The sequence below is a fragment of the Streptomyces sp. NPDC001507 genome, assembly GCF_042894765.1.
Lineage (GTDB): Bacteria > Actinomycetota > Actinomycetes > Streptomycetales > Streptomycetaceae > Streptomyces.
In genome coordinates, this window is sequence record NZ_JBIAVV010000012.1 from 1 (window position 1) to 110,955 (window position 110,955).

104 protein-coding genes and 5 pseudogenes are annotated in these 110,955 nt (G+C 72.4%); 53 read left to right on the forward strand and 56 right to left on the reverse strand.

What is annotated here, in order from left to right:
- Positions 1 to 412, forward strand: a 412-nt coding sequence (locus ACFY0K_RS34205) for an alpha/beta hydrolase fold domain-containing protein (protein ID WP_390643072.1), incomplete at its 5' end; no start/stop codon positions are given.
- A gap of 67 nt (positions 413 to 479) precedes the next feature.
- On the opposite strand, the gene ACFY0K_RS34210 is transcribed toward ACFY0K_RS34205, so the two are convergent.
- Entirely contained in the window at positions 480 to 836 is a 357-nt protein-coding gene (locus tag ACFY0K_RS34210) for a 5-carboxymethyl-2-hydroxymuconate Delta-isomerase (RefSeq protein ID WP_390643073.1), read from the reverse strand.
- A 414-nt stretch (positions 837 to 1,250) separates the two neighbouring features.
- On the opposite strand from ACFY0K_RS34210, the gene ACFY0K_RS34215 reads away from it, so the two are divergent.
- Positions 1,251 to 2,072, forward strand: coding sequence for a class I SAM-dependent methyltransferase (locus ACFY0K_RS34215; RefSeq protein WP_390643074.1), 822 nt, complete (start codon positions 1,251 to 1,253; stop codon positions 2,070 to 2,072).
- Between the two features lie 15 nt (positions 2,073 to 2,087).
- On the opposite strand, the gene ACFY0K_RS34220 is transcribed toward ACFY0K_RS34215, so the two are convergent.
- Positions 2,088 to 3,542, reverse strand: coding sequence for a cell filamentation protein Fic (locus tag ACFY0K_RS34220; protein ID WP_390643075.1), 1,455 nt, complete (start codon positions 3,540 to 3,542; stop codon positions 2,088 to 2,090).
- A 70-nt stretch (positions 3,543 to 3,612) separates the two neighbouring features.
- On the opposite strand from ACFY0K_RS34220, the gene ACFY0K_RS34225 reads away from it, so the two are divergent.
- Positions 3,613 to 3,855, forward strand: a complete 243-nt coding sequence (locus ACFY0K_RS34225) for a hypothetical protein (RefSeq protein WP_351956446.1) — start codon at positions 3,613 to 3,615, stop codon at positions 3,853 to 3,855.
- On the opposite strand, the pseudogene ACFY0K_RS34230 reads toward ACFY0K_RS34225, so the two are convergent.
- Positions 3,813 to 4,061: pseudogene (locus ACFY0K_RS34230) on the reverse strand (response regulator transcription factor); the annotation flags it as partial. The gene ACFY0K_RS34225 and the pseudogene ACFY0K_RS34230 overlap by 43 nt on opposite strands.
- A 480-nt stretch (positions 4,062 to 4,541) precedes the next feature.
- Here ACFY0K_RS34230 and ACFY0K_RS34235 point away from each other — a divergent pair.
- Positions 4,542 to 5,426 carry a hypothetical protein gene (locus ACFY0K_RS34235; protein WP_390643076.1) on the forward strand — a complete coding sequence of 295 codons (885 nt, stop codon included), beginning with the start codon at positions 4,542 to 4,544 and terminating at the stop codon, positions 5,424 to 5,426.
- Between the two features lie 56 nt (positions 5,427 to 5,482).
- On the opposite strand, the gene ACFY0K_RS34240 is transcribed toward ACFY0K_RS34235, so the two are convergent.
- Entirely contained in the window at positions 5,483 to 6,190 is a 708-nt protein-coding gene (locus ACFY0K_RS34240; RefSeq protein WP_390643077.1) for an SDR family oxidoreductase, read from the reverse strand.
- Between the two features lie 101 nt (positions 6,191 to 6,291).
- Between ACFY0K_RS34240 and ACFY0K_RS34245 the strand changes: the two genes are divergently transcribed.
- Together ACFY0K_RS34245 and ACFY0K_RS34250 are read left to right on the forward strand one after the other, a co-directional pair.
- Complete coding sequence (locus ACFY0K_RS34245; RefSeq protein ID WP_390643078.1) at positions 6,292 to 7,137, forward strand: helix-turn-helix domain-containing protein; 846 nt, start codon at positions 6,292 to 6,294, stop codon at positions 7,135 to 7,137.
- A gap of 414 nt (positions 7,138 to 7,551) precedes the next feature.
- Positions 7,552 to 7,755 carry a cold-shock protein gene (locus tag ACFY0K_RS34250; RefSeq protein ID WP_351956380.1) on the forward strand — a complete coding sequence of 68 codons (204 nt, stop codon included), beginning with the start codon at positions 7,552 to 7,554 and terminating at the stop codon, positions 7,753 to 7,755.
- Between the two features lie 30 nt (positions 7,756 to 7,785).
- On the opposite strand, the gene ACFY0K_RS34255 is transcribed toward ACFY0K_RS34250, so the two are convergent.
- A complete protein-coding gene (locus ACFY0K_RS34255; protein ID WP_390643079.1) occupies positions 7,786 to 8,094 on the reverse strand; it encodes a hypothetical protein in 309 nt (102 codons plus the stop codon).
- A 144-nt stretch (positions 8,095 to 8,238) separates the two neighbouring features.
- Between ACFY0K_RS34255 and ACFY0K_RS34260 the strand changes: the two are divergent.
- Positions 8,239 to 9,060, forward strand: a pseudogene (locus ACFY0K_RS34260) (sensor histidine kinase); the annotation flags it as partial.
- 21 nt (positions 9,061 to 9,081) lie between these two features.
- A pseudogene (locus ACFY0K_RS34265) lies at positions 9,082 to 9,683 on the forward strand (LuxR C-terminal-related transcriptional regulator).
- A 162-nt stretch (positions 9,684 to 9,845) separates the two neighbouring features.
- On the opposite strand, the gene ACFY0K_RS34270 reads toward ACFY0K_RS34265, so the two are convergent.
- From ACFY0K_RS34270 to ACFY0K_RS34280, 3 genes are all read right to left on the reverse strand, one after another.
- Positions 9,846 to 10,229 carry an alcohol dehydrogenase catalytic domain-containing protein gene (locus ACFY0K_RS34270; RefSeq protein ID WP_390643080.1) on the reverse strand — a complete coding sequence of 128 codons (384 nt, stop codon included), beginning with the start codon at positions 10,227 to 10,229 and terminating at the stop codon, positions 9,846 to 9,848.
- On the reverse strand, positions 10,226 to 11,044 hold the full coding sequence (locus ACFY0K_RS34275) for an NAD(P)-dependent oxidoreductase (RefSeq protein WP_390643081.1): 819 nt from the start codon (positions 11,042 to 11,044) through the stop codon (positions 10,226 to 10,228). The genes ACFY0K_RS34270 and ACFY0K_RS34275 overlap by 4 nt, the downstream gene beginning before the upstream one ends.
- Before the next feature lie 65 nt (positions 11,045 to 11,109).
- Entirely contained in the window at positions 11,110 to 12,033 is a 924-nt protein-coding gene (locus ACFY0K_RS34280; protein ID WP_390643082.1) for an SDR family NAD(P)-dependent oxidoreductase, read from the reverse strand.
- Positions 12,034 to 12,165: 132 nt separating this feature from the next.
- On the opposite strand from ACFY0K_RS34280, the gene ACFY0K_RS34285 reads away from it, so the two are divergent.
- From ACFY0K_RS34285 to ACFY0K_RS34315, 7 genes and pseudogenes are all read left to right on the forward strand, one after another.
- Positions 12,166 to 13,053 (forward strand): helix-turn-helix transcriptional regulator, encoded by an 888-nt coding sequence (locus ACFY0K_RS34285; RefSeq protein ID WP_390643083.1) that lies wholly within the window; start codon positions 12,166 to 12,168, stop codon positions 13,051 to 13,053.
- Positions 13,054 to 13,265: 212 nt separating this feature from the next.
- Entirely contained in the window at positions 13,266 to 13,598 is a 333-nt protein-coding gene (locus ACFY0K_RS34290; protein ID WP_390643084.1) for a transposase, read from the forward strand.
- On the forward strand, positions 13,598 to 13,813 hold the full coding sequence (locus tag ACFY0K_RS34295; RefSeq protein WP_390643085.1) for a hypothetical protein: 216 nt from the start codon (positions 13,598 to 13,600) through the stop codon (positions 13,811 to 13,813). Before ACFY0K_RS34290 ends, ACFY0K_RS34295 begins: the two co-directional genes overlap by 1 nt.
- A 528-nt stretch (positions 13,814 to 14,341) precedes the next feature.
- Positions 14,342 to 15,412 (forward strand): annotated as a pseudogene (locus ACFY0K_RS34300) (transposase); the annotation flags it as partial.
- 699 nt (positions 15,413 to 16,111) lie between these two features.
- Positions 16,112 to 17,104, forward strand: a complete 993-nt coding sequence (gene dhaK / locus ACFY0K_RS34305; RefSeq protein WP_390643086.1) for a dihydroxyacetone kinase subunit DhaK — start codon at positions 16,112 to 16,114, stop codon at positions 17,102 to 17,104.
- A 59-nt stretch (positions 17,105 to 17,163) separates the two neighbouring features.
- The gene (gene dhaL / locus ACFY0K_RS34310) at positions 17,164 to 17,763 is read left to right on the forward strand and encodes a dihydroxyacetone kinase subunit DhaL (protein ID WP_351956368.1); all 600 of its coding nucleotides are present in this window, start codon (positions 17,164 to 17,166) and stop codon (positions 17,761 to 17,763) included.
- The gene (locus tag ACFY0K_RS34315; protein WP_390643087.1) at positions 17,756 to 18,166 is read left to right on the forward strand and encodes a PTS-dependent dihydroxyacetone kinase phosphotransferase subunit DhaM; all 411 of its coding nucleotides are present in this window, start codon (positions 17,756 to 17,758) and stop codon (positions 18,164 to 18,166) included. Before dhaL ends, ACFY0K_RS34315 begins: the two co-directional genes overlap by 8 nt.
- Before the next feature lie 55 nt (positions 18,167 to 18,221).
- Here ACFY0K_RS34315 and ACFY0K_RS34320 read toward each other — a convergent pair whose 3' ends face one another.
- Positions 18,222 to 19,259: a cytochrome d ubiquinol oxidase subunit II gene (locus tag ACFY0K_RS34320; protein WP_390643088.1), complete on the reverse strand. Its 1,038-nt coding sequence runs from the start codon at positions 19,257 to 19,259 to the stop codon at positions 18,222 to 18,224.
- Positions 19,256 to 20,599, reverse strand: a complete 1,344-nt coding sequence (locus tag ACFY0K_RS34325) for a cytochrome ubiquinol oxidase subunit I (protein WP_390643362.1) — start codon at positions 20,597 to 20,599, stop codon at positions 19,256 to 19,258. Before ACFY0K_RS34325 ends, ACFY0K_RS34320 begins: the two co-directional genes overlap by 4 nt.
- Before the next feature lie 549 nt (positions 20,600 to 21,148).
- Between ACFY0K_RS34325 and ACFY0K_RS34330 the strand changes: the two genes are divergently transcribed.
- Positions 21,149 to 25,219 (forward strand): discoidin domain-containing protein, encoded by a 4,071-nt coding sequence (locus ACFY0K_RS34330; RefSeq protein ID WP_390643089.1) that lies wholly within the window; start codon positions 21,149 to 21,151, stop codon positions 25,217 to 25,219.
- Here ACFY0K_RS34330 and ACFY0K_RS34335 read toward each other — a convergent pair.
- Positions 25,216 to 25,851 carry a TetR/AcrR family transcriptional regulator gene (locus tag ACFY0K_RS34335; protein WP_352367308.1) on the reverse strand — a complete coding sequence of 212 codons (636 nt, stop codon included), beginning with the start codon at positions 25,849 to 25,851 and terminating at the stop codon, positions 25,216 to 25,218. The two genes, ACFY0K_RS34330 and ACFY0K_RS34335, sit on opposite strands and share 4 nt — an antisense overlap.
- A gap of 164 nt (positions 25,852 to 26,015) precedes the next feature.
- Between ACFY0K_RS34335 and ACFY0K_RS34340 the strand changes: the two genes are divergently transcribed.
- On the forward strand, positions 26,016 to 26,777 hold the full coding sequence (locus ACFY0K_RS34340) for an SDR family NAD(P)-dependent oxidoreductase (RefSeq protein WP_390643090.1): 762 nt from the start codon (positions 26,016 to 26,018) through the stop codon (positions 26,775 to 26,777).
- A 29-nt stretch (positions 26,778 to 26,806) separates the two neighbouring features.
- On the opposite strand, the gene ACFY0K_RS34345 is transcribed toward ACFY0K_RS34340, so the two are convergent.
- Positions 26,807 to 27,499 carry a glycoside hydrolase family 75 protein gene (locus tag ACFY0K_RS34345; RefSeq protein WP_390643091.1) on the reverse strand — a complete coding sequence of 231 codons (693 nt, stop codon included), beginning with the start codon at positions 27,497 to 27,499 and terminating at the stop codon, positions 26,807 to 26,809.
- Positions 27,500 to 27,885: 386 nt separating this feature from the next.
- Here ACFY0K_RS34345 and ACFY0K_RS34350 point away from each other — a divergent pair, with 386 nt between their 5' ends.
- A complete protein-coding gene (locus ACFY0K_RS34350; protein ID WP_390643092.1) occupies positions 27,886 to 28,848 on the forward strand; it encodes a fibronectin type III domain-containing protein in 963 nt (320 codons plus the stop codon).
- 181 nt (positions 28,849 to 29,029) lie between these two features.
- On the forward strand, positions 29,030 to 29,605 hold the full coding sequence (locus ACFY0K_RS34355) for a hypothetical protein (protein WP_351956359.1): 576 nt from the start codon (positions 29,030 to 29,032) through the stop codon (positions 29,603 to 29,605).
- 40 nt (positions 29,606 to 29,645) lie between these two features.
- Here ACFY0K_RS34355 and ACFY0K_RS34360 read toward each other — a convergent pair whose 3' ends face one another.
- The 4 genes from ACFY0K_RS34360 to ACFY0K_RS34375 form a co-directional block, all read right to left on the reverse strand.
- Entirely contained in the window at positions 29,646 to 30,197 is a 552-nt protein-coding gene (locus ACFY0K_RS34360; protein WP_390643093.1) for a PadR family transcriptional regulator, read from the reverse strand.
- A 22-nt stretch (positions 30,198 to 30,219) separates the two neighbouring features.
- On the reverse strand, positions 30,220 to 32,235 hold the full coding sequence (locus ACFY0K_RS34365) for an FAD-dependent oxidoreductase (protein ID WP_390643094.1): 2,016 nt from the start codon (positions 32,233 to 32,235) through the stop codon (positions 30,220 to 30,222).
- A 105-nt stretch (positions 32,236 to 32,340) separates the two neighbouring features.
- Positions 32,341 to 32,709: a hypothetical protein gene (locus ACFY0K_RS34370; RefSeq protein WP_352360583.1), complete on the reverse strand. Its 369-nt coding sequence runs from the start codon at positions 32,707 to 32,709 to the stop codon at positions 32,341 to 32,343.
- Between the two features lie 117 nt (positions 32,710 to 32,826).
- Complete coding sequence (locus ACFY0K_RS34375) at positions 32,827 to 33,699, reverse strand: hypothetical protein (protein ID WP_390643095.1); 873 nt, start codon at positions 33,697 to 33,699, stop codon at positions 32,827 to 32,829.
- A 274-nt stretch (positions 33,700 to 33,973) separates the two neighbouring features.
- Here ACFY0K_RS34375 and ACFY0K_RS34380 point away from each other — a divergent pair, with 274 nt between their 5' ends.
- Entirely contained in the window at positions 33,974 to 36,052 is a 2,079-nt protein-coding gene (locus ACFY0K_RS34380) for a SpoIIE family protein phosphatase (protein WP_390643096.1), read from the forward strand.
- A gap of 162 nt (positions 36,053 to 36,214) precedes the next feature.
- A complete protein-coding gene (locus tag ACFY0K_RS34385; protein ID WP_390643097.1) occupies positions 36,215 to 36,964 on the forward strand; it encodes a hypothetical protein in 750 nt (249 codons plus the stop codon).
- 261 nt (positions 36,965 to 37,225) lie between these two features.
- Here ACFY0K_RS34385 and ACFY0K_RS34390 read toward each other — a convergent pair whose 3' ends face one another.
- The 3 genes from ACFY0K_RS34390 to ACFY0K_RS34400 all read right to left on the reverse strand — a co-directional run bounded on the left by ACFY0K_RS34390 (position 37,226) and on the right by ACFY0K_RS34400 (position 40,228).
- Positions 37,226 to 37,987 (reverse strand): maleylpyruvate isomerase family mycothiol-dependent enzyme, encoded by a 762-nt coding sequence (locus ACFY0K_RS34390; RefSeq protein ID WP_390643098.1) that lies wholly within the window; start codon positions 37,985 to 37,987, stop codon positions 37,226 to 37,228.
- 279 nt (positions 37,988 to 38,266) lie between these two features.
- A complete protein-coding gene (locus ACFY0K_RS34395; protein WP_390643099.1) occupies positions 38,267 to 39,055 on the reverse strand; it encodes a putative protein N(5)-glutamine methyltransferase in 789 nt (262 codons plus the stop codon).
- 117 nt (positions 39,056 to 39,172) lie between these two features.
- Complete coding sequence (locus ACFY0K_RS34400; protein WP_390643100.1) at positions 39,173 to 40,228, reverse strand: hypothetical protein; 1,056 nt, start codon at positions 40,226 to 40,228, stop codon at positions 39,173 to 39,175.
- 140 nt (positions 40,229 to 40,368) lie between these two features.
- Between ACFY0K_RS34400 and ACFY0K_RS34405 the strand changes: the two genes are divergently transcribed.
- Complete coding sequence (locus ACFY0K_RS34405) at positions 40,369 to 40,770, forward strand: MarR family winged helix-turn-helix transcriptional regulator (RefSeq protein WP_390643363.1); 402 nt, start codon at positions 40,369 to 40,371, stop codon at positions 40,768 to 40,770.
- On the opposite strand, the gene ACFY0K_RS34410 is transcribed toward ACFY0K_RS34405, so the two are convergent.
- Both ACFY0K_RS34410 and ACFY0K_RS34415 read right to left on the reverse strand, forming a co-directional pair.
- A complete protein-coding gene (locus tag ACFY0K_RS34410; protein WP_390643101.1) occupies positions 40,731 to 41,480 on the reverse strand; it encodes a GNAT family N-acetyltransferase in 750 nt (249 codons plus the stop codon). The two genes, ACFY0K_RS34405 and ACFY0K_RS34410, sit on opposite strands and share 40 nt — an antisense overlap.
- A complete protein-coding gene (locus tag ACFY0K_RS34415; protein WP_390643102.1) occupies positions 41,477 to 42,400 on the reverse strand; it encodes an NADP-dependent oxidoreductase in 924 nt (307 codons plus the stop codon). Before ACFY0K_RS34415 ends, ACFY0K_RS34410 begins: the two co-directional genes overlap by 4 nt.
- A gap of 170 nt (positions 42,401 to 42,570) precedes the next feature.
- On the opposite strand from ACFY0K_RS34415, the gene ACFY0K_RS34420 reads away from it, so the two are divergent.
- The 7 genes from ACFY0K_RS34420 to ACFY0K_RS34450 all read left to right on the forward strand — a co-directional run bounded on the left by ACFY0K_RS34420 (position 42,571) and on the right by ACFY0K_RS34450 (position 48,664).
- On the forward strand, positions 42,571 to 43,176 hold the full coding sequence (locus ACFY0K_RS34420; RefSeq protein WP_382718588.1) for a sulfite oxidase-like oxidoreductase: 606 nt from the start codon (positions 42,571 to 42,573) through the stop codon (positions 43,174 to 43,176).
- Positions 43,169 to 43,942: a ferredoxin reductase gene (locus ACFY0K_RS34425; RefSeq protein WP_390643103.1), complete on the forward strand. Its 774-nt coding sequence runs from the start codon at positions 43,169 to 43,171 to the stop codon at positions 43,940 to 43,942. Before ACFY0K_RS34420 ends, ACFY0K_RS34425 begins: the two co-directional genes overlap by 8 nt.
- 211 nt (positions 43,943 to 44,153) lie before the next feature.
- Positions 44,154 to 44,741, forward strand: a complete 588-nt coding sequence (locus ACFY0K_RS34430) for a DUF3592 domain-containing protein (RefSeq protein WP_390643104.1) — start codon at positions 44,154 to 44,156, stop codon at positions 44,739 to 44,741.
- Between the two features lie 337 nt (positions 44,742 to 45,078).
- Complete coding sequence (locus ACFY0K_RS34435; protein ID WP_390643105.1) at positions 45,079 to 46,047, forward strand: acetylxylan esterase; 969 nt, start codon at positions 45,079 to 45,081, stop codon at positions 46,045 to 46,047.
- Between the two features lie 13 nt (positions 46,048 to 46,060).
- On the forward strand, positions 46,061 to 46,465 hold the full coding sequence (locus ACFY0K_RS34440; RefSeq protein WP_390643106.1) for a nuclear transport factor 2 family protein: 405 nt from the start codon (positions 46,061 to 46,063) through the stop codon (positions 46,463 to 46,465).
- Between the two features lie 89 nt (positions 46,466 to 46,554).
- Positions 46,555 to 47,739: a serine hydrolase domain-containing protein gene (locus tag ACFY0K_RS34445; RefSeq protein ID WP_390643107.1), complete on the forward strand. Its 1,185-nt coding sequence runs from the start codon at positions 46,555 to 46,557 to the stop codon at positions 47,737 to 47,739.
- Between the two features lie 181 nt (positions 47,740 to 47,920).
- Positions 47,921 to 48,664 (forward strand): GntR family transcriptional regulator, encoded by a 744-nt coding sequence (locus ACFY0K_RS34450; protein ID WP_390643108.1) that lies wholly within the window; start codon positions 47,921 to 47,923, stop codon positions 48,662 to 48,664.
- Here the strand turns inward: ACFY0K_RS34450 and ACFY0K_RS34455 are convergent.
- The 6 genes from ACFY0K_RS34455 to ACFY0K_RS34480 form a co-directional block, all read right to left on the reverse strand.
- Positions 48,634 to 49,383 carry a class I SAM-dependent methyltransferase gene (locus ACFY0K_RS34455; protein WP_390643109.1) on the reverse strand — a complete coding sequence of 250 codons (750 nt, stop codon included), beginning with the start codon at positions 49,381 to 49,383 and terminating at the stop codon, positions 48,634 to 48,636. The genes ACFY0K_RS34450 and ACFY0K_RS34455 overlap by 31 nt on opposite strands.
- Positions 49,384 to 49,451: 68 nt before the next feature.
- Positions 49,452 to 51,359, reverse strand: coding sequence for a hypothetical protein (locus ACFY0K_RS34460; RefSeq protein WP_390643110.1), 1,908 nt, complete (start codon positions 51,357 to 51,359; stop codon positions 49,452 to 49,454).
- A gap of 281 nt (positions 51,360 to 51,640) precedes the next feature.
- Complete coding sequence (locus ACFY0K_RS34465) at positions 51,641 to 52,414, reverse strand: SDR family NAD(P)-dependent oxidoreductase (protein WP_390643111.1); 774 nt, start codon at positions 52,412 to 52,414, stop codon at positions 51,641 to 51,643.
- Positions 52,399 to 53,700 carry a histidinol dehydrogenase gene (gene hisD, locus ACFY0K_RS34470; RefSeq protein ID WP_390643112.1) on the reverse strand — a complete coding sequence of 434 codons (1,302 nt, stop codon included), beginning with the start codon at positions 53,698 to 53,700 and terminating at the stop codon, positions 52,399 to 52,401. The genes ACFY0K_RS34465 and hisD overlap by 16 nt, the downstream gene beginning before the upstream one ends.
- A 29-nt stretch (positions 53,701 to 53,729) precedes the next feature.
- Positions 53,730 to 54,665 (reverse strand): VOC family protein, encoded by a 936-nt coding sequence (locus ACFY0K_RS34475; RefSeq protein WP_390643113.1) that lies wholly within the window; start codon positions 54,663 to 54,665, stop codon positions 53,730 to 53,732.
- Positions 54,662 to 55,627, reverse strand: coding sequence for a fumarylacetoacetate hydrolase family protein (locus ACFY0K_RS34480; protein ID WP_390643114.1), 966 nt, complete (start codon positions 55,625 to 55,627; stop codon positions 54,662 to 54,664). Before ACFY0K_RS34480 ends, ACFY0K_RS34475 begins: the two co-directional genes overlap by 4 nt.
- Before the next feature lie 253 nt (positions 55,628 to 55,880).
- Here ACFY0K_RS34480 and ACFY0K_RS34485 point away from each other — a divergent pair, with 253 nt between their 5' ends.
- The 8 genes from ACFY0K_RS34485 to ACFY0K_RS34520 all read left to right on the forward strand — a co-directional run bounded on the left by ACFY0K_RS34485 (position 55,881) and on the right by ACFY0K_RS34520 (position 63,437).
- On the forward strand, positions 55,881 to 56,186 hold the full coding sequence (locus ACFY0K_RS34485; protein WP_390643115.1) for an antibiotic biosynthesis monooxygenase family protein: 306 nt from the start codon (positions 55,881 to 55,883) through the stop codon (positions 56,184 to 56,186).
- A 49-nt stretch (positions 56,187 to 56,235) separates the two neighbouring features.
- Positions 56,236 to 57,360 carry an FAD-dependent monooxygenase gene (locus ACFY0K_RS34490; RefSeq protein ID WP_390643116.1) on the forward strand — a complete coding sequence of 375 codons (1,125 nt, stop codon included), beginning with the start codon at positions 56,236 to 56,238 and terminating at the stop codon, positions 57,358 to 57,360.
- On the forward strand, positions 57,357 to 58,361 hold the full coding sequence (locus ACFY0K_RS34495) for an amidohydrolase family protein (RefSeq protein ID WP_390643117.1): 1,005 nt from the start codon (positions 57,357 to 57,359) through the stop codon (positions 58,359 to 58,361). Before ACFY0K_RS34490 ends, ACFY0K_RS34495 begins: the two co-directional genes overlap by 4 nt.
- Positions 58,358 to 59,116: a cyclase family protein gene (locus ACFY0K_RS34500; RefSeq protein WP_390643118.1), complete on the forward strand. Its 759-nt coding sequence runs from the start codon at positions 58,358 to 58,360 to the stop codon at positions 59,114 to 59,116. The genes ACFY0K_RS34495 and ACFY0K_RS34500 overlap by 4 nt, the downstream gene beginning before the upstream one ends.
- Before the next feature lie 7 nt (positions 59,117 to 59,123).
- Positions 59,124 to 60,494: an FAD-binding oxidoreductase gene (locus ACFY0K_RS34505; RefSeq protein WP_390643119.1), complete on the forward strand. Its 1,371-nt coding sequence runs from the start codon at positions 59,124 to 59,126 to the stop codon at positions 60,492 to 60,494.
- 6 nt (positions 60,495 to 60,500) lie between these two features.
- Positions 60,501 to 61,457 carry a fumarylacetoacetate hydrolase family protein gene (locus ACFY0K_RS34510; protein ID WP_390643120.1) on the forward strand — a complete coding sequence of 319 codons (957 nt, stop codon included), beginning with the start codon at positions 60,501 to 60,503 and terminating at the stop codon, positions 61,455 to 61,457.
- Between the two features lie 184 nt (positions 61,458 to 61,641).
- The gene (locus tag ACFY0K_RS34515; RefSeq protein ID WP_351956327.1) at positions 61,642 to 62,625 is read left to right on the forward strand and encodes a LysR family transcriptional regulator; all 984 of its coding nucleotides are present in this window, start codon (positions 61,642 to 61,644) and stop codon (positions 62,623 to 62,625) included.
- 41 nt (positions 62,626 to 62,666) lie between these two features.
- Positions 62,667 to 63,437, forward strand: a complete 771-nt coding sequence (locus tag ACFY0K_RS34520) for an SDR family oxidoreductase (protein WP_351956326.1) — start codon at positions 62,667 to 62,669, stop codon at positions 63,435 to 63,437.
- 3 nt (positions 63,438 to 63,440) lie between these two features.
- Here ACFY0K_RS34520 and ACFY0K_RS34525 read toward each other — a convergent pair whose 3' ends face one another.
- From ACFY0K_RS34525 to ACFY0K_RS34545, 5 genes are all read right to left on the reverse strand, one after another.
- Positions 63,441 to 64,370: a hypothetical protein gene (locus tag ACFY0K_RS34525; RefSeq protein ID WP_351956325.1), complete on the reverse strand. Its 930-nt coding sequence runs from the start codon at positions 64,368 to 64,370 to the stop codon at positions 63,441 to 63,443.
- Between the two features lie 165 nt (positions 64,371 to 64,535).
- On the reverse strand, positions 64,536 to 66,053 hold the full coding sequence (locus ACFY0K_RS34530) for an MFS transporter (RefSeq protein ID WP_351956324.1): 1,518 nt from the start codon (positions 66,051 to 66,053) through the stop codon (positions 64,536 to 64,538).
- 13 nt (positions 66,054 to 66,066) lie between these two features.
- Entirely contained in the window at positions 66,067 to 66,489 is a 423-nt protein-coding gene (locus ACFY0K_RS34535; protein ID WP_390643121.1) for a VOC family protein, read from the reverse strand.
- 6 nt (positions 66,490 to 66,495) lie between these two features.
- Positions 66,496 to 67,266, reverse strand: a complete 771-nt coding sequence (locus ACFY0K_RS34540) for an SDR family NAD(P)-dependent oxidoreductase (RefSeq protein ID WP_390643122.1) — start codon at positions 67,264 to 67,266, stop codon at positions 66,496 to 66,498.
- A 123-nt stretch (positions 67,267 to 67,389) separates the two neighbouring features.
- Entirely contained in the window at positions 67,390 to 68,643 is a 1,254-nt protein-coding gene (locus ACFY0K_RS34545) for a cytochrome P450 (RefSeq protein ID WP_390643123.1), read from the reverse strand.
- Between the two features lie 472 nt (positions 68,644 to 69,115).
- Here ACFY0K_RS34545 and rho point away from each other — a divergent pair, with 472 nt between their 5' ends.
- Positions 69,116 to 70,264, forward strand: coding sequence for a transcription termination factor Rho (gene rho, locus ACFY0K_RS34550; protein WP_390643124.1), 1,149 nt, complete (start codon positions 69,116 to 69,118; stop codon positions 70,262 to 70,264).
- Positions 70,265 to 70,385: 121 nt separating this feature from the next.
- Positions 70,386 to 71,231 (forward strand): annotated as a pseudogene (locus ACFY0K_RS34555) (D-alanyl-D-alanine carboxypeptidase family protein); the annotation flags it as partial.
- A gap of 89 nt (positions 71,232 to 71,320) precedes the next feature.
- Here ACFY0K_RS34555 and ACFY0K_RS34560 read toward each other — a convergent pair.
- The 15 genes from ACFY0K_RS34560 to ACFY0K_RS34630 form a co-directional block, all read right to left on the reverse strand.
- Complete coding sequence (locus ACFY0K_RS34560) at positions 71,321 to 72,673, reverse strand: glycosyltransferase 87 family protein (protein WP_390643125.1); 1,353 nt, start codon at positions 72,671 to 72,673, stop codon at positions 71,321 to 71,323.
- Entirely contained in the window at positions 72,670 to 74,064 is a 1,395-nt protein-coding gene (gene mptB, locus ACFY0K_RS34565; protein ID WP_390643126.1) for a polyprenol phosphomannose-dependent alpha 1,6 mannosyltransferase MptB, read from the reverse strand. The genes ACFY0K_RS34560 and mptB overlap by 4 nt, the downstream gene beginning before the upstream one ends.
- A 103-nt stretch (positions 74,065 to 74,167) precedes the next feature.
- The gene (locus ACFY0K_RS34570; protein ID WP_351956317.1) at positions 74,168 to 75,106 is read right to left on the reverse strand and encodes a glutaminase; all 939 of its coding nucleotides are present in this window, start codon (positions 75,104 to 75,106) and stop codon (positions 74,168 to 74,170) included.
- Between the two features lie 36 nt (positions 75,107 to 75,142).
- Positions 75,143 to 76,546, reverse strand: coding sequence for an aspartate ammonia-lyase (gene aspA / locus ACFY0K_RS34575; RefSeq protein ID WP_390643127.1), 1,404 nt, complete (start codon positions 76,544 to 76,546; stop codon positions 75,143 to 75,145).
- A 110-nt stretch (positions 76,547 to 76,656) separates the two neighbouring features.
- Positions 76,657 to 77,667, reverse strand: coding sequence for an asparaginase (locus ACFY0K_RS34580; RefSeq protein ID WP_390643128.1), 1,011 nt, complete (start codon positions 77,665 to 77,667; stop codon positions 76,657 to 76,659).
- A gap of 43 nt (positions 77,668 to 77,710) precedes the next feature.
- On the reverse strand, positions 77,711 to 79,150 hold the full coding sequence (locus ACFY0K_RS34585) for an amino acid permease (RefSeq protein ID WP_390643129.1): 1,440 nt from the start codon (positions 79,148 to 79,150) through the stop codon (positions 77,711 to 77,713).
- Positions 79,147 to 79,824 (reverse strand): FadR/GntR family transcriptional regulator, encoded by a 678-nt coding sequence (locus tag ACFY0K_RS34590; RefSeq protein WP_382718753.1) that lies wholly within the window; start codon positions 79,822 to 79,824, stop codon positions 79,147 to 79,149. The genes ACFY0K_RS34585 and ACFY0K_RS34590 overlap by 4 nt, the downstream gene beginning before the upstream one ends.
- Before the next feature lie 183 nt (positions 79,825 to 80,007).
- Entirely contained in the window at positions 80,008 to 80,844 is an 837-nt protein-coding gene (locus ACFY0K_RS34595; protein WP_351956313.1) for an undecaprenyl-diphosphate phosphatase, read from the reverse strand.
- Positions 80,845 to 80,916: 72 nt separating this feature from the next.
- The gene (gene crcB / locus ACFY0K_RS34600) at positions 80,917 to 81,291 is read right to left on the reverse strand and encodes a fluoride efflux transporter CrcB (protein WP_390643130.1); all 375 of its coding nucleotides are present in this window, start codon (positions 81,289 to 81,291) and stop codon (positions 80,917 to 80,919) included.
- Complete coding sequence (locus ACFY0K_RS34605; RefSeq protein WP_390643131.1) at positions 81,288 to 81,668, reverse strand: DUF190 domain-containing protein; 381 nt, start codon at positions 81,666 to 81,668, stop codon at positions 81,288 to 81,290. The genes crcB (ACFY0K_RS34600) and ACFY0K_RS34605 overlap by 4 nt, the downstream gene beginning before the upstream one ends.
- On the reverse strand, positions 81,665 to 82,126 hold the full coding sequence (gene crcB / locus ACFY0K_RS34610) for a fluoride efflux transporter CrcB (RefSeq protein WP_390643132.1): 462 nt from the start codon (positions 82,124 to 82,126) through the stop codon (positions 81,665 to 81,667). Before crcB (ACFY0K_RS34610) ends, ACFY0K_RS34605 begins: the two co-directional genes overlap by 4 nt.
- Before the next feature lie 70 nt (positions 82,127 to 82,196).
- Positions 82,197 to 83,150 carry an SMP-30/gluconolactonase/LRE family protein gene (locus ACFY0K_RS34615; RefSeq protein WP_390643133.1) on the reverse strand — a complete coding sequence of 318 codons (954 nt, stop codon included), beginning with the start codon at positions 83,148 to 83,150 and terminating at the stop codon, positions 82,197 to 82,199.
- Between the two features lie 29 nt (positions 83,151 to 83,179).
- The gene (locus tag ACFY0K_RS34620) at positions 83,180 to 83,467 is read right to left on the reverse strand and encodes an ArsR family transcriptional regulator (RefSeq protein ID WP_390643134.1); all 288 of its coding nucleotides are present in this window, start codon (positions 83,465 to 83,467) and stop codon (positions 83,180 to 83,182) included.
- A gap of 208 nt (positions 83,468 to 83,675) precedes the next feature.
- Entirely contained in the window at positions 83,676 to 85,235 is a 1,560-nt protein-coding gene (locus ACFY0K_RS34625; protein ID WP_390643364.1) for a glycosyl hydrolase 53 family protein, read from the reverse strand.
- A gap of 152 nt (positions 85,236 to 85,387) precedes the next feature.
- Complete coding sequence (locus ACFY0K_RS34630) at positions 85,388 to 87,409, reverse strand: beta-galactosidase (protein ID WP_390643135.1); 2,022 nt, start codon at positions 87,407 to 87,409, stop codon at positions 85,388 to 85,390.
- A gap of 239 nt (positions 87,410 to 87,648) precedes the next feature.
- Here ACFY0K_RS34630 and ACFY0K_RS34635 point away from each other — a divergent pair, with 239 nt between their 5' ends.
- The 6 genes from ACFY0K_RS34635 (at position 87,649) to ACFY0K_RS34660 (ending at position 92,890) form a co-directional block, all read left to right on the forward strand.
- Entirely contained in the window at positions 87,649 to 88,968 is a 1,320-nt protein-coding gene (locus ACFY0K_RS34635) for an ABC transporter substrate-binding protein (protein WP_390643136.1), read from the forward strand.
- On the forward strand, positions 88,965 to 89,891 hold the full coding sequence (locus tag ACFY0K_RS34640; RefSeq protein WP_390643137.1) for a carbohydrate ABC transporter permease: 927 nt from the start codon (positions 88,965 to 88,967) through the stop codon (positions 89,889 to 89,891). Before ACFY0K_RS34635 ends, ACFY0K_RS34640 begins: the two co-directional genes overlap by 4 nt.
- Positions 89,888 to 90,793, forward strand: coding sequence for a carbohydrate ABC transporter permease (locus tag ACFY0K_RS34645; protein WP_351956304.1), 906 nt, complete (start codon positions 89,888 to 89,890; stop codon positions 90,791 to 90,793). Before ACFY0K_RS34640 ends, ACFY0K_RS34645 begins: the two co-directional genes overlap by 4 nt.
- Positions 90,790 to 91,824 carry a LacI family DNA-binding transcriptional regulator gene (locus tag ACFY0K_RS34650; RefSeq protein ID WP_390643138.1) on the forward strand — a complete coding sequence of 345 codons (1,035 nt, stop codon included), beginning with the start codon at positions 90,790 to 90,792 and terminating at the stop codon, positions 91,822 to 91,824. Before ACFY0K_RS34645 ends, ACFY0K_RS34650 begins: the two co-directional genes overlap by 4 nt.
- Positions 91,825 to 92,067: 243 nt before the next feature.
- Positions 92,068 to 92,418 (forward strand): VOC family protein, encoded by a 351-nt coding sequence (locus ACFY0K_RS34655; RefSeq protein WP_390643139.1) that lies wholly within the window; start codon positions 92,068 to 92,070, stop codon positions 92,416 to 92,418.
- Positions 92,419 to 92,491: 73 nt separating this feature from the next.
- Positions 92,492 to 92,890: a MarR family winged helix-turn-helix transcriptional regulator gene (locus tag ACFY0K_RS34660; RefSeq protein ID WP_390643140.1), complete on the forward strand. Its 399-nt coding sequence runs from the start codon at positions 92,492 to 92,494 to the stop codon at positions 92,888 to 92,890.
- Between the two features lie 189 nt (positions 92,891 to 93,079).
- Here the strand turns inward: ACFY0K_RS34660 and pqqB are convergent, their stop codons facing one another.
- The 3 genes from pqqB to ACFY0K_RS34675 form a co-directional block, all read right to left on the reverse strand.
- Positions 93,080 to 93,970, reverse strand: coding sequence for a pyrroloquinoline quinone biosynthesis protein PqqB (pqqB, locus tag ACFY0K_RS34665; protein ID WP_390643141.1), 891 nt, complete (start codon positions 93,968 to 93,970; stop codon positions 93,080 to 93,082).
- A gap of 62 nt (positions 93,971 to 94,032) precedes the next feature.
- Complete coding sequence (locus ACFY0K_RS34670) at positions 94,033 to 95,145, reverse strand: hypothetical protein (RefSeq protein ID WP_390643142.1); 1,113 nt, start codon at positions 95,143 to 95,145, stop codon at positions 94,033 to 94,035.
- Between the two features lie 50 nt (positions 95,146 to 95,195).
- Positions 95,196 to 95,597, reverse strand: coding sequence for an SseB family protein (locus ACFY0K_RS34675; protein ID WP_351492943.1), 402 nt, complete (start codon positions 95,595 to 95,597; stop codon positions 95,196 to 95,198).
- Positions 95,598 to 95,920: 323 nt separating this feature from the next.
- Between ACFY0K_RS34675 and ACFY0K_RS34680 the strand changes: the two genes are divergently transcribed.
- Positions 95,921 to 97,336: a family 2B encapsulin nanocompartment shell protein gene (locus ACFY0K_RS34680; protein WP_390643143.1), complete on the forward strand. Its 1,416-nt coding sequence runs from the start codon at positions 95,921 to 95,923 to the stop codon at positions 97,334 to 97,336.
- Here ACFY0K_RS34680 and ACFY0K_RS34685 read toward each other — a convergent pair.
- Positions 97,333 to 98,796: a purine-cytosine permease family protein gene (locus ACFY0K_RS34685; RefSeq protein WP_390643144.1), complete on the reverse strand. Its 1,464-nt coding sequence runs from the start codon at positions 98,794 to 98,796 to the stop codon at positions 97,333 to 97,335. The two genes, ACFY0K_RS34680 and ACFY0K_RS34685, sit on opposite strands and share 4 nt — an antisense overlap.
- A gap of 199 nt (positions 98,797 to 98,995) precedes the next feature.
- Here ACFY0K_RS34685 and ACFY0K_RS34690 point away from each other — a divergent pair, with 199 nt between their 5' ends.
- Together ACFY0K_RS34690 and ACFY0K_RS34695 are read left to right on the forward strand one after the other, a co-directional pair.
- A complete protein-coding gene (locus tag ACFY0K_RS34690; protein ID WP_390643145.1) occupies positions 98,996 to 99,955 on the forward strand; it encodes an adenylyl-sulfate kinase in 960 nt (319 codons plus the stop codon).
- Between the two features lie 86 nt (positions 99,956 to 100,041).
- A complete protein-coding gene (locus tag ACFY0K_RS34695) occupies positions 100,042 to 100,434 on the forward strand; it encodes an SCO5389 family protein (RefSeq protein WP_390643146.1) in 393 nt (130 codons plus the stop codon).
- A gap of 158 nt (positions 100,435 to 100,592) precedes the next feature.
- Here the strand turns inward: ACFY0K_RS34695 and ACFY0K_RS34700 are convergent, their stop codons facing one another.
- Complete coding sequence (locus tag ACFY0K_RS34700; RefSeq protein ID WP_390643147.1) at positions 100,593 to 101,561, reverse strand: threo-3-hydroxy-L-aspartate ammonia-lyase; 969 nt, start codon at positions 101,559 to 101,561, stop codon at positions 100,593 to 100,595.
- Positions 101,562 to 101,671: 110 nt separating this feature from the next.
- Between ACFY0K_RS34700 and ACFY0K_RS34705 the strand changes: the two genes are divergently transcribed.
- Positions 101,672 to 102,388, forward strand: coding sequence for a transcriptional regulator (locus ACFY0K_RS34705; protein ID WP_390643148.1), 717 nt, complete (start codon positions 101,672 to 101,674; stop codon positions 102,386 to 102,388).
- Positions 102,389 to 102,432: 44 nt separating this feature from the next.
- On the opposite strand, the gene ACFY0K_RS34710 is transcribed toward ACFY0K_RS34705, so the two are convergent.
- From ACFY0K_RS34710 to ACFY0K_RS34720, 3 genes are read right to left on the reverse strand one after another with little or no spacing between them, the layout of a single operon-like run.
- Positions 102,433 to 103,686 carry a VWA-like domain-containing protein gene (locus ACFY0K_RS34710; protein ID WP_390643149.1) on the reverse strand — a complete coding sequence of 418 codons (1,254 nt, stop codon included), beginning with the start codon at positions 103,684 to 103,686 and terminating at the stop codon, positions 102,433 to 102,435.
- A complete protein-coding gene (locus ACFY0K_RS34715; protein WP_390643150.1) occupies positions 103,683 to 104,900 on the reverse strand; it encodes an AAA family ATPase in 1,218 nt (405 codons plus the stop codon). Before ACFY0K_RS34715 ends, ACFY0K_RS34710 begins: the two co-directional genes overlap by 4 nt.
- Before the next feature lie 42 nt (positions 104,901 to 104,942).
- Complete coding sequence (locus ACFY0K_RS34720) at positions 104,943 to 106,319, reverse strand: hypothetical protein (protein ID WP_390643151.1); 1,377 nt, start codon at positions 106,317 to 106,319, stop codon at positions 104,943 to 104,945.
- A gap of 210 nt (positions 106,320 to 106,529) precedes the next feature.
- Here ACFY0K_RS34720 and ACFY0K_RS34725 point away from each other — a divergent pair, with 210 nt between their 5' ends.
- The 4 genes from ACFY0K_RS34725 (at position 106,530) to ACFY0K_RS34740 (ending at position 110,081) form a co-directional block, all read left to right on the forward strand.
- On the forward strand, positions 106,530 to 107,036 hold the full coding sequence (locus ACFY0K_RS34725) for a SigE family RNA polymerase sigma factor (protein WP_390643152.1): 507 nt from the start codon (positions 106,530 to 106,532) through the stop codon (positions 107,034 to 107,036).
- Positions 107,037 to 107,046: 10 nt separating this feature from the next.
- On the forward strand, positions 107,047 to 107,589 hold the full coding sequence (locus ACFY0K_RS34730; RefSeq protein ID WP_390643153.1) for a hypothetical protein: 543 nt from the start codon (positions 107,047 to 107,049) through the stop codon (positions 107,587 to 107,589).
- An 84-nt stretch (positions 107,590 to 107,673) separates the two neighbouring features.
- A complete protein-coding gene (locus ACFY0K_RS34735; protein ID WP_390643154.1) occupies positions 107,674 to 108,828 on the forward strand; it encodes a dolichyl-phosphate beta-glucosyltransferase in 1,155 nt (384 codons plus the stop codon).
- Positions 108,825 to 110,081 (forward strand): hypothetical protein, encoded by a 1,257-nt coding sequence (locus ACFY0K_RS34740; RefSeq protein WP_390643155.1) that lies wholly within the window; start codon positions 108,825 to 108,827, stop codon positions 110,079 to 110,081. Before ACFY0K_RS34735 ends, ACFY0K_RS34740 begins: the two co-directional genes overlap by 4 nt.
- Positions 110,082 to 110,088: 7 nt before the next feature.
- Here ACFY0K_RS34740 and ACFY0K_RS34745 read toward each other — a convergent pair whose 3' ends face one another.
- On the reverse strand, positions 110,089 to 110,886 hold the full coding sequence (locus tag ACFY0K_RS34745) for an SAM-dependent methyltransferase (protein WP_390643156.1): 798 nt from the start codon (positions 110,884 to 110,886) through the stop codon (positions 110,089 to 110,091).
- Between the last annotated feature and the right edge of the window lie 69 nt (positions 110,887 to 110,955).

Sequence of the window (110,955 nt, forward strand, 5' to 3'; positions counted from 1 at the left end):
GCAGGTCCTCTTCTACCCCGTCACCGACGCCACCTTCGACACCGCCTCCTACCACCAGTTCGCCACCGGCTACTTCCTGCGCCGCGACGGCATGCAGTGGTTCTGGGACCAGTACACGACCGACCAGACCGAACGCGCCCAGATCACCGCCTCCCCGCTGCGCGCCACCACCGAACAGCTCACCGGCCTGCCTCCGGCCCTCGTCATCACCGGCGAGGCCGACGTCCTGCGCGACGAGGGCGAGGCCTACGCCAACAAGCTCCGCGCAGCCGGCGTCCCCGTCACCGCCGTCCGCTTCCAGGGCATCATCCACGACTTCGTCATGCTCAACGCCCTGCGCGAGACCCACGCCGCCGAAGCCGCCATCAACCTCGCCGTACGCACCCTGCACACGGCCCTCCACACCGCCTGACGTCACCCCGCTCTACACACCGCCTGACGTCACTCCGCCCGGCGTCCGGCGGCACGTCGAGCGCGGCTCAGAAGGTCCGCAGCCGGTACGAGCCGCCCAGCTCACGCACCTCCACGGAGCACACCACGGGAGAGGTCGTGCCCACCCCCAGGTGCTTCTCCAGCAGCCGGAGCACGTCCTCGGACAGCCGGGCCTTGACCGTGTCCGGCCGCCCGGGGAGCAGCCCCACCTCCACGTGCACGAAGGCCGCCGCGTCGCCGTGCCGGTCCGCCAGCCGTGCCCCGGCCGCCTGCCGGAACAGCATCTTGCAGGTGCCCGCCGAACCGCTCCCCTCCAGAACCGCCGGCTGCAGTTCGGCCGCGAGGATCCGCAGGTCGAAGGAGTCGGCGATCCGCGGGCAGTAGTCGACGGTGATGTGCGGCATGGCGACCCTGATCCTCTTGACCGGCGGGTTTCCTCGACCGTGCTCCGCTGTGACGGTCACCCCCGGCACGTCTCGTGTGCTCGTGTGCGGCGGAGTTAGTTGTATCAGCCGTCGATCTGCCGAGGATCTGCCGGGGATCCGGCGGAGGGGGTCCGACCGGTCAGGACACCCGGCGGGCCGTGGATCACGCGCTCGCCCCTTCGGCCGAGCGGCCGATCGGCCGCTCGCGCGGCGCGCCTCGGCCCTGCGGGCGGGCGGCGGTGCAGGATCGGTGGGGCGTACGGCCCGGGACGGGGCCGCCCGTCCCCCACCCCCGCCCACCACCTGCGAAGGCCCGGCGATGAGACTCTTCGACGCCCCGCTGTTCCCGCTGTCCCGGTCCGACGGCGGACCGGGCGTCCGCCGGGTGGCGGTGTGACCGCCGCGCCGGACGGCGGCCGCTACGGCGAGGCCGTCTTCCGCCCCGAACAGAGCGGCGAGGACCGGCGCATCGACCTCGGCGCCCTCACCTACGACGACTTCACCATGGCACGGCTGCGGGCGCTCGGCGTCGGGCCGGGATGGCGTTGCCTCGACGTGGGGGCCGGCACGGGCACCGTCTCCGGCCGGCTGCTGGACGAGGCCGGGGTACGGAGCGTGCTCGCCGTGGACCGCGACGTACGGTTCCTCGCCGGGCGGCCCGGGCTCGACGTGCTGGAGGCCGACATCACCGCCGGCCTCACCGCCCCGGACCTCGTGTCCGGCCGGTTCCGGCTCGTCCACGCGCGCTTCGTGCTGATGCACCTGCCCGAGCACGAGCGCGTGATCTCGGCGCTGGCCGAACTCGTCGCGCCCGGCGGTGTGCTGGTGCTCGGCGACGCGGTCGACCTGACGAGCGACCGGACGCCCGACACGCCGTACACCACGGTGATGCGGGCCATGTGGCAGGGGTTGCGGGCCACCATCGGCACGGACGTGTCCTGGGTGCCGTCGTATCCGCAGCTGCTGCGCGGTGCGGGGCTCGGGTCCGTGGCCGCCGAGATCCATGTGCCGCCACTGCTGCCGGGCAGCCCCGTCAGCCGCTTCTGGGCGGACACCTGGGAACGGAGCCGGGCGGCGATGCTCGGCACCGGCCTCGTCGACGACGCGGCCGTGGACGCGGCGATCCGGTACCTGGCCTCCGAGGAATGTGCCGCACTGTCGGCCGGCATGCTCACCGTCTGGGGCTGGAAGCCCGGCGAGGGCGCCTCACCCTGACCGGTGGCGCCCGGGTCAGGAGGCCGTGGCGGCGGCCCGGCGCCGGGTCTCCGCGAGGTGGAGGTCGACGTAGTTGGTGAGCGCCAGGGCGTCCCGGGGGTGGTCGGCCTGGAAGGTGAGGCGGCGGAGCAGGCTGACGCCGTCGAGCGTGACGCCTTCACGCGCGAGGACGAAGACCAGGGCGAGGAAGGCGGAGCGGGCGTTCCCGTCGTCGAAGGGGTGGAAGAAGCAGACGTCGAGGCAGGCGCGGGCCGCACGCGCCGCCAGCCGGAGCGGCACGCCGACGTCCTCGGCACCTCCGGCGCTCCCAGCCCGCTCAGCACTCCCGGCACGCTCAGCACTCCCGGCACGCTCGGCGCTCCCGGCATTCCCGGCGCTCTCGGCCAGGCAGGCGTCGAGGCGGGCCCGGGTGTCCGGGGCGATGCCGTAGCGTTCCCGGCCGTGTTTGGCGAAGGCGGGCAGGGTGCGGAACGCGGGCGGTCGTGCGGTGCCCAGGACGTGCTGCTGCCAGCTCTGGAGAAGTGCGAAGTCGAGGCGCGCGCCGTGCGCCGCGTCGGCCCGGAGCCGTTCGAGCGCGGTGAGCAGTCCCTCGGCGCGGGCGGGGTCCAGGGCATGGTCGAAGACGCGGATGTCCTCGGCCGCGCCGTCGCGCACCGGTGTCACCGGTCCCTCCCCACCACGGTCGTAGGCCTCCTGCCAGGGCACGGTCTCGCGTACGGCGAGCCACCGTGCGAGGTGGTCGACGCCCGGCCCGGCGGGCGGCCGCGGTCCGAGGGACTGCGGCAGCGACCGCGCGAGCCGCTCGGCTATGTCGTCGACCAGCACGGTGTCGGGGCTGGTCCAGCTGCGGAACCGGCCGCCGACCGCCTCGTCGACGAGGTCGCGGGCGTGGTCCGGCGCGAATCCCCAGCGGTCGAGGAACAAGTGGAGCACCTGCTCGCAGTGCCCGTACCAGCCGCTGCCGCAGCCGGTGCGGTCGACCACCTGGAGGATCAGGTTGCGGGCGGCGCGTTCCCACAGGATCCGCTGGTCCTCGATGCGTGCCGGATCCAGCGGGTACGCGTCGAACCGCCCGGCGAGACTCTCCAGCCATTCGCGCCACTCGCACAGTGCGGCGACGACCCGGTCGAGTGTCTCCTCGGGGGTGGTGATCGAGTCCCGCGGGCAGCACCAGCTCCCGACGGGCCCGCCGTCGAGGTCCCCTTCGTCGTGCGCCCAGCGCCAGCCCACGGCCCAGCGGCCGTAACGCTCCATCAGGGCGTACGACATGGATCTCGCCCAGAGATCGCCCTCGCCGTGGCTCCAGGCGCTCATCGCCGGATCGACGATCGATACGTCAGGAGGAATCGGGACACACCGGGCCGGACCGAGCGAGCGCACCTCCCGCGCCGCCGCCGCGTGGTCGAACGGATGACGGGCGGGGTCCACCTCGTCCCAGGACAGATCGAACGGCCAGAGCACGGATCTCACCGGGCAAGCTTCCACGGCCGTCCGGCGACCGGGCAACTGAATTGCCCTCCGGCGGGCCGGACCGGTGTTCATGACCACCCGGAACGAGACGCTGCGATGCGCGCCCGGCCGTACGGACGGGGCACTCGCGGCGAACTCCGGTCGCTGTCACGCCTGTACCGCAGCGGGCGCCGCGCCAGGCGCGCTGATCGTGGACCTGGGCGGCGTGCGCGGTGCCTTCCTCGGCGGCGGGCCGCTGACCGCCGGGGTGGGCGTGGTGCCCGCCGGTGCTCAGAGCTTCCGGGGCTCGCGGCGTACGAGGCCGGTCTGGTAGGCGATGACGACGAGTTGGGCGCGGTCGCGGGCGCCGAGTTCGGTCAGGGCGCGCTGGATGTGGCTGCGGACGGTGAGGACGCTGAGGACGAGTTACGCGGCGATCTCGTGGTCGGACCTGCTGCGGGCGGCGAGCGCGGTGACCTCGCGTTCCCGTGGGGTGAGGTCGTTCAGGCGCTCCGGGTGTGCGAGGAGCTTGCCGGGGGCGGCCGGGCGCTCGCCGCGGACCGTCTTGACGAGGGTCTCGGTCCGGTCGTCGGTGGGGCCGGTGGCGGGGGTGGCGGTGAACACCGCCGTGTCGTCTGCCTTGCCGAAGCGCGGCTGGGTGGCCGAGACGATCCCCTTCGTGCCGGCGATCTTCCCGCCGACCGTGCGCACGGCGGCCTCGGCGTCGGTGGCTGCCGTGGCGTCCACGACGATGGTCAGCGGGCCGTTGAAGCCGGGCTGAAGCCCTCGGCGAGGTCGTCGTAGGCCCCGCCCGGTAACGCGTCTCCAGGGCGGAGCCCCCGGGCGCCGTCCGAACCGTGCTGTGCGCGGACGCGGACGGCATCTGCGCAGAAGCGACACACAGGCTGCACACTGCCTGGCCAAAGGCTCGCTACCGTTCTGGCCATTCGATCCCACGTGCGATCGAATTCAGGCCACGGCCCAGGATGCCGCCGGCGCAGTCGAGTCAGGAAGACGCGGATGGACTACTGCTCCTCGTGCCGTCGGCACCTCAACGGCGCCTTGGCGTGCCCCGGTTGCGGCGCCTACGCCCCGGACGTCGCCGCGCGCGCCGTCCCGGCACCGGTGCCGGCACCGGCCCACGCGGCGGCCTGGCAGGCGGCCCCGGCCGCCACCACGTGGTCCGACCACACCGCTTGGTCCGACGACACCGCGCTGTCCGGTACGGACGCGTACGCCGAAGAGGCCGCGGAGGACCTGTATGACGGTCCCGAGGGTCCGTACGACGGCCCCGACGCGGCACCGCCCGCACCGCAGGGCCGGGCGGCCCGGCGCCGTCAGCGGGTCCGCTGGAAGAAGAACCAGCGGCGTGCCGTGGTGGCCACCGCGGTCGCCCTGGTCGGCGGCGGGCTGAGCGTCGCCTCCATGGACCGGCAGGGCGGCGACCGGGCCCAGGCGGCCACGGCCCCCGACAACCGGCCCATGGGTCTCGCCGACGAGGCGGCCACGGACACCGGCCAGGCGGCGTCGGCGCCGACCGGCCGGCACCGGGCCCCGGACGTCACGCCCTCCGCCCACACGACGACCGCCAACGCCCCGCGGGAGCAGAGCACCGGCGTGCCCCGCGCCACGGCGACGCCCGGTCAGGGCACCGGCAGCACGGCGGCCTCGGCCGCCGCCCAGCCGTACTCCGCCGCGGCGGTCTCCGGGACCACCACCGGCACGGCGGCGGAGCCGACGGCCACGCCCACCGCCACCGCGACGACGTCCGCCGACACCGGCACGGGCACTGGCACAAGCACAGGCACCAGCACAGGCACCTCGGCGTCGTCGGCAGGCCCCGCGCCGACCGCTTCCCCGACCTCGCCGTCGCACCTCTGCCTGCTGGTGATCTGCCTCGGCTGACCGCCGGGGCGCTGCCGCCCGCGAAGGGACCGCGCCCCGGCCGGTTCAGCCGCGACTCACCAGGCGAGCCGGCCGTTGACGTCGAAGTAGCCGCCGGTCGGTCCGTCCGGGCCGATCTGCGCCATCCTGACGATGATCTCGGCGCCCTGCTCCACGGTCTGGGTGCCCGTGTTGCCGTTCAGGTCCGTCTTGGTGAAGCCCGGCTCGACGGAGTTGATCCGCAGGGCCGGGAGGGCCTTGGCGAACTGCACGGTGAGCATGTTGACCGCGGTCTTGGACGTCGGGTAGGCGATGCCCGGGTAGAAGTGCGCGGGGTGGTCGGGGTCGGAGAGGGCCGTCAGGGAGGCGAGACCGCTGCTGACGTTGACCACGACCGGTGCCGCCGAGCGCTCCAGCAGCGGCAGGAAGGCGTGCAGGACGCGGACGACACCGAAGACGTTCGTCTCGAAGGTGTTGCGCATCTGGTCGGCGGTCACGGTCCGGGCCGTGGGGACGCTGTTGTCCGCGTTCCGGCTCTCGATCCCGGCGTTGTTGACCAGGACGTCGAGGCCGCCGTCGGCCTCGATCCGCTGGGCCGCGGCCTCGACCGAGGCGTCGTCGGTGACGTCGAGCTGGACGAACCGGGCGCCCAGTTCCTCGGCGGCCCGGCGTCCGCGCTCGGCGTCCCGGGCCCCGATGTACACGGTGTGACCTGCGGCGATGAGCTGGCGGGCGGTTTCGTGCCCGATGCCCTTGTTGGCTCCGGTGATCAGTGTTGTCGTCATGCCTCAAGACTGCTCCCGGGCCGCGGGAGCAGCCAGAAGACCCTTCTTCCTGGGACTGCGGGTACCAGGCACGTCCGGGGCCGGCCGTGTTGACTGGGGGAATGACGGCTACGGAACTCGGACAGGCGCTGCGGCGCTGGCGTGATCGCGTCGCGCCTGACGCGGCCGGGCTGCCGGCCGGGGGTCAGCGGCGCGCGGCGGGGTTGCGGCGCGAGGAGCTGGCGCTGCTGGCCGGGATCTCGGTGGACTACGTCACGCGCCTCGAACAGGGCCGGGCGAGCAACCCGTCCGTGCAGGTGGTCGAGGCGCTGGCACGGGCGCTGCGGCTGTCCGCGGACGAGCGGACGTACCTGTTCGGGCTGGCGGGGCTGGTGCCGCCGGGTCCCGACGTGGTGCCCGCCTACCTCACGCCCAGTGTCCAGCGGCTCCTCGACCGGCTGGCGGGCACGCCCGTCGCGGTGTCCGACGCTGCCCTGACCCTGCTGGTGACCAACCCGATGTACGCGGCGCTGATGGGCGATCCGTCCGGGCTGCGCGGCTTCGAGCGCAACGGCGTGTGGCGCAACTTCCTCGGCCGGCCGACCCGGGTGCGGCACACCCCAGAGGAGCGGCGGGCCTTCGAGGCCGGCATGGTCGCCGAGCTTCGCTCGACGGCCGCCCGCTATCCGGCCGACCGCCAGCTGCGGCGGATGATCGCCGAGTTGCGGGCGGAGAGCGGGCGGTTCGCCGAGCTGTGGGACGCGGGGGTGGTGGCCCGCCTCGAGGCGTCGCGGAAGACCGTCGTGCATCCGCAGGTGGGCGTCCTCACGCTGGACTGCGACCATCTCCGGGTCGAGGAGCACGACCTGCGCATCCTCGTGTACTCGGCCGAGCCGGGCACCGAGGCCGCCGAGAAGCTGGAGCTGATCTCGGTGCTCGGTACCCAGAGCCTGGCCGGAAAGCACTGACGGGCGCCGCAGGGCCTCTGCGCGTCATGTCACGGTGCGCGTCATGTCACGGTGCGCGAGGGCGGCGGTCGGGGCGACGGCTGCCGCGGCGGTGGCGAGGGCGGTGGTGCGTCGGCGTCGGTCGGCGGCCATGGGGGCGGTCCCTTCCGGCGGCGGGAGCTCGGCGCTCCGGTCCGGCGGCGGGGGCTCGGCGCTCCGGCGGCCTGTAGCGACCACGATTCCGTCGGCCGCCCCCGGTAACGAGGGAGCGGTCCCCCGGACCCGGGGTGCAGTCCGCTCCACCGTGTCCGGCCCGGGCGGGCCTGACCCATCCGGGTGGTTGCCGTTCGACGGCGTTTCCCCGCCCGGTGTGCGGGGAGGATGGTCGGGGTCCGCGACGTTCCGGGCCGTGGCAACGAGACGAGGGACACAGGCATGGCTCAGGGCAGCGTTAAGTGGTTCAACGCGGAGAAGGGGTTCGGGTTCATCGCGCAGGACGGCGGCGGTCCTGACGTGTTCGTGCACTACTCGGAGGTCCAGGGCAGCGGTTTCCGGAGCCTGGACGAGGGGCAGCGCGTCGAGTTCGAGATCGGTCAGGGGACCAAGGGTCCGCAGGCGCAGCAGGTCCGGGCGGTCTAGGGGCTGTCCGGGGCGCGAGGCGCGAGGCCGTCACCTCTCGGCGGCGGCCTTGCGGATCAGCGGCTCGAACTCCCGTCGCACGTAGACGTCGAACGGCTCCGACAGCGCGCCGTCGATCACGTGCCGCACCCGGTGCTCCGCCGCGAACTCCTTGATCGCGGCGCGGGACTCGGGCCCCACTCCCCCGCCGATGACCAGCACTCCGAACTCCTCGGTCGCCAGGAGTTTCAGCGCCTCCTCGTCGGTGCTCACCCCTTCCGCGTCGAAGCCGTCCGCGTGCAGCGTGGCCAGGACCGCCGTCACCCTGGCGGGCGTCCGTCCGAGCACCAGTGTCCTCATGGTTGTTTCCTCTCCAGCCGGGTCGGCATCGACACGGCCAAAGCTAGAAACTCAACCGGACTTGAGGTCAACCCCGGCTTCCGGCCCGCGCGGCACCATCAGCAGAAACTTGCGTGACTCAAGCAAAACCCTTAGTTTCCTTTCATGTGGAAATCGGTGCGGCGCGCCGCGTGGGCCACGGTCCACCTCTTCCTGGCCGCCGCGATGGCGTTCGGAACGTGGATCTTCATCACCGTCCTGCTGATCACCGCGGTCGGCACGGTGGTGGTCGTCGGTGTCTGGCTGCTGCCCGAGACCGTGCTGCTGATCCGGCGGATCGCGGGGGCCAAGCGCAGCCTGACCGCCGCCCGGACCGGGGTGCGGATCCCCGAGACGTACCGGCCCCTGACCGGGACGGTCCGCGAACGGGTGGTCACGGCGGTACGGGACCCCGGCACCAGGACCGACGCGCGCTGGATGGCCGCCCACTGGTTCTACGGCACGCTGCTCGCGCTCGCCGTGCCGCTGTGGCCGGTGGGCCTGGCCGTCGACGGCCTGTGGTGCGGGCTGCTGCGCCGCGAGGCGGTCGTCCTGCCGCTGATCGTGCGGCTCGCGGACCTGGAGGCCGACTGGTCGACCGCGCTGCTCAAACCGTCCCCGCAGGCACAGCTCACGGCCCGGGTCCGGGAACTGGCCGCGACCCGCGCCGACGCCGTCGCCGCGCACGAGGCCGAACTGCGCCGGATCGAGCGCGACCTGCACGACGGCGCGCAGGCGCAGCTGGTGGCCCTGTCCGTGCGCATCGGGCTCGCGCGGCGTGCCTACGGCGGGGACCGCGACACCGGCCTCCGGCTCCTCGACGAGGCCCAGGAACAGGCCGAGAAGGCGCTGGCGGAACTGCGGCACGTCGTCCGCGGCATCCATCCGCCGGTCCTGAGCGACCGCGGCCTCACCGGCGCGGTACGGGCGCTGGCGGCGAGCTGGGGGTCCCACCGCTAGGGACCGGTCCTGCTGCTGGGCTCGGCCGGGCACGAGGTCGTGGCCGTCGCCGGGAGCGGGCCCGAGATCATGCCCGCGCTCCTGGAGCACCGCCCGACGTCGCCGTGCTCGACGTGCGAATGCCCCCGGGCTTCCGCGACGAGGGGCTGCGGGCGGCGCTGGAGGCCCGGGAGCGGATCCCCGGGCTGCCGGTGCTGGTGCTCTCGCAGTACGTGGAGGAGTCGTACGCCGGTGAGCTGCTGGGCGGCGGCACCAGCGGGATCGGCTATCTGCTCAAGGACCGGGTCGGCCGGGTCGAGGAGTTCCTCGACGCGCTGGAACGGGTGGCCGCCGGCGGTACCGCGCTGGACCCCGAGGTGGTCGCCGAACTCCTCAGCCGCCGCCGGGACTCGCCGCTGGACTCGCTCACGCCCCGCGAGCGTGAGGTGCTGGGGCTGATGGCCGAGGGCCACGACAACGCGACCATCGCCGGCACCCTCGTCGTCACCGAACGCGCGGTCCACAAGCACATCGGCAACGTCTTCCTCAAGCTCGGCCTGCCGCCGGGCGACAGCGGCCACCGCCGGGTGCTGGCCGTCCTCGCCTACCTGGCCCACGCGCCACGGGTGTGAGCTGGGCCGGGCGGCGGGAGGGCCGCCCGGCCCATGAACGCGGCGCCCATGATCCCCTTCACTCCGTCCATGGCGACGTACATGGCGACGGCGGCGGCTGCGTTCAACAGGAACAGGAACCAGAGTGTGCCCCGCCGCGCCAGGAAGTGCGGGCGCTCTCGCTCATGTACCGGCGCCGGTTATCGCACAGACTGGGTTCGCGGTCGATGACACAGGCCCGGCAGCGACCGCGCATGCCGTGGGTCCACACGATGCGGTCCCCTCGGTGAGAGGCCGGCCGAGCGAGTCGGTGCGCGGCCCGTCCCCGAAGGCGACGATCCGGCCGACCATCTCGCGCCCCAGGATGAGAGGGAGAGCGTCGCGGACGTCATCGGCGGCGCCGTCCGCGACGTGTACGTCGGTGCCGCACAGGGTCGCCGAGGTCATACGGACCAGCAGCGCGTCCCGCTCGATGACCGTGGGGATCTCCACGTCGAGCAGCTCCAGCGGCCGGCCGGGGGCGGTCAGCGCGGCGGCGCGGCTGGTCGCCGGGAGCACGCAGGTCACGCGGCCTCTCCCGCGGGTGCCCCGGTCTGCCGGGCGCGGGCGATCATGCGGGCGGCGTCGACGAGGCCGGCGGCGCCGGCGAAGTGGTGCATGTCCTTCTTCATGAGCAGGTGCACGTGCTCGGCGAGCTCCGGGGTGACGTCCCTGCCGAGGGAGCGCAGCGCGGCGCTGCCGCCACTGCTGGCGTTGATCACGTCGATCAGCGCGGGGAGGTCCAGGCCGACCTGCGCTGCCAGACCGAGGACGTCCTCGGCGTTCTTCATGTTGGTGATGGTCACCGCGTTGTTGAACAGCTTGGCGAACTGGCCTGCGCCGACCGGTCCCATCAGCGTGACGGTGTCGCTGAACGTGTCGAACACGGGGCGGGCCGTCTCGAACGCGTTCTCGGATCCACCGGCGAAGGTGGTGAGGGTATGGGCATGGGCGCCGGGGCTGCCGCCACTGACGGGTGCGTCGAGGTAAACACCCCCGGCCCGTGCCACGTGCTCGCCGAGCCGGACTGCCTCAGCGGGGTCGCCGGTGCCGTGGTTGACGATGATCGTCCCGGAGGCGACGGCGGCCAGCAGTCCCTGGCCGTCCAGCACGTCCCAGATGTCCGCGTCGTCGCGCAGGCACAGCCCGATCAGCTCGGCGGACGCCCCCAGCTCCGCCACGGTGCGGTGCACGGTGTGCGGGATCCTCTCCACCGCCGAGAGGGATGCCGGGCGCCGGGCCCACACGTGCAGCGCGAAGCCGCGCTCGGCGATAGCTTCCGCCATGGGCCCGCCCTGGTCACCGAGACCGATGAAACCGACCCTGCTTATCGTCGTCGTCATTGCCATGTTCTTTCGTTGATCCTGATGGTTCGGTTGGGAAACGGGAGACCGGTGTCATCCAGCGCTCAGCGAACGATGTCGCTGGCCAGTTCCCACAGGCGCTCGGCGTTCCCCGGGTCCAGGGCGTAGGGGGCCACACCGGGGACGCCAAGTTCGGTGGGCCGGGCAGGGACGAGCGGTGCCTCGTTGACGTCCTCGAAGTAGCGGCCGCCGACCCCTTCGACCAGCGGGGATGCGGCGAGGAACACGGTGGTGGCGGCGCCCTGCCCGACCGTCTTGCGGTAGGGCTCGGGGGTCCGCAGGCCTCCGGTGTGGCGCTGGAGGTTGGTGGCGATGGCACCAGGGTGCAGGGCGTTGGCCGTGATTCCGTCGCTGGACCAGCGCCGCTGGGCCTCGACGGCGAGCAGGACCTCGGCGGTCTTGGACTGGCCGTAGGCGGCGAGCGCGTCGTAGGGGCGGAAGCGGAAGTCGATGTCGTCGAAGACCACGGGCGAGTAGAGGTGGCCGGTGGAGGAGACCGAGACCACGCGTGCCCCGTCGGCGGCGGCAAGGGCGCGGTGCAGCCCGAGGGTCAGGGCGAAGTGTCCCAGGTAGTTGGTGGCGAACTGCTGCTCGTGCCCGGCGATGCCCCGCTCGAGCTCTGGCGGCATCATGATGCCGGCGTTGTTGATCAGGATGTGCAGCGGGCCCTGCCAGGCGGCGGTGAACGCTCGTACCGAGTCCAGGTCGGCCACGTCCAGGCGGGCGACGTGGATCGCGTCGTTCCCGGTGGTCTTGCGCAGGTCGGCCGCGACCTGCTCGCCTGCCTCCGGGCGGCGGACGGCGAGCGTGACCTCGGCGCCGTTGGCGGCCAGGGCGCGGGCGGTCTCGACGCCGATGCCCGAGTTGGCACCCGTGACGACCGCCCGCGTGCCGGACAGGTCGACGCCTTCGACCACCTCCGAGGCGGTGCTGGTGCGGTTGAACGGGGTGGTGAAGATCTTGGACATTTACCGCATTCCTTTGGTCGCTCGTACTGCGCTGCCAGACTGCGCCGAGCGCTGTGGAACGCACCAGGACGGGCTGAGACTGGGACTGGCAGGGCCACCCACAAGCCCGTAACACGTCCGTACGCTGGCAACATGACAGCTGCCGGAGATGCGAACGCGCTGGGCCGGTACCTGCGCGCCCGCAGGGAACTGGTCCAGCCCGACGATGCCCGGGGCACGGGCAACCGGCGTGTCCCAGGCCTGCGCCGGGAGGAGGTCGCCTTCCTCGCCGGGATCAGTTCCGACTACTACAACCGTCTGGAGCAGGGCCGCGACAGGAACCCCTCCGAGCAGGTTCTGCGCAGCATCGCCCGAGCCCTGCAACTGGACGAGGAGGCGACGGCCTACCTGCTGGAGATCGCCACCCGCAGGAGCCCGCGCCGCAGACGGCCCCGCAGGCCGGAGAAGGTCGGCGGCGGCATCCGCACGCTCATCGACTCCTGGCCGCTGACCCCGGCGTACGTCCACGGCAAGTACATGGACGTCCTGGCCTCCAACAGTCTCGCCGTCGCCCTCTCACCGTTCAACGCACCCGGCCGCAACGGCATCCTGGCCGCGTTCCTGGAACCTGAGATGCGGGAGCTCCATCGGGACTGGGAGGACATGACCGCCCGCGTCGTCCCCTACCTGCGCTCGGTCGTCGGCGCGGACATCGAAGACCCGCGCCTGGTCGAGATCGTTGGCGAACTCTCCCTGCGCAGCGAACGGTTCCGCACCCTCTGGGCCCGGCAGGACGTCAAGCACAAGACCACCGGCACCACCCTGTTCCGTCACCCCCAGGTCGGCCCCCTGGAACTGCACTACGAAAAGCTGCTGCTCCCGGGTACCGACGGGCAGACCCTGATCACCTACCACGCACAGCCCGGCAGCGCCTCCGAAGAACGCCTGCACCTGCTCGCCAGCATGAGCGCACCTGACCAGGCCGGCGGTACACGGCCGGCAACCGATCGCACCCGAACCCCCGGACATCCCACGTCTTGATGGGTCTCCTCGGTGAACGGAGCGATCGCGGCAGCGGGCCTCCTGGTATGGACTTCTGTTCGCGGATCCGACGATGTCTCCACACGCGAACTCGGGCGGGAACCCGGGCAACCAAGACAACTCAGGCATCGCGCAGGCACGGTAGGGCCGCAGCCGCTCGGGGGCAGCGGCCCTTCCGGCGTGCGCCCGCCCGGCCACGGATCGCCCCCTCCGTGCGGGGTCTGGTCCGCCGCTGCATCGCCGCGGGTCTGCCCGCCGCCTGGGTGACTGCCGATGAAGCCTACGGACAGGACTGGTCCTTCCGTCGCCTGCTCGAACAACTCGACATCGGCTATGTCGTGGCGGTGCCGAAGTCCCAGCAGATCAAGTCCCTGGCGGGCTTCTGGCGCATCGACCAACTCATCGAGGAAGCACCCGCCGACGCCTGGCAGACCTCTCCAGCGGCGACGGAGCCAAGGGTCCGCGATTCTACGACCGGGCCGCGGCCAAACTGCCCGCCAACATCATCTTCGACGCGGACCCACCCACCCATCACCGCTGGGTGATGGCTCGCCGCAGCCTGTCCGATCCCAGCGAACTCGCCTACTACCTCGCGTACGCACCCGTCGGCGTCGAGATCGCCGAACTGGCTCGCGTTGCCGGCTCACGCTGGGCCATCGAGGAGTGCTTCCAGGCCGCCAAGAACCAGTGTGGCCTGGACGAATACGAGATCCGACGCTACGTGGGCTGGTATCGCCACATCACCCTAATCCGTGATTAGAGCGATCTGGGGGTCATCAAGAGCTCTGTGGATTGTTCGAATCGGGCACCCAGGCCTGATGGCGCCGGACGGATGCCTTGTTGCCTACCGGCTCTGAGGCCTTGGTAGAGAGCGGTGGCGTTCGGCGTGCTGAGGTGCCCACTGCGGTCGGTGCTGGTGCCCGTGGGCGCCGGGCGGACGGCTTACATCACCACGCCCTCCGAGGGCCCTGGCCAGACAGTTCGCCGTCCGGCGCCTTCACGCGTCAACACTCGCCGCCTGATCACTCGTTGGTGTTGGTGGTGCGAGCCCGTCGCACGGTGACCTCTCGATATTCCCGAGTCGCCTGAGCTCCCTCACAGACCGGGGCCCGTGGGACGGGCTGGTGCTACGAACGGCTACCGAGGTGTCGGCCCGGTTTGCATCCGAGGCCTGGGATTAGGGCGCCGCGTGGTCCTGCATGAGCTCACTACCAGCACAAACAGCATCATGAGGAGGAACCTGTCGTGATCTATTGCGGCATCGACTGGGCGGAACAGACAGGAAGCTCCGATCCCGGTGGCGATCGAGCCCTCACGCGGACTCCTCGTGGCCGTGCTGCGCACCGGCGGACGCCAGGTATTCGCGATCAACCCGATGCCCGCCCCGCCCGCTACCGCGATCGGCATTCTGTCTCGCGCAAGAAGTCCGACCCGGGTGACGCTCTGGTACTGGCGAACATCCTGCGCACCGACATGCACGCGCACCAGCCGCTGCCGCAGGATAGCGACCTGGGCCGCGCGATCGCCGTTCTGGCGCGGGCCCAGCAGGACGCAACCTGGAACCGGCAGATGATCGCCAACCAGCTCCGCTCGCTGCTGCGCGAGTTCTACCCTGCCGCCCGGGCAGCCGTCGAAACCTGGAAGAACGGCCTATGCCGTCCTGAAGCGTTCGAGCTCCTCCGCCTGGCTCCGACGCCGGCCCAAGCCGCGAAGCTAAGCCGAGCCCAGCTGCTGGCCGCGCTCAAACGGGCCGACCGTAAGCGCGCTATCCCAGCCGATGTCGACCGCCTCCGCGAGGTGTTCCGCGCCGAGTGGGCCCACCGGCCGCCGCTGATCGAGGACGCTCTCGGCAAGCAGATGCTTGCACTCCTCACCCGGTTGGAAGCCGCCTCGAAGGCCGCAGACGACCTGGCCGGGGCGGTGGAGGAGGCTTTCCCCCAGCACCCGGACGCTGAAGTACTCCTTAGCTTCCCCGGCCTCGGCTTCCAGCTCAGCGCCCGGTTGCTCGCCGAGATCGGAGACGATCGAACCCGCTTCGCCGACGCCCGCGGACTCAAGGTCTACGCAGGTTCCTCGCCCATCACCAGGGCCTCAGGAAAGAGATCGTCCGTCACCCGCCGCAGGGTGAAGAACGATCGCCTCAACCACGTCGGATACCTCTGGGCCTTCTCTGCTATCACCGCCTCCCGGCGCCAAAGCCCATTACCGCAGGCGCCGCGATGAACACGGCGACTGGCACGCAGCCGCCCAGAGGAACCTCTTCAACCGCATGCTCGGACAGCTCTACCACTGTCTGCAGAACAGCAAGCCGTTCGAAGAGGGAACCGCATTTCCCATCCCACTCGCCGTCGCCGCTTGACGCGATAGCACCCCGAGGTGTCTGGCCATGCTCGCCCACACCTTCCTCGCTGTCCTCGCAGCCCGGGCCCTGGACACCGCAAAGGGGGCAGCAGAAACGACACCGCCAGCCTCATCCCCCTCACCATGGCAGGGATTCGGCGCCTACTGGACACTCTCCTGCCCCACCCCAGACCCCACCAGGACAGACAACTGCACGCACTGAACTGGTCCTACCGGCGCAGACACCACCAAGCCATCGCCCGCCGCTGCCACTACCGAAGAAGAACCAGCTCAGGACACGATTTCTGACTGGACTATCGCCTGGCCTCGTGCCGCCACATGAGCCGGATCGTTTCTCACCTCTACGTCGCCAGGCTGACGGGTCTCGTATCCGCCTCAAGATCACTCGCAGTGCCGACCCCGAGCTGCGACCGGCCGACGACCTCAGAAGTCATTAGCGGGCCATCCGCTCCACTCCGCGTGACCTTCGCTGCTGCAAGGTCGATACTGCCCACAGCAGGATTTTGACCGCGCCGCCACCGATCACCAACGGATGCCTGACAACCCCTCAGGAAAGTCAGCATCGAGTCAGCATCAGGACCGCCAAGACCCGCTTCCAGCCGCCATGAACCGCCAAGATCGAAAATCGGCTTTACCTGTCCTGACCAGCAAGGACTCACGTCAGAGGCCCATCTGCTAGCATTGCCAGGAGGAACCCGTGAAGATGCTGATCAACGTCCCGGAGACCGTGGTGGCGGACGCGCTGCGGGGCATGGCGGCGGCCCATCCCGACCTCACCGTGGACGTGGAGAACCGGGTGATCGTACGGCGGGACGCACCCGTCGCGGGGCAGGTCGCGCTGGTCTCGGGCGGCGGTTCCGGGCACGAGCCGCTGCACGGTGGATTCGTTGGCCACGGGATGCTGTCGGCGGCCTGTCCGGGCGAGGTGTTCACGTCCCCCGTCCCCGACCAGATGGCCCGGGCCGCCGCGGCCGTGGACAGCGGCGCCGGTGTGCTGTTCATCGTGAAGAACTACACCGGTGACGTGCTCAACTTCGACATGGCCGCCGAACTCGCCGAGGACGAGGGCATCCAGGTGGCGAAGGTGCTCGTCAACGACGACGTGGCCGTCACCGACAGTCTCTACACCGCGGGCCGGCGCGGCACCGGCGCCACCCTGTTCGTCGAGAAGATCGCCGGTGCGGCCGCGGCCGAGGGGCAGCCGCTGGAGCGGGTGGAGGCCGTCGGGCGCAAGGTGAACGAGAACTCCCGCAGCTTCGGTGTCGCGCTGAGCGCCGTCACCACCCCGGCCAAGGGCACTCCGACCTTCGATCTGCCGCCGGGCGAGCTGGAGTTGGGCATCGGTATCCACGGCGAGCCGGGCCGGGAGCGGCGCGCCATGATGACGTCCGGCGAGATCGCCGACTTCGCGGTCAACGCCGTCCTGGAGGACATGCCCCCGCGCGACCCGGTCCTCGTCCTGGTCAACGGCATGGGCGCGACCCCGCTCCTGGAGCTGTACGGGTTCAACGCCGAGGTGCAGCGGGTGCTCGCCGAGCGCGGGGTGAGCGTGGCCCGCACACTGGTCGGCAACTACGTCACCTCCCTGGACATGGCCGGTGCCTCGGTCACGCTCTGCCAGGTCGACGAGGAACTGCTGCGGCTGTGGGACGCGCCGGTGCGGACACCGGCCCTGCGCTGGGGCATGTGAGGAAGGGACGACACCGACCGGCACCGACCCGCGTCCGTACCGCTACGCAAGGAGATCCAGTGCTCGACGCCGACTTCTTCCGCCGCTGGATGGCGGCGACCGCCGCCTCCGTCGACCGCGAGGCGGAGCGGCTCACCGCTCTCGACTCGCCCATCGGGGACGCCGACCACGGCAGCAACCTCCAGCGCGGGTTCAAGGCGGTGACCGCCGCGCTGGAGAAGGACGCGCCCACCACCCCGGGCGCCGTCCTGACGCTCGCCGGACGGCAGCTGATCTCCACGGTGGGCGGCGCGTCCGGGCCGCTGTACGGCACGCTGCTGCGCAGCACCGGGAAGGCGCTCGGCGACGCGGCCGAGGTCAGTGAGGCCCAGCTGGCCGAGGCGCTGCGGGCGGGAGTGGACAAGGTCATGGCGCTCGGCGGGGCCGCGCCCGGGGACAAGACGATGATCGACGCCCTGGTGCCGGCGGTCGACGCGCTCGGCGACGGCTTCGGTGCGGCGCGGGCCGCCGCCGAGCAGGGCGCCGAGGCGACGATCCCGCTGCAGGCCCGCAAGGGCCGGGCGAGCTATCTCGGTGAGCGCAGCATCGGCCACCAGGACCCGGGGGCCACCTCGTCGGCGCTGCTCGTCGCGGGACTCGCGGAGGCGGCCGGTGAGTGACGGCGAGCTGGTCGGGATCGTACTGGTGTCGCACAGCGCGGAGGTCGCGGCGTCCGTCGCGGAGCTGGCCAAGGGGCTGGCGGGCGGTGCCGCGGCGGTGCAGGTCGCCCCGGCGGGCGGTACCGAGGGCGGCGGGCTCGGCACCAGCGCCGAGCTGATCGCCGCCGCTGCCGCGTCCGTGGACCGGGGGGCGGGGGTCGCCGTCCTCACCGACCTGGGCAGCGCGGTGCTCACCGTGAAGGCGCTGCTCGCCGAGGGCGACGAACTCCCGGACGGCACCCGCCTGGTGGACGCCCCGTTCGTCGAGGGCGCGGTGGCCGCGGTCGTCACGGCGAGCACCGGGGCCGGTCTCGACGCCGTGGAGGCGGCGGCAGCCGAGGCGTACACCTACCGGAAGGTCTGAGCGCACGCAGGTCGCAGTGGGATCCCGCGGGTCTCGGAGGTGATGCCCGCCGGGTTCAGGAGTCGCGGGGTGACGGGCCGGGGGGGTCCTCCTGGGCTGCCGGCCGGAGCCGTCCCCGTCCGGCGAGCAGGAGAAGGAGCCCGACGGACGGGAAGATGAGGAGCCCCGCGACGATCGCCACACCGATGGTCACCTTCAGGGTGGCGTCCGGTGAGGCCGCGTCGCCGATCCGCAGGTGGGTGCCGAGGAGGTAGGGGTACTGGGCGACGCCCCAGCCGAGGACGACCAGCGCGACCGCCGCCGTGGCGAGTATCCGCAGCCCCGTCCTGCGGTCGCGGAGCAGCAGGAGCACGGTGGCGACGCCGCAGAGCGCCGCGAGCACGACGAGCGCCAGGGCGCGGTGGCTGAGCTGGTGGAACAGGCGAGGGGCGTCCTGCCGGAGGACGAAGATGCCCGCGACGCTGACGGCCCCGGTCAGCACCGAGGCGAGCAGCGCCCGGTCGCGGAAGTAGTGCTCCAGAGCCGGATCGCCCTGCTGCCGGGCGGCTGCGTGCAGGTAGACGGCGGCGAGATAGGCGCAGACCAGGACGGCCAGCACGCCGCCGAGCGCCGACGTGGGGTTCAGCCAGCTGCCGACGGCGTCGCCGTCGCCCCCCGTGGGCACCCGTCCTGAGGCGATCGCACCCGCGATGGAGCCGAAGCAGTAGGGCGTCAGCACGGAGGACGCCGCGAAGACCGCGCCGTACACGCGTTGCTCACGGGTGCGCAGCGTGGCCTTGCGGAAGGCGAAGCCGGCGCCGCGCAGGACGATGCCCAGGGCGGCGATGCCCAGGGGCAGGTACAGCGTGGTGGTGATGGCGGTGAACGCGGTGGGGAAGCCCGACCAGAGGAACACCAGGCAGTAGACCAGCCACGTGTGGTTGGCCTCCCACACCGGGCCGAGCGAGGTGTCGATCAGATGCCTCGGCCGCCGGCCCCGCTCGGCTCCGCCCGCGGTCAGGTCCCAGAAGCCCGCACCGAAGTCGGCGCCGCCCAGCAGGCTGTAGGCGATGACGCCGATGAACAGGAAGACGGCGACGAGGTTCGCGATCACTTCCCGGCTCCCGCGGGCAGGCCGGCCGGATCGGAGCCGGGTCCGTAGGGGACGGCCACACTGTCGTCGCCCTCGGCCTCCCACCGGCGTTTCATCGACAGGAGCACGGTGACGGCGCCGGCCCCCACGGCCACGTAGATGACGAGGACCGCGGCGAAGAGGAACCACAGGTTGCCCTGGGTGGTCGCCGCGTCCCGGGTCAGGAGGTACCCGACGACCGTCCAGGGCTGGCGGCCGACCTCGGTGACGATCCAGCCGGTCTCCAGGCACGCCAGCGCGGCGAGACCGCTGACCGCGCAGCAGCGCAGGAACCAGCGCTGCTGCGCGAGCGGATGCCGGCGCCACCACAGCCAGAGGAACCACACGGCCAGCGCGAGCAGGGCGAAGGACAGCCCCACCATGACGTCGAAGGCGAGGTGGACGGTGCTGACGGCCTGGTCGGACGGGCGTACCCGGGCAGGGATCGCGTCGAGCCCGGGGATACGGGTGGAGGGCCGGAACCCGGCGAGCAGCGATGCCATGTCGGGCACGGGGATCCCGTACCGGACGCGGCCGCCGACGAGGACGCCGCCCAGGGTCTCGGGAACGTGGGTGCCGGTGGCCGGCAGCAGTTCGACGGCCGCGAACTTGGCGGGCTCGGACTGGAAGACGTACCGGGCGATGGTGTCCCCCACGATGACCTGGAGGGGCAGCGCCGCGGCGGCGGTGACGAAGCCGATGAGGAAGCCGGTGCGGTGGTAGCGGGACGTCCGGCCCCGCAGCATGCCCACCGCGTAGACGCTCGCCACCACGAAGCCCGCGACGATGTAGGCGGCCAGCAGCATGTGGAGGAACTCCCACCAGAAGGCCCCGTTGAAGAAGACCTGGGCGGGCCGTACGGCGACGACCCGGCCGCCGCGCAGCGTGAATCCGCCGGGCTGGTTCATCCAGCTGTTGGCCGCGATCACGGCGGCCGCGCCCCCGATGCTGGAGAGCGCCACCGGGACCCCGGTCCAGAAGTGTGCCCACGGCGAGAGCCGGTCCCAGCCGTAGATGTAGATCGACACGAAGATCGCTTCGAGGAAGAAGAACAGCCCCTCGATCGCGAAGGGGAAGCCGAATGCCGCGCCGTACCGGCCCATCAGGCCGGGCCACAGGATGCCCAGTTCGAAGGAGAGGACGGTGCCGGTGATGGCGCCGACGGCGAAGAGCACGGCGGCGACCTTGGACCAGCGCCGCGCCAGGAGCAGGGCATCGGCGTCCCCCCGGCGCAGGCCGCGGTGGTTGGCGACGAGCATCAGCGTGGTGAGCGCGACGCCGAAGGGCACCAGGATGATGTGGAACCCGAGGGTGAAGGCCATCTGCTGGCGGGCGGGCAGGAGCTGGGGCGGATCGCCGGCCGCGGCCAGGTAGCGCACGAGCACGTCCAGCGTGTCCGTCACGGCGCGAGCCGTCCTGCGGCGCGCCGACCGCCCGACGCGCCGGGCGTCCTGCGGCCGGGATCGTTCACGTCTGTAACTGCCATCACCTCGACCACCGCCGGGTTGCACGAAGTCCGTCGCTCCGGCTTGCTGTACCCGTTTCGCGTGCCGGCGCTCCGTCACATCGGCGACCGCCACTCCATCGGACGACCCGGCGCCGCGTCCGGGCCGGAGCCGCGCACGGCCCGCCCGAGGTCCGGCCGCACTCGTCCGCCCGACGTCCACTTCACGTACGCGAACGAAACGGACACGCCGGCCACTCGCATCGCCGCGACCGCGCACCTGCCGGACAGCCGTCGATCCATGCATCAGGTATTGACAGGAAGCTCACGACGACACAGCCTTTGGCAACGTTGTCATTGCGCTCGAGGCGGAGCGCCCGGAGCCGACTCGGCCTGCTTCGCCGCTTTCTGATGGGACGTCAGAATCATGACCGATCAGCCGGTTCCGTCGCGCAGTCCGTCGCGGCGTTCCATAGTCGCCACGGGCTCCACCCTGCTCGCCGGGTTCGGACTCGGCACGGTGCCCCCGGTGCCCGCGCGGGCCGCCGCCTCCGCCGGCCCGCAGGCCCAGCCCGCCGCGCCTCGTGAACTCGCCCTCTACCGGCCCGTCTCGGTCTCCTCGACCGCCTACGCCGCCGCTCCGGGGTCCTTCGCCGTCGACGGCCTCACCGCACCCGGTGTGCGGGGCAGCGGCTGGCGGGCCGGGGACGGCGACCCGCAGTGGATCGCCGTGGACCTGCAGGCGGCCTGCGAGGTCACCCGGATCCGCCTGACCTTCGAAGCCGACGCCGCCGACCCGGTGTTCACTCCCCCTGCCACCGGGAATCCGGCCGACGGCACCACCGGCAAGGAGATCCTGTCGAGCTACGCGCTCGACTTCCTGGTCGAGACGTCCCTCGACCAGAAGTCCTGGACGAGCGTCCACCGCACGACCGCCGGCACCGGCGGCGTGGTGGACGTCCAGCTGCCTCGGCCGGTCGCGGCGCGCTGGGTGCGGATGACGTGCCGCAGGCGTTCCAGCCCGCTGCCGCTGGGCCTCAACTGCTTCGAGGTGTACGGCACCCCCGAGGGGCACCGCCCCGCGGCGACCGGCTGGACCGACTGGGGCACCCGGCACGGCGCGGCGCCCGCGCTGACCGTGGCCGACGACGGCACCGTGCCGGTGGAGTCGGGCTGGCGGCTCACCCTGGACGACTGGGCGGGCGCGGACGGTGCGGGTCTTTCGAAGTCCGGCGTCGACACGAGCGGCTGGCTGCCCGCCACCGTCCCCGGCACCGTCCTGGCCTCCCTCGTGGACCAGGGCATGCTGCCCGACCCGGTGTCCGGCCTGAACAACCTGCGCATCCCCGAGGCGCTGTCCCGGCACTCCTGGTGGTACAAGCGGGACTTCGAGCTGCCGCCGGGCCTGCGCACGGGGTCCGGCCGCCGGATCTGGCTGGAGTTCGACGGCGTCAACCACACGGCCGACATCTGGCTGAACGGCGAGCACGTCGGCGGCCTGACCTACCCCTTCGCCCGTTCCTCGCACGACGTGACCCGGCTGCTCGCCGCGGGCGGCGCGAACGCGCTGGCCGTGCGGATCACCCCGATGCCCGTCCCCGGCAGCCCCGGCGACAAGGGCCCCCTCGGCGAGTCGTGGGTGGACGCGGGCGCCGGGCAGATGAACCTCAACTCCCCCACCTACCTGGCCTCTTCGGGCTGGGACTGGATGCCGGCCGTCCGCGACCGCGCGGCGGGCATCTGGAACCACGTCCGGCTCAGATCCACCGGGCAGGTCGTCATCGGCGACCCTCGTGTGGACACGAACCTGCCGAACCTGCCGGACGTCTCCGTAGCCGAACTGACCGTCGTCGTCCCCGTCCGCAACGCCGACACCGCGGACCGTACGGCGACGGTGACCGCGGCGTTCGGCGACGTCCGGGTGTCCAGGACGGTCGCCGTGCCGGCCGGTGGCAGCGTGGACGTCGTCTTCGCCCCGGACGCCTTCGGGCAGCTGCGGCTGCACAAGCCCCGGCTGTGGTGGCCGAACGGCGTGGGCGAGCCGGACCTGCACGACCTCACGCTCACCGCGTCGGTCGAGGGCACCGAGAGCGACCGGCGCACCACCCGCTTCGGCATCCGCCAGTTCGGCTACGAGTACCGGGTGCCGCTGCCGTTCACCGCGTCCGGCGACGCGTACACCCAGACCGTCACCTTCGACCGGCGGCAGGCCCGGCACGTCCGCATCAACTGCCGTACCCGCGCCACCTCCTGGGGCAGCTCGCTGTGGACCCTGGCGGTGCGGGACAGCACCCGGCAGGCCACCGACCTCGCCCTGCACGCGACCGCCGACGCCTCCAGCACGGACGGCGACGACCACGGGCCGGCCAACGTGACGGACGGCGACCCGGGCACCCGCTGGTCCTCGGCGTACGAGGACGACCAGTGGATCAGCGTCGACCTGGGCTCGGCGCAGTCCTTCGACCGGGTCGACCTCACCTGGGAGCGGGCGTACGCCAGGACCTTCGTGGTGCAGGTCTCCGCCGACGGCACCGAGTGGACCGACGTGCGGGCGGTGGACAACTCGGCCGTGCCGCTGCCGTTCAACGACGGCAACGCCAGCCTCCAGGTCGAGGACCTCGACCGGCAGACAGCCCGCTACGTCCGTATCGACTGTGGCCTGCGCAACACCAGTTGGGGCAACTCGCTGTGGTCGCTGGGCGTCATCGACAGCTCCAGTCCCGGCACCGACCTCGCCCTCAACCGGACGGCGACGGCCTCCACCGAGGAGTCGGACCACCCCGCCTCGAACGCCACCGACGGCGACCCGGGCACCCGCTGGTCCTCGCAGTACGAGGACCACCAGTGGATCCAGGTGGACCTGGGCTCCGCGCGGTCCTTCGACCGGGTGGCGATCGTCTGGGAGACGGCGTACCCGAAGACGTACGTCATCCAGGTGTCCTCCGACGGCGAGCGGTGGACCGACGTCAAGTCCGTGTCGAACGCCCCCGATCCGCTGCGGATCACGGTCAACGGCGTGCCGGTGCTGGTCCGCGGCGGCAACTGGGGCTGGGACGAGCTGCTGCGCCGGATGCCCCCCGAGCGGATGGACGCGGCGGTGCGGATGCATCGCGACATGAACTTCACGATGATCCGCAACTGGGTCGGCAGCAGCGACCGGGAGGAGTTCTTCGCCGCGTGCGACCGGCACGGCATCCTCGTCTGGAACGACTTCCCGAACGCCTGGGGCATGGACCCGCCGGACCACGACGCCTTCAACTCGCTCGCCCGGGACACGGTGCTGCGGTACCGCATCCATCCCTGTGTCGCGGTCTGGTGCGGGGCGAACGAGGGCAACCCGCCGGCGGCGATCGACCAGGGCATGCGCGAGGCCGTCGAGCAGCAGGTACCGGGGCTGCTGTACCAGAACAACTCGGCGGGCGGCATCGTCACGGGCGGCGGGCCCTACGGCTGGGTGGAGCCGGAGAGGTACTTCGACCCCGCCACCTACGGCAGCAAGGACTTCGGCTTCCACACCGAGATCGGCATGCCGGTCGTCTCCACCGCGGCGAGCCTGCGCAACCTGACGGGCGACGAGCCGGAGTGGCCCATCGGCGGCGCCTGGTACTACCACGACTGGAGCGAGCACGGGAATCAGGCGCCGCAGAACTACAAGGCGGCCGTCGAGGCCCGGCTGGGCGCGGCCACCGGCCTGGACGACTTCGCCCGCAAGGCGCAGTTCGTCAACTTCGAGAACACCCGCGCCATGTTCGAGGCCTGGAACGCCAACCTCTGGGACAACGCCACCGGCCTGATGCTGTGGATGTCCCACCCTGCCTGGCACAGCACCGTCTGGCAGACCTACGACTACGACTTCGACGTCAACGGCACGTACTACGGCGCCCGTTCGGCCTGCGAGCCGCTGCACGTCCAGGCCGATCCGGTGCGGTGGCGGGTCCTCGCGGTCAACCACACCCGCGCGGACCTGCACGGCGCCACCGTCACCGCCCGGCTGTACGACCTGTCCGGCCGGCAGCTCGGCAGCGGCCGGACCGCGACGGTGGACGTGGCACGGGCCGCCACCGCCGAGGCGTTCACCGCAGGATGGACCGACGACCTGCCCGACCTGCACCTGCTGCGGCTGACCCTGGCGGACGCGGGCGGCAGGGAGCTGTCGCGCAACACGTACTGGCGCCACCGCGACCCCGCCGACCTCCAGGCACTCGACAGGGCCCCGCGGGTGAACGTGTCCGTCTCGGCCGGGCCGGTGTCCCGTGCCGGTGACCGTCACACCCTGACGGCCACCGTCCGCAACCGCGGCTCGGCCGTCGCCGCCATGGTCCGGCTGTCCCTGGTGGACGAGGCGAACGGTGACCGCGTGCTGCCGACGCTCTACAGCCACAACTACCTGTGGCTGCTGCCCGGAGAAGCACAGACGGTCACTGCGTCCTGGCCGTCGCGGGCCCTTTCCGCGGGCCGCCCGGCGCTGCGGGCGGCGGCGTACAACAGCCGTCCCTAGGCGAGCCCCTCCGCCGCCACCGCGAGGGCCGAGCGCATGGTCGCCGTGAGCTCGGCCTCCGCCGTGGCGGGGTCCGTGGTCTCGTCGGCGACGCGCCAGGCGTAGTGCTCGACGGCCGCGCGCAGGGCCGCGTTGAACATGGCCGCCTGGATGGTGGGCCGCAGGCCGTCGGCGGGCAGCCCGGAGCGTTCGGCGAGGGCGCGGGCGAAGGCCGGTTCGGCCTCGTCGTAGGACTGCAGCCACTCCGCGCGCAGGCCCGGTTCGTCGCGGGTCAGCCGGACCAGGGCGCCCATGGTCGCGCGGTCCGGGCTGCGCACCAGCCGGCTGTCGGTCGGCACGGCGTCCTCGAACGCCTCCTCCAGCGGCTGGCCGGGGCGCCAGGCGCGCAGGCAGTCGGCGACGGCTTCGATGCCGGCCGCGAACAGCGGCCGCACGCAGGCCTCCTTGCTCGGGAAGTAGCGCCACACCGTGCGCGCCGAGACGCCGACCGCCTGCCCGATCTGCTCGCCGGTGGTCGCGGACACCCCCTGCGTGACGAACAGGTCCACCGCGGCGCGGGCGATCTCCAGTCTGGTCTCGGCCTTGCGCTCCTCGGTCAGGGGCGGGCGTCCCGTGCGTCCCCCTGCGGTCATCTGTCCCTCCCGTGCCGGTCTGCTGCTGCACCGAGATTGTCCCCGAGGCGGCGGGGTGACGGGAAATTCAGGCCGCGACTTTATGTCACTCGCCGACATTAAGTCGTATGGTGTGAGCCGCACCGGGCGCCGAGCGCCCTTGAACCACCTGATGGGAGCACCACATGGCCAGCGGACTCGACGGGCGCGGCGTCATCGTCACCGGCGCGGGATCGGGGATCGGCCGTGCCGCCGCCCTGGCCTTCGCCAGGGCGGGGGCCCGGGTCCTGGTCGCCGACCTGAACGCCGAGGCCGCGGGCTCGGCGGTGGCGGAGATCGAGGAGGCGGGCGGTACGGCCGTCGCCGTCACCGGTGACCTCGGCGAGCAGTCCGTGGTGGACGAGGTGGTGGCGACCGCGGTGGAGCGGTTCGGCGGGGTGGACGTCCTGGTGAACAACGCCGGGATCATGGACCGGATGTCCGCGCTGGCGGATGTCAGCGACACGGAGTGGGAGCGGGTGATACGGGTCAACCTCACCGCGCCGTTCCTGCTCACCCGGGCGGTGCTGCCGCACATGCTGGCCGCGGGCCGGGGCGCGATCGTCAACACCGCCTCCGAGGCCGGCCTGCGCGGCAGCGCGGCGGGCGCCGCGTACACGGCCTCGAAGCACGGCGTCGTCGGCCTGACCAAGAACCTGGCGGTGATGTACCGCAACCAGGGCATCCGGGCCAACGCGATCGCACCCGGCGGCACCAGGACCGGCATCCAGGTCGACCTGGAGGACGGTGCGCACGGGCCGGCCGCGCTCGGCCCGTACTTCGGCAACGTGGGCCAGGTCTCCGAGCCCGAGGAGCAGGCGGCGGCGATCGTGTTCCTGGCCTCGGACGCGGCGAGCAACATCAACGGCGCGATCCTGCCGGTGGACAACGGCTGGGCGGCCGTCTGACCCGCACCGCAGGGGCGGCCGGCCCCCGGTCAGCCGCCCCCGGTGAACTGTTCCGCCAGCCGCTCCCCCTCCGCCTCCGCCGCCTCACGGTCCTCGATGGGCCGGATCGCCGAGTCCTTGAAGACGATGTAGGTGACGCCGGACGGCACCCCGCCCACGCGCGGGTCGGGGTTCACGCCGAGCGCCTTCGCGGTGGCGTAGGAGGCCTCGCCGATGATGTCCCGCGGTCCGGTGTCGCCGACGACGGCGTACTGGACCCGGCCCTTGTAGATGACCGCGGCGATCGCACCGCCCCGGACGCCGGACTTCCGGTGGTTCCAGCGACGGCTGGGGCCGGGTACGACGACGTAGGGCAGTTTCTCGGCGTTGAGCTGACGGCCGTTGGACTGGTGGTAGGCGGTGGCGGCGGTGAACGCCGGGTCGGCGGCGCGGTTGCAGTGGGCGGTCCGCTGGCCGTCGCAGTCGATGTCGAGGTCGGCCTTCCAGAAGACGGCCTGCCGGGTGCCGCACACGGGGACGGTGGCGGCGGTGTTGGCATCGGAGCGGAAGCGGCCCCTGGAGACCTGGGTGCACTCCCGCACCCGGGCCAGCAGGTCGGTGGCGGAGATCCGGTGCCGGACACCGGGGGCCGCGTACGAGGCGGGGTGGGCGGGGGCGGGCAGGGTGGCCGGGGCGAGCAGGGTGGCGCCGGCCGCGGCCAGCGTCAGCGACTGGACACGCACGATGAGGGACCCTTTTCGTGGGGGACATGGAGTCACCCGGAACAAGATGGTGCGGGTCCGGCGGCCGGGCCAGCACATGGAGGCTGTACAGGGCCGTTCGGCGCAACGAAACTGACACTTCGTGAGCGGCCACCGAGGACCGGGGCGCCGGGCCGGTACCGGCCCGGACCGCCCCGGCCGCCCGTGCCGGCGCGGGATCAGCGACGACAGCGTTCCGCGCCACAGGCGCGAACTCCCCTGTTCTCCGGGGAAGTTCGACCGCAGGACCCTCAGCATACGTAACTCTCCCCCGGCGTCTGCAAGACGGCCCTCTTGATGTCCGCACCCCGGGCGGTCATATTGGTCCGGACCATTGCCGTGCTGCCGTCCCCGAGGGAGGCGGAACCGTGCGCCGAGTTGCCGTCGTGGTCTGCGCCCTGCTGTTCGTGACGTCCTGCGGCTGGGGCCGGGCCGCCGACGGCGACAGCGGCCGGCTGCCCGGTGCCCCGACGGGGGTGACCGCGGCCGCCGGGAGCGCCACCAGCGTGCACGTCATGTGGAACGAGCTGCCGGAGGGTTCCGGGATCCGTGCCTACGAGGTGTATCGCGGCACCACGAAGGTCGAGGAAGTGCCCGGCTCCCAGCACATGGTGGACGTCACCAGGCTCAGGCCGTCCACGGCGTACGTGTTCACCGTGCGGGCCCGGGGCGGGGACGGCAGCCTCGGGCCGCGCAGCCGTGCGGTGCGGGCGACCACCCCCGCGATGGTCGCGGCCGACCGCTCCGCGCCGACCCGGCCCGCGCGGCCGGCGGGCCGGGCCGTGGGCAGCCGTGCCGTACAGCTGTCCTGGGGCGCCTCGACGGACGACCGGGCCGTGGTGTCGTACGACATCTGGCAGGGCGGGGCCAAGATCCACAGCGTGGGCGGGAACCAGACCGCGGCCGTGGTCATGGGGCTGCGGCCGGGCACCCGCTACGTCTTCACCGTCCGGGCCCGGGACGCGGCCGACAACCTCTCGCCCGCGAGCACGGCGGTGCGCCTCACCACGCCCGGCAGCGGCGACGGCCGCGACACCGCGCCGACCGCGTTCACGGCGCGGACCCACGAGCAGAGCGGGGCCTACTACCTCGATCTGGCGTGGGACCCACCGCAGGTGGACGGTGTGGTCACCGAATACCAGATCCGGCTGGACGCCGGTACGACCACCTCCCTGGTGTGGGGCGGCACTCCGCCGCAGGGACGGTCGACCTACAGCTTCTATGTGGGCCGGGACCATGGGGTCCGGCACCAGGTGCGGCTCCGGGCGCGGCTGCCGGACGGCACCTGGGGCGGCTGGTCGGCGGAGCGGACCGTGACGACCGGGGACTGAGGAGGAGAGGCGGGCGCGCGTCCCGGCGTGGGCCGGGCGGAGGAAGAAGTCACCTGGCCGGTCGCCCTCCGGGTGCGGGACGCACCGGAGCCCCTTTCGCTGAACCTGAGGCAGCACGGGCGTTTCCCCACCCTCGGCGGCGCACGGGACGTTCCGCCACCGTGCCGCCGGAGGGCAGACCATGCGCACTACCCGACTCCTCCTCCGCTCCGGCCTGACCCTGGCGGCCGCCGCCGCTCTCCCGACCTGGCTCGCCGGCCCGTCCGCCGCGCTCTCGGGCATCTCGGTGAGCACCATCGGCAGCACGGTGTCGGTGGTCACCAGCGCCTGCACCCAGTCCAACGGCAGCTGGGGCAACGCCTCGCTGCTCAACAGCGGCCAGACCGCCTTCGCCCAGGGGCGGCAGGTGGCCCTGGCGGGCACCACGGTGAGCCAGTCCGCCGCCTGGTCGGGGGTGTCGCCGGGCACCTACACGGTGGTCGTCGTCTGCTCCAACGGCGGTACGGCGGGCACCCAGTCGGTGATCGTCTCGTCCGCCCCCTCCGCGCCGACGACCTCCTCCACCGCCAACTCGACCGTCAACTCGGCCACCAAGCCGGCCGTGCCCGCCCCCGCCCGGGGGGTGATGGGCGGCCTGGGCGGCGCCGCCCGCGACTACGGCCCGCTCACCCTGGGCATCGGCGCCGCCCTGGTCGGCTCCGGCGTCATCGCCACCGGCTGGTACCTGCGCAAGCGCTCGAAGCCGTACCGGCTCTAGACCCTGTCGCGGGGCGGCCGGGAAGGTGACCACAGGTCCCCTAGGACCGGGACGGGCCGGGCAGTTCGCCGAACTCCTCCAGGGCATGGCCGAGCCACTGCGTCCAGAACGTCTCCAGGTCGATGCCGGCCCGCAGGACCAGGTGCCGCAGCCGGTCCTCGGGGGCGTCCTTGCCCGGCGGGAAGTCGCGGCGCTGGATCTCCTCGTACTCGGCCAACTGGCTTCGGTGCAGCTCCAGATGGCGGCGCAGGTCGGCCTCGAGGCCGGCGGTGCCGACGACGGCGGCCGCGCGCAGCCGCAGCAGCAGCACGTCCCGCTGCGGCTTGGGGTCCTGGGAGGCGGCGGTCCAGCGGGCCAGTTCGGCGCGGCCCGCGGGCAGGACCTCGTAGCTCTTCTTCTGCCCACGGGCCGGCTGCTCGGCCGGCAGCGTGCGGATGTAGCCCTCGGCCTCCAGCCGGCCGAGCTCGCGATAGATCTGCTGGTGCGTGGCCGACCAGAAGTAACCGATCGACCTGTCGAACCTGCGGGTCAGCTCAAGCCCCGACGACGGCCGTTCGAGCAGGGCGGTGAGGATCGCGTGCGGGAGTGACATGGGCTCATCCTAGGGACGGACGCTACAGGGCGGCCGCCAGCTCGGTGCCCTGCTTGATGGCCCGCTTGGCGTCCAGTTCGGCGGCGACGTCGGCACCGCCGATGAGGTGCGCGCTGCAGCCGACGGCGACCAGCTCCTCGTACAGGCCCCGGCGCGGTTCCTGTCCGGTGCACAGCACGACGGTGTCGACCTCCAGGACCGTGCTCTCGCCGTCGACGGTGACGTGCAGTCCGGCGTCGTCGATCAGGTCGTACTGCACGCCCGGGACCATGGTGACGCCCCGGTGCTTGAGTTCGGTGCGGTGGATCCAGCCGGTGGTCTTGCCGAGGCCCGCGCCCACCTTGCTCGCCTTGCGCTGGAGCAGGTGCACGGTCCGTGGCGGCGCCGGGCGCTCCGGTGCGGCCAGGCCCCCGGGGCCCTGGTACGCCGTGTCGACGCCCCACTGCCTGAAGTACGTCTCCGGGTCCTCGCTCGCCTTGTCGCCGCCGTCGGTGAGGTACTCGGCGACGTCGAAGCCGATGCCGCCCGCGCCGAGGATCGCGACGCGGTCGCCGACGGGCGCGTCGTCGCGCAGCACGTCGAGGTAGCCGAGGACGCGGGGGTGGTCGACGCCGGGGATGTCGGGGGTGCGCGGGGTGACGCCGGTGGCGACCACGACCTCGTCGTAGCCGGTGACGTCCGCGGGCTCGACGGTGGTGTTCAGGCGTACGTCCACGCCGTGCGCGTCGAGCTGGTGGCGGAAGTAGCGCAGGGTCTCGTCGAACTCCTGCTTGCCGGGGACCTTGCGGGCCACGTTCAGCTGGCCGCCGATCTCGGCCGCCGCGTCGAACAGGGTGACCTCGTGGCCGCGTTCGGCGGCGGACACCGCGCAGGCGAGGCCGGCCGGTCCGGCGCCGACGACCGCGACGCGCTTCTTCAGCCGGGTCGGGGCGAGGACCAGTTCGGTCTCGTGGCAGGCGCGCGGGTTGACCAGGCAGGAGGTGATCTTCCCGCTGAAGGTGTGGTCGAGACAGGCCTGGTTGCAGCCGATGCAGGTGTTGATGGCCTCGGGCGTGCCGGCCGCGGCCTTGTTGACGAAGTCGGGGTCGGCGAGCATCGGGCGGGCCATGGAGACCATGTCGGCGAAGCCTTCGGCGAGCAGCTCCTCGGCGACCTCCGGGGTGTTGATGCGGTTGGTGGTGACCAGCGGGACGGACACCGCGCCCATCAGCTTCCTGGTGACCCAGGTGTAGGCGCCGCGCGGGACCGAGGTGGCGATGGTGGGGATGCGGGCCTCGTGCCAGCCGATGCCGGTGTTGATGATGGTCGCCCCGGCCGCCTCGACTGCCTTGGCGAGCGTGACGACCTCGTCCAGCGTCGACCCGCCGGGGACCAGGTCCAGCATGGACAGCCGGTAGACGATGATGAAGTCCTCGCCGACGGCCTCGCGCACCCGGCGGACGATCTCGACGGGGAACCGCATCCGGTTCTCGTACGAGCCGCCCCAGCGGTCGGTGCGGTGGTTGGTCTGCGCGGCGATGAACTCGTTGATCAGGTAGCCCTCGGAGCCCATGATCTCGACGCCGTCGTAACCGGCCTGCCGGGCCAGGCGGGCGGCGCGGACGTAGTCGCCGACGGTGCGCTCGACGTCGTCGTCGGTCAGCTCGCGGGGCGCGAAGGGGCTGATCGGGGCCTGGAGGGGGCTCGGGGCGACCAGGTCGCGGTGGTAGGCGTACCGGCCGAAGTGCAGGATCTGCATCGCGATCCGGCCGCCCTCGCGGTGTACGGCCTCGGTGACGACCCGGTGCCGCGCGGCCTCCTCGTCGGTGGTGAGCTTGGCGCCGCCCTCGTACGGCCGGCCCTCGTCGTTGGGCGCGATGCCGCCGGTGACGATGAGGCCCACGCCCCCGCGGGCCCGGGCCGCGTAGAACTCCGCCATCCGCTCGAAGCCGCGCTCGGCCTCCTCCAGGCCCACGTGCATGGAGCCCATGAGCACCCGGTTGGGGAGTGTGGTGAAACCGAGGTCGAGGGGTTTCAGCAGGTTCGGGTAACGGCTCATGGGGGCCTCCGTGCGCGGTGTCGTCACCGTAGTTGTAGAGGACCGCGCACGGATTATGCAACTAGTTGCACAACACCCTCGGGGTTACGTGTCCCAGATCACCGCTCACCGGCTTTCGAGCAGGACGTGCAGTTCCCTCTCCTGGTCCCCGGACGCCGAGGACAGGTTCCGCACGGTGAACAGGGAGTCGAGGGTCCTGTGCAGCCGGCTGATCGCCCAGTAACCGCCCTGCGCATCGGCCTCGACCGTGGCCGAGAGCCGGGGCGGCGGGGTGCACTCGTGGGTGTCGGTGACCTCGAACGTGCCGAGCCACACCATCGGGCGCGTCTCGTGGAGCTGCTGCGGCACGTCCTCGGCGGCCCGGTCGGACTCGAAGCACTGGCACAGCGCGTCGAACACGATCCGGGCGTCCTCCTTGTTGCATCCACTGATCTCGAGGGAGACGGGTTCCTCGTGCGTGGGCACACGGTCCATCGTGATCGCTCCTCTCATGGCGATGGCGCGGCGTCACGGGGTCCCCCGCGAACCGCGCCATGCCAACAGAAAAGCACCGATCTCCGGGCCCCGCACCACCCGCCGGCGGCCGCCGGCTCAGTTCCGGGTGAACTTGTAGGTCATGCTGTCCGTGAGGACGCAGAAGCCGGGCGACATCACGATGACGCGCAGGATGCCGGTGCGCCGGTCGTAGTCGATGCCCTCGGCCTCGAAGGTGCCCGAGCAGGAGCTGCGCAGCGGGAGCTGGCGCAGCGCCGTGACGTGCCCGGTGACGTTCGTGGAGCCGGGCTGCGCGGACAGGTCGATCTGCAGCAGCGGCTTGGTGTAGCCGAAGAGGCTGCCGTCCGGGTCGTCCGAGGAGCACAGCAGCGTGGTGGCGCTGGAGAAGTCGCAGCCCTGGACGTCACGCACGGCGTGGTCCAGGTTGACGACGGACGCCAGCGGGAGGTTCGCGGACGGCGAGGTGCTCTTGTTGGCGCCCGGCGTCGGGAAGACCAGGAAGCGGGTCATCGTGCCGTACTCGCCGGAGAGCATGTACTGGCTGTCGGGCGTGATGGCGGACCAGGAGTTGTTGAGGGCCTCGCCGGAGACGAGCGTGTGGACGTACTCCGACCAGGTGCCGTCGGGGGCCTGTACCCGGTACATCTTGTAGGTGCTGGAGTCCGCCTGGTACGGCTCGACGTAGTAGCCGTCGTAGGACTCGTCGGGGTCGCCGACGTGGTTCCAGCCGCGGGAGTAGACGTCGAGCGGGATGGTGCCGGCACCGGTGTACCGATTGGGGCTGCCGGCCGGGACCTCGACCGAGGTCAGGCCCTGGCTCTCACTGAGCGCATCGGCGTGGTCGGAGCCGTTCTCCGTCCAGGTGTCGGCCGCGGAGGCCGGGGCGGCGGTCGCGAGGACCAGGGTGGTGGCGAGGGCGACCAGGGCGGTCAGGCCTGCGCGACAACGTTGCCGGGTGGACGCGGGCATGGAAGCCTACTCCTCGGTATCGGGGGGTGGGACGCGCGTGCGCCGGCCAGTCTGGCGTGGGCTCGATGGGCATGTACAGACCAATGACGGGTCGGGAAGGTGAACTCACGCCTCTGCCGTCCCTGTGGTCGTTTCGCGCTACGGATGCCGTCGTCTTGAGAGATGGTGGAAAAGTCGGCGGTGGCATCGGAGAGTCGGGGGTGAGCGCGATAGAACGGGGAGAGTCCGCACGGGGGACGCCGTGCCGTGCGGAAGTCCGAAGGCGGTGCGTGCGATGAGTCCAGCCGAGGCCTCGGTGCCGGGGGGCGGGGACCCCGTGCGCGGACCCGTGCGGCCGGGCGGCCTGCTGGACGTCCTGAACGTGGCCTCGGTCGTGCTGGACGCCAAGGGCCGGATCGCGCTGTGGAGCCCGCAGGCCGAGGAGCTGTTCGGCTACTCGGCGCAGGAGGCGCTCGGTCAGTACGCGGCCCGGCTGATGGTGCACGAGCGCCACATCGAACTGGTCGGCAAGCTGTTCGCGGACGTGATGAGCACCGGGCGGAGCTGGGCCGGCGGCTTCCCGATCCGCCACAAGGACGGCTCCACCCATGTGGTCGAGTTCCGCAACATGCGGCTCATGGACGACAAGGGCGACGTGTTCGCGCTGGGTCTGGCGGCCGACCAGTCGACGGTGCGCCGGCTGGAGCAGGACGTGGCGCTGTCCGAACGGATCGTGCAGCAGTCGCCGATCGGTCTTGCCGTCTTCGACACGGACCTGCGCTTCGTGTCGGTCAACCCGGCGATGGAGCGGATGAACGGGGTCCCGGCCGAGGAGCACGTGGGACGGACCATCCGCGAGGTGCTGCCCGCGCTGGACGCCGACGCGCTGGAGTCGGCCTACCTGCGGGTGCTGCGGACCGGTGAGCCGGTCATCGACCATTCCGCGGTGGGCCGTACGCCGGCCGATCCGGACGTGGAGCACATCTGGTCCGTGTCGGTCTACCGGCTGGACGACGCGCTGGAGAACGTGCTGGGTGTGGCCACCTCGGTGGTGGACATCACCGAGCCGTACCGGGCCGGCGTCGAGGCCGAGAACGCGCGCCGTCGGCTGGCCGTGATCGCCGACGCCTCCACCCGTATCGGCACCACCCTGGACCTGGAGCGCACCGCCCGGGAGCTGGCCGACGTCGCCGTGCCGGAGCTGGCCGACGTGGCGGCCGTGCAGCTGCTGGACACGGTGGTCGAGGGCCGCAGCGGCACCCTCGGCCCGGCCGAGCCCGCCGTGCTGCGGACCCTCGCCGTGCGCGCGGAGCAGAAGGCGGACGCGGTCCAGGCCGCGGACGCGCCGGGGACGGTCGCCCGGTACGCGCCGGACCGGCTGATCACGGCGTGCGTACGGACCGGGGAGTCCGTCGTCGTCCCGCGGGCCAAGGACGAGCACCTGGCGCGGATCGCCCCCTCCTCCGAGGCCGCGGTGCTGCTGGACCGGGCCGGGGTGCACTCGTATCTGGCCGTGCCGCTCATCGCGCGCGGTGAGGTGCTGGGCGCCCTCGATCTCAAGCGCACCCGCAATCCGGCGTCCTTCGACGACGACGATCTTCTGCTGGCCCGGGAACTGGCGGCGCGCGCGGCCGTCCAGATCGACAACGCCCGCTGGTACGAGAACGCCCGCACCACCGCGCTGACCCTCCAGCGCAGCCTCCTGCCCGTCCACCCTCGGGTCACCCCCGGCCTGGAGGTCTCCTCCCGCTACCAGCCGGCGGGCGCCACGGTCGAGGTGGGCGGCGACTGGTTCGACGTCATTCCGCTGGACGGCGACCGAACGGCCCTCGTGGTGGGCGACGTGATGGGCAGCGGCATCAACGCTGCCGCGACGATGGGCAGACTGCGCACCGCGACCACCACCCTGGCCGCACTGGGCCTCGACCCGGCGGTCCTCCTCGAAAACCTGGACAAGACCACGTCGGGCCTCGACCACTCCATCGCGACCTGCGTCTACGCCGTGTACGACCCGCAACTGCGCCGGTGCCGGATCGCCAACGCCGGCCACCTGCCCCCGGCCCGGGTCCGCCCCGGCCGTCCGCCGGAACTCCTCGACCTGCCCACCGGGGTCCCGCTGGGTGTCGGCGGGGTCGCCTTCGCCACCACGTCCGTCGACTTCGAGCCCGGCGACGAGCTGGTGTTCTACACCGACGGCCTGGTGGAGACGCGCAGGCACTCCCTGGACGAACGCCTCGACGAACTGCTGGCTCTGCTCGACGGCCCGGCCCGTCCGCTGGAGGAGGTCTGCGACCTGCTGCTGCGGGAGCTGCACCACCCCGACAACCACGACGACGTGGCACTGCTCATCGCGCGGGCCCGGGAACTGCCGTAGCCGGGAGGCTGCCGGGGCGCCGGATGCAGCTCCTGCCCCGGTTCGGATTCATCGAATTCACAGGAACTGATTACCAGGTTCTTATCGGCAACCTCCCACAATTCACAGAGAGGCATGCGTCGCGCGATGCCGCGTGCCGCCGTTCGCCGATGGGAGCGAGCCGTGACGCACGAACCGGAGCAGGAAAACCGCCGTGACGTCGACGGAATCGAACCGCCGATCCCGCCGATGCCCGACCGCCCCCCGCAGGTCGCCGCCGCGGAGTGGGGTGCCCCGCCGGAAGTCCTGTCGGGGCCGGGACCGGACCGGGAGCCGGGCGCGCCACTGCGCGACCGGTGGCGCCGCCAGTCCTTCCGCGTGCGCGCGGTGACCGTGGCGCTCGTCGCCGGGGCGCTCGCCCTGGGCGGCACGGTGGCGTTCGCCGCCGGCTCCGGCAGCAGCGGCTCCGCCGCGTCCCCGGCCGCCTCCGGCGCCTCGCCGGCGCCCTCCGCGCCGGACGGGCACCGGCCCGGGCACGGCTGGTTCGGCATGGGTGGCATGGGCGTGCACGGCGAGGCGACCGTCAAGGACCCGGACACCGGCAAGTACGTGGTGCGGATCTGGCAGCGGGGCACGGTCGAGAACGTGGACGGCGACCAGGTCACGGTGCAGAGCGACGACGGCGCGTCGTGGACATGGACCGTGGGCTCGGACGTCAAGGTGCGGGGCGATTCCGACACGCTGAAGAAGGACGCGAAGGCCGTCCTGGTCGGCACCCGCGGCGCCGACGGCAAGCGGACCGCGTCCGGCGCGTTCTCGGGCGACTTCACCGGTATGGGCCCCGGCGGCATGCACGACCACGGCGGCCCGTGGCGCCACCCCGGCGACCGCTCACCATCGCCGAGCCCGTCGGGCAGCGGGGCGACCGCCTAGCGGTTCCCGCCCGCGGGTGCTGCGGGAAGGGCGGGCCAGGACGCGCCGTCGCCGGCCGTCTCTCCTACCCCTGAGCCCTGATACCCCTGAGCCCTGAAGAACGCCCTGGACCAGGTCTGTCGGGAGTGGAACGACAAGGACACAGACGGTCACGGCCGCATGACGCCTGTTCGCGGCCGATCACGCGAGCGGACGTGACAGATCGGCCGGGGCCCGAGCTGCACGAGGCCGTACCGGACGTCCGCCGGCGGTATTGACTGGCTACTCCTCGGGCTCCCAGGCGATCAGCTGCTCGAACACCCGCTGGTCGCCCTCGATCTTCAGGTCGCTCAGCGTGAGGCGGCCCCAGACGAAGAGGAGCAGCTGCTCGGCCGTGCCCGTGGCCGAGGCGGAGGCGGGCGCGGCGTCGTCCGTGAGGGGTGCGGGCCAGGCGCCGGTGCCGTCCAGCGTGAGGAGCCAGGAGCGGCCCTCGATGGCGTGGTAGTGGATGGTGGCGGCCTCGTGCGGCCAGGCCGCCGGGGTGGAGTTGCAGGTGTCGAGGAACTCGGCCACACCGTCGATCGCGACGTCCACCGGCATCGGCTGCACGGCGCCTGCGGCGAGCTGAGCGTCGTAGGTGTGCACCAGCACCTCGTGCACCCGGCGCCGGGCGACGCCCCAGGCGTTCGCCGGCGACACACCGGCGCTCCACCACGTCCAGCACTCGCGCTGCGGGCCCGCCTCGCGCAGCGCACTCAGCAGCAGCTCGTTCGACTCCGTGTACCAGGCCAGCAGCGCCTCGAGCTCGCGCGGCACCTCTGCGGCCTCCTTGGCCGGCGGAGCCTCGGCCGGGCCCGCGGCGACGATCGCGGCCCACCAGCGCTGGCCCGTACCCAGGTGCCGCACAAGATCGAACACCGTCCACTCGGGGCAGGACGGCACCGGCGCGTCCATGCTGGGCGCGGCCGCAACCGCACTCCGGAACACGGCCGACCGCTCCTCGATCAGTCGCAGCAGGGCGGGATACTCAAGACTCTCTGTCACATCGCTTGCCTATCACCCCAGTTCAGCCGACCGCACCCCATTTTCCAGGCCGTCGGCCGCGGGAGTCGGAGCATTTGATGGGAAGCCTGGTCGTAGCCATATCCCCTTTCCGGATGCCATCACCCTGACCGGTCGCCCCGGTCACCTGCCGCGGCAGTTGTCCGCCGACCAGGGCTACGACTTCGACAAGTACCGTCGGCTCCCAACCACGAGGCGTTCCTGAAGCTCGCCTGTCGTGTGATCGCCTACAGCCGAGTCCAGGCGTTGTGTCTGATCCTCTCAGTCACGCACCCCGATCACGACGTTCGCGTACAGCTCCTCGGAGACCGCGACCCGGGTGGTCAGTCCGGCGCGCCGGAAGGCGCGTACGGCGTCCTCGGTCTGGTGCTCGCTCGTCTCGACCAGGACGCAGCCGCCCGGCGCGAGCCACTCGCGGGCTCCCGCGGCGACCCTGCGCAGTACGTCGAGTCCGTCGCCACCGCCGTCGAGCGCGACCAGCGGCTCGTGCTCGCGGGCCTCGGCGGGCAGCAGTCCCACCTCGCCGCTGGGGACGTAGGGCACGTTGGCGGCGAGGATGCCGGTCCGGCCGCGCAGCGCGGCGGGCAGGGCGTCGAACAGGTCGCCGGTGTGGGCGTGGCCGCCGTAGGGGGCGATGTTGCGGCGGGCGCAGGTGACGGCGGCCGGGTCGATGTCGGCGGCGTGCAGCTCGGCGTCCCCGAGTGCGGCGGCGAGGGCCGCGCCGACCGCGCCGGAGCCGCAGCACAGGTCGACGACGACGGCCGCCCCGGGCGCCTGGGCGAGGGCCTGGTCGACCAGGAACTCGGTACGGCGGCGGGGCACGAACACGCCGGGTTCCACCAGGATGCGCAGCCCGTGGAACTCCGCCCAGCCGAGGACGTGTTCGAGGGGCTGTCCGGCGGCCCGCCGGGCCACCATGGCGGCCAGTTCGTCCGGGGTGCGGGCGGTCGTGAGGATCAGCTCCGCCTCGTCCTCGGCGAAGACGCAGCCGGCGGCGCGCAGCGCGGAGACGACGGCGCCGGTGGTGTCGGAATCGGAGAGTGAGGTCATCACAGGGGAGCCTATCCGGGGCCGGCACACCGTTCAGACGCTTTACCGCCCGGCCGGTGGGCAGCCCGGCCGATGGCCCGTCCCGTCGGACGGTCCGCCGGCCGGGCGGCCTACCGATCAGACGCCGACCGTCTCCTCCGCCTCCTCCTCGGCTGCCGCCACCTCGTCGGTGAGGCCGGCGGGGGACTCCGGTACGACGACGGCGGCGGCCGGCGCCGCCGCGGCCCGCTCGTGGACCGCGGCGATCACCGTGACCGCGAGGCCGGCCAGCAGCCAGACCGCGAGGGTCCAGACGTTGCGGCCGAGGCCGTCGCTGCCGAAGTAGAGCAGGCTGCGAACGCCCTCGACGAAACCGGCGCCGTTCCAGAAGGCGTGCAGGGTGCCGAAGAAGCCGTTCTGCAGTTCGGGGCGGAACAAGCCGCCGGAGCTGGTGAAGTTGAGCATCACGAACAGCACCATCATGGTCAGCGTGGTCCACCGCTTGAGGAAGGTGTGCAGGCCGACGCCGATGAGCAGGATGCCCGCGGAGTAGAGCCAGGCCATGCCCCAGACCCCCGCCAGGTCGTGCTGCGCGAGGTGGAACACCGGTCCGGCGAGGAACGCGCCGATGCCGCTGACGACGCCCGAGACGCCGAGCGCGAGCAGGGTGCGTATCCGCATGGGGAGCGCCGCGCCGGCCGCGCCGAGGGCGGCGACGGAGGCGTAGGAGCCGATGCTCACGGCGATGAGCAGGAAGAAGAGGCCCTGTCCTGTGGGGTCGTCGGCGACCGGCTTGGCGACGTCGGTGACCTTGAGGACGGCGCCCTCCTTGGCGGCGACCGGGGTGAAGACCTGCTCGACGGCCGTGGCGCCCGTGTCGGAGGCGGCGGTCGCGACGATCAGCTCAGGGGCCTTGGCACTCGGCACGTAGGCGCCGGTCACAGTACGGGACCTGAGCAGGTCGACGGCCGCGGCGCGGGTGGGGACGGTTCGGACGTCGAGCTTGTCACCCGCGGTGTCCTTGATGGTCTGCGCCAACACCTTCGCCTCCGGTCCGGCACCGACCACGGCCACCGGCATGTGGTTCGGCTCCGGGTGGACGAACGCGCCCATATAGGCGAGCCCCATGCCCAGGCACATCAGCAGCGGGGTGATCAGGTGCGTGAGTACATGGCGCAGCGCCGGCGACCTCATCGCGTACGACCTCCAGAACCTTCCGGCCAAACTGGTTGGCTTATACAACTCACTGTCAAGTTGTACTATACAACTAGACCGTCGGAGGAGGTATTCCCGTGACAACGGCGGAGACGGCAGTGGAGACCATCCAGCGCGAGATGACGACGTTCGCGCGCCGGGCCCGGGCGTCGGCCGGGCGCATGCACCCCGAGCTGTCGCTGGTGTCGTACACGCTGCTCGGGCATCTGGAGGAGCGCGGCGGGTGCCGGGCGACCGACCTGGCCGCGCACTACGCGCTGGACAAGTCGACGGTCAGCCGGCAGGTGGCGGCACTGGAACGGGCGGGGCTGATCGAGCGGCGCCTGGACCCGGAGGACCACCGGGTCCAGGTACTGCATCTGACGGATGCGGGCGAGGAGATCCTGGCCCAGGTCACGCACAGCCGCCGGGCCGCCTTCCGGGAGCGGCTGGCGGACTGGCCGGAGGCGGACCTGGTCAGGTTCGCCGGATACCTGGAGCGCTACAACGCCGGGACCCCGGCCGGTTCCGCCGACGGCTGACCGAGCGGCTCCGGCACCCTGGCCGCGACGAAGGCGGTACGGCGGCGCAGGCGGAAGCCGAGCGACTCGTACAGCCGGATCGCGGTGGTGTTCTCGGCTCCGGTGTGCAGGAAGGGCGTCTCGCCGCGTTCCCGGATGCCGTGCGCGACCGCGCGGATCAGCCGGGTCGCCAGGCCCTCGCCGCGGTGTGCCGGGTCGGTGCACACCGCGCTGATCTCGGTCCAGCCCGGCGGGTGCAGCCGCTCCCCCGCCATCGCGATCAGCCTGCCGTCGCGGCGGATGCCCAGGTAGGTGCCGAGTTCGATGGTGCGGGGCAGGAACGGGCCGGGGCGGGTGCGCTCGATCAGGTCGAGGATCTCGGGTACGTCGGCCGGCCCGAGCCGGACCGCGGCCGGTTCCGGGACGGCGGCCATGCCCTCGTCCACCAGCTGTACGCCCGCGATGTTCATCGTCAGCTCCCAGCCCTCGGGGAGTTCGCCGCGGTAGCCGGGCAGCGGGACCTCCGCGCCGGGGCCGGCCAGGGCGGCGAGGTCCGCCCAGTCGTCGGCGTCGGGATCGTCGGGCAGCGCCAGCCACGGGGAGACGTCGACCGGGTAGCGCAGGATCCGCCCGCGCCGCTCGGCGAAGCGGGCGTGCGGGCCGGTGAGCGAGGCGCGGGCCGGGTTGTCCAGGACGTGCGGAGCGTCCTCGCGGGCCTGCGGGACGCTCATACGCCGACCTCGATCACGATCTTGCCGAGGGCGTGCCCCTGCTCGACGGCGCGCAGCGCCTCGTCGGCCCGGTCCAGCGGGAAGGTCTGCGAGACATGCGGGTCGAGTTCACCGGCCACGACGAGCTCGGCCACCTCGTCCAGGACGGCGGCGGTCCGGGCGCGTGCCACCCGGGACCCGCCCAGTGCGGCCACGGTCTCGGGCGCGGCGCCCGCGGTGATCAGCTTGGTGCGGTCGGCGAGCAGACCGGCCGCCTCGGCGAGCACCTCACCGCCGACCAGGTCGTAGACGCCGTCCACGCCGTCGGGTGCGACGGCCCGCACCCGGTCGGCCAGGTCAGGGCCGGAGGCCACGTGCACGGCGCCCAGCGACTCGACGAGGTCCTTCTTGGCCTCGCCCGCCACACCGATCACCCGCAGGCCCCAGGCGTGCGCGATCTGCAGGACCGCCGCGCCGACCCCGCCGCCCGCGCCGGTGACCAGCAGGGTCGCGCCCTCGGGCAGGTCCAGCTGGCGCACGCCGTCGTAGGCGGTGGCCGCGGCGACCGGCAGGGTCGCGGCGTCCGCGAACGACAGCGCGGCGGGCTTGTGCGCCGTCACGGACGCCGTCAGCAGGGCGTACTCGGCGAACGCGCCGCCGGACGTGTTGCCGAAGACCTCGTCGCCGGCCGAGAAGCCGGTGACGCCCTCACCGGTCTCCTCGACCACACCGGCGGCCTCGCTGCCGAGGACGACCGGGAAGCGTGCCTCCCCCTCGCCGGGGCGGCGGAAACCGCCCCGCAGCTTCCAGTCGACGGGGTTGACCCCCGCCGCGCGGACCGCGATCAGCAGTTCGCCGGGGCCGGGAACGGGCCGGTCCAGCTCGGCGAATGCCTCGGTCTCGGGCCCGCCGTGCCTGGTGTAGACGTACGCCTTGGGCATCGTGTTTCCTCGCTCTCTGGTGCTGTCGCCGGTGTCCCCGGCAGCGGCACTCAGCGGCAAGGATCAGCACGCGGCGGCTATTCCCGCATCCGCGGATCGTTCATACGGCCGCAATGATCGGCGGCCTGACCTGGGCGGGAGCACCCGACCGGACACCGTACGGTGGAAGCATGAACGTCACCCGAGGCTTCGCAGGCCGCCCCCGAGTCCACAACGCCGGACTGCCGCCCGGCCAGTACGACACGGGCGACGACTGGCCCGTGCTGTCCGCCGAGGTGACGCCGGAACTGGCGCCTGCCGACTGGTCGTTCCGGATCGACGGCCTGGTGGCCGAGCCCCGTACCTGGGACTGGGACGCGGCGCACGCGCTGCCCGCGTCGGCCTACGAGGGTGACATCCACTGCGTCACCAGCTGGTCGAAGTTCGGGGTGCGGTTCGGCGGCGTCTCGCTGGACGCGTTCTTCGATGTGGTGCGCCCCCATGGGTCCGCCACACATGCCGTCGCCTACTCGCACACGGGCTACACCGCCAACCTGCCGCTCGCGGACCTCACCGGCGGGCGGGCCTGGATCGCCTTCGAGTACGAGGGCGAGCCGCTGCCCGCCGAGCACGGCGGCCCGGCACGGCTGCTGGTGCCCCACCTGTACTTCTGGAAGAGCGCCAAGTGGATCGCCGGCCTCACCCTCCTGGACCACGACGAACCCGGGTTCTGGGAGCGCAACGGCTACCACGCGCGGGGCAACCCGTGGCAGGAGCAGAGGTACGCCGGTGACTGAGACGACGACCAGCGAAGCCGCCTTCGCTCCCCCGACGCGCTTCGCGGTCCCCGGCCGCATCGAGGTCGGCGGCCAGGCCGCGGCGGAGTGGCAGCCGGCCACCATCACCGGGATACGGCGCGAGACCCCGCACGCGGCGACCTTCCGGTTCGCGGTGCCGGCCTGGGCGGGGCATCTGCCGGGGCAGCACCTGATGCTGCGGCTGACCGCCCCCGACGGCTACACGGCCCAGCGTCACTACTCCCTCGCCTCCGCGCCGGACGGCTCCGGGCACATCGAGCTGACCCTGGACCACGTCCCGGGCGGCGAGGTCTCCGGCTGGTTCCACACGGTGGCCAGGACCGGCGACACCGTCGAGGTGCGCGGCCCGCTGAGCGGCTTCTTCGCCTGGCCCGGCGACCGGCCCGCGCTGCTGTTCGGCGCCGGTTCCGGGGTCGTACCGCTGATGTCGATGGTCCGGCACCACCGGAACCGGGCCCTGGACGTGCCGCTGCGCATGGTGGTGTCGGCACGCTCCCCCGAGGAGCTGATCTACGCGCGGGAGCTGGGCGCGGAGACCACGACCGTGTTCACCCGCGCCGCACCCCGGGGTGTGCCGGTGGGACGTGTGTCCGCCGCACATGTGGCCCCGCTCCTGGCCGAGCAGCCCAAGGGCGGGTGGGAGGCCTATGTGTGCGGCTCCAACGGGTTCGCCGAGCATGCCTCGCAGCTGCTCGTGGCGGCCGGGCAGCCGGTGGACCGGATCCGCATCGAGCGCTTCGGCTGACCGGCGGCGCCCCGGGGCGCCGGGACCGGTGGGCGGCGCGCGCCGGAACCCGTGCTTCAGCCGGTGCCGCATCCGTCCCTGCGGGCGGTGGGCTAGGTGCTCCGTACGGGGTACCAGTCCCGTGTGGACGCTCGCATGCGAGCGGGGGCACGCTGGGAGCTGCGGACCGGCTGTCCGGCCCTCCGGCTCTTGTGGCGGCGAGGAGGTCGACATGCGTACCCGGGTGCGTGGCTGGCGCTGGCGGTACAACCCGCTGCGGCGCAGGTCAGACGTGGTGGAAGCCTGGATCGCGCTGGCCGTCGCGGTCCTGCTGTGCGTGGGTGGGCCGCTGGTGGGTGCGGTGGCGGGGCTCTGGGCCCATGATCAGGCGCAGTCGGTGGCGGCGGTGGAGCGCTCCGAGCGGCACATGGTCCGGGCCGTGGTCGTCGGCGGCACCCCGGAGCAGCTGCCGTCGGTGCAGGGCGGCGACCAGGCGCATGCCTACCAGACGAATGTCCGCTGGACCGTGCCCGGCACGGGCACGCAGACCGCCCTGGCCCGGGTGCCGGCGGGCACGCGGACCGGTGACGCCGTGGACGTGTGGTTCGACCGGCAGGGGCACGCGGTCGCCCCGCCGCCCGACGACGTCGCCGTCTGGCAGCACACGGTCACCGTGGGCCTGTGCGGGGCGAGCGGCGCGGCGGCCGTGGTGCTGCTCGGGCACGGCATCGTGCGCCGGGTGGCGCTGCGCCACCGGCTCGCCGAGTGGGAGCAGGAGTGGGCGCGCACCGGACCGGACTGGACCCGCGGCCGCGCCTGAGACACCCCGGCACGTGCCGCCCGCGTGGACCGACCCGCGTCCCGCCCTCATCCCGCCACCGCCCTCGTCCGCACCCGGACCCCGGACTCTGCGCCCGCCCCCGCGATGCACCCGCCCGCGATCGAGGTGACCCGACCACCCGCCCGCGCCGCCCGGCGGCCCCGGGCCCCTCCGGCCGCCGTCCACGATCGCCGGCCTGGCGTCCCTGACCAGCGGCTGAACAACTGACGGCAGGAGTTTTCCGCAGTTTTCGGACGGCGCAGAGGCCTGGCGATTCATCGGATCACCCACGTACGGTGTGATCATCCGCACCTACCCTTCTCCAAGGCGGTTGTTGATGGCCCTGTTCGACCTCCCCCTCGACGAGCTGAGCGAGCACCGCAGCACGTCGGTGGCGCCCGACGACTTCGACGCCTTCTGGTCCAAGACGCTCCAGGAAGCCCGCGAACACGATCTCGGCGCCCGTTTCGAGCCGGTCGACGCCGGGCTGTCCACGGTCGACGTCTACGACGTGACCTTCGCCGGGTTCGGCGGCCACCCGGTCAAGGGGTGGCTGCGGCTGCCGGCCGGCGCCACCGAACCGCTGCCACTGGTCGTGGAGTTCGTCGGGTACGGCGGCGGGCGCGGGCTGGCGCACGAGAACCTGCTCTGGGCGTCGACGGGGCGGGCGCACTTCACGATGGACACCCGCGGGCAGGGCAGCGCCTGGGGCGGCGGGGGCGGCACCCCTGACCCGGTCGGCGGCGGGCCGGCGTACCCCGGATTCATGACCAGGGGCATCGAGGCGCCCGAGAACTACTACTACCGCCGGGTGTACACGGACGCGGTCCGCGCGGTGGAGGCGGCCCGCTCGCATCCGCTGACCGACGCCGCGCGGACCGTGGCGCTCGGCGCCAGCCAGGGCGGCGGGATCACCATCGCCGTCGGCGGTCTGGTGCCGGACCTGGTCGCGGTCGCGCCGGACGTGCCGTTCCTGTGCGACTTCCCGCGCGCCACCACGCTGACCGACCGTCACCCCTACCGGGAGATCGCCCTGTTCCTGAAGACGCACCGCGGCCGCTCGGCGGACGTGCAGCGCACCCTGTCCTACTTCGACGGGGTGCACTTCGCGGCGCGCGGCCGGGCCCCGGCACTGTTCTCGGCGGCCCTGGAGGACCAGACCTGTCCGCCCTCCACGGTCTTCGCCGCCTTCAACTCCTGGGCGCACGGGGACAAGACCATCGAGGTGTACGACTTCAACGACCACGAGGGCGGCGGCCCGTACCACGAGGCGGCGAAGGCGCGCTGGCTGCGCTCGTACGTCTGAGGAGGCGGCGGAATTGGACACGCGGGAGGCAGCGGAGCGGTTCGTCCGGGCCTGGGAGCGGGGCTGGGCCGCGCACGACGTGGACGCGCTGCTCGCCCTGTACGCCGAGGACTGTGTGCATCGCTCGATGCCGTTCCGCGCCCCGCACCGGGGCCGGGACGAACTCGCCGCCTATCTGCGCTGGTCCTTCGAGGCGGAGCGGGTGACGGACGTCAGGTTCTCGGTGCCGCTGGTGGGCCCGGACGGGGTCGCGGCGGCGGAGTTCCGGGTGCGGTCCGAGGAGGGGGGTGCGGCGGTCACGCTGGCGGGGTGCGTGTTCGTGCGCTTCGACGGGCGGGGACTCGCGGTGGAGACCCGGGACTACTGGCACACCGCGGACGGGCACCAGGAGCCGGCCGGGCGGCTCTTCCTCCTCTGACCTTCCCTCCAGTCCGACCAGTCGGTACGTTCGGGGTGCCCGGGCTGCAGCGTCGCAGTCCGGGTTTCCCGGCGTACGACGGAGGGCGCATGTCCCAGCACGAGCCACAGCCGCAGCCGCAGCCGCAGGTCCACGGCCACTGCGATCCGCGTTTCGCGGCGGTACGGAAGGCGTTCGAGGAGAACTTCCGGGACCGGGAGGAGCTGGGCGCCGCCGTCACGGTGACGGCCGGCGGCGAGACGGTGGTGGATCTGTGGGGCGGCTGGGCGGATCCGGCGCGCAGCCGGCCGTGGGAGCGGGACACCGTGGTCAACGTCTGGTCCACCACCAAGGGCCCGGTGGCCCTGTGCGCGCACGTCCTTGCCGATCGGGGGCTGCTCGATCTCGACGCCCCGGTGGCCGACTACTGGCCCGAGTTCGCGGCGGCCGGCAAGGAGCGGGTCCTGGTCCGCCACCTGCTCTCGCACCGGGCCGGGCTGTCCGGGCTGCGCGAGCCGCACTCGCTCGAGGACCTGTACGACTGGGAGCTGACGACCGCCCGGCTGGCGGCGACGGAGCCCTGGTGGGAGCCGGGGACCAGGTCCGGCTATCACGCGCTGACCTACGGCTTCCTGGTCGGCGAGGTGGTGCGGCGGGTGTCGGGGCTGCTGCCGGGGGCGTTCCTGGAGCGGGAGGTCACCGGGCCGCTGGGGATCGACTTCACCATCGGGCTGCCGGACAAGGAGGCGGGCCGGGCGGCCGAGCTGGTGCATCCCCGGGTCGTGTCGGACAGCGAACAGGCCGCGATCTTCAGCCAGTTGGCGCCCGCCGCGGTCGCCGCCCTGGCCAATCCGGGGGTGGGCGCGAGCGCGGCGAACACCCCCGGGTGGCGGGCGGCCGAGATCCCGGCCGCCAACGGGCACGGCACGGCCCGGGCGGTCGCGGCGCTGTACGGGGTGTTCGCGGGCCGGGGAGCGTACGGCGGCCTTCGGGTGCTGTCGCCGGAGGCGGCCGAGCGGGTGCGGGAGGGTCAGGGCAGCTGCCGTGACCTGGTGCTGGGGGCGGGCTTCGAGCATGAGACCGAGATCGGGCTGGGGCTCTGGCTGAGCGGGGCGAACGGCTCGTACGGGCCGAACCCGCGAGCCTTCGGACACGACGGGTTCGGTGGCTCCTGCGGGTTGGCCGACCCGGAGGCGGGGGTCTCCCTCGGATATGTCATGAACCGCATGGGGCCGCGGATCGCGGACGACCCGAGGAAGACTGCCCTGGTCAACGCCGTTTACGCGTGTCTGTGAGGCCCGCACGGTTTCGGCCGAACCCGTCGTCCGCTCTTCCCTGATGGTTTAGACCAATGCTAGATGTGGTCGCGGAACGAACCCGCACGGCTACGTCTTGTCATCACGGTCCGGCGGCGAGCCCCAGCCTGCTCGCCGCCGGGCCCGGTGACCAAGCCCTGTCACCCTCAGGAGGCGCGGCATGGCCCGCACCACCCCCCACGACCACTCCGAGAGCGAAGGACAGCCCCTCTACTGGCGGATCGCGACACAACTACTCGGCGAACTGCGCGACGGCACCCTGCCGCCGGGAGAACGACTCCCGGCGGAAAGGCAGTTGGCGCGGCACTTCGGGGTCAGCCGGGAGACCGTCCGGCAGGCGCTGGAGGTGCTGCGGCACAGCGGGCTGGTGGCCACCGACCGGCGGGGCAGCCACGCCACGCTGCACGGCCGTCCGGTGGAGAGCCCGGTCTCCCTGGCCTTCCCGGTGGGTGCCGGGCCCACGGAGCACGGCGCGGTCGACCGGGCCACGGTGACCTGGGAGGAGCCGCCGCCCGAGCACGCGGCGGCGCTGGGGCTCGCCCCGCACCGGCCGACCCTGGTGCACCGCTACGAGTCCGCCTCCCCCGACGGTCACGCCCTGCGCACCGCCGTGACCTCGTTCTCGGTGGTGGCCCTGACCGAGGTCGAGGAACTGGGCCGCTACCGGGACCGGGCCGACGGCTGTGCCGCCGCGCAGCTGCGCCGGGCCTACGACTGGATGCGCAAGGCAGGCCTCACCCTGCACCACCGGGACTCCATCACGCAGGTCGCGGACGCGTCCTCGGTGCGGGTGACCCGCCGGGTGCACGACCAGTACGCCCGCCCGCTGGAGATCACCGACCTGGTGGTGGACGCCCAGCAGGACGCGCTGGTCTACGAGTTCACGGTGCCCGCCGCGGGCTGACCGCGCCGGGCCACGACCAGCCGGGCACGCGGGCTGCCGTCGCCGCGCTCGCCGAACTCGGGCAGCGCGGACAGTTCCACGGAGAAGCCCGCCCGCGCCAGCTCCGCCAGCACGGCGCCGAGCCGGAAGGCCCGGTAGTACATGACGAACGGGGGCCGCCACAAGGCGTTGCGGACCCGCATCACGGCGTCGAAACCCAGCAGCACCCAGTATCCGGGGCTGCTGGGCCGCGGCGGCGCGAGCACCGGGAAGGCGAAGGCACCGCCCGGCCGCAGCACCGCGTGGACCTGGCCGAAGAGACCGGGCAGCTCCCGGGGCAGGAAGTGGCCGAACGCCCCGAAGCTGACGACCAGGTCGAAGCCGGGCCCGAACGGCAGGGCCCGGGCGTCGCCGCGCACGTAGGTGATGTCCGGGCCGTCGGGCGGAGGCTGCCGGCGGGCGATCTCCAGCATGCCGGCGCTGAAGTCGACACCGGTGACGCTGTGCCGGCACACCTGGGCCAGTACACCGGTGCCGGCTCCCGTCCCGCAGCACAGGTCGAGGCCGTCCTCGAAGGGGCCGAGCGGGGTGAGCGCCTTCGCGACCGCCTCCAGCACCCGGTCGGGCGTCCGGAACGGGGTGTGGTCGAACTTCGGGGCCAGCAGGTCGTAGCCGCGCTCGACCGAGGACAGGGCCTGGACGGCGAGTTCACGGAGGCTCGGGCCTTCGGGGCTGAACATCCCGCCAGCTTACGGGAGCGCACGGCGCGGGCGCGGCCCGTCGGGGGCCACGCCCGTGCCGTCCGGTGTCACGCCACGGTGAGCGTGAGGGCGCCCCTGTAGGTGGCGCCCGCGGTGATCGCCGTCTCGGTGCCGTCGACCGTCAGCTGCACGGTCCGGCCGCGCGGCGCCCGCACGGCCGCGTCCGCCGCGAGGGTGAGGCTGGTCAGGTACGACGTCCCGGTGACCGTCCAGGTGGAGCCGCTGTTCAGCGTCACCACCACGCCGTTGTTGACGGCCGCCTGCACGGTGTTGGTGACGATGCCCAGCTCGTAGAAGGTGGACGAGTCGATCGAGGAGACCCGGTGCTTGGCCCTGGTCGCGGAGATGACGCCCTCGACGGACGAGTCCTCGAAGGTGAGGACCATGTTCTTGCCGCCCCGCATCCCGTTGTAGAAGTCTCCCTTCAGCCGGATGGAGCTGAAGGTGGCGGCGCCGTCGGTGGAGTGGACGGCGGTGACGTCGAACGAGGTGTTCTTCACCGGGTCGGTGGTGGGTTCGGTGTAGACGCCGATGTTCATCATCTTGCCGTTGACGTTGACCGGGCCCGGGTCGTCCAGCTCGATCATCTGGAGGATGACGCCGTCGCGCGGGTTGAGCCTGGCGCCCCGCGAGCCGTCCACCGAAATGGTCGTCTGCTGGCCCTTGTTCAGGAAGGTGGCCCGCTCGGAGTTGACGACGGTGCCGCCGTCCAGGGTGAGTTGCCCGGCACCGAAGAACATGTAGCCGAAGTGGCCGGAGTTCACCACCGTGCTGCGCTCCGGGATGCTCCGCAACTCGGCGTTGGACAGGCCGAGTTCCAGCTCGGTGTTGAGGGCGGCGACGGCGTCGCGGGTGCTGTCGCCGTAGTGCACGACGGCGGCCGGCCCGGCGATGATCGTCGCGTAGGAGCCGACGTCGAAACGGGAGCCGAGCACGCGGACCGTGGCGTCGCCGATGGCGTAGGTGCCGTAGCCGTACTCGCCGGTGTTGCCGACGTGGCTGTTGATCGCGGTCAGCTTCAGGCCGCTGCCGCCCTCGACCGACAGGGCACCCCAGGTCTCGGAGAACACGGTCGAGTTGAGGTAGGTGGCGATGCTGCCCGCGCCGATCAGGTTGGTGGCGCGGACGTTGCCGTCCAGGCCCAGCATCCAGGGCACCGACTCCATGTACGGGGTCTCGACGGTGGCCTGGTAGTCGGCCGGCAGGACGCCGTTGCGGGCGCGCAGGAAGGAGTCCTTGACGAGGACGTTGGCGCCGCCGTTGGCGATGACGGTGGTGCGGACCACGCCCTTGTTGCTGATCCGGGCGCCGTCCACGACCAGCCTGGTTGCGGAGCCGTCACCGACCACGGCCGCGCCGTACCCGGCGAAGTCCGAACGGCCGTTGCCGTCGAGGGTGATGGTCGGGCTCCGCAGGGTGTAGTCGCCGCTCTCGACGTAGACACCGTTGAAGCACTCGCCGGTGGAGGCGATCGACACGTTGCGCGCGGCGGAGTCGGTGACCTTCCCGCCGCGCACGGCGGACAGCACGGACTTGGCGGAGTCGACCCCGTCCGAACCGACGTACAGGGCCTGCCGGAACGGGAAGGTCAGCGTCTGGTAGGTGACGTCGTGGGACTCGGCGACCGTGAGGACGACGTCACCGCGGTAGGTGCCGGCCTGGACCAGGGTCCCGGTGGCGCCGGTCGCGGTGAGCAGCTGGCCGGTCTCCACGCCGTCGACGGTGAGGCTGATGTCGTACCCGTCCGGGGCGACGATCTTGCCGCCGTCCCCGATGGTCAACCGGCTCACCCGGGTGGTGGCGGCGAGCTCGTAGGTCTCCCCCGCGGCGACGGAGATCGTCCTGCCCGGCGCCTGCGGCGCGGCGGTGGCGGTGCCGGAGGCGACCGGAACGAGCACGGCCGCGGTCGCGGCGGAACCGGCGATCAGGAACGAGCGTCGGGATGTCAGCGTCATTGCAGGCCTTTCCACGGATGGAGTGCGCCGTCGCGCAGAGTCACGGTCGCCGGTCGGAACCAGGGCGACGAAGGCACCGGAGGTGCGCAGGTGGGAGTGAATCAGTCCCGGTAAACCCGGGACAGGCCTTGCACACACGCATCCCGGAACCCGATGCCTCGGATCGTGCGGCCCACTTCATGGCACTCACACAGAGTGGCCACAGGCCCCCGGCGGCGGGCACGCACGCCGGCGGGGCGGACGGCCCGCGCGCCGTCCGCCCCGCCTGGTCCGCTGTTCGCCTACGCCGGGGCGATCATCCCCGCCGACAGATCGATGTCCGCCCCGCACAGGCCGGGCATCGCCAGCATGGCGACCAGGGCCCGCGCGACCTCGTCCTCCTCCACCAGCCGGCCGAGGGCTGCCCGGGAGGAGAAGTCCCGTTCCGCCTCCTCGACGGTGCAGCCGGTGAGTTCGGCGGTGAGCCGGAAGTTGCGGTCCATGCGGGGTCCGCGGACCGGGCCCGGGGAGAGGGAGTTGACCGCGACGCCCCGCGGGCCCACCTCCCCCGCCAGCGTCCGGGTGAGGCCGATCAGCGCCATCTTGGAGGCGGTGTACGGGGTGCGGTTGAGCAGGGGCCGTTTGCCGCTGACGGAGGCGACGTTGACGATGTCGCCCCGGCCGGCGGCGAGCATGGGCGGCAGGAACGCCCGGCACATGAGGTAGACGCCGCGCACGTTGGCGGCGAACACGTCGTCCCACTCGCCGGGTTCGATGTCGACGAGCGGGCGCACCGGTCCGGCGACGCCCGCGTTGTTGACGAGCAACGACACGTCCTCGTCGGCGAGTCCGGCGACCAGCGCGCGCACGGCGGCAGGGTCGGAGACGTCGCACACCGCCGTGCGGGCCGCTTCGCCGACCTTGGCCGCCGTCTCCGCGAGGGCCCGCTCGTTGCGGCCGACGAGGATCACCCGGGCCCCGGCGTCGGCGAGCGCCGACGCGAAGGCCCGGCCGAGCGGGCCGCTCCCGCCGGTGACCAGGGCCGTACGGCCGTCCAGGCTCACGCCTCGTGCCACGGCAGCGCGTCGCCCGCGGCCCGCGCGGCCCGTACGTCACCCGAGCGGGCGTGGCCCTCGAACAGCTCGACCCGCGACGCACGCCCGCACAGCCGCCCGAGCAGGGCCTGCGAGGCGGTGTCGGTGACCTCCTGGTAGGTGACCGTCTTGAGGTACTTCCCCACCCACAGGCCGCCGGTGTAGCGGGCGGCACCACGTGTGGGCAGCACATGGTTCGTGCCGATGACCTTGTCGCCGAACGACACACAGGTGCCCTCGCCGAGGAACAGGGCGCCGTACTGGGTCATCCGCTCCAGCGCGAGGCGCGGTTCGGCGGTCAGCACCTCGACGTGTTCGAAGGCGAACGCGTCGGCGAGTTCGTACAGTTCATCGACCGAGCCGACGACGTGCACCTGGCCGTGGTTGCGCCAGGCGGGCTCCGCGTAGTCGCGGGTGGGCATGCCGGGGAGGATGCGTTCGACCTCGGCGACGGTCTGCTCGGCGATTTCGCGGGAGGTGGTGATCAGGACGGCCGGGGAGTCCGGGCCGTGCTCGGCCTGCGAGAGCAGGTCGACCGCGCACACGAACGGGTCGGCCTGGTCGTCGGCGAGGACCAGGATCTCGGTCGGCCCGGCGAACAGGTCGATGCCGATCTCGCCGAACAGCTGGCGCTTGGCCTCGGCGACGTAGGCGTTGCCCGGACCCGCGATGAGGTTGACGGGCTCCATGGTGTCGGTGCCCACGGCCATCGCGGCCACCGCCTGGACGCCGCCGAGCAGCCAGATCTCGTCGGCGCCCGCGAGGTGCATGGCGGCGACGGTGGCGGCGGGGATCTCGCCGTGGATGGGAGGGGTGCAGGCGACCACGCGGGGCACGCCCGCCACCTTGGCGGTGACGATGGTCATGTGGGCGGAGGCGGTGAGCGGGTAGCGGCCGCCGGGGACGTAGGCGCCGGCCGCCTGCACGGGGATGTGCTTCTGGCCGAGCCGCACGCCCGGCAGCGTCTCGATCTCGAACTCGGCCAGGGAGTCCAGCTGGTGACGGGCGAAGTTCCGGACCTGCTCCTGCACGAACGTGATGTCGTCGATGACCTGCTGCGGCACCGAGGCGACGATCTTCTCGACCTCCTCCGTGCTCAGCCGGAAGGAGCCGGGACTCCACTTGTCGAACTTCTCGGAGTACTCACGGACGGCCGCGTCACCGCGTTCGCGGATGTCCGCTATGACACCGGCGACCGTCTCGCGTACCTGGTCGAGGGAGGCGGCCACCTCGGCCTTGGGCACGGCGTGCTTCAGGATCTCTGCCACAACTGCGGCCTTTCTCGGAAGGTTCGGGGTTACACCGGGGGCGCTTCGAAGAGCACGTCGGGGTCGTTGAACTGCTCCTTGGCGACCGACTCGCTCATCGGGTCGGCGGTCCCCCACTGGTCCTGGGTGATCGGGTCGTCCACGTCGTGCCGGCCGGGGTGCCACAGGTCCTCTTCGAGGACGGCCAGTTCGGTGGTGTACTCGACGGTGTTGCCGTGCGGGTCGTGGAAGTAGGAGAAGGTGTTGTCGCCCGCCAGGTGCCGTCCCGGACCCCAGGTGAGCCGGGTCCCGGCACGCAGCGCACGCCCGGTGCCGCGCATGTACTCCTCCACCCCCCGCATCTCGAAGGAGGCGTGGTGCAGCGACACATGGGGACCGCGTGCGATGGCGAAGGAGTGGTGCAGCGGGCTGCACCGCAGGAAGTACATGAGGTCGCCCATGTGCGTGGAGTACAGGGTGTCGGTGAGCCGGAAGCCGAGGTGCCGGATGTAGAAGTCCCGCAGCCCCTCCGGGTCCTGGGAGTTGACCACGCAGTGCGAGAGCCGTACCGGGACGGCCTCCCGCTCCTCGATCTTCCGGTGGGTGCGGGTGGCCACGTCGGCCGAGACCTCGACGACCCGCCCGTCGGGGTCGAAGAAGCGCAGCCCGTAGCCCCCGCCCGGGGTGTCCAGCGCCCGCGGCTCGTGCACGATCCGCACCCCGGCCCGTCCCAGCCGCACCGCGAGTTCGTCGACGGCCGTCGGCGACACCGCGCCGAAGGCGACGAGGTCCATCCGCTTCCGCTCGTCCTCGCGGATGCGGACCACGTACTGCTCGGGGCTGCCCTCGGCGGCGAAGAACGCGATGCCGCCGTCGTTCGCGACCTCGGTCAGGCCCCAGGTGGTGCCGTAGAAGGCCCGCTGCGTGGCGAAGTCCGGTACGGCCAGGTCGACATGGCGCAGATGGGTGATCGGCTGGAAGCTCATGCGTGGCTCCTGACGGTGTTGCGCTGGTGGCCGAGGCCGGTGATCTCCGCGTCGATCACGTCGCCGGGCCTGAGGAAGACCCCCCAGTGCGCGCCGTTTCCGGCCGGGGAGCCGGTGAGCAGCAGGTCGCCGGGGCGCAGAGTGGTGGTCGTGGAGGCGTAGGCGATCAGCCGGGGAATGTCGAAGATCATGTCCTTGGTGGACTCGTCCTGCCGGACCACCCCGTTGTGCCGCAGGGTGATCCGCAGGTCGCCCGGGTCGCCGACGAAGTCCGCGGGGACCAGGAACGGCCCGGTCGGCAGGAAGGTGTCGGCGTTCTTCGCGGTGAACCAGTCGGTGCCGATGGCCTTCAGGTCGGACCGGTACAGCCGGTCGCGGGTGGTGAGGTCGTTGCTGATCGTGTAGCCGGCGACGTACGACATGGCCTCCGCCGCCGGGATGTTCCTTCCCGGCCTCCCGACGACCAGGGCGAGTTCGAGCTCCCAGTCGTGCTGTTCGCCGAGCGCCGGGAGCACGACGTCGTCGTACGGCCCGCACAGGGCGCGCGGTGAGCCGAGGAAGATGTAGGGGACGCCGTCGCGGATCCGCTCGTCCATCATCTTCTCGGCGTCGGCGCGGGCCTCCTCCGGCGTGGCGCCGTGCACGCTCTCCTTCTCGGCGGCGACCAGGTCGACCACGTGCCTGCGGTAGTTGGCGCCGCTCTGCAGGATCTGGCCCGGTTCCAGCGGCGTCCGGACCCGCAGGTCCGCCAGGTTGTGCCAGTCGCCGTCACCAGTCGCGGCCAGCTCGTGCAGCCGGGGCAGCCAGGTGTCCCAGTCCTCGACCAGTGCGCGTACCGACGCCACCAGGCCGGAGAGGTCGCGGACCCGGGTGCCGGCGACCAGGCCGGGGAAGACGGCCGCGCCGTCGCTGAAGGTGCCGAGCGCGAAGGGTCCGGCGTGGGAGGGGGAAGGTTCGGGCACGGGCGGCTCTCCTCGTACGGGTGGGGGCTCGCCTTCGACGCTAGGCATCGCGTCCGGTCGGCGGAAATGGCTGTTCGCGATGGCTGCCATCGCCGCCGCGCTCGGCCCCCGCCTGCCACGGTGCGCGGTCGCACCGCGGGGAGCGCCATCGGTGTCGGGGATGGATGACGTCCCCCTTGTCGATGCCTCGATCCGTTGACCCTGCACCTACCGCCGATCAGGCTCGATGCCACCCCGAACCGAGGAGCACACCGTGGTAGTCGAGCACGCCGAGCTGACCGTCGAGGAAGGCCGGGAGGCGGAATTCGAGGAGGTCTTCGGCAAGGCCCGCGAGGTGCTCGCCGAGGCGGACGGGTTCCGCTGGGCCGAGCTGCTGCGCGGTGAGGAGCGGCCGCGGACCTTCCTGCTGCTGGTCGGCTGGGAGTCGGTCGAGGCGCACACGGCGGGCTTCCGGCAGTCGGACCGGTTCGCGCGCTGGCGGGCCCTGGTCGGCCCGTTCCTCGCCGCGCCGCCGGCCGTCGAGCACTTCCGCGAGCTGGGCCCCCGCTTCGCCAGCTGACAGCCGCCGCCCCCCTACCTCCTGTCTTTCTACTTCGCAAGGATCGCCCATGCCCGTGAACAAGGTGCTCGTCGTCGGCGGCGGCATCACCGGAAGCGTGCTGTGTCTCGCCCTCGCCCAGCGCGGAGTCGAGGTGGAGCTCGTCGAGGTCTCGCCCCGGTGGTTCGGGGTGGGCCATGGCATCACCATCCAGGGCAACGCGCTCAAGGCGCTGCGTTCGGTCGGCGTGCTGGACCGGGTGCTGGCCCGTGCGGTGCCGTTCGACCTGATGCGGCTGCGCCGGGCGGACGGCGGTCTGATCACCGAGCTGGAGACCCCGCACACCGGCGGCGCCGACCTGCCGTCCACGGCGGGCGCGCTCCGTTCGGACCTGCAGAACGCGCTGTGCGACGCGGTCTACGCGCACGGCGTCCCGGTCCGCCTGGGTCTGAGCGTGCGCGGCCTCGACCAGTCCGGCGGCCCTGTGGACGTGACGTTCACCGACGGCTCCACCGGCCGCTACGACCTGGTGGTCGGCGCGGACGGCGTCAACTCGGCGATGCGCGCGCTCATCGGTATCTCCGCGAAGCCGCACCCCGTGGGCATGTCGATCTTCCGCGTGGTGGCCCGGCGGCCCGCCGAGATGGACTGTGCCGAGGTGTACTACGGCGGTCCGCGCTACAAGGCCGGCTACAGCCCGATCTCCGCCGACCAGTGCTACGCCTACCTCCTCGACGAGAACCTGGACGCCACCCTGATCGGCCCGCGTGCCTCGCTGGACCTGCTGCGCGAGCGCGGCGCCGGGTACGGCGGCACCTGGGGGAAGATCCTCGCCGCGCTGCCGGACGACACGGCGGTGGACTACCGCTGGATCGAGGCGGTGCTGGTCGACGAGGACTGGCACCGGGGCCGGGCCCTGGTGATCGGCGACGCGGCGCACGCCTGCCCGCCGCTGATCGCGCAGGGTGCCGCGATGTGCATGGAGGACGCGGTGCTGCTGGCCGAGCTGGTCACCGCCGACGAGCCGGTGGACCGGGCCCTGGACCGGTTCATGGCCCGGCGGCTGCCCCGCGTCCGCATGGTGCTGGACAACTCCCTCCGGCTCGCCGAGTGGGAGATCCACCCGGACACCCCGGGCGCCGATCCGGCCCGGATCATGTCGGAGACCCTCGCCTCGCTGACGGTGGCCGCGTGAGCACGCCCGTCGTCGACTTCCACGGCCATCTCGCGGTGCCCGAGGCCGACGCCCTGGTGGCCGGCACCGAGGGGTTCGCGGCCGAGCTGGCCGCCGAGCAGCGCGCCCACTCCCCCGAGTCACTGGCCGCCAACCGGGCCCAACTCCGGCGCCTGGGCGTGAGGTTGACGGACGTGGACACCCGGCTCGCCGACCTCGACGCGATGGGCGTCGACCTTCAGGTGGTCGGCCCGATGCCCATGCACCACTACTGGGCCGGCCCCGGTCTCGCCGTGCGGCTGGCCCGTACGGTCAACGAGGCGGTGGCCGCGCACTGCGCCGCCGCGCCCGGCCGGCTGTACGGCCTGGGCACGGTGCCGCTCCAGCACCCGGACCTCGCGGTCGCCCTGCTGGACAAGGCGGTCACCGAGCTGGGCCTGTACGGCATCAGCGTCTCCACCGCCGTCGAGGGCCGCGAGCTGGCCGACCCCGCGCACGACGACGTCTGGCTGAAGGCCGAGGAGCTGGGCGCGGTCGTCTTCGTCCATCCCTGGGGCTGCTCGCTCGGCGACCGGCTCGCCTCGAACTACCTCGGCAACACGGTCGGCCAGCCCACCGAGACCACGGTCGCGCTCTCGCACCTGATCTTCACCGGGGTGCTGGACCGTTTCCCGCGCCTGAAGCTGGTGGCCGCGCACGGCGGCGGCTACCTGCCGACGTACATCGGCCGCTCCGACCACGCCTGGCGGGTACGGCCGGACGCACGCGGCTGCGCCGAGCCGCCCAGCGCCTATCTGCGGCGGATGTGGTTCGACGCCCTCGTCTACACGCCTGGGGCGCTGCGCCATCTGGTCGAGGAGGTGGGTGCGGACCGGGTGGTGCTCGGCACCGACCACCCCTTCGACATGGGCGTGACCGACCCGGTGGCCCGTCTGGACGCGGCCGGCCTGGACCCGGCGGCGCGGGCTGCGATCGCCGGGGGCAACGCGCTGGACCTGCTGCTGAAAGGACACACCCGATGACCCTGGGTCCCGTCGAGGAAGAGCTGGCCAAGGCCCGCGCCGCGTACCGCAATCGGGGCCGCTGGGGCGAGGACGACGTCCTGGGCACGCTCAACTTCGTCGACGACGCGATCCGCGCGCACGCCGCGAGTCTGGTACGGCGCGGCCGCACCTTCTCCCTGGCCCGGCGGACCGACCGGTCCGGCGCCCGAGCCGCCACCCGGTGGCAGGGGCTGGGCCACGGCCACGGCACCGGGCAGGCCCCGCACGGCGCCTGCACCGGCCGCGGGGTGCTGCTCGACGTCGGCCGCGCGTTCGGCGACACGCGGGGCGCACTCCCCGACGGCTTCGCGATCCTGGAGGAGCACCTGCGGGACACCGTCGAGGCGCAGGGTGCCACCTCCAGTGTGCGCCGGGGCGACTTCGTCCTCGTCCGCACCGGGCAGCCGGGCCGGGTACGGCGGCTCGGCGCCGGGGACGCGCCCGGCCTGTCCTTCACCACCCTCGGCTGGCTGCACCGCACGGAGATCGCGGCCGTCGCCGCCGACACGTGGGGCCTCGAAGTACGGCCGCAAGAATTCGCCGAGCCGGTGTCGTCGCCGCTGCACCTGATCGCCATCGCGCACATGGGCCTGCCGCTGGGCGAGATGTGGGACCTGGAGGCCCTAGCGGCGGACTGCGCGGCCGACGGTGTCTACGAGTTCCTGCTGGTCGCTGCGCCCTTGCCGGTGACCGGCGCGGCCGGTGCCCCCGTCCACCCCATCGCAGTCAAGTGAGCCGCCCGTGAACACGAACCGATTCTCCGGCACCCTCCACCTCCCCGGTGACGCGGACTTCGAGGAGGCCGTCCACGGCAGGGTCTTCAACGCCCGCCGCCCCGCCGACCGGATCCCCGCCGCAGTCCTCCGGGCGGTCACCGAACAGGATGTCGTCGAAGGCGTACGGCTCGCCCTGGAGCGGGGCTGGCAGGTCGCCGTCCGCTCCGGCGGGCACAGCTGGGCCGCCTGGTCGGTGCGCGGGGACGCGCTGCTGATCGACCTGGGTGGCTTCCGCGAGATGGCGTACGACGAGACGACCGGGATCGTGACGGCCACCCCCAGCGTCAAGGGCGGCGACGAACTCAACCCGTATCTGGGCGGGTTCGGGCGCTTCTTCAACGGCGGGCACTGTCCGTCCGTCGGCATCGGCGGCTTCCTGCTCCAGGGCGGCCAGGGCTGGAACGCGCGCGGCTGGGGCTGGGCGGCCGAGAGCATCGTGGCGATCGACGTCGTCACGGCGGACGGCGAACTGGTCCGGGCCGACGAGAGCGAGAACAGCGACCTGTTCTGGGCGGCGCGCGGGGCGGGTCCCGGCTTCTTCGGCGTCGTCACCCGCTTCCACCTGCGCACCCGCCCGCTGCCCCGGCACCTCGCGCACACCGTGCACGCCTACCCGCTGCACCTCTTCGACGAGGTGATGACCTGGCTGCACGACATGCACCACACGGTCTCCCCCCTGGTCGAGATCGTCGCCCTCACCCAGAGCCCGCCCGGCCTCGACGGACCGGTGCTGCTGGTCACGGGGGTCGCGACGACGGACAGCCCGCAGGAGGCGGCCGAGGCGCTCGCGCCCCTGCACGCCAATCCGTACGCGGACCGCGCCATGTTCCGCGTCGAGGCGCAACCCACCACCCTGGCCGCGCAGTTGACCGGCCAGCGGACCGCCAACCCCGAGGGCCACCGCTACTTCGTCGACAACGCCTGGCTGACCGGCACCGCCGCGGAGGTCGTCCCGGCGATCCGCAAGGCGTTCACCGAGCACCCGACGCGGCAGACCTTCACCATCTGGTTCTCCATGGCGCCGCTGCGGCAACTCCCCGACATGGCCTTCTCGTTGCAGTCGGAGATCTACTGCGCGAGCTATGTCGTCCACGACGACGCCACGCGGGACGCGGAGCTGCGCGGCTGGCTGGACGAGGCGATGGCGGCGATGCAGCCGGTGACCGAGGGCCAGTACCTGGGCGACTCCGACTTCACCGTACGGCAGTTGAGGTTCATGGGGGACGAGCAGTGGCGGCGGCTGAACGAGATCCGGGACGCCCGTGACCCCAAGGGCGTGTTCGCCGGCCATCTGAGCGCCGGGCCCGTCACCAACACCAACCACTGGGAGAGTTGAGCAGCGATGCGTTTCGCGACATACGAGCACGAGGGCGAGGAGCGCGCCGGTGTGGTGCGGGACGGGGTGATCCACCCGCTGCCCGACGGGGTGAGCGTCCTGACGCTCGTCGAGGCGGGCGTGCTGTACGCGGCCGGCATCGAGGCCCTGGACGCGCCCGGTGATCTGACGGTGGACCAGGTGCGGTTGCTGCCGCCGCTGAAGCCGCCGTCCATCCGGGACTTCGTCGGGTTCGAGGCGCACATCGAGGGCGTGTCGAAGTCGCTGGACGGGCTGGAGCACGTGCCCGAGGAGTGGTACCGGGCGCCCGGCTTCTACTTCACCAACCCGCACGCGGCCTACGGCGCCCGCGACGACGTGCCGGTCCCGGCGGGCTGCTCGGTGCTGGACTTCGAGCTGGAGGTCGGCGCGGTCATCGGCCGCAGCGGCCGGGACCTCACCCCCGAGCGGGCGAGGGACCACATCATCGGCTACCTGGTCTTCAACGACTGGTCGGCCCGTGATCTGCAGAAGCCGGAGAAGAACCTCGGCTTGGGCTTCTCCAAGGGCAAGGACTTCGCCAACACGCTCGGCCCCTACCTGGTCACCGCCGACGAGGTCGAGGACCGGCGCGACGCGGACGGCTTCCTGGACCTGGAGATGACGGTCACCCTGAACGGCGAGCTGATCGGCCGGGACACCCTCGCCAACGTCTCCTGGACCTTCGAGGAGATGATCGCCTATGCCAGCCGGGACGCCTGGGTGCGCCCCGGTGACATCCTCGGCTCGGGTACCTGCGGCTGGGGCTCGCTCGCCGAGTTCTGGGGCCGGCTCGGGGAGCGCACCCCGCCCCCGCTGCGGCCGGGCGACGAGGTGACGCTGACCGTCGAGGGGCTCGGCACGGTGTCCAACCGGATCGTGCCAGGGCGGGCGGACGCGTACCTTCCGCGGGCCCGCAAGAGGGGCCGCACCCCGCGGCCCTAGCACCTGAAGCTGTGCGGGGCCTGTGCTGCGCGCACGCCCCCCACCTGCGGGTATCCGGTGCCGGGATGGCTGGCATCGCATCTTCCTGAGAGTCGCACCGGCCCCCTTCCTCGACGGCCGTCCGCTGGTTAACCTCGCGTTTCACCGAAGCTTCAAGGACGTGGCCGGCCGGAAGGGGACACTCGTGGGTCTCGGAGCGATCGATCTCAATCTTCTGGTGGCACTGGAAGCGCTCCTGGAGGAGAAGAACGTCACCCACGCCGGTGTTCGGCTGTCCACCAGCCAGTCCGCGATGAGCGGCTCGCTGGCCCGGCTGCGCCGGCACTTCAACGACGAGCTGCTGATCCGGGTGGGCCGCGAGTACGAGCTGACACCGCTCGCGGAGCGGCTGCTGCCGGTCGTGCAGGGCTCGCTGCAGAAGGCCGAGGAGGCGCTGTCGCTGACCCGGCACTTCGACCCGGCGCGCAGCCGCCAGCGGTTCTCCGTGGTCATGTCGGACTACGTGATGACGGTGTTCGTGGAGCCGCTGCTGCGGGTCATCGCGGCCGAGGCGCCGGGCGTGCGGATCGACTTCCACCCGATCGTCGACGGGCAGCTGGAGACGGAGACGCACCTGCGCTGCCACGACCTGATGATCGTGCCGCTCGGCTACCAGCTGCCCGGGGTCAGCGAGGCCGTGATGCACGACCGGTTCGTGTGCATCGTCGACCCGGGCAACCCGCGCCTGGTGGACGGCCGGCTCACCCTCCGCGACCTCGCCGAGATGCCGCACGCGGCCTGCGCGATCGGCAAGAGCCACACGCCCGCCGAGCGCCAGCTGGAAACCCTCGGGATCACCCCGAAGGTGCAGGTCTCCACGCCCGGTTTCAGCGTGCTGCCGTTCCTGGTGAGCGGTACGGACCTGGTGGCCATGGTCCCGGAGCGGCTGGCCCGCCGCTACGAGGGCTTCGCGCGCTGTGCGGTGGTACCGGCGCCGTTCCCGGACGTGCCGCTGGTGGAGGCCATGTACTGGCACCACAACCGGCACGCGGACCCGGCGCACCGGTGGCTGCGGGACACGGTCCGCAGGGTCGGGGCGGCGCTCGGCGAGGAGGCGCCGCCGGTGATCGCCGAGGCGGATGCCACCCATCCCGAGAGCGCGTTTCCGGAGCTGTCCGCGGCTTCCTAGCGTGGACGGGAGACCTCTCCCGTACCCCCTTGGAGGATGCCGTGAGCCGCACGCGCCTGGCGGGCCGTACCGTCGTCGTCACCGGAGCCGCACAGGGCCAGGGGGCCGCGGAGGCGGCCGCGGCTGCCCGGGAGGGCGCGACGGTGGTCGCGACCGACGTGCTCGACGAGACCGGTGAGAAGCTCGCCGCGGCCCTGCGCGCCGACGGCCTCGACGTCCGGTACGCCCACCTGGACGTGACCTCGCCGGACGGCTGGGCGGCCCTGGCGGCCTCCCTCGACGTCGTGCACGGCCTGGTGAACAACGCGGGCATCTCGATGCGGGCCCGCCTCGGGCACGTCGAACTCGCCGACTGGAACCGGGCGTTCGCCGTGAACACCACCGGCGCCCTGCTCGGCATCCAGGCCCTCGCCCCGCTGATGCCGGCCGGCTCCTCGATCGTGAACGTCGGCTCGGTCGCCGGGCTCACCGCGCACCACGCGGTGGCGTACACGGCCAGCAAGTGGGCGCTGCGGGGGCTGTCCAGGGTGGCGGCCCTGGAGCTGGCCCCGCACGGCATCCGGACGAACATCATCCACCCCGGGTTCATCGAGACCCCGCTGATGGCCACCGCCAACCCCGTGTTCGTCGCCGCCCACCTCGCCATGACCCCCCAGGGCCGCCCGGGCACGGTCGACGAGGTGGCGCCGCTGGTCGTCTATCTCCTCTCCGACGAGGCCTCGTACGTCAACGGCGCGGAGATCACCGTCGACGGCGGCTACGCGGCGCACGGCCCGGTGAAGGCGATCACCGACGCCCTCGGCCAGGGTTGAGCGTCAGCCCTTGAGCTGCTCCAGCGTGGACTTGGTGTCGGTCTTCAGCCAGCCGGTCACGTCGTCGAGGGTCGGCGGGTCGGTGTCGCTGTCGTACGAGGAGAAGTACGCGCTGTAGTACATGGTGTACGTCGTCCACCCGTCCCGTACCGCGAGCGTGGCGTACCGCGAGCCGCTGGTGGTGGAGCCGTTGCTGGTGTCCTGGGTGACCAGGTACGCCTCGTCGCCGATGCCCTGGACCGGCGTCACGTCGTAGTCGCTGTGGCTGTCGCCGTAGTTCTTCCAGGTGGCCGTGAACTCCGGTGCGGGGTCGGTCTTCTTGTGCAGGTCCACCTCCATGGTGAGGTAGGCGTCCCCGTAGCTGGAGCTGGTCTTCTTGAGGCTGAGGCTGCAGTAACTCTGGTCCAGCGCGGGGTCTTTCATGACGTTCTTCGTCGGGGACGAGTCGTCCACGGGGTACTCGTCCTTGAACGACGAGTAGTCCGCGCTGGAGCAGAGGTTCGCGGGCGCCCGGTAGCCGCGCAGGTCCGCACTGCTCCCGAAGCCTCCGGTCAGCAGGAGTCCGCCCGCCCAGGCCGCGGAGGCGACCACCGCGCCCACGAGGGCCCACAGGACGGCTCTTCCGGCCGCGTTGCCGCCCGTCGCAGGCGGTGCGGCCGGCGGCGGGTAGCCGTAACCGGGCTGCACGGCATAGGGGTTGGCCTGCGGCGGCGGGACGGCCTGGCCGGCGACGGTGGGCTGGGCGTAGGGGTTCTGCCCGGGCGGCGACTGCGGGCTCGGGTACGGGTACGCGGACGGCTGGGTGTGCTGGGGCTGCGGCGGTGCCGCCGGGGGCTGGTCCGGCTGCGGCGGGGGCGGCGAGGACTGCTGCGGGGCCGACGACGACGGCGGCTGCTCCGAGGAGGACGGCGGCTGCTGCGGTGGCGTGGACATGTCGTGAAGATACGGCATAACCGGACGTCAGGTCCCCGTCAGGACCGGGATCGTTATGGTCCGGGGACAACCGTTACCGGCCAAGAACCGTTTCCCACTGGCGAGTTGGGCGACCAAGGCGAGAAGGCCGGGGCAGCGGCCCCGGCCTTCTCGGTACGTCGGCGGTCAGGCGTTCGCCGGCTGCACCGGCAGCTGGGCCGCCGCCCGTGCGGTGTTCCTGCGGACCAGCAGCAGGGTGACCAGCGCGCCGAGCAGCGAGGCGCAGCCGCAGATCACCACGCCCAGGGCCATGCCGTGGGCGAGGGCGTCCTGCGCGGCGGCCCTGGCGCCGCCACTGCCCGCGTTGACCACCGCGAGCGGACCGGCCGCGGCCTCCATGCCGGCATCGGCGCCGGACAGCTTGCCGACCAGCGCGGAGGACGCCGCGCTCATCGCGATGGTGCTGATCACGGCCGGGCCGAGGCCCTGGCCGAACTCGCGGACCAGGCTGGTGGCCCCGCTCGCCATGCCGGTCATCTCGATCGGCACGGCGTTCACGGCGGCCGAGGTCAGCGAGGAGACCACGCAGATGAAGCCGATGCCGAGCAGCAGCACCGGGCCGATGAAGGCCGCGAGGGAGGTGGTGGTGATGGGCAGTGCCGCGATCCAGAACTGGCCGGCGGCCATCGGCAGCAGGCCGCCCATCAGCAGCCAGCGCGGCTCGACGCGGGTGAGCATCCTGCTCAGCACCGGCGCGAGGAGCAGCGGGATCAGCTGGAGGATGACGAACGGCATGCCGGCCCGCAGGGCGCTGAGGTGCATCACGGCGCCGAGCCGGATGGAGACGCAGTAGGCGGTGCCGATGAAGCCGAACATGCCGGTCAGCGCGACCACCGCGGCCGCCGCGAACGACGGGATCCTCAGCAGCTCCAGGTTGAACATCGGCGAGGCGGCGCGCCGCTCCGCCATCACGAAGCCGACCAGGGCCACGGCGGCGAGGGCCAGCGCGAAGACGATGGACGGGCTGCTCCAGCCGCGGTCGCCGCCCTCGATGATGCCCCACAGCAGGGCGGTGAGGCCGACGGCGATGCTGATCTGACCGGGCCAGTCGAGCGCGCGGCCCTCGGGCGCCCTGGAGTCGGTGACCAGCGCCCAGCAGGAGATGCCGACCGCGACGCCGAGGACGACCGGGGGCACGAACGCCCAGCGGAAGTCGGCGACCGTGGCCAGGATGCCGGAGGACAGCGGGCCCACGGCGGAGGCGAGGGAGATGCTCAGCGCCCAGGTGGAGACCGCCTTGGCGCGGTCCTTCTCCCCGGGTGTCGCGGCCGCGATGACGGCGAGGGAGCTCGGGAAGAGCGCGGCGGCGCCGATGCCGGCGAGGGCCTGGCCGGTCCAGAGCATGGTGATGTTCTGGGAGGTGGCGTTGAGGAGTTCACCGATCGCAAGCACGAATCCGCCGAGGACCAGCAGCCGCTTTCGGCCGAACAGGTCGCCCACCACACCGAAATTCAGTTCCAGGATCGCGGTGGGCAGAATGAATGCCGAGGTGACCCAGGCGACCTGCGATCCCGAGGCGCCGAATGCGCTCTGTATTTCCCCGTTGATGGGCGAGGGGACGGTAATGCACAGCTGCGCGGCGGCAACTGCCAGACAACAGGCTACGAGCGTGCCCACGTCCAGTTTTCTCACAGCGTTGGTCATTCCCTGCTCCATCTCACGGGTCAACAGTGGTGCTGCGTTCTATGAGTTCGATGAGATTTCCCTCGGGGTCCTTGACCCAGGCCATGCGCACCCCGGGTTCGGGGGACGGGCCCGGGGCGAGGACCTCGCCCGCCCCGAGAGCCGTCAACGCGGCGTACACGGGGTCGAGTTCGGGAGTGGTGACCGCGAAGTGCCCGTACCCCTCGGTGAGGGCGGCGGTCATCGGGTCCGGTGCCCTGAGTCCGGGCGCGGACCCGGGCCTGGCGAGCAGTTCGAGCCGCCAGCCGTGCGGGTGTTCCAGGACGACACCGGTGAGACCGGGGCCGTCGAGACGGAACTCGAAGACGGTCTTCAGGCCGAAGGCCGTTCTGTACCAGTCGAGTTGGGCGGCCAGATCGCGTACGTTGACGCCCACGTGGTCGAGTCGTGCGTGCATCCGCGTTCAGCCCGCCATCGCGCTGTCGCCGCCGTCGACCATGAGGTTGGCGCCGTTGACGAAGGCGGCCTCGTCGGAGCAGAGGAAGGCGGCCGCGCGGGCGATGTCCTCGGGCCGGCCGACGCGGCCGACCGGGATCCGCGCCTCCAGCTGTGCCTTCGGGCCGTTCGGGTCGTCGAGGAACGGCGCGGTGGCCGCGGTGCGGGTCATGCCGGGGGCGATGGTGTTGACGCGGATGCGGTGCGGCGCGCCGGCCGCGCACAGGTGCTTGCTCATCGCGAGGACCCCGCCCTTGGCGGCGCCGTGCGGCACCATCGGCAGGAACGGCGCGCCGCGCACGGCGGCCACGGAGGCGACGTTCAGGACGGCCCCGCCGCCCCGTGCCACCAGGTGCGGCCAGGCCGCCTGCGTGCAGAAGTAGGGGATGTCCAGCTCGTTCCTGATGGTGAAGTACCAGTCCTCGGCGGGCATCGTCTCGAAGGGGCCGTTCCGCAGGGCGGAGGCGTTGTTGTACAGGATGTCGATTCCGCCGAATTCCGCGATCCCGGCCTCGATCCACTCCCGCGCACCGGCCTCGGTGGAAAGGTCGACCGGCGCCAGGGAACGCATGACACCGCCGGTCTTCTCGACGAGTTCCACGGTTTCCGCGGCGCTCTTCTCGTCGATGTCGCAGCCGAATACGGTGGCGCCCTCCGTCGCGAACACCTGTGCCGCGGCCCGGCCGATTCCAGCCCCCGTTCCACTGATGAAAGCGATTTTTCCGGCCAGTCGACCCATGATTGCGAAGTCCCTTGTCCATGCCGCCGAAGTGCGGTGGTGGCAGCGTAGGTAGGGCCTATGGCCAGAACAAGAAATGCGTCAGCGAAACGCCATCGGGGGTTCGTATGGCTGGTATGCGGCTCAGCCGCCGGGCCGCGGGCGCGGCCGTACCGGGAGGGCGCGCACGCTGTTGCCGACGAAGCTGGCCTGCCGGGCGAGCCGGTCCTCGGGGACGGCCAGGTCCAGGGCCGGGAAGCGGTCGAAGAGCCGCTGCAGGGCGACCGTGGCCTCCAGCCGGGCCAGCGGGGCGCCCAGGCAGTAGTGGGCGCCGTGGCCGAGGGAGAGGTGCCGGGCGGCGTCGGGGCGGGCGGGCCGGGTGACGTCGAACCGGTCGGCGTCCGGGCCGTGCGCGGCCGGGTCGCGTCCGGCGGCCGAGTAGCCGGCCAGCACCGGGGTGCCCGCGGGGATCACCGTCCCGTCGACGGTGAGGTCCCGCACCGGGTAGCGGAAGGGGAAGTAGCTGACCGGCGCGTCCCAGCGCAGCGTCTCCTCCACCACGTCCGCCCAGCTCGCGTCGCCCTTGCGGACGAGTTCGAGCTGGTCGCGGTGGCCGCACAGGGCGCGCACCGCGTTGGTGATCAGGTTGAGGGTGGTCTCGTGCCCGGCGATGATCATCAGGACCAGGGTGCCGATCAGCTCCTCCTGGCCGAGCCGGTCGCCGTCCTCGTCGCGGGCGGCGATCAGGGCGCTGGTGAGGTCGTCGCCGGGGTGTGCGGCGCGGGCGGCGGCGACGGCGGCGAGGACGCCGACCAGCTCCCGGTTGGCGGCGACGGCCTCGGCCGGTTCGATGTCGGTGGCCACGACCTTGTTGGTCAGGTGGTGCAGCCGGTCGCGGAACTCCGCGTCCACGCCAAGGAGTTCACCGATGACACCCAGGGGCAGCGGCAGCGCGAAGTACCGGCGCAGATCGGCGACGCCGTCACCGTCGGCGGCGGCCTGGTCCAGGTCGTCGAGGAGGGTGCCGGTCAACTCCACTACGCGGGGCCGGAGTTCCTCGACCCGGCGCGGGGTGAAGGCCCGGCTGACCAGTCCGCGCAGTCTGCGGTGGTCGGCGCCGTCGGCGGCGGTCATCCCGCGCACGGTGGCGAAGGTCAGCAAGGGCCAACCCGTGGGGATGCGGCCTTCCCGGAGCTGCGTGAAGTGCCGGGCGTCCTTGGCGACTCCGGGATGCTGGAGGAACTCCCTGAGCGCCTCGTGCCCGAGCACGGCCATGCCCTCGACGCCACCGGGCAGCACGACCGGGGTCACGGCACCGCGCGCCAGCAGCCGGGCGTTGGCGGCGTGCGGGCAGCCGCCGGCCGGGTCCGGGCGGTACGGCACGGGCGGGGTCTCCACCGGGGGCTCCTGACAGCGCAACGACCGACACGGACACCGCCGATCGTAGGCGCCCGCAGGCCTGGGGGAAGGAGCTTTTCCCGGCCAGTGCGGCCCCGCACGGGCGGCGGGCCGCGGACAGCGCGCCACACACAGCGGCCAACGGGCAGCGGGCAGCGGGCAGCGCGAAGCAGCCAGCGGGAATACCGGCACCCGGTGCCATGTTGACGATCGTGGAACCCCGGGTATAGTGCGATCAGCACGTATGAGCGCTCTTCCATCGGGCGCCGAGTGCCGGTTCCACTCCTCCAGCCGCATCGCCCGTCGCTTCCCGACCGGCCCGTCGGCTTCTCACACCACCTCGTGACCAGGGCGTTCCCGCCGTTCCCGAGGTGCCGTTCCCCGCCGCACGGAGGTCTGCGCACCCGCCCTCCCGCTCGCGGCCCACTCCCCCCTTCACCCATGTCTTCCGTCCGCGAAAGGACCACCTCTCATGACCACCACACTCGAACCCCCGGTACAGCAGCAGGACCGGCCGGCCACCCGCCCCGTCACCGGTGTCCTCGACATCGAGGCGGGCGGGAAGGGGCAGCTGCGGGCCCCGAGCTGCCTGCCCTCCCCCGCCGACCCGCAGGTCCCGCCGGCGCTGATCCGCCGGTACGGCCTGCGCAAGGGCGACCTCGTCGAGGGCGTCCGCGGCGACCGGCGCACGCTGACCGAGGTCACGCGCGTCAACGGCCGGACGCCCGACGAACTGCGCGGCCGCCGCCACTTCCGCGAGCTCACCCCGCTGCACCCGCACGAGCGGATCCGCCTCGAACACCCCGCCGCCGGGCTCGCCGGACGGGTCACCGACCTGTTCGCACCCGTCGGCAAGGGGCAGCGCGGGCTGATCGTGGCCCCGCCGAAGACCGGCAAGACCGTGCTGCTCCAGCAGTTCGCGGCCGCCGTCGCCGGCAACCACCCGGAGTGCCACCTCATGGTGCTGCTGCTCGACGAGCGCCCGGAGGAAGTCACCGACATGCGGCGCTCGGTGCGCGGCGAGGTGTACGCCTCCACCTTCGACCGGCCCGCCAAGGAGCACATCGCCCTCGCCGAACTCGTCGTCGAGCGAGCGAAGCGGCTCGTCGAGGAGGGCAAGGACGTCGTCATCCTGCTCGACTCACTGACCCGGCTGTGCCGGGCCCACAACAACGCGGCCGCCTCCAACGGCCGCACCCTGAGCGGCGGAGTCGACGCCGGCGCGCTGCTCGGCCCGAAGCGGTTCTTCGGCGCCGCCCGCAAGGCCGAGGAGGGCGGCTCGCTCACCATCCTCGCCACCGTCCTGGTGGACACCGGCTCCCGTGCCGACGGCTACTTCTTCGAGGAGCTGAAGAGCACCGGCAACATGGAGCTGCGCCTGGACCGCGAGGCGGCCTCCCGGCGGGTCTTCCCGGCCGTCGACATCGCCCCCTCCGGCACCCGCCGCGAGGAACTCCTGCTCACCCCGGCCGAGTTGACCGCCGTCCGCGGACTGCGCCGGGCCCTGCAGAGCCGGGAGGGCACCCCGGGCGGCCTGGAGACGCTCCTGGAGCGGCTGCGGGAGACCCCGGACAACGCGGCCTTCCTGCGGCGCGTGCAGCCGACCCTGCCGGCGGCCTGACCCCGGGCGCCCCTGCCAGGAGGCGCACTGCGGGGCCCGGCGTGCGGCATCCGGGTTGCTCGCGGCCTCCGACCGGCCCTGGCAGCGCGCCGGACACCGCCCCCATTCCTACGTTGATCATATGACGATCGGATTCCCTGACCGATTCCCGCGGCGAGCGGCGGTGACCACCTGCTCCGTCTGCCTGGCGGGCCTGCTGGCGCTGGCACCCGGCACGGCCGCCGCCGGCACCGCGGCGCTCGACCCGGCCCCGCCCCCGAGGGCGGTGGTGCCCGGACCGTCGCTGCTCTACCACTCCGGCACGCAGGTGCGGCCGCACCCCGGGGCCCCGGAGCTCCCGGACCTCTCCGCGCTCTCCTGGCTGGTCGCCGACGCGAACACCGGTCAGGTGCTGGCGGCCCGCCACGCACACCGCCAGCTGCCGCCGGCCAGCACCCTCAAGACCCTGTTCGCGCTCACCGTGCTGCCCGTCCTGCCCGCCGACCTCCCGCACCGCGTGACGTCCCGGGAACTGGCGGACGTCCCCGAGGACAGCAGCGTGGTCGGCGTGGAGGCGGGCCACACCTACCAGGTGTCCGACCTGTGGCGCGGGGTCTTCCTCAGCTCCGGGAACGACGCCGTGCACGTGCTGGCCGCACTCGACGGCGGCTGGCAGCGCACCACCGCCCGGATGCAGGCCAACGCCCGCGCCCTGGGCGCCCTCGACACCCAGGTCAGGTCCCCCGACGGCTACGACGCGCCGGGGCAGGTCTCCTCCGCCTTCGACCTCGCGGTGTTCGGCCGGGAGGGACTGCGCAACCCCGACTTCGCCCGGTACTGCTCCACCGCCGAGGCCCGCTTCCCCGACGGCACCGGCTGGTCGTTCGGCATCGAGAACACCAACCGGCTGCTGACCGGCGCGGACGGCGTGGGGCGGTACCCCGGCCTGATCGGGATCAAGAACGGCTACACCACCAACGCCGGCAACACCCTCGTGGCCGCCGCCCGGCACGGCGGGCGCACCCTCCTCGTGACGGTGATGAACCCTCAGGACGGCGGCGTGTACGACGAGGCCCGTCAGCTGCTCGACTGGGGTTTCGAGGCGGCCGGACGGGTCGACCCGGTCGGCTCGCTGGATGCCCTGCGGCCCAAGCCGCGGCCCCGGCCGGGCCCGAGCACCGTACCGATGGCGGCGGCCACGGCACCCGGGGACGACTCCGACTGGTGGGAAACCGCCCTCGTCACCGGGTTCGCGGTGCTCGGCGCGGGCGCCGTCACCCTCGCGGTACGGCTCAGGGGTGAGCGCTCCGGCCGGGACTGACCCACCGGCAGGCCGAGGAGCAGGCCCAGCGTGATCCAGGTGTAGAGGTTGCTGCCGAGGAACCCGTCGATGCCGGACGCGTCGTCGAACCACAGCCACACCACGCTGGTGCACATCACCGCGTAGAGGGCGCCCGCGATCCGCGGGTACCCGGCGCGTGCCAGGAGCACGAACGACGGCAGCACCCACACCAAGTGGTGCACCCAGGTGATCGGGCTGACCAGGCAGGCGGCGAGGCCGGTGAGCGCGAAGGCGGCCGTCCAGTCGCCGGCCGCGACGGCTTTCCGCGTCCGCCACGCCCACCCGGCCAGGGTGAGCAGCACCAGGATCGCCCACAGCGGCTTGTCCGGATGGCCAAGCCGGGCCAGCACGCCCTGCAGCGACTGGTTCGAGACGTAGTCGAGCCGGCCGACCCTGCTGGTGTCCCAGAGCGCCTGGGTCCAGTAGAAGCGGGACGCCCTCGGGTCGGCCCAGACCGCGAGCCCGGTCGCGGCCAGCGCCACGGCCGTGGCGACACCGGCCGCCCGCCACTTGCGGCCGATCAGCAGCATGAGGATGAACAGGGCCGGGGTGAGCTTGATCGCGGCGGCGAGCCCGATGCCGGCCCCGGCCCAGCGGCCCCGCCCGCTGCGCAGCAGACAGCAGTCCGCGAGCACCAGGGCGAGCAGGATCAGGTTCACCTGGCCGAAGCTGAACGTGTCCCGCAACGGCTCGAACAGCGCCAGCCCGCACAGCGCGAGCGCCCACCGGTACCAGCCCCAGCGCCGCCAGCCGGGTCCGGCCAGGATGCGCAGCACGAACGCCAGCGCGGCCAGGTTCAGCAGCAGCGAGGCCGCGATGGCCAGGTGCAGCCCCACCAGTGCCATGGGCAGCATGCCGACCGCGGCGAACGGCGGATACGTGAACCCGTACGTAGTGCCCGGCACCCGGTAGTCGTAGATCCGCCCGCCGTGGTGCACCCAGGTGTGCACGGTGCCGTAGTACACCCGCAGGTCGAACCAGTCGCGCAGCAGCGGCACGGTGGCCGTGAACACGGTCACGGCGGCGACGAGGAGCACGACGAGCAGCAGCCGCCCGCGGTCGGTGCCCGGTCTCGTCGGGCCCCTCATGCCGTACGCCCCACGGCCGGGGCCTGCGCGGCCTGGTGGGCCTGCCAGAGCACGACCACGCCGAGCACCCCGCCGGAGACCGCGAGGACCAGCTGGCCGATGTCGGCGGGGCCGCCGCTGGGCAGCACGGCGAGGGCGAGCACGCCGGTGACCGCCGCCACCCGGTGCCGTACCGAGGTGCTGGGCGCCGCGGCCGCTATCAGGAACAGGCCCCAGATGGCGTACCAGGGGCGGATCGCCGGCCCGAAGGCGGCGACGGCGGCCAGGCTCAGGCCCAGGGCGTAGACCGGGCGGGGCCGCAGCCGGACCCATATCAGCAGCACGGTCACCGCGGTGAGCGCGAGCCCGAGCAGGTGCCAGGCCGGTACGGCGAGCGGCGCGAGGTCGCTGCCGAAGTGTTCGAGGATCCGGCCCGTGGCCCGGCCGAGCAGGCTGCTGAGCGCCCAGTTGTGCGGGGAGACGGGCGTGTCGAGCGCCTTTATCCACCCGTACCCGGTCCCGGCGACGGCGGTCGCCGCCACCGTCGTCGCCCCGGACGCCACCACCGTCGTCAGGGTGGCACGCACGGGGCTGCGGCCCTTGCGGGCCTGTACGGCGATCACCGCGAGCAGGCCGAGCGCGGCGGGTGCCTTGACCAGCGCCGCGAGGGTGACGAGCACGGCTCCCAGGACCGGCCAGCGGCCGAGCGCCGCGACCAGGCCGAGGCCGAGCAGACCGAGCATGATGGCGTCGTTGTGGGCGCCGGCGACCAGGTGCAGCAGCACCAGCGGGTTGAGGGCGCCGAGCCAGAGCGCGGCGGCCGGGTCGGCGCCGCTGTGCCGGGCGAGCCGGGGCAGCGCGGCCGCCATCAGGCCGACGCCGAGGAGGGCGACCAGCCGCATCCCGAAGAGCCCGGCGGGGAGTTCACCGCGGGTCAGCCCGGACAGCAGCGAGGCCACGCCCATGAACGCGGGGCCGTAGGGCGCGGCGGTGTTCTGCCACACCGGGGCGACCTCGTCGGCCAGCGGTCCGCCGAGCTGGGCGGGCCCCGACGTGTAGACGTCCATGTGCGCGTCGACCATGGCGCCCTGCGCGAGGTAGCTGTACACGTCCCGGCTGAACAGCGGGGGCGCCAGCAGCAGCGGGGCCGCCCAGACGGCGAGGACCAGCAACAGCTGGCGCGGGGTGGGCGGTTCGGCACCGCGCACGAGGCGGCCCAGCAGCAGCCATGCCGCGATCAGCAGCACGACGCCGAAGTAGGCCCCCACCAGGCCGAACGCCGCCTGCACGGAGCTGGGTGCGAGCAGATCCTCCACGGGCAGGGCGCCGGCTGTCTCACCTCCCAGGGCCAGGAAGGCGGTGCCGGCCAGGCCAAGCACCTGGCAGCGGCGTAGATCGACGGGGAAAGCCATGGCCAACACTGGCTCAGCGTGTCAATCGCGGGTGGCCGGAAAGCGACGGGGTGTTTTCTTGGGAGGGGCCTGGTTGTTACCTGTGGGTGGCGAGGTCGCGCCGCTAGAAAACCGACAGCCCCGTCAGCGTCGTGAAGCGATCCAGCGCAGCCACCCCCGCCACCGAGTTGCCCCGCTCGTCCAGGCCGGGACTCCATACGCACAGCGCACAACGCCCGGGCACCACGGCGATGATCCCGCCCCCGACCCCGCTCTTCCCAGGCAGCCCCACCCGGTAGGCGAAGTCACCCGCCGCGTCGTACGTCCCGCAGGTCAGCATGACGGCGTTGACCTGTTTCGCCTGGCTTCTGGTGAGCAGGCGGGTGCCGTCGGCGCGGATGCCGTGGCGGGCCAGGAACGTGGTGGCGAGGGCCAGGTCGGCGCAGGAGGCGGCGACGGAGCACTGGCGGAAGTACTGGTCGAGGAGGAGCGGGATGTCGTTGTCGATGTTGCCGTAGGAGGCCATGAAGTGGGCCAGCGCGGCGTTGCGGTCGCCGTGCTGGGACTCGGAGGCGGCCACTTCCTTGTCGAAGTCCAGGGACGGGTTGCCGCTCTCGGCGCGCAGGAAGGCCAGGAGCTCGCCCGCCGCGTCCGCGGTACGGGTCTGGAGGCGGTCGGTGACGACGAGGGCGCCCGCGTTGATGAACGGGTTGCGCGGGATGCCGTTCTCGTACTCCAGCTGGACCAGGGAGTTGAAGGGGTTGCCGGAGGGTTCGCGGCCGACGTGCTCCCAGAGTTCGTCGCCCTCGCGGGCCAGGTCGAGGGCGAGGGTGAAGACCTTGGTGATCGACTGCGTGGAGAACGGCTGCCGCCAGTCGCCCACGCCGTAGACCGTGCCGTCCAGCTCGGCCACGGCCATGCCGAAGCTGCGGGGGTCGCAGGCGGCGAGCGCCGGGATGTAGTCGGCCGGGCGGCCGCGCCCCGGCGTACGGCCTATCTCCTCGGCGATCCGCTCCAGGACCGGCAGGAAGGCTCGGGACGACGTCATTGTCATGATCACCATTGTGCCTCCGGACCGGTCCTGGCGCGCAGCCGCAGGTCAGGCGAGGGGTGAGCCGGTGCCGGCGACGACCTCGGGACGCAGCAGGCCGGCGAGCCGGTCGGCGGGCAACAGGCCCTTCTCCAGCACCAGTTCGGCGACGCCCCGGCCGGTGGCGAGGGCCTCCTTGGCGATGTCGGTGGCCGCCGTGTACCCGATGTACGGGTTGAGGGCGGTGACCAGGCCGACGGAGTTCTCGACCGTCGCCCGCAGCACCTCGGTGTTGGCGGTGATGCCGTCGACGCACCGCTCCGCCAGTGTGAGGCAGGCGTTGCGCAGGTGGGTGATGCTCTCCGACAGGGAGTGCAGGATGATCGGCTCGAAGGCGTTCAGCTGGAGCTGCCCGGCCTCGGCGGCCATGGTGATGGCGACGTCGTTTCCGATGACCTCGAAGGCGACCTGGTTGACGACCTCGGGGATCACCGGGTTGACCTTGCCCGGCATGATCGACGAACCGGCCTGCACGGGCGGCAGGTTGATCTCGCCGAGCCCGGCCCGCGGCCCGGAGGACAGCAGCCGCAGGTCGTTGCAGCCCTTGCTCAGCTTGACCGCGATCCGCTTGAGCACCCCGGACATCTGGACGAACGCCCCGCAGTCCTGGGTCGCCTCGACCAGGTTGGCGGCGGTGACCAGCGGCAGGCCGGTGATCTCGGCGAGGTGCCGGCGGGCCGACTCGGCATATCCGGCGGGCGCGTTGAGCCCGGTCCCGATCGCGGTCGCGCCGAGGTTGATCTCGTGGATCAGCTCGACGGCCTCGGCGAGCCTGCTGCGGTCCTCGTCCAGCATCACGGCGAACGTCGAGAACTCCTGCCCGAGCGTCATCGGCACCGCGTCCTGCAACTGCGTACGGCCCATCTTCAGCACGTCCCGGAACTCGACGGCCTTGCGTCCGAAGGAGTCCTGGAGCACCGCCATCGCCTTGAGCAGCCCGCGCACCGCGAACACGGTCGCGATCTTGACGGCGGTCGGGTACACGTCGTTCGTCGACTGACCGAGGTTGACGTCCTCGTTGGGGTGCAGGTGCTGGTACTCCCCCTTCCGGTGCCCCATCAGCTCCAGCGCCCGGTTCGCCACGACCTCGTTGGCGTTCATGTTCGTCGACGTCCCGGCACCGCCCTGGATGACGTCGACGACGAACTGGTCGTGCAGCTTGCCGGCCCGTATCTCCCGGCAGGCGGCGACGATCGCCGCGGCCTTCTCCGGCGCCAGCAGCCCCAGTTCCTCGTTGGCGAGCGCGGCGGCCTCCTTGACGGCGGCGAGGGCGTCGATCAGATGCGGGTAGGCGGAGATCGTCGTACCGGTGATGGGGAAGTTCTCCGTGGCCCGCAGGGTGTGCACACCCCAGTAGGCGTCGGCGGGGACATCACGGTCGCCGAGCAGGTCGTGTTCGCTTCGGGTGGTCATGGGTCTTCTTTCGAAAGAGTGAGGGTGAAGCGCCCCCGTAGGGGCGCGGGGAACTGCGCGGCCAGCCACACCCGGCCCGCAGCCGCCCGACAACAAAACGACTCGCCCCACTAGGCGCAAGCCGCAACCGGCTCCAGCGAGCGAACGGGCCGCACACACCCGACCTCCCTGCCACCGCCGAGCAGCGCCTCTCCGGCGAACCCGCTCAGCAGCTCCGGGTCGACCCCGGCCCTCTCCAACGCCGCGGCCGTCACAGGAACCCGCGCCCGGTCCGCCCCGTCGGAGATCTTCACGGCGACGGCGCGGCCGTCCGGCAGCGCGGCCACCTCGACGCCCTCGAAGCCGTCCTTGGCCAGCAGCCCCGGCACGGCCGCCATCAGCGCGGCCACGTCGCGCCCTGCCCCGGACGCCATCTCGGCGTGCTCCCGCATCGCGTCGGCGACCCGCGCCTCCGGCGTGCCCGGCGCGGCGGTGACGATCCGCGACACCGCGCGCGCCAGCCCGTGCAGGGAGACGGAGAACAGCGGCGCCCCGCAACCGTCCACGGTCGTCGCCGCGACCCGCTGCCCGGTCAGGTCCTCGACGATCTCGGCGATCGCCTGCTGCAACGGGTGCGCCGGCTCCAGGTAGTCCTCCAGGGACCACCCGTTCAGCTTCGCCGTCCACAGCATCGCCGCATGCTTGCCCGAGCAGTTCTGGGCGAGGCGCGACGGCTGCCGGCCGGCCCGGATCCACTCGTCCCGCACCGCGGGGCCGTACGGCATGTCGGGCACGTTGCGCAGGTCGGCCTCGGTCAGTCCGGCGAGGTCGAGGAGGCGCCGGGTCCCGGCGAGGTGCCGCTCCTCGCCGGAGTGGCTAGCGGCGGCCAGCGAGAGCAGGTCGCCGTCGAGGGGCAGCCCGGCCCGCAGCATGGCCACGGCCTGGACGGGTTTGAGGGCCGAGCGCGGGTAGAACGCGGCCTCGATGTCGCCGAGCTGGAACTGGACCTGCCCGTCGGCGCCGAGGACGACGACGGAGCCGTAGTGGATGCCCTCGACGACCCCGCCGCGGATGAGGTGGGCGACGGGGGCGTGGAGGGGTTCACGGACGACGGGTGCGCCCGCGGGGGAACTGCTGTACATCACTGCCTGGTCTCGGGTGAGGTGGGAGGGACCGGTTCGCGGGTCACGCGTCGGTTCCGGTGGACGGGCGCGCGAGGCGGCCGCGGATGGCGTACCAGCCGGCGACCAGCGCGGCGACGATCAGCGGCAGGCACAGCACGGTGGTGCGTCCGGCGCCGCCGTCGGCGTACATGAGGACCAGGACGGAGGCGAGGAACGCCAGCGTCACGATCTCGGTCCAGGGGGAGCCCGGCAGTCGGTAGCCGGGGCGGGTGAGTTCGCCGTTCTGGGTCTTCCGCCAGAAGAGCAGGTGACAGAGCATGATCATGCCCCAGGTCGAGAGGATGCCGATCGCGGCGAAGTTGAGGACGATCTCGAACGCGTCGGCGGGGACCACGAAGTTGAGCCCGACGCCGAGGACGCAGATGCCGCTGGTGAGCAGGATGCCGCCGTACGGGACCTGGGTGCGGCTCATCCTCGCGGTGAACTTCGGGGCGGAGCCGTTGACGGCCATGGAGCGCAGGATGCGGCCCGTCGAGTAGAGGCCGGAGTTGAGCGAGGACATGGCCGCGGTGAGGACGACGAGGTTCATCACGCCGCCGGCGGCGGGGACGCCGATGTGGGAGAGCACGGTGACGAAGGGGCTCTGGCCCGCCGTGTACTTGTTCCAGGGCAGCAGCATCGAGAGCAGGACGACCGAGCCGACGTAGAAGAGGCCCACGCGCCACATGATCGAGTTGATCGCCTTGGGCATGATCTTCTCGGGGTTCTCGGTCTCGCCCGCGGCGACGCCGACCAGTTCGACCGAGGCGTAGGCGAAGACGACGCCCTGGATGATCAGCAGCATCGGCAGCAGGCCGTTGGGGAAGACGCCGCCGTTGTCGGTGATCAGGGACGGGCCGGGGGTCGCGCCGTCGACGGGGTGCTGGGTGACCAGCAGGAAGATGCCGATGACCATGAAGATCACCAGGGCGCTGACCTTGACGATCGCGAACCAGAACTCCAGTTCGCCGAAGATCTTCACCGAGATCAGGTTCACGGTCAGGACCACGGCCAGGGCTATGAGCGCGATCACCCACTGGGGTATGTCGGAGAACATGCCCCAGTAGTGGGTGTAGGTGGCGACCGCGGTGATGTCGGCGATGCCGGTGGTCGCCCAGTTCAGGAAGTACATCCAGCCGGCGGTGTAGGCGCCTTTCTCGCCCAGGAACTCCCGGGCGTACGACACGAAGGCGCCGGAGGACGGGCGGTACAGGACGAGCTCGCCGAGGGCGCGCACGACGAGGAACGCGAAGACGCCGCAGACCGCGTACGCGACGAAGAGCGAGGGGCCGGCGTCGGCGAGACGGCCGCCGGCGCCGAGGAAGAGGCCGGTGCCGATGGCGCCGCCGATGGCGATCATGTTGACGTGCCGGTGCTTCAGCGACTTGCTGTAGCCCTGGTCCCCGGCGTCGACGTGACGGGACGAGGGGCGCGTCTCGTCTTTGAGGTGCTGTTCGCTCACGCCTCGGTTCCGCCTTCCTGGTGCTGGTCCGTGCGCGCGGGGCGCACGATGTGGGTGAGGGTGGTCTCGACGCGGTCGAGGTGGTGGCTCATGGCGTCCACCGCGTCGGTCTCGGAACCGTCGGCCAGTGCTTCGACGATGGCCCGGTGCTCCCGGTTGGACTGCTCGCGGCGTCCGCCCAGCTCGTTGAGGAAGGCCGACTGACGCGCCAGTGCGTCCCGGATCTCCTCGATGACCCGGCGGAAGACCGGGTTCTGGGCGGCCTCGGCCACGGCGAGGTGGAAGAGGGTGTCCATCGCGACCCACGCGGTGGTGTCCGTCTCCCGCTCCATGCGGTCGAGCAGGTGGGCCAGGTGGTCCAGGTTCTCCGGGGTGCGGCGCAGCGCCGCGTACCCGGCGACCGGGATCTCGATGTGCCGGCGCACCTCCAGCAGGTCGCTGGCCGCGTAGTCGCCGAAGGTGGGGTCCTCGACGGCGTTCGCGACCACGAAGGTGCCCTTGCCGGTCTTGGAGACGGTCAGGCCCATCGTCTGCAGGGCCCGCAGGGCCTCGCGCAGGACGGGCCTGCTGATCTCCAGGGTGCGGCAGAGCTCCGCCTCGGAGGGGAGCTTGTCGCCCACGGCGTACTCGCCGCGTTCGATGGCGGCGCGCAGGTGCGCCAGCACCGCCTCCATGGCGCTCACGCGACGCGGGGGCTGTCCGACTGTCGGGCTGTCTGACAGGTTCACGGGTGAGATGTTCCGGGTTGCGGCACGAGGCTGTCAAGGTGTCGAGAAAGGAAACATTCACGGGGTGCGACGCCTGAATGCAGGCAGCGCACCCCGTGGCGGAGCGGTGACGCGTGGAACGGTGACCGGTCAGGCGTTGACGGTGCCCGTGGCGAGCAGGCCGAAGACCGCCAGTCCGATCACGATCCGGTAGATCACGAAGGCGTTGAAGGAGTGCTTGGCGACGAACTTCAGCAGCCAGGCGATCGAGGCGTAGGCGACCACGAAGGAGACGATGGTGCCGACGGCCAGCGGGGCGGCGCCCACGCCCGCGCCGAGCGCGTCCTTGAGCTCGTAGATGCCGGCGCCGGTCAGGGCCGGGATGCCGAGGAAGAAGGAGAGGCGGGTGGCGGCGACGCGGTCCAGGTCCAGGATGAGCGCGGTGGACATGGTGGCGCCGGAGCGGGAGAAGCCGGGGAAGAGCAGGGCGAGGATCTGCGAGCAGCCGACCAGCATCGCGTCCTTGAAGGAGGTGTCGTCCTCACCCCGCTTGTGGCGGCCCATCTGGTCCGCGCACCACATCACGCCGGAGCCGACGATCAGCGAGCCACCGACCACCCAGAGAGAACCCAGCGCGCCGTCGATCAGCGGCTTGGCGGCGAGGCCCACCAGGACGATCGGGATGGTCGCGTAGATGACCCACCAGGCGAACTTGTAGTCGTGGTGGTAGCGCTCGTTCTTGTTGGCCAGTCCCCGGCCCCAGGCGGAGACGATCCGCTTGATGTCCTTGAAGAAGTACACGAGCACGGCGGCGATGGCGCCGACCTGGATGACGGCGGAGAACCCGACGACGGACTGGTCGTCGACGGGGATGTGCATGAGCCCCTCGGTGATCTTGAGGTGGCCGGTGGAGGACACCGGGAGGAACTCGGTCACCCCCTCGACTACCCCGAGGATGGCGGCCTGGCCGACAGAGATGGCGCTCATGGGATCCAGTTCTGCAGAGTTTGGTCGACAGTGCTGTAGACAGTCTTACAACGGGGGGGTTCGAAGCAAGTCCTAGCCCCACACCGCTTGGGCGATCGCCACTCCGGCGAAGGCCGCCCCGAGCCCCGCCACGAGGCTCGCGACGACGTTGGCGGCAGCGTAGAGCCCGGCGCCGGTCTCGGTCAGCCGGAGGGTCTCGTAGGAGAACGTCGAGTACGTCGTCAGCGCCCCGCACAGCCCGGTGCCCAGCAGCAGCCGGAGATGTGGACTCGCGGCGCCCGCCGAGGCCGCGCCGGTCAGCAGGCCCAGGATCAGGCAGCCGCTGACGTTCACCACGAAAGTACCCCAGGGGAACACGGAGTCGTGCCTGGCCTGGACGGCGCGGTCGGTGAGGTAACGCAGTGGAGCACCGGCCATGGCGCCGAGGACCACCAACAGCCAGTTCACAACGAGTTCTTACCCTTCACGTCCGATTCGCCGTTTTCTTCGACCCGCCCGACGTACCGGATGACCTCGCAGTCGTCCAGGGTCACGAGTCCCTCGGTCACCAGTTCGTCGAGCCGCGGCAGGAAGGCCCGGATCCGCTCCTCCGTGTCCACGACGACGACCGCCACCGGCAGGTCCTCGCTCAGCGACAGCAGCCGGGAGGTGTGGATGCGGGAGGAGGCGCCGAAGCCCTCGATGCCCCGGAAGACGCTCGCGCCCGCGAGTCCGGCCGCGTGGGCACGGTGCACGATCTCCGTGTAGAGGGGCTTGTGGTGCCAGATGTCGTCCTCGCCGATGTAGACGGTCAGGCGCAGGGCGCGGCCGGTCAGTCTCGTCATCGCCGCCTCCGGGTGAGGACGCGGCGGGTCACGGTGGCCGCGCACCACACCGCCGCGAGGGCCGCGCACAGGGTGGCGGCGAGATAGGCGAGCCCGACCGCGGGCCTGCCGTGGTCGACGAGTTTCTGGATGTCGACTGCGTAGGTCGAGAAGGTGGTGAAACCGCCGAGGACGCCGGTGCCGAAGAACGGGCGCACCAGGCGGTGCGCGGGGAGTCCCTCGGTGATCAGGACCAGGAACGCGCCGATCACGGCGCAGCCGATGACGTTCGTCCAGAAGGTCGCCCAGGGGAATCCCCCGGCGGCCGTGGGCAGGGCCAGGGCCAGGGCGTAGCGGGCCACGGCGCCGAGCGCGCCGCCGGCGGCGACCACCGCGACGACCGGGGCCTGGGCACGCCACTCGGGCCGCCGCCGGGGGGCCGGCGGGACACGGAGGCTCTCGGCTTCCGGGGCTGTCATGGTCGTACGTCTCCTGTTCGGCACCGCCCCCTGACGGGTGCCTCAGGGTACCGCCGGGCGTACCCGGCGGTCACTTCGCGGTGGGGGCCGCGCAGACCGCGACGCCGGGCTCCCAGACGCTGCCGAGGACGAGGTGGCGGCCGGTCCGGCAGACACTGGTGACCATGCGGAAGCCGGAGTTGCGGCGGGCGAGGTGGTGGACGACCCGGCCGTGGTCGTCGAGGGCGAGGACGGCGACGGTGCCGACCGGGCGGTAGGGGGCGTGCACGGCGGCGCGGGCGGCCGCCCGGCGGACCGCGAGGGGACTGCGGTGGAAGACGTCGAGCGGGGGGTTGCGCGGGCCTGCCAGGGCGACCCATACGAGGTCGCCGTCGCGCCAGACGTTGTCGGGCATGCCGGGCAGCTCGGCGAAGAACTCGGCGCGGCCGGTGCGCGGGCCGGTGAGCCAGTAGCGGGTGAGGCGGTAGCCGCCGGTCTCGGCGACGATCAGGAAGGTGCCGTCGCCGCTCACGGTCAGCCCGTTGGCGAACTGGAAGCCCTCCCAGGCCACTTCGGCCGTGCGCGCACCCGGTGCGAGGCGCAGCAGGCGGCCGGTGCCGCTGTGCTCGACGATGTCGCCGATCCACTGGCCGAGGGGGAACCGGCGGCTGGAGGCGGTGAAGTACACGGTGCCGTCGGGCAGGGCGACCACGTTGCTCGCGAACCGCAGCGGCTCCCCCTCGACCGTGTCGGCGAGGACGCGGACGGTGCCGTCGGCGAGCCCGACGCGCAGCAGGCCGCGTTCCGCGTCGCAGACCAGCAGGTCGCCGTCGGGGAGGAGGTCGAGCCCGAGCGGGCGGCCGCCGGTCCGGGCCAGCGTCCGGACCCGGGCGGTGTCCGGGTCGCCGAGGCCGTCCAGGCGCAGGATGCGGCCGTCCTCGACGCCGGTCAGGACCCCGCCGTCGGGATCCGTCACCACGTCCTCCGGGCCTCGGCCGCCGACGGCGACGTAGTGGAGGGGGACGAGGCGCGTGGGTCGGTCCATGAGACCCATGGTGGCAGGAGTAACCGCTCTCACCAGCCCTTCTCGAACATCCGGGCCACTTCGGCGATCCGGATCTCGTCGCGCCGGTAGTAGACCCGGTGCCGGATGCGCTTGGTGCGGAGCAGGCCGAGCCCGGCCAGCAGGCCCAGATGGGTGCCGGCGACCTTGCGGGAGACCCCGAGCTTGGCGGCGACGGCCCGGACGGTGACGCCGTCCTCGGCGAGGTCGGCGTGGCGCTGGGGCGGGAAGTGGGCCGCCGGGTCCTTGAGCCAGTCCAGAATCTCCAGGCGGCTTGCGCTCGCGGCGTTCCTCAGCATCCGACCGGCCTCCCGTCCCTGCCTCCTCGCAGTGTCTGTTCCCACTGTCGCGCAGCCGAAGCCCCCACGTGAGGGAGTCGCGGCGCGATGTCCGAGATCGAACGACCGTACGAGTTCGGCTGGTCGGCGCCTTGCCCGCGGAGCAGCTGCGGGGCACGGCGGAGGGGCCCGGCCGTCCCCTTGTGGCCGGGCCCCCGTCAGTGGTGGTTCAGCGGTGGCTGAACCACGCCAGGGAGGACAGCGCCTTGTCGTCGTAGCCGAACAGGGCCTGGTTCTCCCAGCCGTTGCCGGAGGTGGCGTCGGTCGGGTCCCAGCCGTTGCCGGTGACGGCGGTCCAGGTCGCCTCCCAGTAGAAGACGCCGAGACCGCGGCCGTTCGGGACGGCCTCGACGATGTTCGCGACGGAGTTCATCCAGGCCAGCTGGCCCGCGGCGGTGGCCGGGTAGCCGGTGACCAGTTCGCTGCTGGTGTCGATCTGGTTCTCCAGCGAGTCGTCCTGGGCGAGGGTGAACGGGTAGGCCGTCTCGGCGATGAAGACCGGCTTGGAGTAGCGGGAGGCCACGTCGTCGAGGGTGGTCTGGGCGGCGGCCAGGGAGCCGTGCCAGTAGCCGTAGTAGGAGAGCCCGATCACGTCGTAGTCGATGCCGTAGGTCTTGGCGTTGTCGAACCACCAGCGGACCGTGGCGTCGTCGCCCGCGTTGGCCAGGTGCAGGGCGACCTGGGTGGCGGAGGAGACCGCCTTGGCCGCGCTGTAGCCGGAGTTGATCAGGCCGGCGAGCTGGGACCAGTTGTCGGTGGAGCCCTCGGACCAGAGCATGCCGCCGTTGATCTCGTTGCCGATCTGGACCATGTCGGCGGTGGTGCCCTGGGCCTTCAGCGCGTTGAGGACGTCGTACGTGTGGTTGTACACGTCGGTCTTCAGCCGGCTGTAGGAGTCGTTCGCCCAGGCGGCGGGCTTGGTCTGGGCGCCCGGGTCGGCCCAGGTGTCCGAGTAGTGGAAGTCGACCAGCAGCTTCATGCCGGCGGCCTTGATCCGCTTGGCCATGGCCAGAACGTGCGCCTTGTCGTTGTAGCCGTCGGCCGGGTTGACCCAGACCTTCAGGCGCGCGTAGTTCATCCCGGCGTTCTTGAGGATGGTGACCGCGTCCCCGGTGGTGCCGGAACTGGTCTTGTAGACCCCGCCCTTGGCCTCGCTCTTGGCCAGTGACGAGATGTCGGCGCCCTTGATGGACAGGCCGGTCGACCCGGACGCGAAGGTCAGGTCGTCGACGTTGATCCAGTTGCCCGCGTTGGCGTCCGAGTAGATGCTGATCGTGCACTGGTTGTTGGTGACCGCGATCGAGGTGACGATCCGCACCCAGCTGCTGGTGGAGACCGGCAGGTCGGTCTTCTGGTATGAACCGCCGCAGTTCTTCAGGGATATGTAGGCGGAGTTCTGCCCGCCGCTGGAGCGGGTCCATGCGGTGAGCGTGTAGTTCCCGTTGGTCAGCCCCGACAGGTACTGGTAGGTCTCCACCTTGTAGGCGGAGGCCGAGTAGTGGCTCAGCCGGTAACTGCCGCTGTGGCCGCCGGACTCGGTGTACGAGGCGCCCGTGTCGCCGTACTCCGACCAGCCGGTGGGCGTGGCGACGCCCGCACCGTCCGATTCGAAGCCGCCGTTGGTGAGGGTGCTCGCCGCCTGGGCGGTCTGCGCGGGGAGGGCGCTGAGGGCGAGCCCGGCCAGGAGCGGCAGCAGCAGGGCTCTGAGGGTGCGTCTGGGATGGAACATCATCGTCCGTCGTCCCTTCGACGTGACTGGGGAGGGGGTCCTCCGACGGGGCCGGAGGAGTGCCCCTCCGCCCGCGGCTCTCGTGGCACGCGCGGACGGAGGGGAGTCTCGGTGGGGCGCGGGCACGGCGGCCCCCGGGCCCGCGCCCCGGTTCAGCCGTCGAGTCGTACGACCCGTACGGCGCCCGCCGGGACCGCGAGCCGGCCCGCGGCGCGTTCGCCCGTCAGCAGTTCGGTGCCGTGCGCCTCCAGGGGCACCTTGGCGTCGGTGGCGGTGTGGTTGATCGCGAACAGGAAGGTGCCGGGCTCGCCGGTGCGGCGGACCACCTCGACGTCGCGGGGCAGTTCGGCGCGGGGCGCGATCCGGGCGTCCGCGGCGGCCCGGCCGAGCAGCGCGTCGAGGCCGTGCGCGTCCAGGCGCGTCGAGACGTACCAGGCGGTGCCCTCCCCCAGCCGGTTCCGGGTGACCGCCGGGCGGCCGGCGGTGAGGCCGTCGGCGTAGCTCCAGACGGTCTCGGCGGTGCCCGGGACGACGAACTCGGTCCACACGTCGCCGGTCAGCTCCGAGCCGTCCGGGCCGGTCAGCCGCACCCGCTGGTCCTTCAGGAGCGGGGAGAACTCCTCGACGGTGAGACCGAGGGTCTCGCGCAGGGGGCCCGGGTAGGCGCCCTCGTGCACCGCGTCGTGCTCGTCGACGATCCCGGAGAAGTACGAGACGACCAGCGTGCCGCCGTTCCCGACGTACTCGCGGAGGTTGTTCCCGGCCGCCTCCGTCATCAGGTAGAGGGCCGGTACGACGACAAGGGGATAGGCCGACAAGTCGCTTTCGGGGTGGGCGAAGTCGACGGTGAGGTGGTGGTCGTAGAGGGCCTCGTAGAAGGCGTCGGCGCGTTCGCGCGGGTCGTGGTCCTCGCTGGGGCGCCACTGGAGGTTCTGCGCCCACCAGGACTGCCAGTCCCACAGGACGGCGACGTCGGCCTGGGTGCGGGCGCCCCTGATCTGGCTCAACGAGTCGAGGGAGGCGCCGAGTTCGACGACCTCGCGCCACACCCGGGTCTCGGTGCCGCCGTGCGGGAGCATCGCGGAGTGGAACTTCTCGGCGCCGCGCCGGGACTGCCGCCACTGGAAGAACATCGCGCCGTCGGAGCCGCGGGCCACGTGCGCGAGGGAGTTGCGGGCCATCTGGCCGGGGCCCTTGGCGGGGTTGCGGGGCTGCCAGTTGACGCCCGAGGTGGAGTGCTCGAGGAGCAGCCAGGGGGCGCCGCCGGCGACCGAGCGGGTGAGGTCGGCGGCCATCGCGAGGTTGACGTGGGTGCGGCGGCCGTCGGTGATCAGGTAGTGGTCGTTGGTGACCAGGTCGACCTCGCGGCCCCAGGCCCAGTAGTCGATGGAGTCGCACTGGCTGAGGGCGGTCATGAAGTTGGTGGTCACCGGGACGCCGGGCGAGAGGCGGTGCAGGATGTCCCGCTCGGCGCGGAAGTTCTCGCGGATGGTGGCGTCGGTGAACCGCTTGTAGTCCAGGGCCTGGCCCGGATTGCCGACGGTCGGGGTGATCCGCGGCGGGTTGATCTGCGCCAGGTCCGTGTAGTGCTGGCCCCAGAAGGCCGTGCCCCAGGCCTCGTTGACGGCGTCGACGGTGCCGTGAGCGGCGGCGAGCCAGCGGCGGAAGTGCGCGGCGCAGGAGTCGCAGTAACAGGCCGAGACCGGGACGCCGTACTCGTTGTGGACGTGCCACAGCGCGAGGGCGGGGTGCCGGCCGTAGCGCTCGGCGAGGCGGGTGGTGATGTTCGCCGCCGCCGCGCGGTAGTCGGCGTTGGAGTGGCAGATGGCGCCGCGGGAGCCGAACTCGTAGCGCACGCCCTCCGCGGTGACCGGCAGGGCCTCGGGGTGGGCCCGGTAGAACCAGGCGGGCGGCGCCACGGTGGGGGTGCCGAGGTCGACGCGGATGCCGTTCTCGTGGAGCAGGTCGAGGACCCGGTCGAGCCAGCCGAAGTCGTACTCCCCCGGGGCCGGCTCCAGCAGGGCCCAGGAGAAGATCCCGACGCTCACCATCGTGACCCCGGCCTCGCGCATCAGCCGGACGTCCTCGTGCCAGACGCTTTCCGGCCACTGCTCGGGGTTGTAGTCACCGCCGAAGGCGAGCCTGGTCAGGCCCCTGGGGGTGGTGTCCGGCATGGATCTCTCCCGTTTAATCGATCATTTGGGAACGTTCACACACAACGATCGTGGCGTGAGCCCAACATAACCGCACAGCAACAACCATTGACAAGTGTCCGGGATGTTTCTCTACTGTGAACGCTCACAGAGCATGACACGGACTCGCGACGGGCGATGCTCCGGGTCTGAGAACGCTCACACATCACTGCATGGCAGGTCCCCGCGACGGGCGGGGGCCCAGGTCAGGGGAGAGATCCATGCCGCACACGAAGCGCCGTCGCCTCGTGACAACCGTCGTCGCCGTCTCGCTCGGCGCCACCGCCCTCGCCGCCTGTGGCTCGTCCGACGACGACAGCAAGGCCGACTCCGGTCCGGTCTCGCTGACGTACTGGGCCTGGGCGCCCGGTATGGACAAGGTCGTGGACCTGTGGAACAAGGGCGAGGGCAAGAAGGACCAGATCACCGTCACGGTGAAGAAGCAGGCGTCCGGCGACACGCTGGTCACCAAGATCCTCACCGCGCACAAGGCGAAGAACGGCCCCGACCTGGTGCAGGCCGAGTACCAGGCGCTGCCGACGCTGGTCAGCAACGACGCGGTCGCCGACATATCGAAGAGCGTCGGCGACGCCAAGTCCAGGTTCGCCGACGGCGTCTGGCAGCAGGTCACCCTGGGCACGGACGCGGTGTACGCGGTGCCGCAGGACATCGGCCCGATGATGTTCTACTACCGCGCGGACCTCTTCAAGAAGTACGGCCTCAAGGTGCCGACCACCTGGGACGAGTTCGCCCAGGACGCCCGTCAGCTGAAGAAGAAGGCACCCGGCCTCGACCTGACCACGTTCTCCGCCAACGACTCCGGGCTCTTCGCGGGCCTCGCCCAGCAGGCCGGCGCCAAGTGGTGGACCACCTCCGGTGACAAGTGGAAGGTCGCCATCGACGACGCGGCCACCCAGAAGGTCGCCAAGTTCTGGGGCGGCCTGGTCAAGGAGGGCGTCATCGACAACCAGCCGATGTACACCCCGGCCTGGAACAAGGCGCTGGACACCGGCAAGCAGATCGCCTGGGTCTCCGCGGTGTGGGCGCCGGGCACGTTGACCACCGCCGCGCCCGACACCAAGGGCAAGTGGGCCATGGCTCCGCTCCCCCAGTGGTCCGCGTCCGAGAAGGTCACGGGCAGTTGGGGCGGTTCCTCGACCGCCGTCACCACCGACTCCAAGCACCAGGCGGCCGCCGCCAAGTTCGCGGCCTGGCTGAACACCGACGGCGAGGCGCTCAACGCGCTGGCCAAGGAGAGCGGCATCTACCCGGCCGCCACGAACGCCCAGACCAGCGGCGCCTTCGCCACCTCGCCCGACTACTTCTCGAACCAGCCGGACTTCTACACCAAGGCCGCCGAGATCGCGAAGACCACGGCGCCCTCCGCCTGGGGCCCGAACGTGAACGTCGCGTACACGTCCTTCAACGACGCGTTCGGCGCCGCCGCGAAGAACAAGTCGGACTTCACCGCCGCCCTGCAGAAGATGCAGGACGACACGGTCGCCGACATGAAGAAGCAGGGCTTCGAGGTCGCTCAGTGACCAGCCCCGCCGGCCGGAGGTCGTACGGGGTCAAGGGGGCCCCGTACGGCTTCCTCCTCCCCGCCACGGTTCTCTTCGCCCTCTTCTTCGCGCTGCCCATCGGCTACGCGGTCTGGCTCAGCTTCCGCAAGGTGCACGTCTCCGGGCTCGGCCTGGGGGCCGGCGCCCGCAGCGAGGTCTGGGCCGGCCTGGAGAACTACAAGGACGCCCTCACCGACAACGAGTTCTACGACGGTGCGCTGCGCGTCCTCGGCTACGGCTGCATCGTCGTCCCGGTGATGCTGGGCCTCGCCCTCCTGTTCGCGCTGATGCTCGACTCCGAGCGGGTCCGGCTCGCCCCGTTCACCCGGCTCGCGATCTTCCTGCCGTACGCCATCCCCGGCGTGGTGGCCGCGCTGCTGTGGGGCTTCCTGTACCTGCCGGACGTCAGCCCCTTCTACTACGTGCTCGAAAAGCTGCACCTGCCGCAGCCGAACCTGCTGGACGGCGGCCCGCTGTACCTGGCCCTGTCCAACATCGCGGTCTGGGGCGGCACCGGCTTCAACATGATCGTCATCTACACCTCGCTGCGGTCCATCCCGGCCGAGGTCCACGAGGCGGCCAAGCTGGACGGCGCCTCCCCGTTGCAGACCGCCGTGAAGATCAAGATCCCGATGGTGGCGCCCTCGCTGGTGCTGACCTTCTTCTTCTCGATCATCGCGACGCTCCAGGTCTTCAACGAGCCGACCACCCTCAAGCCCCTCACCAACTCGGTCAACACGACCTGGAGCCCGCTGATGAAGGTGTACGTGGACGCCTTCGCCAAGGGGGACATCTACTCGGCGGCGGCCGAGGCGACCCTGATCGCCCTCGCCACGCTGGTGCTGTCCTTCGGTTTCCTGCGGGCCGCGAACCGCCGCAACAAGCAGGAGGCAGCAGGATGAGTTCTCTTGCCGTCCGCAAGGCCGCCCCGGCCGCCGGCACGACGCCCGGCACCGCCCAGGGGCCGCCGCTGCGCCGCCGGATCGCCCTGATCCCGACGCTCACGCTCGTCCTCGGGGCGATCTACACGCTGCTCCCGGTGGCCTGGGTGGTGATCGCCTCCACCAAGTCCGGCAGCGAGCTGTTCTCCACGTTCACCTTCCTGCCCGGCTCCGGGTTCGCCCAGAACCTCAAGGATCTCAACGCCTACCGCGACGGCATCTACTGGAGCTGGATGGCCAACTCCGCGCTGTACGCCGGCCTGGGTGCCCTCCTGTCGACGGCCGTGTCCGCGTTCAGCGGATACGCGCTCGCGACCTACCGCTTCCGCGGCCGCGAGACGATCTTCAACGTGCTGCTCGCCGGCGTGCTGATGCCGCCGGTCATCCTCGCCATCCCGCAGTACCTGCTGCTCGCCAAGGCGAACCTCACGGACTCCTACCTGTCCGTGCTGCTGCCGCAGATCCTCTCCCCGTACGGCGTCTACCTCTCGCGGATCTACGCGGCCGCGGCCGTACCCTCCGACGTGGTGGAGGCCGGGCGGATGGACGGCGCGGGCGAGTGGCGGATCTTCACCCGGATCGCCCTGCCGATGATGGTCCCGGGCATGGTCACGGTGTTCCTGTTCCAGTTCGTGGCCGTCTGGAACAACTTCCTGCTGCCGTACATCATGCTCAGTGACGACGAGCGGTTCCCGCTCACCCTGGGTCTGTACACGCTCCTCGAACAGGGCGCCAACACGCCGGCCCTGTACACCCTGGTGATCACCGGCGCCTTCCTGGCCGTCCTGCCGCTGATCGCGCTCTTCCTGGTCATTCAGCGCTTCTGGAGCCTTGACCTGCTGTCCGGGGCCGTAAAGTCATGACCATGAGCAGTGGTACGGGGGGCCGGCGCAAACCGCCGACGATCCATGACGTGGCGCGCGAGGCCGGTGTCTCACGGGGCACCGTCTCGCGGGTGCTCAACGGCGGGCACTACGTCAGCCCCGCCGCCGCGGAGGCGGTCAACGACGCCATCCGCAGGACGGGTTACGTCGTGAACCGGCACGCCCGCTCGCTGATCACCGGACGTTCGGACTCGGTCGGCTTCCTGCTGACCGAGCCGCAGGAGCGGTTCTTCGAGGACCCCAACTTCAACGTCCTGCTGAGCGGTTGCACGCAGGCGCTGGCAGGCCACGACATCCCGGTGCTCCTGATGCTGGCGGGCACGAAGGACGAACGGCGGCGGATCACCCGGTACATCACCGCGGGGCACGTCGACGGGGTGCTGCTGGTGTCGAGCCACTCCGGTGACCCGGTCGCGCAGGAGCTGCGCGAGGCGGGCGTGCCGCTGGTGGCCTGCGGCAAGCCGATCGGGCTCGGCTCGAAGGTGAGCTACGTGGCCGCCGACGACCGGGACGGCGCCCGGGACATGGTGCGGCACCTGCTGGACGTGGGGCGGCGCCGGATCGGCATGATCACCGGCCCGCTGGACACCCCGGGCGGGGTGGAGCGGCTCGCCGGGTACAAGGAGGTCCTCACCGAGGCGGGCATCGCGGTCGACGAGGCGCTGGTCGTGTCCGGGGACTACAGCAGGGCGAGCGGTGAGGCGGGGGCCGAACGGCTGCTCGCGCAGGCGCCGGACCTGGACGCCGTGTTCGTGGCCTCCGACCTGATGGCGCAGGGCGTGCTGGCGGTGCTGCAGCGGGCCGGGCGGCGGGTGCCGGATGACATCGCTGTCGGTGGTTTCGACGACTCCCCGGCAGCCACCGCGGTGACCCCGCGGCTCACCACCATCCGGCAGCCCTGGGACCGGATCAGCACCGAGATGGTCCGGGTGCTGCTCGCCCAGATAGGGGGCGAGGACCCGGCGGCGGTGATCCTGCCTACGGAGCTGGTGCGACGCGAATCGACGTGAGCGGCGGGCGCGGTCCGGGGGTGCCGGGGGCGGGTTGTCGGGCGGGTGCGGCCGCGTGGGGGTTGGCCGCGCAGTTCCTCCCCCAGCCTCCGGCTGGGGGTACCCCCAGCGCCCCTACGGGGCGCCCACCGGTGAGGGCGCCAACCGGTCAGGATCGGAGAAGCCGGGGTGGGCTGCCGCGGCCTAGCGTGGGATCACCGGCCGGAAAGTGCCGGTTCCCTTGTCGCTAGGAGTGAGAACGCCATGAGCGAAGGCATGCAGACGATCATCTACCCCGTCAAGGACGCGGCGCGGGCCAAGGCGCTGTTCGGCGCGCTGCTGGGCGTCGAGCCGTATGCCGACGAGCCGTACTACATCGGGTTCAAGGCCGCCGGGCAGGACGTCGGCCTCGACCCGAACGGGCACGCGCAGGGCCTGACCGGGCCGACGCCGTTCTGGCACGTCACCGATCTGCGGGAACGGCTCGCGGCGCTGCTGGCGGCGGGCGCCGAGCTGGTCCAGGACGCGCGGGACGTCGGCAACGGGCGGCTGGTCGCCTCGGTGAAGGACGCCGACGGCAACATGGTGGGCCTGCTCCAGGACCCGGTGGGCTGAGGGCGGTCCGGCTGCTTGCACCCGCACTAGTTGCGCACTCAACAATCGGCTTGATCGGTGTTACGGTGCGGGTATGGCAGTGAAGACGGCCGAGGCCCGGCTCGAGGAACAGTGGCGGGACATCCTGTCGGTGCACGCGCGCACCATGTGCGAGATCGACCGGGTGCTGCATCCACACGGGCTCGGCGCGAGCGACTTCGAGGTGCTCGACCTGCTCGCCGCGGAGACCCCGGCCGAGGGCGACCACTGCCGGGTGCAGAACCTGGTGGGCCGGGTCCACCTGAGCCAGAGCGCGCTCTCCCGGCTGATCGGACGGCTGGAGAAGGACGGCCTGGTGGAACGTTCGGTCTGCGTCGAGGACCGGCGCGGCGTCTGGGTCGCGCTCACCCCGAAGGGCCGCGCCCTGCACGCCGAGGTACGCCCGCTGCAGCGGGCGGTGCTGGGGCGGATGCTCGAGGGCACCGACGCCTGAGCGGTTCATGGTGGAGCCGGGTGCGGGACCGCACCCCAAAGGGGCGCTGAGGACACCCCCGGTCGAAGGCCGGGGGAGGAAGTGCGCGGCCGGCCCCCACCGGCCCGCGGCGAACGAACCACATCTCCCGCGGCGGCCGAAAACATCCGCATCCTCGGCCGGGCGGACCACGGCGCCCGGCGCGCGGCGCTAGAGCGCGAACTCGATGCCGTCGGGGAGGACCTCGACGCCCTCGGCGGCCACCTGGGCGCGGGCCCTGGAGGAGGGGTCGACGAGGGGGTTGGTGTTGTTGAGGTGGGTGTAGATCCGGCGGGTGTGGGGGTGGCGGGCCAGGGCGGCGAGGCTGCCGCGGGCGCCGGAGACCGGGAGGTGGCCCATCCTGGCCTGCCGGGGGCCTGAGCGGACCTTGGTGCCCAGCTCGCCGGCGCTGTAGAAGGTGCCGTCCAGCAGGACGCAGTCGGCTTCCGCGCACAGGTCGTCCAGGGCCTCGCTCCAGGAGCCGACGCAGGGGGCGTAGAGCAGCACTCCCCCGGTGGCCAGGTCCTCGACGCGGTACGCCGTCACCCAGCGGCCGTCGGCCTCGGCGAGCGCGGCCGGGACGTACGCCGGGACCTTGGCGCCGACCGGGTGGGCGGTCACGACCAGGCCGCCGGCCAGCACGAAGCCGCCGTCGGCGAGGCTGTCGGCCCACTCCCAGGGCGCATAGCGGTCCAGGGCGCCCCGGGCCGGGGCCAGCACCGTCCGTACCGGCGGGGCCGCGTACACCTTGAGGTCCGGCGCGCCGCGCAGCACGGTCAGGCCGGTGACGTGGTCGGCCTCCGCGTCGGTGAGCAGCACGCCGCGCACCGGGGTGTCCCGGGGGCCCGGTCCCGGCCACAGCGCGGCCGTGGCGGTCAGCTGGGCGCGGATGTCCGGGGAGGCGTTGAGCAGCCACCAGTCCCGGCCGTTGCCGGTCAGCGCGACGCACTCCTGGGTACGGGAGGGCAGCTTGCCGTCCCGGGCGGCGGCGCACAGCGCGCAGGCGCAGTTCCACTGTGGGAACCCGCCCCCGGCGGCGGTGCCCAGCAGGACGACCCTCACGACGATCCGCCCCTCTCGGTCTCCCCGGCCCCTGCTGGGATCTTCCCTCAGGATGCGCCTCGCTACCCGCACACGGGAGGAACTTCCGGCCGTCCTTCGGGTGGCCGCCGGTCCACCGGGCGGAGCGGCGGGATCGGCTCCGACGCGAAGTCGCGGCCGCCGGTCCACAGCGCGGGTACGGCGTCGCAGCGGCGGCACAGCTCGTAGGCGACCGCCTCGTAGTTGACCCGCCAGCCGTGGAAGTGCGGCCAGGCCTCCGCGGTGCCGCGTTCGGCGCGGAACCCCGTCTTCTCCAGCATGGTCACTGCCTCCTCGAACTCACCGTAGGTGAGCTCGATGGGGGCGTCCGGGGCCGGGTCGGTGTCGAAGCTCGCCCGCACGGACGCGGCGATGTCGCGCAGAGCGGTGAACCCGGCGCGCAGCACCAGGCGGGCCTCCGGCGGGGCGGATCGCGGGGCGAGCGCGAGCTGCATGGCCGCGGCGTCCATGACGGCGATCAGGCCGACCAGCCAGCTGCGGTAGGGGCGCGGCGAACGGAAGGCCAGCAGCACCGGGTAGGTGGCGTGGCTCTCCCCCATGTCGGCGGCCAGCCGCTCCCAGGAGCGGTACAGCTCGGGCAGCGCGGTCTCGGTGTCGACCAGCCACTGCCGGGCGAGGATCTCCGGTCCCCAGGCGGGCTCGCCGGCCCGGGACTGGAGAAGCGTGACCTCCAGTTCGCGGCGGTTGTAGGCGGCGTACAGCGTGGGCAGGTAGGAGATCTGCAGCGCGATGAAGACCGGGCCGGTGGCGGCAGCGATGAAGTCCAGCGCGGACAGCCGCAGCCGGGCGCCGCTGGCGAACCCGAGGGTGAACAGGCTGGAGCCCGCCTCCCGGAACGCGGTGCTCCAGGACAACGGGGAGAACGCGTACAGCAGCAGCCCGAAGCCGAGGAACGCCCCGCCGAGCCAGGCGGCGAGCATGCCGACCAGCATGAGCGGGGCGAGCCAGGTCTGGGCGCGGTCGATCGCCCGGTAGCCGCCGCGGTGCGCAGTGAAGCAGAGCACGCGGCGCAGGCCCCACCACAGCCGGTACACCAGCACGGAGTACAGGCCCCGGGGGACCACGAGCGTGCGCAGGATGCTGCGCAGGACCAGGATCAGTACCAGTCCTCCGGCCACCCCGGAGATCCATTCCATGGCGCCATTCTGACCCCGGCGCCGCCCTCCCGGTGACCGGAGGGGTTGGTTCAGCCCGCCGGCCGGGCCAGGAGGGTGCGCACGCCCTCGGAGGTGAGGGTCAGGGCGTGGGCGGAGCTGCCGTCTATGGCGAGCGAGAGGTTGTCCTCGGGCCACTGCGAGGCGAGCGCGCCGAGCGGCACCACGCGGTAGCGGGAGACCGTCGGCAGCAGGCCGGTCAGCTCCCCCTCCGAGGTGAACACGGGGACGACGGGGTCGCCGTCGGGGCGTTCCAGGACGGGCAGGGCGATCATCGCGGGGTCGGCCGCCTCCGCGGCGTCGTCCGGCACCGGGACCAGCACGTCGCTGTGTGCGAGCGTGTCCAGGGCGGTGGTGTCCTCGGCGTTCACGGCCAGCGTGTCGAGCGCCCGCTGGGCCGGCGTCGGGAAGTCGTCGTGTGCGGGTGTCTCCATGGCAGATCCCCAGGTAGCGGTGTGTTACAGCCGCGGGTCCGGCAGGTCGCCGGGCGGCCACGGCTCGCGTACCCGGCCGGGGCCGGGGCATGCACCCGCGACCGCGAAGGCTTTCCCCCGCCCCCGGGAAACCGGAGACCGGGGGTGTTCGCGCGGAGTGCGGGGTGGTGTGCGGGGTGGTGCGGGGGCAGTTCCCACTGGCACGTGCCTCGCGCTCCGTCCCGCGGCATCACTCACGGCGCGGGCCCGGGGGTAGGGGTAGCCGCGGAAGGTGACGCTCTGTGTGCACGGCGTCACCCCTGCGACGCGAGAGAAGGAAAGCGATGTCGGTCGAGACCGGTACGACGCCCGCGGCGGACGCCGAGGAGCGGGAGCAGCAGAGCCTCGGTACCGCCGCGGCACGGAACCTCACCACGACGACCAAGTCCGCACCGCAGCAGCAGGAGATCAGCTCACGCTGGCTGACCCGGACGCTGCCGTGGGTGAACGTGCCCGGCGGCACCTACCGCGTCAACCGCAGACTCTCGTACCGGGTCGGCGACGGCCGGGTGAGCTTCGTGCAGACCGGCGCGCAGATGGCGGTGATCCCCGCCGAGCTGGCCGAGCTGCCGCTGCTGCGCGGCTTCGGGGACGGCACCGCGCTGCGGGCGCTGGCGGCGCGGTTCGAGCAGCGGGAGTACGCGGCGGGGCAGGTGATCGCGGCGGCCGGCCGCCCGGCCGACCATGTCTACCTGGTCGCGCACGGCAAGGTGGAGCAGGTCGGAGAGGGGCCCTACGGCGACGAGGCGGTCGTCGGTCTCCTCGCGGACGGCGACATCTTCGGCGGCCATGTGCTCGCCGGACTCGACGGCGGCTGGGAGTTCACGGCCCGCGCGGCGACGGCCACCACCGTGCTGGCGTTGCCGCATGCGGCGTACCGGGAGGTGGCGGACCGCCACGCCGACCTGCGGGCGCACGTGGAACTGGCCGGTCTCGACGGGCACCGGGAGACGAACGCCTTCGGCGAGAAGGAGATCGCGCTCAGCGCGGGCCACACCGGCGAACCGGACGTCCCGCACACCTTCGTGGACTACGAGCCGGCGCCCCGCGAGTACGAACTGAGCGTCGCCCAGACCGTGTTGCGCGTCCACACCCGGGTGGCCGACCTCTACAGCCGGCCGATGGACCAGACCGAGCACCAACTGAGGCTCACCGTGCAGGTGCTGCGGGAGCGCCAGGAGCACGAGCTGGTCAACAACCGGGACTTCGGTCTGCTGCACAACGCCGACCACAGTCGGCGGATCTCCACCCACGCGGGCCCTCCCACCCCCGACGACCTCGACGAACTCCTCGCCATGCGGCGCGACACCACGCACCTGTTCGCCCACCCCCGGGCGATCGCCGCGTTCGGCCGGGAGTGCAACAAGCGCGGCCTGTACTTCGGGAGCGTCGAGGTGGACGGCCACCACCTCCCGGCGTGGCGGGGCGTCCCACTGCTGCCCTGCGGCAAGATCCCGGTCACCGCGGCCCGCACCTCCGCCATCATCGCGCTGCGCGCCGGCGAGCAGAACCAGGGCGTGATCGGCCTCCTCCAGACCGGCCTGCCCGACGAGAGGGAGCCGGGCCTGACCGTCCGGTTCATGGGCATCAACGAACAGGCGGTCGCCTCCTACCTGGTCACCGCCTACTACTCGGCCGCCGTCCTGGTCCCGGACGCCCTCGGCATCCTGGAGAACGTGGAGGTGTCGCGCTGGGACTAGGGGGTGCTCGCGGGCAGGTTCTCCTGGCTCCGGACCCGGGCACGGCCCAGAGCGAGGGTGCCGAGGAAGCCGAGCGCCAGCGCGGCCAGCACGCCCAGGTTGGCGTACGCCCAGGCGCCGGACCTGCCGCCGAGGCCGAGCGGGGCCAGCAGGTAGCCCTGCCAGGTCAGCCAGCTCGCGGCGGTGTTGGTGACCAGGCCCCAGCCGAGTGCCGTGGCCGCGAGCGTGAGGAGCAGCGGCAGGAGGGGGACGTCGCCGTAGCGGCCGGCGGGGCGGTAGAGGTCCGCCTCGTCGTAGTCGCTGCGGCGCAGCGCCAGGTCGGCGAGCATGATCCCGCACCAGGCGGCGATCGGTACGCCGAGGGTGGTGAGGAAGCCCATGAACTGGCCGAGGAAGTCGTCGGCGAAGAAGACGATGTAGACCGCTCCGGCGGTCATCAGGACGCCGTCGGCCAGGGCGGCGAGGTACCGGGGCACGGGCAGGCCGGCGGAGAGCAGGGCCAGTCCGGAGGAGTAGATGTCCAGGACCGCGCCGCCGACCAGGCCGAGGACGGCGACGACGGCGAAGGGGATCAGGAACCAGGTGGGGAGGACGGTCGTGAGCGCGCCGATGGGGTCGGCTGCGATCGCCTTGTTCAGGGGCGCGGAGGAGCCCGCGAGCAGCAGGCCGAAGACCAGCAGGAGGAGCGGGGCGACGGAGCCGCCGAAGGCGGTCCAGCCGGTCACGCCCCGGCCGGAAGCGGCGCGCGGCAGGTAACGGGAGTAGTCCGCGGCCGCGTTGACCCAGCCGAGGCCGAAGCCGGTCATCATGAACACCAGCGCGCCGATGAACTCCTGGGCGGAGCCGGACGGGATCGCGCGCACCGTCGCCCAGTGGATGTGGCCGGCCACGAGGACCACGTAGCCGACGGTGAGGACGCCGGTCACCACCGTGATCACCGTCTGCAGCCGCATGATCAGGTCGAAGCCCGCCACACCGCCGACCACGGTGAGCACGCAGACCACGATCAGCGCGGCCACCTCGGTCCCGGTGCCGCCGCCCCGCCCGAGCCGGGCGAAGACGGTCGCGGTGGCCATGGTGGCGAGGGCGACCAGGACGGTCTCCCAGCCGACGGTGAGCATCCAGGAGACGACCGACGGCAGCCGGTTGCCCCGGACGCCGTACGCGGCCCGGCTGAGCACCATGGTGGGGGCCGAGCCCCGCTTCCCCGCGACCGCGACGAGGCCGCAGAGCAGGAACGAGGCGAGGATGCCGAGGACGCCGGCGGCCAGCGCCTGCCAGAAGGAGATGCCGAAGCCGAGCGCGAAGGCGCCGTAGCTGATCCCGAGGACGGAGACGTTCGCGCCGAACCAGGGCCAGAACAGGGTGCGCGGGGTGCCCTTGCGGTCGGCGTCGCCGATCACGTCGAGCCCGTGCGTCTCGACCCGGAGCTGTCTGCCGGGTTCCCGTGCCTCCGCCATCGTCGGCCCATCCGTCCGGGTGTGTTGGCTGGAGGCTAGGTCGGCCCGGTGACGGGGGTCAAGGGCCCTCCGGACCTGCGGCTCCGTCAACGGCGCGGGCCCGCGACCCGGTTGGGCCACCTCGATTTGACACCGCGGGCCACCCCCTCCAATCTGTGCTCATGAAATCCATTTTCAACAACTGGAGTGAGGGCTAGCGATGCGTGTGGCCTTCGTCGGCAAGGGCGGCAGTGGCAAGACCACGCTGTCGGCCCTCTTCACCCGTCACCTGGCACGGTCCGGCGCGCCGGTCGTCGCGATCGACGGTGACATCAACCAGCACCTGGCGCACGCCCTCGGCCTCGACGAGGACGAACTCTTCGCGGCGCCGCCGCTGAGCGCGCGGACCGGTGAGATCAAGGACTACCTGCGCGGCACCAACCCCCGCATCGCGTCCCGGGAGGCCATGGTCAAGACGACCCCTCCGGGGCACGGCTCGCGGCTGCTGCGGCTGCTGGGCGACGACGAGGTGCACTCCCGGCACGTCCAGGAGGTCGGCGGGGTGCCGCTGATGGTCACCGGTGCGTTCGCCGGGAGCGACCTCGGGGTGGCCTGCTACCACTCCAAGCTCGGTGCGGTGGAGCTGTACCTCAACCACCTGGTGGACGGCCCCGGCGAGTACGTGGTCGTCGACATGACGGCGGGCGCGGACGCCTTCGCGTCCGGTCTGTTCACCCGTTTCGACATGACCTTCCTGGTGGTCGAACCGACCCGCAAGAGCCTGTCCGTCTACCGCCAGTACCGTGACCACGCCGCCGAGTTCGGGATCCCGGTCGCCGTGGTCGGCAACAAGGTGACCGGCGCGGACGACCTCGCCTTCCTGCGCGAGCAGGTGGGCGAGGACCTGCTGGCCCACTGCGAGCTCTCCCCGTACGTCCGCGCCCAGGAACAGGGGCGCGGCGGCGGTGCGCTGGAGCGGCACAACTCCCGGACCCTGGACCGGCTGCGGGCCGCGGTGGACGCGCGGGGCAAGGACTGGGAGGCCTTCCAGCGGCATGCCGTGGAGTTCCATCTGCGCAATGCCGCAGCCTGGGCCGACGCGGCGACGGGCCAGGACCTGGCCGCCCAGGTCGACCCGGACTTCCGGCACGGGCCGGCGGCGCTGCCCGCCTTCGCCTGATCGGCCCGCGATCCCCCGGCGGGCCCTGGTCCGCCTTCGAACACCCCTTTTCCGTAACCGCTCTGAGAAGAACAGGACACCGTCACATGTCGCTCGACGTCTCCCCGCAGCTGCTCGCCGAAGCCGAGAACGGCGCGGTGCGGGAGGAGGACTTCGTGGAAACCGTCCGCACCTCGCTGCCGTACGCGTACGACCTGGTCGCCCACCTCGCCGCCGAACTGCGCGGCGGCACCGCTGAGTTCGCCGACAACCAGACCCCGCCGCCCTCGGAGCGGGAGCGCGGGCAGCTGCTGCGGGCGCTGTCCTCCGACGCGATCCGGGGCAGCCTGGAACGGCACTTCGGGGTCGCCCTCGCCTTCCAGAACTGCCACCGGGTCGCGGTGTTCCCGCCTCAGGCGCGGGGCGGCGAGACACACACCCGCTTCACCTCGACGCGCGCTCAGATCCTCAACCAGTCACCGGAGTTCCGCGACTGCTGAGTTCCACGTCACCCCGCAGGCTCCGGGAGACCGCGTCGGCCGCGGTCCGGACCTGCGGGGCGAGTCCGAGCGGCTGGACGGTCTCCCCCACGAACAGGCCTGAACCGCCGCCGCAGGCTGAGGCGCCCCGCTGGCGTGCCGCAGCCCCCGTTTCCCGGTCAGCCGGCGATGATCTCCGCGAACCGCTCCGCCCCGACGTTGCCCCCGGACAGGACGACCCCGATCCGGCGCGGCAGCGGCGCCACCCGGTGGGCGAGCAGCGCGGCCAGTCCGCTGGCGCCGCTCGGCTCCACGACGGTCTTCAGCCGTTCGAAGGCGAACCGCATCGCCTCCCGGATCTGGTCGTCGGAGACCAGTGTGATGTCGTCCACCAGGCGCTGGTTGAGGGAGAAGGTCAGCTCGCCGGGGATGTCGGCCGCCTGGCCGTCGGCGATGGTGCGGGGAACCGGGATCGACACCCGGTGCCCGGCCGCCAGGGACCGCCGGGTGTCGTCGCCGGCCTCGGGCTCGACCCCGACGACCCGGATCCCGGGCAGCAGCCCCTTGGCCGCGGTGGCGCTGCCCGCAATCAGCCCGCCGCCCCCGACGGGCACCACCAGGGCGTCCAGCTCCCCCACTTCCTCGATGAGTTCGAGAGCCGCCGTACCCTGTCCCGCGATGACGTGCGGGTGCTCGTACGGCGGGATGAGCGCGAGCCCGCGGTCGGCGGCGAGGGCCTCGCCGATCGCGACCCGGTCGCCGGTGTAGCGGTCGTACGTCACGATCTCCGCGCCGTATCCGGCGGTCGCCGCCAGCTTGGCGCGCGGGGTGTCCTCGGGCATCACGATGACGGCGGTGGTGCCGAGTTCACGGGCGGCGAGGGCGACGGCCTGGGCGTGGTTGCCGGAGGAGTAGGCGGCGATGCCCTGGGCGAGCTGCGCGGGCGACAGCCGGGACGCGGCGTTGTAGGCGCCCCGGAACTTGAACGCGCCGATGCGCTGGAGGTTCTCGCACTTCAGGAAGACCTCGGCACCGACCAGCTCGTCCAGGGTGCGCGAGCGCAGCACGGGGGTGCGGTGGGCCACTCCCTTGATCCGCGCCGCCGCGTCGTGCACGTCCTGGAGGGTGACGGGCGGGGTGTCGGGCATGTTCGTCCTCCGTTCCGGGCGCCGCCGGACGCCGGATGAGCGTCGACGATCTGGAATTATTGTCTATCATCTGGACTGGAAGTCCAGACCCGATCCCGGCGGGGGCACCGATGACAGACGGACCGGCAGCAGCGAGCGGCGCGGACGCGGCGCGGGCCGAGCAGGACGCGATCATCGCGGCGCTGTCCCCGGTCGTCGACGGGATCGTGGCGACCTTCGGCGCCTTCTGCGAGGTCGTCGTCCACGACTTCCGCCGCCCGGAACGCTCCGTCGTGGCCCTCGCCGGCTCGGTCACCGGCCGCGGTGTCGGCGGGTCGATGAGCGAGATCGGCATGAAGCTGCTGGCGGCGGGCGACGAGGCGCGCGACGAGCTGAACTACCTGACCCGCACCAGAGAGGGGAAGCTCGTCAAATCGTCCACGATGGTGCTGCGCGACTCGGACGGTACGGCGTTCGGGGCGCTGTGCGTGAACCTCGACGTCACGGCCGTGCACCAGGTGCACGCGCTGGTCGGCGGCCTCGCCGGGGTCGCCGCTGCCCCCGAGGCACCGCCGACCACCACGTTCGGCGACGACATCACCGCCGTCCTGGACTCGATCGTCGACGCCCGCCGGCTCCGCCGGCCCGAGCCGTGGCCCCAACTCACCCGCGAGGAACGGCTGGAGCTGTTCCGGGACCTCGACCGGCAGGGCGTCTTCGCGGTGCGCGGCGCGGTCCAGCAGATCGCCGCACGCCTCGGCATCTCCCGCGCCTCCGCCTACAACTACCTTGCCGCGGCACGAACCGCCCCCGAAGGGGCGCGGGGAAGGCCGACGGCTGACGGCTGACGGCTGACGGCTGACGGCACACCGCCGCCCTTCCCGCCGCGCACTCACCCGATCTCGACCACCCGCGCCCAGGCGGGCGGTGCCTCCGGCACGTAGTCGGAGTCGTCCTCCCGCCACCCCGTGCCGCCGTGCTGCCGGGGGAACAGGCCCACCACCGTCCGGCAGGCCGGCCGGGTCGCCGGCCACGGTGTCTGCCCGTCGGTGAGGGCCACCACGACGTCCGGGGCCGGCCGCGCCCGCAGCGCCCTGGCGAAGCCCGCGCGCAGGTCGGTACCGCCGCCGCCGACGAGGGCGATGCCCTCCGCCCGGCACAGCGGCTGCACGGTGCGGGCGGCCGCGTCGCAGGACAGCACGGAGACCAGGTCCCGGCGGCCGCCGACGGCGCGGGCGATCGCGGCCACCTCCAGCAGGGCACTGCCCAGTTCGGCGTCGCTGACCGAGCCGGAGGTGTCGATGACGACCGAGACCCGGGGCGGGCGCCGGCGCAGGCTCGGGAGGACGACGCCGGGCAGCCCGGCCGAGCGGCGCGACGGGCGGCCGTAGCTGTAGTCGTCGCCGGCGCCCGCGGCCGAGGCCGCCGAGCGGACCGCGGCGCCCAGCAACTCCCGCCAGGGCTGCGGCGGATGGAAGGCGTCTTCGGCCCAGCGCCGCCAGCCGTCCGGGGTGCTGCCCGGGCGGCCGGTGATGGCCTGCGCCACCCGGAACCGGACGCCGTCCCGCTCCTGCTCGCTGAGACCGTGCGCACCGTCCGGCCCCAGGTCCCACTCCCGGTCGCGGCCGTCGGCCCCGCTGCCGCAGTCCAGCCAAGTGAGGTCCTGCGTCAGCGGCCCGAGCCGGAACTGCCGCAGGTAGTCCTCCATCAACTGGCCTTCGTCCAGCCGCAGCATGTGCGGCCGGACGGCGCCGCGGGGCTGCGCCAGCCCGTCGCCGTAGGCGTCGTCGTTGATCTCCAGGTCCGCCGCGATGTTCATCCGCAGCCGCTCACCGGCCCCGGTCAGCCCGCGTTCCCTCGCGACCCGGTCGCTGCGCGCGTGGTGGTCGCGGAGCAGGTGCGACACCTCGTGCACCCACACCCCGGCCAGGTCCTCCTCCGGCATCCGGTCCACGAAGGCGGGCGAGACGTAGCACCGCCAGTGCTTGTCGACGGCCATGGTCGGCACCTGCCGGTCCGCCACGACGTGCAGGGCGAACAGGGCCGTGGCGAGGTAGGGCCGGGCCCGGGCGGCCTGGAGCCGGGCGGCGTAGAGCTTGTCCAGGTCCAGCGCCCCGGCCGCTTCGATGCCCGGACCGGCGCTCATCGGCGCACCTTGGCCGCGACGCGTTCGGCGGCCCGGTCGGCGCGCCTGGACACGGACACCGCACCCGCGAGCCGTTCGATCGCCGCCGGGACGTCCCAGTCGTCCCGGCGCAGCGAGGCCAGGGTGGTGGCGGGGACGACCACGAGGTCGGGGGCCCCGGTGTCCAGGGCCCGCACCAGCAGGGCCCAGGCCGCGTCCCAGCGGGCCCGGTCCGGCCGTTCGCGGACCGCGGCGACCACGCCGTCGAGCACGGCCTGGCGCAGGTCGCCGCGCTCGGGGAGGTCGGCCACGGCCGGGTCGGCGAGCAGCGTCTCGGGGTCCGGGAGTTCCATCCGGTCGACGCTCGCCAGCAGTTCGAGCCCTGGCCCGTCCCCGACCGTTCCCCTGACCAGGAGGGAGAGCACGTCCCGGGAGGAACCGGCGGCGTGTGCGAAGGCGACCAGGCGCAGGGTCATGTCCCAGCTGCGCGGCGACGGCCAGGCGCCGCCCCGCCGCATCTCGCCGCTCGGCAGCCGGTGCACCAGGGTGGGGCGGGTCGCGAGCAGGCCGCACACGGCGCGGCGCGCGAAGTCCACGGCGGCGGGCAGCCGGTCCGGGTCGAGCCGCGGCAGGGCAGCGCGGGGCCAGGTGCCGCCGAGGCCGCGGACGACGACCTCGTGGTCATGGGCCCACTGGAGGTGCACGAAGCGGTTGGCCAGCGGCGGGCTCAGCTCCCAGCCGTCGGCGGCCGAGGACCTCGGGTTGGCGGCGGCGACGATCCGTACGCCGGGCGGGAGCCGGAGCGCGCCCACCCGGCGCTCCAGGACCAGCCGGAGCAGTGCGGCCTGCACGGCGGGGGGCGCGGTGGACAGCTCGTCCAGGAACAGCAGGCCCCGGCCGGCCTGTACCAGCCGTACCGCCCAGTCCGGCGGGGCCATCGGGACGCCCTGGACGGCGGGGTCGTCGCCCACGACGGGCAGGCCCGAGAAGTCGGACGGCTCGTGGACGCTGGCGATCACCGTGGTCAGCGGCAGGTCGAGCGCCTCGGCCAGCCGGTTCAGGGCGGCGCTCTTGCCGATGCCGGGCTCGCCCCACAGCAGGACGGGCAGGTCGGCGGCGACGGCCAGGGTGAGCGCCTCCAGTTGGGTGTCGGGCCGGGGTTCGGTGGTGGAGTCGCCGAGCAGCGCCGACAGGGTGTCCGCGACGGCGAGTTGGTCGGGGGCATGAGTGGTCATGAGGGATCACCTGAGGGTTGTGAGACGGCAAGTGGGTTGATGTCAGCGCCAGTTGGCGGGGCGTGGGCCCAGGCGCGGGTCGTGGACGGACCGGCGGCGGCGCGCCCGGACGGGCCCGGTGCGGGATCCGGCGAGGCCTGCCCGGTAGAGGCCGTACGCGATCCGGCGTTGCGCGGCCGCCTCCAGTTCGTCCTTCAACGGCCCGTCGCGCAGCACGGCTTCGGGCCCCAGCAGTCCTTCGACGACGGCCAGCGCGCCGGCGAGGTCCCCGTGGTCAAGGCGTTCGCGGACGCCGGTGAGGCAGTCGGGGCGGCGGTGCGCCTCGTCGATGACGCGCAGGCAGGGCAGTGGCGGCCCGCCGAGCGCCACCAGGAGCTCCTCGCGCCGCAGTTCGTCCGGGGCGTGGTCCAGCGGGGACAGTACGCCGTCGACCAGGCCGATCCGGTGCCGGGCGCCCCGGCACTCCACCAGGCCCGGCTGCCGGGCCGGGTCGGCGTACGGGTCCCGGGCGGCCGGCGGGTGCCCGGGAACGAGCGCCGCGGCGACCAGCGGATGCAGCCGGCCGGCGTCGACCAGCCCGGCGCGCAGCAGTTCCAGATCGGGGAGGACCCAGGTCGCCGCGTCGGGCAGGACGGGTCGCGCCCCGCTGCCGGGGGCCCGGGCGTCGGTGTCCGGGCCGGCGGTCACGGTCCCGTCGGCCGCGAGGCGCACCGCGAACCGGTGCCGGCCGCCCAGGCGTACGACGACGGTGCCGCTGTCCCGCCCCGCGGCGCCCAGCACGATCCGCGCCTCGTCCGCCCATCGGTCCGTGGCGCACAACGACCGTTCGAAGAGCGGGAGTCGGCTGGAGAAGGTGAACCGTTCGGCGTCCGCGGGCCGGTCGGCGCCCGACCGGGTGCGCAGCTCGCCGGCGGCACCCGCGTCCCACAGATGGCGGTGCAGGTCGAAGCGGAACCGCCGGCTGGGGTGCGGGTGCGGATGGCCCCGGACGGCGGGCCCGGCCGGCGTGCCGTCCCACAGCGCGAGGCCGATCCGTTGTCCGGCGTCCGCCCAGGCGGGCGGGGTCCGGACCACGAGACACAGGGAGCCTTCCCCGGTGTCGTAACAGGCGAGCGGCATCGTCAGGCCCGGCCGCAGCAACCCGTCGGGGGCGACCCTCGGCAGATGCCAGCGCAGCAGGTCGGGCGCCAGCCGGCGCAGGTCGGCACGGATCCGTTCCCGGAGGTCCCGGCCCCGCGCACGGGCCAGTTCGCGCAGGTCGAGGTCGACGTCGAAACCGGCGGCGGCACAGGCTCCCGCCCAGTCCCCGGCGGTGCGGCGGGCGGTCGCGGTCTCGATCATGGCGGGCGGCACGGCGAACTCGCGCACGCGCCGCCACAGGGAGAGGCGGGTGTCCCCGTACGTGAGGTGAGTGGCCATCAGCACTCACCTGACGTGGACGGGACCCCCAATCTGACAGCAGAGTGAGTGGTCATCGCGGGGAGCATACGACGCCCCCGCCCCGATCGGCCAGGCGTTTTCCTACCCGGCCCGCACGTGACGCGGATCACCCCGGCAGGGTGCAGCGTTCCGCCGCCCCCAGGGCCTTTTCCCAGGTGTAGGCAGTCGGCGAGAGCGGGGACCGTGGGAATGGAGCAGGCTCGGGCCGGTGAGTACGACGAGTTCGTGGCGGCCCGCTGGTCGGGCCTGTGCCACCTGGCCCGTCTGCTCACCGGTGGCGACCGGCACCGGGCCGAGGATCTGTTGCAGGAGTCCTTGGTCCGGCTGTGGTTCGTCTGGCCGAAGGTCGCCGACGAGGCGCCGGAGGCGTACGTCCGTAAGGTCCTGGCCCGTGCCGCGGCCCGTTCGGCGCGGCGCCGGTGGTGGGGCGAGCGCCCCGTCGAGGAGCTGCCCGAGGTCGCGGCGGCCGGTGACATGTCGGCGGTCGTCGCCGAGCGTTCCCGGCTGGAGGCCGCGCTGGCGCTGCTGCCCCCGCGCCAGCGGGCCGCGGTCGTCCTGCGCTACTACCAGGACCTGCCCGACCGGCAGGTCGCCGAGGTGCTGGGCTGCCCGGTGGGCACCGCCCGGTCGCACGCGGCGCGCGGGGTGGCCCGGCTGCGGGAGCTGCTGGCGGACGCCATCGAGCCGGTGAAGTGAGGGAGAGGCCATGGATCACTTCGAGCGGCAGTTGACGCGGTTGATGCACGACGAGCGGGAGCCGACGGCCTTCGAGCCCCGGCACCGGGAGCGGCTGCGGGCCGGTGTGCAGGCGCGGCGGCGGGTCCGGTCGGCCCAGCGGGCGGCGGGCGCCGTCCTGACGGCCGCGGGGTTCGGCCTGTGCCTGTTCCTGTGGCCCCACTCCGACGTCCGTGACGAACCGAGCGCACCGCATCCCTGGCCCGCGACCAGCCCCGCCAACGGTCCGGCACCGACGCCGAGCCTGACGCCCAGTGCGCCGGCCTCCGGCGCCACGACCTCGCCGCCGCCCGAGAACACGACCGCGCCCGAGAGCACCCCGTCGCCGACGAGCGGGGGATCCCCCTCGTCGACCCCGACCCCGACCTCTGGCTCGTCCGCGACGGCGAGCGCCACCCCGGACGCGGGCACGACCCGCAGCGCCACGGAGAGCTCGTCCGGGAGCTCCACCGCCACCGCCTACCCGCCGTCGGCGCCCGTGACCGACACCCCCGACCCGTCGAACGGCGCGTAGAGCGCGACCTGTCAGCCGTTCCCCTCCCCCACCGGGCGTGGCTCCGGCACGCCCCGAAATCGAGTACGAATGCGAAAAAACGCCATGAATCACCTGCCAGTCATCTTGCCGGTACCGGCGCCGCCGCCCCCGGCGCACCGCGCCGAGCCGGTCCTCGACCTGGCCGTACCGGTGTTCAACGAGGAGACGGACCTGGAGCCGAGCGTGCGGCGGCTCCACGCCCATCTGCGGGAGACGTTCCCCTACCCGTTCCGGATCACCGTCGCCGACAACGCCAGCACCGACGCCACCCCGCTGATCGCTGCCCGGCTCGCCGCCGAGCTGCCCGAGGTGGAGTGGATACGGCTGGCCGAGAAGGGCCGCGGCCGCGCGCTGCGAGCGGCCTGGTCGGCGTCGTCGGCGCCGGTCGTCGGCTACCTCGACGTGGACCTGTCGACCGGGCTCACGGCGCTGCTGCCGCTCGTCGCCCCGCTGCTCTCGGGCCACTCCGACCTGGCCATCGGCACCCGGCTGGCGCCCGGCGCCCGGGTGGTGCGCGGCCCGAAGCGGGAGGCCGTCTCCCGCTGCTACAACGTCCTGCTGCGCTGCACCCTGTCGGTGGGGTTCTCGGACGCGCAGTGCGGGTTCAAGGCCGTTCGACGGGACGCCGCCGCGCGGCTGCTGCCGCTGGTGCGGGACCCCGGATGGTTCTTCGACACCGAGCTGCTGGTGATCGCGGAGCGGGCCGGGCTGCGGATCCACGAGGTGCCGGTCGACTGGGTGGACGACCCGGACAGCCGGGTCGAGCTGCTGTCCACGGCCCTCGCCGATCTGCGCGGCATCGCGCGGGTCGGCCTGGCGCTGGCCCGGGGCGCGCTGCCGTCGGGGCGGCCGTCACGGTCGTTCGCGCTCCCCGCCGCGGTCATCGCCCTCGTCCATCTGCTCCTGTACGCGGCGCTGCGCCCGGCCGCCGCCGCGCAGGTGGCCAACGCACTGTCCCTGCTGATCTGTTGGGTCCTCGCCCAGCCGGTCCTCGGGCGGTCCCCGCTGCCTCCGCCGCCCGCTCTGCCCGCCCTGGCCGCCCGGCTGGCCGTCTCCGCCGGTTCGCTCGCCGTCCTGCGGCACGCGGCCACCGGCGCCGGACTCCGCGCGGAACTCGCCGTGCTCGCCGCCGCCCACCTGTTCGTCGCCCTGTCCGTCGCCGTCGCCCGGTCGGCCTGCGGCGGGCGGCGGCGCCGGACGGAGTCCGCGGCCTCATGACCACGCCCCTGAGGAGCGCGGCCCCGCCCCCGCCCGCCGCCTTCGGGACCACCCCTCCGGGCCCCGGACAGCGCCTGCGCGACACCGCCCGCCACTACGGCCCGGTCCTCGCGATGTACGGCGTCCTCAAGCTCGTCGGCTTCGGGTCCTTCATGTATCTGCTCGACTCGGCAGGCGACTTCCGCAAGAAGCATCCGCGGTTCGGCGGCGGTGCCCACACCTGGGACGTGCTGGGCACGTGGGACGGCTGGTGGTACCAGCAGATCGCCCTGCACGGCTACCATCCCGCGCTGGTCCCCGTCCGCGGCGCGACCGGGCTGATCACCCTCCAGGGCAACTCGGCCGCGTTCTTCCCGCTCTACCCGGCGCTGATGCGGGTGGCGATGGAGGTCACCGGTCTCGGTCCCTTCGGTGCCGGGTTGCTGGTGTCGGTCGTGGCGTCGTTCGCGGCGGCGCTGGGGATCTTCGCCGTCGCCGCCCGGTTCGGCGGCCGGCGGGCGGGGCTGGCGGCGGCCGGGCTGTGGGCCGTGTGGCCGGGCTCCGGCGTGGAGTGGGCGGTCTACTCGGACTCGCTGTACGTGGCCCTGGCCGCCTGGGCCCTGTACGCCGTGCTGACCCGGCACTGGCTGACGGCCGGCGTGCTGACCTTCGCGGCCGGCCTCAACCGGCCCACCGCCGCGGCCCTGGTCGCCGCGCTCGCGCCGGCCGCGGTCCTGGCGCTGCGCCGCCGCGAGGACGGCGTCGCCCGGCCGCTGACCGCGATGCTCGTGGCCCCGCTGGGCCTGCTCGGCTACCTCGGCTGGGTGGGCCACCGCATGGGCGACTACGGCGGCTACTTCACGCTCCAGTCGGGCGCGTGGGGGCACGAGTTCGACTACGGCAGCCAGACCCTGGACGTCCTGACCTCCGTCCCCGTGGGCCACTTCGGCTACCTCTTCGCGCTCCCCTTCGCCGACGTCATCGGGGTCGGGGTGGTGCTGCTCGACCTGGTCCTGCTGCCGCTGCTGCTCCGACTGCGGCCGCCGGCGGTCCTGGTCGTCCACACGGTGCTCACCCTCGCCCTGGTACTGGGCAGCCAGCAGTACTTCGCGAACGTCTCGCGCTATCTGCTGCCCGCCTTCCCTCTGCTCCTCCCCCTGGCGGTCGCGCTGCGCCGCGTCAGCCTGCCCTGCCTGTGCCTCGTGCTGGGCATCGCGGCGCTGGCCTCCGGCTCGTACGCGGGCTACGCCCTGTTCGAACTCGGAGTGCCCTGACGCCGGTTCAGGCCTTCTTGAGGGCCACCCCGCCGTAGAAGCCGATCTCCTCCGAGCCGGCCGGCGGGGTGGTCTCCGGGCGCCAGAACGGGACCTGGGTGACGCCGGGTTCGACCAGCTCGAACCCGTCGAAGAAGCGCTCGATCCGGGCCCGGGGGCGCAGGTTCATGGAGGCGGTCGCGTTGTTGTAGACGGCCTGGGCCTCGCTGCGCTCGGCGAAGTCGTCGGTGGCGTGCGAGAGCACCAGGAAGCTGCCGGCCGGGAGCGCGTCGCGCAGGGTGGCCACGATCCGCTCGGGCTCCTCCTCGTCGCGGACGAAGTGCAGGATGGCGACGAGGAACAGGGCCACGGGTTCGCCGAAGTCGATGATCCGGCGGACCTCGGGGTGCTCGATGACGGCCTGCGGGTCGCGCAGGTCGGCGAGGACGATGCTGGTGGTGCCGGCCCGGCTGAGCAGTGCGTCGCCGTGGGCCTTCACGATCGGGTCGTTGTCGACGTAGGCGACCCGGACGTCCGGCGCCAGCGCCTGGGCCACCTCGTGCACGTTCGGCGAGGTGGGCAGCCCGGTGCCGATGTCGAGGATCTGGCGGACGCCGCTGTCGACGACGTGCCGGACCGCGCGCTGCAGGAAGCCGCGGTTGGCCCGGACGGCTGTCCACACCTCGGGCGCGACGGAGGCGAGCTGGTCACCGGCCTTGCGGTCCACCTCGTAGTTGTCCTTGCCGCCCAGCAGGTAGTCGTAGATCCGCGCGGGATGCGGCCTGCTGGTGTCGATCTCCACGGACCCGATGCCGTCCTGCGTCACGTGCGCTCCTCTCGACGACCGTCCCGGCCCCCCTTGGCTCACCGACGGCTGGCGACAGCTTTCCATATC

Excerpts from the sequence above, each read along its gene's own strand:
- ACFY0K_RS34210 (WP_390643073.1), bottom strand. The coding sequence starts at position 836 with ATGCCGCACATCACCGTCGACTACTGCCCGCGGATCGCCGACTCCTTC.
- ACFY0K_RS34225 (WP_351956446.1), top strand. The coding sequence starts at position 3,613 with ATGACCACCCGGAACGAGACGCTGCGATGCGCGCCCGGCCGTACGGAC.
- ACFY0K_RS34235 (WP_390643076.1), top strand. The coding sequence starts at position 4,542 with ATGGACTACTGCTCCTCGTGCCGTCGGCACCTCAACGGCGCCTTGGCG.
- ACFY0K_RS34240 (WP_390643077.1), bottom strand. The coding sequence starts at position 6,190 with ATGACGACAACACTGATCACCGGAGCCAACAAGGGCATCGGGCACGAA.
- ACFY0K_RS34245 (WP_390643078.1), top strand. The coding sequence starts at position 6,292 with ATGACGGCTACGGAACTCGGACAGGCGCTGCGGCGCTGGCGTGATCGC.
- ACFY0K_RS34250 (WP_351956380.1), top strand. The coding sequence starts at position 7,552 with ATGGCTCAGGGCAGCGTTAAGTGGTTCAACGCGGAGAAGGGGTTCGGG.
- ACFY0K_RS34255 (WP_390643079.1), bottom strand. The coding sequence starts at position 8,094 with ATGAGGACACTGGTGCTCGGACGGACGCCCGCCAGGGTGACGGCGGTC.
- ACFY0K_RS34275 (WP_390643081.1), bottom strand. The coding sequence starts at position 11,044 with ATGACGACGACGATAAGCAGGGTCGGTTTCATCGGTCTCGGTGACCAG.
- ACFY0K_RS34280 (WP_390643082.1), bottom strand. The coding sequence starts at position 12,033 with ATGTCCAAGATCTTCACCACCCCGTTCAACCGCACCAGCACCGCCTCG.
- ACFY0K_RS34285 (WP_390643083.1), top strand. The coding sequence starts at position 12,166 with ATGACAGCTGCCGGAGATGCGAACGCGCTGGGCCGGTACCTGCGCGCC.
- ACFY0K_RS34295 (WP_390643085.1), top strand. The coding sequence starts at position 13,598 with ATGGCTCGCCGCAGCCTGTCCGATCCCAGCGAACTCGCCTACTACCTC.
- ACFY0K_RS34325 (WP_390643362.1), bottom strand. The coding sequence starts at position 20,599 with ATGGCCTTCACCCTCGGGTTCCACATCATCCTGGTGCCCTTCGGCGTC.
- ACFY0K_RS34330 (WP_390643089.1), top strand. The coding sequence starts at position 21,149 with ATGACCGATCAGCCGGTTCCGTCGCGCAGTCCGTCGCGGCGTTCCATA.
- ACFY0K_RS34335 (WP_352367308.1), bottom strand. The coding sequence starts at position 25,851 with ATGACCGCAGGGGGACGCACGGGACGCCCGCCCCTGACCGAGGAGCGC.
- ACFY0K_RS34340 (WP_390643090.1), top strand. The coding sequence starts at position 26,016 with ATGGCCAGCGGACTCGACGGGCGCGGCGTCATCGTCACCGGCGCGGGA.
- ACFY0K_RS34355 (WP_351956359.1), top strand. The coding sequence starts at position 29,030 with ATGCGCACTACCCGACTCCTCCTCCGCTCCGGCCTGACCCTGGCGGCC.
- ACFY0K_RS34360 (WP_390643093.1), bottom strand. The coding sequence starts at position 30,197 with ATGTCACTCCCGCACGCGATCCTCACCGCCCTGCTCGAACGGCCGTCG.
- ACFY0K_RS34365 (WP_390643094.1), bottom strand. The coding sequence starts at position 32,235 with ATGAGCCGTTACCCGAACCTGCTGAAACCCCTCGACCTCGGTTTCACC.
- ACFY0K_RS34370 (WP_352360583.1), bottom strand. The coding sequence starts at position 32,709 with ATGGACCGTGTGCCCACGCACGAGGAACCCGTCTCCCTCGAGATCAGT.
- ACFY0K_RS34375 (WP_390643095.1), bottom strand. The coding sequence starts at position 33,699 with ATGCCCGCGTCCACCCGGCAACGTTGTCGCGCAGGCCTGACCGCCCTG.
- ACFY0K_RS34380 (WP_390643096.1), top strand. The coding sequence starts at position 33,974 with ATGAGTCCAGCCGAGGCCTCGGTGCCGGGGGGCGGGGACCCCGTGCGC.
- ACFY0K_RS34395 (WP_390643099.1), bottom strand. The coding sequence starts at position 39,055 with ATGACCTCACTCTCCGATTCCGACACCACCGGCGCCGTCGTCTCCGCG.
- ACFY0K_RS34400 (WP_390643100.1), bottom strand. The coding sequence starts at position 40,228 with ATGAGGTCGCCGGCGCTGCGCCATGTACTCACGCACCTGATCACCCCG.
- ACFY0K_RS34405 (WP_390643363.1), top strand. The coding sequence starts at position 40,369 with ATGACGACGTTCGCGCGCCGGGCCCGGGCGTCGGCCGGGCGCATGCAC.
- ACFY0K_RS34410 (WP_390643101.1), bottom strand. The coding sequence starts at position 41,480 with ATGAGCGTCCCGCAGGCCCGCGAGGACGCTCCGCACGTCCTGGACAAC.
- ACFY0K_RS34415 (WP_390643102.1), bottom strand. The coding sequence starts at position 42,400 with ATGCCCAAGGCGTACGTCTACACCAGGCACGGCGGGCCCGAGACCGAG.
- ACFY0K_RS34420 (WP_382718588.1), top strand. The coding sequence starts at position 42,571 with ATGAACGTCACCCGAGGCTTCGCAGGCCGCCCCCGAGTCCACAACGCC.
- ACFY0K_RS34430 (WP_390643104.1), top strand. The coding sequence starts at position 44,154 with ATGCGTACCCGGGTGCGTGGCTGGCGCTGGCGGTACAACCCGCTGCGG.
- ACFY0K_RS34435 (WP_390643105.1), top strand. The coding sequence starts at position 45,079 with ATGGCCCTGTTCGACCTCCCCCTCGACGAGCTGAGCGAGCACCGCAGC.
- ACFY0K_RS34445 (WP_390643107.1), top strand. The coding sequence starts at position 46,555 with ATGTCCCAGCACGAGCCACAGCCGCAGCCGCAGCCGCAGGTCCACGGC.
- ACFY0K_RS34450 (WP_390643108.1), top strand. The coding sequence starts at position 47,921 with ATGGCCCGCACCACCCCCCACGACCACTCCGAGAGCGAAGGACAGCCC.
- ACFY0K_RS34455 (WP_390643109.1), bottom strand. The coding sequence starts at position 49,383 with ATGTTCAGCCCCGAAGGCCCGAGCCTCCGTGAACTCGCCGTCCAGGCC.
- ACFY0K_RS34460 (WP_390643110.1), bottom strand. The coding sequence starts at position 51,359 with ATGACGCTGACATCCCGACGCTCGTTCCTGATCGCCGGTTCCGCCGCG.
- ACFY0K_RS34475 (WP_390643113.1), bottom strand. The coding sequence starts at position 54,665 with ATGAGCTTCCAGCCGATCACCCATCTGCGCCATGTCGACCTGGCCGTA.
- ACFY0K_RS34490 (WP_390643116.1), top strand. The coding sequence starts at position 56,236 with ATGCCCGTGAACAAGGTGCTCGTCGTCGGCGGCGGCATCACCGGAAGC.
- ACFY0K_RS34500 (WP_390643118.1), top strand. The coding sequence starts at position 58,358 with ATGACCCTGGGTCCCGTCGAGGAAGAGCTGGCCAAGGCCCGCGCCGCG.
- ACFY0K_RS34510 (WP_390643120.1), top strand. The coding sequence starts at position 60,501 with ATGCGTTTCGCGACATACGAGCACGAGGGCGAGGAGCGCGCCGGTGTG.
- ACFY0K_RS34525 (WP_351956325.1), bottom strand. The coding sequence starts at position 64,370 with ATGTCCACGCCACCGCAGCAGCCGCCGTCCTCCTCGGAGCAGCCGCCG.
- ACFY0K_RS34530 (WP_351956324.1), bottom strand. The coding sequence starts at position 66,053 with ATGACCAACGCTGTGAGAAAACTGGACGTGGGCACGCTCGTAGCCTGT.
- ACFY0K_RS34535 (WP_390643121.1), bottom strand. The coding sequence starts at position 66,489 with ATGCACGCACGACTCGACCACGTGGGCGTCAACGTACGCGATCTGGCC.
- ACFY0K_RS34540 (WP_390643122.1), bottom strand. The coding sequence starts at position 67,266 with ATGGGTCGACTGGCCGGAAAAATCGCTTTCATCAGTGGAACGGGGGCT.
- rho (WP_390643124.1), top strand. The coding sequence starts at position 69,116 with ATGACCACCACACTCGAACCCCCGGTACAGCAGCAGGACCGGCCGGCC.
- ACFY0K_RS34560 (WP_390643125.1), bottom strand. The coding sequence starts at position 72,673 with ATGAGGGGCCCGACGAGACCGGGCACCGACCGCGGGCGGCTGCTGCTC.
- mptB (WP_390643126.1), bottom strand. The coding sequence starts at position 74,064 with ATGGCTTTCCCCGTCGATCTACGCCGCTGCCAGGTGCTTGGCCTGGCC.
- ACFY0K_RS34570 (WP_351956317.1), bottom strand. The coding sequence starts at position 75,106 with ATGGTGATCATGACAATGACGTCGTCCCGAGCCTTCCTGCCGGTCCTG.
- aspA (WP_390643127.1), bottom strand. The coding sequence starts at position 76,546 with ATGACCACCCGAAGCGAACACGACCTGCTCGGCGACCGTGATGTCCCC.
- ACFY0K_RS34580 (WP_390643128.1), bottom strand. The coding sequence starts at position 77,667 with ATGTACAGCAGTTCCCCCGCGGGCGCACCCGTCGTCCGTGAACCCCTC.
- ACFY0K_RS34590 (WP_382718753.1), bottom strand. The coding sequence starts at position 79,824 with ATGGAGGCGGTGCTGGCGCACCTGCGCGCCGCCATCGAACGCGGCGAG.
- ACFY0K_RS34595 (WP_351956313.1), bottom strand. The coding sequence starts at position 80,844 with ATGAGCGCCATCTCTGTCGGCCAGGCCGCCATCCTCGGGGTAGTCGAG.
- ACFY0K_RS34605 (WP_390643131.1), bottom strand. The coding sequence starts at position 81,668 with ATGACGAGACTGACCGGCCGCGCCCTGCGCCTGACCGTCTACATCGGC.
- crcB (WP_390643132.1), bottom strand. The coding sequence starts at position 82,126 with ATGACAGCCCCGGAAGCCGAGAGCCTCCGTGTCCCGCCGGCCCCCCGG.
- ACFY0K_RS34615 (WP_390643133.1), bottom strand. The coding sequence starts at position 83,150 with ATGGACCGACCCACGCGCCTCGTCCCCCTCCACTACGTCGCCGTCGGC.
- ACFY0K_RS34620 (WP_390643134.1), bottom strand. The coding sequence starts at position 83,467 with ATGCTGAGGAACGCCGCGAGCGCAAGCCGCCTGGAGATTCTGGACTGG.
- ACFY0K_RS34625 (WP_390643364.1), bottom strand. The coding sequence starts at position 85,235 with ATGTTCCATCCCAGACGCACCCTCAGAGCCCTGCTGCTGCCGCTCCTG.
- ACFY0K_RS34630 (WP_390643135.1), bottom strand. The coding sequence starts at position 87,409 with ATGCCGGACACCACCCCCAGGGGCCTGACCAGGCTCGCCTTCGGCGGT.
- ACFY0K_RS34635 (WP_390643136.1), top strand. The coding sequence starts at position 87,649 with ATGCCGCACACGAAGCGCCGTCGCCTCGTGACAACCGTCGTCGCCGTC.
- ACFY0K_RS34645 (WP_351956304.1), top strand. The coding sequence starts at position 89,888 with ATGAGTTCTCTTGCCGTCCGCAAGGCCGCCCCGGCCGCCGGCACGACG.
- ACFY0K_RS34650 (WP_390643138.1), top strand. The coding sequence starts at position 90,790 with ATGACCATGAGCAGTGGTACGGGGGGCCGGCGCAAACCGCCGACGATC.
- ACFY0K_RS34655 (WP_390643139.1), top strand. The coding sequence starts at position 92,068 with ATGAGCGAAGGCATGCAGACGATCATCTACCCCGTCAAGGACGCGGCG.
- ACFY0K_RS34660 (WP_390643140.1), top strand. The coding sequence starts at position 92,492 with ATGGCAGTGAAGACGGCCGAGGCCCGGCTCGAGGAACAGTGGCGGGAC.
- ACFY0K_RS34670 (WP_390643142.1), bottom strand. The coding sequence starts at position 95,145 with ATGGAATGGATCTCCGGGGTGGCCGGAGGACTGGTACTGATCCTGGTC.
- ACFY0K_RS34675 (WP_351492943.1), bottom strand. The coding sequence starts at position 95,597 with ATGGAGACACCCGCACACGACGACTTCCCGACGCCGGCCCAGCGGGCG.
- ACFY0K_RS34680 (WP_390643143.1), top strand. The coding sequence starts at position 95,921 with ATGTCGGTCGAGACCGGTACGACGCCCGCGGCGGACGCCGAGGAGCGG.
- ACFY0K_RS34685 (WP_390643144.1), bottom strand. The coding sequence starts at position 98,796 with ATGGCGGAGGCACGGGAACCCGGCAGACAGCTCCGGGTCGAGACGCAC.
- ACFY0K_RS34690 (WP_390643145.1), top strand. The coding sequence starts at position 98,996 with ATGCGTGTGGCCTTCGTCGGCAAGGGCGGCAGTGGCAAGACCACGCTG.
- ACFY0K_RS34695 (WP_390643146.1), top strand. The coding sequence starts at position 100,042 with ATGTCGCTCGACGTCTCCCCGCAGCTGCTCGCCGAAGCCGAGAACGGC.
- ACFY0K_RS34700 (WP_390643147.1), bottom strand. The coding sequence starts at position 101,561 with ATGCCCGACACCCCGCCCGTCACCCTCCAGGACGTGCACGACGCGGCG.
- ACFY0K_RS34705 (WP_390643148.1), top strand. The coding sequence starts at position 101,672 with ATGACAGACGGACCGGCAGCAGCGAGCGGCGCGGACGCGGCGCGGGCC.
- ACFY0K_RS34710 (WP_390643149.1), bottom strand. The coding sequence starts at position 103,686 with ATGAGCGCCGGTCCGGGCATCGAAGCGGCCGGGGCGCTGGACCTGGAC.
- ACFY0K_RS34715 (WP_390643150.1), bottom strand. The coding sequence starts at position 104,900 with ATGACCACTCATGCCCCCGACCAACTCGCCGTCGCGGACACCCTGTCG.
- ACFY0K_RS34720 (WP_390643151.1), bottom strand. The coding sequence starts at position 106,319 with ATGGCCACTCACCTCACGTACGGGGACACCCGCCTCTCCCTGTGGCGG.
- ACFY0K_RS34725 (WP_390643152.1), top strand. The coding sequence starts at position 106,530 with ATGGAGCAGGCTCGGGCCGGTGAGTACGACGAGTTCGTGGCGGCCCGC.
- ACFY0K_RS34730 (WP_390643153.1), top strand. The coding sequence starts at position 107,047 with ATGGATCACTTCGAGCGGCAGTTGACGCGGTTGATGCACGACGAGCGG.
- ACFY0K_RS34735 (WP_390643154.1), top strand. The coding sequence starts at position 107,674 with ATGAATCACCTGCCAGTCATCTTGCCGGTACCGGCGCCGCCGCCCCCG.
- ACFY0K_RS34740 (WP_390643155.1), top strand. The coding sequence starts at position 108,825 with ATGACCACGCCCCTGAGGAGCGCGGCCCCGCCCCCGCCCGCCGCCTTC.